Origin of the sequence: Pedobacter aquatilis, from assembly GCF_032678405.1 — a bacterium.
Classification (GTDB): domain Bacteria; phylum Bacteroidota; class Bacteroidia; order Sphingobacteriales; family Sphingobacteriaceae; genus Pedobacter; species Pedobacter aquatilis_A.
The window spans coordinates 403,701-519,043 of the sequence record NZ_JAVTSJ010000003.1 but is presented as its reverse complement, the minus strand read 5'-3'; the positions used below and the strand labels follow the sequence as shown (position 1 = coordinate 519,043).

The 115,343-nt window shown below is 37.3% G+C and carries 93 protein-coding genes, 2 tRNA genes and 1 riboswitch (2 of these 96 cut by a window edge); of the genes, 55 read left to right on the top strand and 40 right to left on the bottom strand.

The annotated features are described in order from the left end of the window. The 4 genes from R2R71_RS11565 to R2R71_RS11550 all read left to right on the top strand — a co-directional run. Positions 1–1,655: the 3' portion of an acyl-CoA dehydrogenase family protein gene (locus tag R2R71_RS11565; protein WP_316831421.1), read on the top strand. Its footprint begins 139 nt before the window's first position; only the last 1,655 of its 1,794 coding nucleotides appear in the window; its start codon lies beyond the left edge, outside the window; the stop codon is at positions 1,653–1,655. 167 nt (positions 1,656–1,822) lie between these two features. After that, positions 1,823–2,326, top strand: a complete 504-nt coding sequence (locus R2R71_RS11560; protein WP_316831420.1) for an FKBP-type peptidyl-prolyl cis-trans isomerase — start codon at positions 1,823–1,825, stop codon at positions 2,324–2,326. After that, positions 2,326–2,781 carry an FKBP-type peptidyl-prolyl cis-trans isomerase gene (locus tag R2R71_RS11555; RefSeq protein ID WP_316831419.1) on the top strand — a complete coding sequence of 152 codons (456 nt, stop codon included), beginning with the start codon at positions 2,326–2,328 and terminating at the stop codon, positions 2,779–2,781. The genes R2R71_RS11560 and R2R71_RS11555 overlap by 1 nt, the downstream gene beginning before the upstream one ends. 3 nt (positions 2,782–2,784) lie before the next feature. Next, a complete protein-coding gene (locus tag R2R71_RS11550) occupies positions 2,785–3,717 on the top strand; it encodes an FKBP-type peptidyl-prolyl cis-trans isomerase (RefSeq protein ID WP_316831418.1) in 933 nt (310 codons plus the stop codon). Here the strand turns inward: R2R71_RS11550 and R2R71_RS11545 are convergent. The 3 genes from R2R71_RS11545 to R2R71_RS11535 all read right to left on the bottom strand — a co-directional run bounded on the left by R2R71_RS11545 (position 3,714) and on the right by R2R71_RS11535 (position 7,692). Next, complete coding sequence (locus tag R2R71_RS11545) at positions 3,714–5,009, bottom strand: deoxyribodipyrimidine photo-lyase (protein WP_316831417.1); 1,296 nt, start codon at positions 5,007–5,009, stop codon at positions 3,714–3,716. The two genes, R2R71_RS11550 and R2R71_RS11545, sit on opposite strands and share 4 nt — an antisense overlap. 45 nt (positions 5,010–5,054) lie before the next feature. Beyond that, positions 5,055–5,954 (bottom strand): TIGR01777 family oxidoreductase, encoded by a 900-nt coding sequence (locus tag R2R71_RS11540; protein WP_316831416.1) that lies wholly within the window; start codon positions 5,952–5,954, stop codon positions 5,055–5,057. Between the two features lie 124 nt (positions 5,955–6,078). Next, the gene (locus R2R71_RS11535) at positions 6,079–7,692 is read right to left on the bottom strand and encodes a DUF4139 domain-containing protein (RefSeq protein ID WP_316831415.1); all 1,614 of its coding nucleotides are present in this window, start codon (positions 7,690–7,692) and stop codon (positions 6,079–6,081) included. A gap of 173 nt (positions 7,693–7,865) precedes the next feature. Here R2R71_RS11535 and R2R71_RS11530 point away from each other — a divergent pair, with 173 nt between their 5' ends. From R2R71_RS11530 to R2R71_RS11515, 4 genes are all read left to right on the top strand, one after another. Then, a complete protein-coding gene (locus tag R2R71_RS11530; RefSeq protein ID WP_316831414.1) occupies positions 7,866–9,140 on the top strand; it encodes a DASH family cryptochrome in 1,275 nt (424 codons plus the stop codon). A 176-nt stretch (positions 9,141–9,316) separates the two neighbouring features. Then, positions 9,317–12,115: a 2-oxoglutarate dehydrogenase E1 component gene (locus R2R71_RS11525; RefSeq protein WP_316831413.1), complete on the top strand. Its 2,799-nt coding sequence runs from the start codon at positions 9,317–9,319 to the stop codon at positions 12,113–12,115. A 104-nt stretch (positions 12,116–12,219) separates the two neighbouring features. After that, a complete protein-coding gene (odhB, locus tag R2R71_RS11520; protein ID WP_316831412.1) occupies positions 12,220–13,446 on the top strand; it encodes a 2-oxoglutarate dehydrogenase complex dihydrolipoyllysine-residue succinyltransferase in 1,227 nt (408 codons plus the stop codon). A 188-nt stretch (positions 13,447–13,634) separates the two neighbouring features. Beyond that, positions 13,635–13,994, top strand: a complete 360-nt coding sequence (locus tag R2R71_RS11515) for a DUF2809 domain-containing protein (protein ID WP_316831411.1) — start codon at positions 13,635–13,637, stop codon at positions 13,992–13,994. A 16-nt stretch (positions 13,995–14,010) separates the two neighbouring features. On the opposite strand, the gene R2R71_RS11510 is transcribed toward R2R71_RS11515, so the two are convergent. The 4 genes from R2R71_RS11510 to ileS all read right to left on the bottom strand — a co-directional run bounded on the left by R2R71_RS11510 (position 14,011) and on the right by ileS (position 19,187). Continuing rightward, complete coding sequence (locus R2R71_RS11510; RefSeq protein WP_316831410.1) at positions 14,011–14,529, bottom strand: DUF4269 domain-containing protein; 519 nt, start codon at positions 14,527–14,529, stop codon at positions 14,011–14,013. 240 nt (positions 14,530–14,769) lie between these two features. Continuing rightward, complete coding sequence (locus tag R2R71_RS11505) at positions 14,770–15,372, bottom strand: lipoprotein signal peptidase (RefSeq protein ID WP_316831409.1); 603 nt, start codon at positions 15,370–15,372, stop codon at positions 14,770–14,772. Further along, the gene (locus R2R71_RS11500) at positions 15,372–15,755 is read right to left on the bottom strand and encodes a TraR/DksA family transcriptional regulator (RefSeq protein ID WP_316831408.1); all 384 of its coding nucleotides are present in this window, start codon (positions 15,753–15,755) and stop codon (positions 15,372–15,374) included. Before R2R71_RS11500 ends, R2R71_RS11505 begins: the two co-directional genes overlap by 1 nt. A gap of 30 nt (positions 15,756–15,785) precedes the next feature. Next, complete coding sequence (gene ileS / locus R2R71_RS11495) at positions 15,786–19,187, bottom strand: isoleucine--tRNA ligase (protein ID WP_316831407.1); 3,402 nt, start codon at positions 19,185–19,187, stop codon at positions 15,786–15,788. 267 nt (positions 19,188–19,454) lie between these two features. Here ileS and R2R71_RS11490 point away from each other — a divergent pair, with 267 nt between their 5' ends. Further along, a complete protein-coding gene (locus R2R71_RS11490) occupies positions 19,455–19,721 on the top strand; it encodes an isoleucyl-tRNA synthetase (protein ID WP_316831406.1) in 267 nt (88 codons plus the stop codon). 315 nt (positions 19,722–20,036) lie between these two features. Here R2R71_RS11490 and R2R71_RS11485 read toward each other — a convergent pair whose 3' ends face one another. Continuing rightward, complete coding sequence (locus tag R2R71_RS11485) at positions 20,037–22,388, bottom strand: efflux RND transporter permease subunit (protein WP_316831405.1); 2,352 nt, start codon at positions 22,386–22,388, stop codon at positions 20,037–20,039. A 122-nt stretch (positions 22,389–22,510) separates the two neighbouring features. On the opposite strand from R2R71_RS11485, the gene recO reads away from it, so the two are divergent. The 6 genes from recO to R2R71_RS11455 all read left to right on the top strand — a co-directional run bounded on the left by recO (position 22,511) and on the right by R2R71_RS11455 (position 26,216). Beyond that, positions 22,511–23,236 (top strand): DNA repair protein RecO, encoded by a 726-nt coding sequence (recO, locus tag R2R71_RS11480; RefSeq protein ID WP_316831404.1) that lies wholly within the window; start codon positions 22,511–22,513, stop codon positions 23,234–23,236. A 63-nt stretch (positions 23,237–23,299) separates the two neighbouring features. Beyond that, positions 23,300–23,374: transfer RNA gene (locus R2R71_RS11475), tRNA-Val, on the top strand. 64 nt (positions 23,375–23,438) lie between these two features. Then, positions 23,439–23,513 (top strand) — tRNA-Val (locus tag R2R71_RS11470). A gap of 150 nt (positions 23,514–23,663) precedes the next feature. Further along, entirely contained in the window at positions 23,664–24,572 is a 909-nt protein-coding gene (locus R2R71_RS11465) for a hypothetical protein (protein ID WP_316831403.1), read from the top strand. Positions 24,573–24,619: 47 nt separating this feature from the next. Then, the gene (locus R2R71_RS11460) at positions 24,620–25,246 is read left to right on the top strand and encodes a class I SAM-dependent methyltransferase (protein WP_316831402.1); all 627 of its coding nucleotides are present in this window, start codon (positions 24,620–24,622) and stop codon (positions 25,244–25,246) included. 73 nt (positions 25,247–25,319) lie between these two features. Further along, positions 25,320–26,216, top strand: coding sequence for an NAD(P)/FAD-dependent oxidoreductase (locus tag R2R71_RS11455; protein ID WP_316831401.1), 897 nt, complete (start codon positions 25,320–25,322; stop codon positions 26,214–26,216). 7 nt (positions 26,217–26,223) lie between these two features. Here the strand turns inward: R2R71_RS11455 and R2R71_RS11450 are convergent, their stop codons facing one another. Continuing rightward, entirely contained in the window at positions 26,224–26,388 is a 165-nt protein-coding gene (locus R2R71_RS11450; RefSeq protein ID WP_316831400.1) for a hypothetical protein, read from the bottom strand. A 202-nt stretch (positions 26,389–26,590) separates the two neighbouring features. Then, positions 26,591–28,027 (bottom strand): amino acid permease, encoded by a 1,437-nt coding sequence (locus R2R71_RS11445; protein ID WP_316831399.1) that lies wholly within the window; start codon positions 28,025–28,027, stop codon positions 26,591–26,593. A gap of 311 nt (positions 28,028–28,338) precedes the next feature. Between R2R71_RS11445 and R2R71_RS11440 the strand changes: the two genes are divergently transcribed. From R2R71_RS11440 to R2R71_RS11415, 6 genes are all read left to right on the top strand, one after another. Further along, positions 28,339–28,674, top strand: a complete 336-nt coding sequence (locus R2R71_RS11440) for a PadR family transcriptional regulator (protein WP_316831398.1) — start codon at positions 28,339–28,341, stop codon at positions 28,672–28,674. A gap of 20 nt (positions 28,675–28,694) precedes the next feature. Further along, positions 28,695–30,455 (top strand): PspC domain-containing protein, encoded by a 1,761-nt coding sequence (locus tag R2R71_RS11435; protein ID WP_316831397.1) that lies wholly within the window; start codon positions 28,695–28,697, stop codon positions 30,453–30,455. Positions 30,456–30,516: 61 nt separating this feature from the next. Further along, positions 30,517–32,964, top strand: coding sequence for an outer membrane beta-barrel family protein (locus tag R2R71_RS11430; protein ID WP_316831396.1), 2,448 nt, complete (start codon positions 30,517–30,519; stop codon positions 32,962–32,964). Positions 32,965–33,111: 147 nt separating this feature from the next. Further along, complete coding sequence (locus R2R71_RS11425; protein ID WP_316831395.1) at positions 33,112–33,477, top strand: hypothetical protein; 366 nt, start codon at positions 33,112–33,114, stop codon at positions 33,475–33,477. A gap of 151 nt (positions 33,478–33,628) precedes the next feature. After that, positions 33,629–33,725, top strand: a riboswitch (SAM riboswitch). A 50-nt stretch (positions 33,726–33,775) separates the two neighbouring features. Then, positions 33,776–34,930: a cysteine desulfurase family protein gene (locus tag R2R71_RS11420; protein ID WP_316831394.1), complete on the top strand. Its 1,155-nt coding sequence runs from the start codon at positions 33,776–33,778 to the stop codon at positions 34,928–34,930. A gap of 42 nt (positions 34,931–34,972) precedes the next feature. After that, on the top strand, positions 34,973–36,100 hold the full coding sequence (locus R2R71_RS11415; RefSeq protein ID WP_316831393.1) for a TlpA disulfide reductase family protein: 1,128 nt from the start codon (positions 34,973–34,975) through the stop codon (positions 36,098–36,100). Between the two features lie 55 nt (positions 36,101–36,155). Here the strand turns inward: R2R71_RS11415 and R2R71_RS11410 are convergent, their stop codons facing one another. Continuing rightward, positions 36,156–37,037, bottom strand: coding sequence for a hypothetical protein (locus R2R71_RS11410; RefSeq protein ID WP_316831392.1), 882 nt, complete (start codon positions 37,035–37,037; stop codon positions 36,156–36,158). Position 37,038: 1 nt separating this feature from the next. Next, positions 37,039–38,304 carry a YdcF family protein gene (locus R2R71_RS11405; RefSeq protein WP_316831391.1) on the bottom strand — a complete coding sequence of 422 codons (1,266 nt, stop codon included), beginning with the start codon at positions 38,302–38,304 and terminating at the stop codon, positions 37,039–37,041. A gap of 304 nt (positions 38,305–38,608) precedes the next feature. Between R2R71_RS11405 and R2R71_RS11400 the strand changes: the two genes are divergently transcribed. The 13 genes from R2R71_RS11400 (at position 38,609) to R2R71_RS11340 (ending at position 61,896) form a co-directional block, all read left to right on the top strand. Further along, positions 38,609–41,881 (top strand): TonB-dependent receptor, encoded by a 3,273-nt coding sequence (locus R2R71_RS11400; RefSeq protein WP_316831390.1) that lies wholly within the window; start codon positions 38,609–38,611, stop codon positions 41,879–41,881. A gap of 33 nt (positions 41,882–41,914) precedes the next feature. Further along, entirely contained in the window at positions 41,915–43,438 is a 1,524-nt protein-coding gene (locus R2R71_RS11395; RefSeq protein WP_316831389.1) for a RagB/SusD family nutrient uptake outer membrane protein, read from the top strand. A gap of 72 nt (positions 43,439–43,510) precedes the next feature. Further along, on the top strand, positions 43,511–44,416 hold the full coding sequence (locus R2R71_RS11390) for a glycerophosphodiester phosphodiesterase family protein (protein WP_316831388.1): 906 nt from the start codon (positions 43,511–43,513) through the stop codon (positions 44,414–44,416). Between the two features lie 154 nt (positions 44,417–44,570). Further along, complete coding sequence (locus R2R71_RS11385) at positions 44,571–45,227, top strand: GDSL-type esterase/lipase family protein (RefSeq protein WP_316831387.1); 657 nt, start codon at positions 44,571–44,573, stop codon at positions 45,225–45,227. 63 nt (positions 45,228–45,290) lie between these two features. Then, the gene (locus R2R71_RS11380) at positions 45,291–48,206 is read left to right on the top strand and encodes a two-component regulator propeller domain-containing protein (protein WP_316831386.1); all 2,916 of its coding nucleotides are present in this window, start codon (positions 45,291–45,293) and stop codon (positions 48,204–48,206) included. A gap of 251 nt (positions 48,207–48,457) precedes the next feature. After that, positions 48,458–51,598, top strand: a complete 3,141-nt coding sequence (locus R2R71_RS11375) for a TonB-dependent receptor (protein ID WP_316831385.1) — start codon at positions 48,458–48,460, stop codon at positions 51,596–51,598. A gap of 10 nt (positions 51,599–51,608) precedes the next feature. Further along, on the top strand, positions 51,609–53,141 hold the full coding sequence (locus tag R2R71_RS11370) for a RagB/SusD family nutrient uptake outer membrane protein (protein WP_316831384.1): 1,533 nt from the start codon (positions 51,609–51,611) through the stop codon (positions 53,139–53,141). Positions 53,142–53,283: 142 nt separating this feature from the next. Beyond that, positions 53,284–54,687, top strand: coding sequence for a glycoside hydrolase family 30 protein (locus R2R71_RS11365; RefSeq protein WP_316831383.1), 1,404 nt, complete (start codon positions 53,284–53,286; stop codon positions 54,685–54,687). A 15-nt stretch (positions 54,688–54,702) separates the two neighbouring features. Beyond that, on the top strand, positions 54,703–56,460 hold the full coding sequence (locus R2R71_RS11360) for a cellulase family glycosylhydrolase (protein WP_316831382.1): 1,758 nt from the start codon (positions 54,703–54,705) through the stop codon (positions 56,458–56,460). A gap of 88 nt (positions 56,461–56,548) precedes the next feature. Next, entirely contained in the window at positions 56,549–57,667 is a 1,119-nt protein-coding gene (locus tag R2R71_RS11355) for a multiheme c-type cytochrome (RefSeq protein WP_316831381.1), read from the top strand. A gap of 93 nt (positions 57,668–57,760) precedes the next feature. Then, positions 57,761–60,085: a TonB-dependent receptor gene (locus tag R2R71_RS11350; RefSeq protein WP_316831380.1), complete on the top strand. Its 2,325-nt coding sequence runs from the start codon at positions 57,761–57,763 to the stop codon at positions 60,083–60,085. Positions 60,086–60,091: 6 nt separating this feature from the next. Then, positions 60,092–60,898 (top strand): DUF4249 domain-containing protein, encoded by an 807-nt coding sequence (locus R2R71_RS11345; RefSeq protein ID WP_316831379.1) that lies wholly within the window; start codon positions 60,092–60,094, stop codon positions 60,896–60,898. A 41-nt stretch (positions 60,899–60,939) separates the two neighbouring features. After that, positions 60,940–61,896, top strand: a complete 957-nt coding sequence (locus tag R2R71_RS11340; protein ID WP_316831378.1) for a D-glycerate dehydrogenase — start codon at positions 60,940–60,942, stop codon at positions 61,894–61,896. Positions 61,897–61,945: 49 nt separating this feature from the next. Here the strand turns inward: R2R71_RS11340 and R2R71_RS11335 are convergent, their stop codons facing one another. The 6 genes from R2R71_RS11335 to mutL form a co-directional block, all read right to left on the bottom strand. Continuing rightward, on the bottom strand, positions 61,946–64,672 hold the full coding sequence (locus R2R71_RS11335) for an Ig-like domain-containing protein (protein ID WP_316831377.1): 2,727 nt from the start codon (positions 64,670–64,672) through the stop codon (positions 61,946–61,948). Positions 64,673–64,822: 150 nt separating this feature from the next. Next, entirely contained in the window at positions 64,823–65,455 is a 633-nt protein-coding gene (locus R2R71_RS11330) for a nitroreductase family protein (protein WP_316831376.1), read from the bottom strand. A gap of 111 nt (positions 65,456–65,566) precedes the next feature. Beyond that, positions 65,567–66,688 (bottom strand): endonuclease/exonuclease/phosphatase family protein, encoded by a 1,122-nt coding sequence (locus tag R2R71_RS11325; RefSeq protein WP_316831375.1) that lies wholly within the window; start codon positions 66,686–66,688, stop codon positions 65,567–65,569. Continuing rightward, positions 66,689–67,543: a rhomboid family intramembrane serine protease gene (locus R2R71_RS11320; RefSeq protein ID WP_316831374.1), complete on the bottom strand. Its 855-nt coding sequence runs from the start codon at positions 67,541–67,543 to the stop codon at positions 66,689–66,691. Continuing rightward, positions 67,536–68,246 carry a rhomboid family intramembrane serine protease gene (locus R2R71_RS11315; RefSeq protein WP_316831373.1) on the bottom strand — a complete coding sequence of 237 codons (711 nt, stop codon included), beginning with the start codon at positions 68,244–68,246 and terminating at the stop codon, positions 67,536–67,538. The genes R2R71_RS11320 and R2R71_RS11315 overlap by 8 nt, the downstream gene beginning before the upstream one ends. Before the next feature lie 54 nt (positions 68,247–68,300). Beyond that, positions 68,301–70,136, bottom strand: coding sequence for a DNA mismatch repair endonuclease MutL (mutL, locus tag R2R71_RS11310; RefSeq protein ID WP_316831372.1), 1,836 nt, complete (start codon positions 70,134–70,136; stop codon positions 68,301–68,303). A 272-nt stretch (positions 70,137–70,408) separates the two neighbouring features. Between mutL and R2R71_RS11305 the strand changes: the two genes are divergently transcribed. Together R2R71_RS11305 and R2R71_RS11300 are read left to right on the top strand one after the other, a co-directional pair. Next, a complete protein-coding gene (locus R2R71_RS11305; protein WP_316831371.1) occupies positions 70,409–72,040 on the top strand; it encodes an amidohydrolase in 1,632 nt (543 codons plus the stop codon). Continuing rightward, positions 72,027–73,844, top strand: coding sequence for a serine hydrolase domain-containing protein (locus tag R2R71_RS11300; protein WP_316831370.1), 1,818 nt, complete (start codon positions 72,027–72,029; stop codon positions 73,842–73,844). Before R2R71_RS11305 ends, R2R71_RS11300 begins: the two co-directional genes overlap by 14 nt. A 140-nt stretch (positions 73,845–73,984) precedes the next feature. On the opposite strand, the gene R2R71_RS11295 is transcribed toward R2R71_RS11300, so the two are convergent. Both R2R71_RS11295 and R2R71_RS11290 read right to left on the bottom strand, forming a co-directional pair. Next, positions 73,985–74,590, bottom strand: coding sequence for a tetratricopeptide repeat protein (locus R2R71_RS11295; protein WP_316831369.1), 606 nt, complete (start codon positions 74,588–74,590; stop codon positions 73,985–73,987). Between the two features lie 221 nt (positions 74,591–74,811). Then, positions 74,812–75,774: an isopenicillin N synthase family dioxygenase gene (locus R2R71_RS11290; protein WP_316831368.1), complete on the bottom strand. Its 963-nt coding sequence runs from the start codon at positions 75,772–75,774 to the stop codon at positions 74,812–74,814. A gap of 257 nt (positions 75,775–76,031) precedes the next feature. Between R2R71_RS11290 and msrA the strand changes: the two genes are divergently transcribed. The 5 genes from msrA to R2R71_RS11265 all read left to right on the top strand — a co-directional run bounded on the left by msrA (position 76,032) and on the right by R2R71_RS11265 (position 81,349). Next, the gene (gene msrA / locus R2R71_RS11285; protein ID WP_316831367.1) at positions 76,032–76,628 is read left to right on the top strand and encodes a peptide-methionine (S)-S-oxide reductase MsrA; all 597 of its coding nucleotides are present in this window, start codon (positions 76,032–76,034) and stop codon (positions 76,626–76,628) included. A gap of 313 nt (positions 76,629–76,941) precedes the next feature. Then, complete coding sequence (gene cysS, locus R2R71_RS11280) at positions 76,942–78,402, top strand: cysteine--tRNA ligase (protein ID WP_316831366.1); 1,461 nt, start codon at positions 76,942–76,944, stop codon at positions 78,400–78,402. A 48-nt stretch (positions 78,403–78,450) separates the two neighbouring features. After that, positions 78,451–79,431 (top strand): M28 family peptidase, encoded by a 981-nt coding sequence (locus R2R71_RS11275; protein WP_316831365.1) that lies wholly within the window; start codon positions 78,451–78,453, stop codon positions 79,429–79,431. Between the two features lie 76 nt (positions 79,432–79,507). Further along, positions 79,508–80,365 (top strand): nuclear transport factor 2 family protein, encoded by an 858-nt coding sequence (locus tag R2R71_RS11270; RefSeq protein WP_316831364.1) that lies wholly within the window; start codon positions 79,508–79,510, stop codon positions 80,363–80,365. A 99-nt stretch (positions 80,366–80,464) separates the two neighbouring features. After that, positions 80,465–81,349: a glycerophosphodiester phosphodiesterase family protein gene (locus R2R71_RS11265; protein WP_316831363.1), complete on the top strand. Its 885-nt coding sequence runs from the start codon at positions 80,465–80,467 to the stop codon at positions 81,347–81,349. A gap of 70 nt (positions 81,350–81,419) precedes the next feature. On the opposite strand, the gene R2R71_RS11260 is transcribed toward R2R71_RS11265, so the two are convergent. The 4 genes from R2R71_RS11260 to R2R71_RS11245 all read right to left on the bottom strand — a co-directional run bounded on the left by R2R71_RS11260 (position 81,420) and on the right by R2R71_RS11245 (position 84,695). Beyond that, positions 81,420–81,617, bottom strand: a complete 198-nt coding sequence (locus tag R2R71_RS11260; protein WP_316831362.1) for a hypothetical protein — start codon at positions 81,615–81,617, stop codon at positions 81,420–81,422. Between the two features lie 101 nt (positions 81,618–81,718). Continuing rightward, positions 81,719–82,681: an AAA family ATPase gene (locus R2R71_RS11255; protein WP_316831361.1), complete on the bottom strand. Its 963-nt coding sequence runs from the start codon at positions 82,679–82,681 to the stop codon at positions 81,719–81,721. 5 nt (positions 82,682–82,686) lie between these two features. Next, the gene (locus R2R71_RS11250) at positions 82,687–84,048 is read right to left on the bottom strand and encodes a peptidylprolyl isomerase (protein WP_316831360.1); all 1,362 of its coding nucleotides are present in this window, start codon (positions 84,046–84,048) and stop codon (positions 82,687–82,689) included. Positions 84,049–84,107: 59 nt separating this feature from the next. After that, complete coding sequence (locus R2R71_RS11245) at positions 84,108–84,695, bottom strand: hypothetical protein (RefSeq protein WP_316831359.1); 588 nt, start codon at positions 84,693–84,695, stop codon at positions 84,108–84,110. 104 nt (positions 84,696–84,799) lie between these two features. On the opposite strand from R2R71_RS11245, the gene R2R71_RS11240 reads away from it, so the two are divergent. Both R2R71_RS11240 and rdgB read left to right on the top strand, forming a co-directional pair. Next, positions 84,800–85,453 carry a hypothetical protein gene (locus R2R71_RS11240; protein ID WP_316831358.1) on the top strand — a complete coding sequence of 218 codons (654 nt, stop codon included), beginning with the start codon at positions 84,800–84,802 and terminating at the stop codon, positions 85,451–85,453. A 29-nt stretch (positions 85,454–85,482) separates the two neighbouring features. Next, on the top strand, positions 85,483–86,067 hold the full coding sequence (gene rdgB, locus R2R71_RS11235) for an RdgB/HAM1 family non-canonical purine NTP pyrophosphatase (protein ID WP_316831357.1): 585 nt from the start codon (positions 85,483–85,485) through the stop codon (positions 86,065–86,067). Here rdgB and R2R71_RS11230 read toward each other — a convergent pair. Continuing rightward, positions 86,057–88,279 carry an OstA-like protein gene (locus R2R71_RS11230; protein ID WP_316831356.1) on the bottom strand — a complete coding sequence of 741 codons (2,223 nt, stop codon included), beginning with the start codon at positions 88,277–88,279 and terminating at the stop codon, positions 86,057–86,059. The genes rdgB and R2R71_RS11230 overlap by 11 nt on opposite strands. 63 nt (positions 88,280–88,342) lie before the next feature. On the opposite strand from R2R71_RS11230, the gene tilS reads away from it, so the two are divergent. The 6 genes from tilS (at position 88,343) to R2R71_RS11200 (ending at position 93,113) form a co-directional block, all read left to right on the top strand. After that, a complete protein-coding gene (gene tilS / locus R2R71_RS11225) occupies positions 88,343–89,674 on the top strand; it encodes a tRNA lysidine(34) synthetase TilS (protein WP_316831355.1) in 1,332 nt (443 codons plus the stop codon). Further along, on the top strand, positions 89,675–90,163 hold the full coding sequence (locus R2R71_RS11220; RefSeq protein ID WP_316831354.1) for a hypothetical protein: 489 nt from the start codon (positions 89,675–89,677) through the stop codon (positions 90,161–90,163). Positions 90,164–90,299: 136 nt separating this feature from the next. Beyond that, the gene (locus tag R2R71_RS11215) at positions 90,300–90,773 is read left to right on the top strand and encodes a hypothetical protein (RefSeq protein ID WP_316831353.1); all 474 of its coding nucleotides are present in this window, start codon (positions 90,300–90,302) and stop codon (positions 90,771–90,773) included. 55 nt (positions 90,774–90,828) lie between these two features. Further along, complete coding sequence (locus R2R71_RS11210) at positions 90,829–91,218, top strand: GxxExxY protein (RefSeq protein WP_316831352.1); 390 nt, start codon at positions 90,829–90,831, stop codon at positions 91,216–91,218. A 131-nt stretch (positions 91,219–91,349) separates the two neighbouring features. Next, entirely contained in the window at positions 91,350–92,492 is a 1,143-nt protein-coding gene (gene bshA / locus R2R71_RS11205; RefSeq protein WP_316831351.1) for an N-acetyl-alpha-D-glucosaminyl L-malate synthase BshA, read from the top strand. 174 nt (positions 92,493–92,666) lie between these two features. Then, on the top strand, positions 92,667–93,113 hold the full coding sequence (locus tag R2R71_RS11200) for a KTSC domain-containing protein (RefSeq protein WP_316831350.1): 447 nt from the start codon (positions 92,667–92,669) through the stop codon (positions 93,111–93,113). A gap of 49 nt (positions 93,114–93,162) precedes the next feature. On the opposite strand, the gene R2R71_RS11195 is transcribed toward R2R71_RS11200, so the two are convergent. Both R2R71_RS11195 and R2R71_RS11190 read right to left on the bottom strand, forming a co-directional pair. Next, complete coding sequence (locus tag R2R71_RS11195; RefSeq protein WP_316831349.1) at positions 93,163–94,278, bottom strand: lactonase family protein; 1,116 nt, start codon at positions 94,276–94,278, stop codon at positions 93,163–93,165. A 169-nt stretch (positions 94,279–94,447) separates the two neighbouring features. Beyond that, a complete protein-coding gene (locus R2R71_RS11190; protein ID WP_316831348.1) occupies positions 94,448–95,881 on the bottom strand; it encodes a pseudouridine synthase in 1,434 nt (477 codons plus the stop codon). Between the two features lie 263 nt (positions 95,882–96,144). On the opposite strand from R2R71_RS11190, the gene R2R71_RS11185 reads away from it, so the two are divergent. Beyond that, positions 96,145–96,915, top strand: a complete 771-nt coding sequence (locus R2R71_RS11185) for a lytic transglycosylase domain-containing protein (protein WP_316831347.1) — start codon at positions 96,145–96,147, stop codon at positions 96,913–96,915. 106 nt (positions 96,916–97,021) lie between these two features. Then, the gene (locus tag R2R71_RS11180; protein ID WP_316831346.1) at positions 97,022–98,065 is read left to right on the top strand and encodes a ferredoxin--NADP reductase; all 1,044 of its coding nucleotides are present in this window, start codon (positions 97,022–97,024) and stop codon (positions 98,063–98,065) included. 51 nt (positions 98,066–98,116) lie between these two features. On the opposite strand, the gene R2R71_RS11175 is transcribed toward R2R71_RS11180, so the two are convergent. Then, entirely contained in the window at positions 98,117–99,187 is a 1,071-nt protein-coding gene (locus R2R71_RS11175; protein WP_316831345.1) for a serine hydrolase, read from the bottom strand. 141 nt (positions 99,188–99,328) lie between these two features. Between R2R71_RS11175 and R2R71_RS11170 the strand changes: the two genes are divergently transcribed. Continuing rightward, entirely contained in the window at positions 99,329–100,294 is a 966-nt protein-coding gene (locus R2R71_RS11170) for a hypothetical protein (RefSeq protein WP_316831344.1), read from the top strand. Between the two features lie 100 nt (positions 100,295–100,394). On the opposite strand, the gene R2R71_RS11165 is transcribed toward R2R71_RS11170, so the two are convergent. Continuing rightward, positions 100,395–100,799: a hypothetical protein gene (locus R2R71_RS11165; protein WP_316831343.1), complete on the bottom strand. Its 405-nt coding sequence runs from the start codon at positions 100,797–100,799 to the stop codon at positions 100,395–100,397. Between the two features lie 424 nt (positions 100,800–101,223). Between R2R71_RS11165 and R2R71_RS11160 the strand changes: the two genes are divergently transcribed. Continuing rightward, positions 101,224–101,943, top strand: a complete 720-nt coding sequence (locus R2R71_RS11160) for a hypothetical protein (RefSeq protein ID WP_316831342.1) — start codon at positions 101,224–101,226, stop codon at positions 101,941–101,943. Positions 101,944–102,011: 68 nt separating this feature from the next. On the opposite strand, the gene R2R71_RS11155 is transcribed toward R2R71_RS11160, so the two are convergent. From R2R71_RS11155 to R2R71_RS11145, 3 genes are all read right to left on the bottom strand, one after another. Next, positions 102,012–102,278: a hypothetical protein gene (locus R2R71_RS11155; RefSeq protein WP_316831341.1), complete on the bottom strand. Its 267-nt coding sequence runs from the start codon at positions 102,276–102,278 to the stop codon at positions 102,012–102,014. Further along, positions 102,265–102,537: a hypothetical protein gene (locus tag R2R71_RS11150; protein WP_316831340.1), complete on the bottom strand. Its 273-nt coding sequence runs from the start codon at positions 102,535–102,537 to the stop codon at positions 102,265–102,267. The genes R2R71_RS11155 and R2R71_RS11150 overlap by 14 nt, the downstream gene beginning before the upstream one ends. A gap of 101 nt (positions 102,538–102,638) precedes the next feature. Further along, positions 102,639–104,105 carry a hypothetical protein gene (locus tag R2R71_RS11145; RefSeq protein ID WP_316831339.1) on the bottom strand — a complete coding sequence of 489 codons (1,467 nt, stop codon included), beginning with the start codon at positions 104,103–104,105 and terminating at the stop codon, positions 102,639–102,641. Positions 104,106–104,748: 643 nt separating this feature from the next. Here R2R71_RS11145 and uvrA point away from each other — a divergent pair. Next, a complete protein-coding gene (gene uvrA / locus R2R71_RS11140) occupies positions 104,749–107,592 on the top strand; it encodes an excinuclease ABC subunit UvrA (protein WP_316831338.1) in 2,844 nt (947 codons plus the stop codon). A gap of 158 nt (positions 107,593–107,750) precedes the next feature. Here uvrA and R2R71_RS11135 read toward each other — a convergent pair whose 3' ends face one another. The 7 genes from R2R71_RS11135 to yiaA form a co-directional block, all read right to left on the bottom strand. After that, positions 107,751–108,173 (bottom strand): SH3 domain-containing protein, encoded by a 423-nt coding sequence (locus R2R71_RS11135; protein ID WP_316831337.1) that lies wholly within the window; start codon positions 108,171–108,173, stop codon positions 107,751–107,753. A gap of 8 nt (positions 108,174–108,181) precedes the next feature. Continuing rightward, the gene (locus R2R71_RS11130) at positions 108,182–108,646 is read right to left on the bottom strand and encodes a BON domain-containing protein (RefSeq protein WP_316831336.1); all 465 of its coding nucleotides are present in this window, start codon (positions 108,644–108,646) and stop codon (positions 108,182–108,184) included. Positions 108,647–108,844: 198 nt separating this feature from the next. Then, positions 108,845–109,315: a CYTH domain-containing protein gene (locus R2R71_RS11125; RefSeq protein ID WP_316831335.1), complete on the bottom strand. Its 471-nt coding sequence runs from the start codon at positions 109,313–109,315 to the stop codon at positions 108,845–108,847. Continuing rightward, the gene (locus R2R71_RS11120) at positions 109,315–111,264 is read right to left on the bottom strand and encodes a beta-N-acetylhexosaminidase (RefSeq protein WP_316831334.1); all 1,950 of its coding nucleotides are present in this window, start codon (positions 111,262–111,264) and stop codon (positions 109,315–109,317) included. Before R2R71_RS11120 ends, R2R71_RS11125 begins: the two co-directional genes overlap by 1 nt. A 70-nt stretch (positions 111,265–111,334) precedes the next feature. Beyond that, on the bottom strand, positions 111,335–111,724 hold the full coding sequence (locus R2R71_RS11115; RefSeq protein WP_316831333.1) for an STAS/SEC14 domain-containing protein: 390 nt from the start codon (positions 111,722–111,724) through the stop codon (positions 111,335–111,337). Between the two features lie 3 nt (positions 111,725–111,727). After that, positions 111,728–112,453: a gamma-glutamyl-gamma-aminobutyrate hydrolase family protein gene (locus R2R71_RS11110; protein ID WP_316831332.1), complete on the bottom strand. Its 726-nt coding sequence runs from the start codon at positions 112,451–112,453 to the stop codon at positions 111,728–111,730. 121 nt (positions 112,454–112,574) lie between these two features. Beyond that, entirely contained in the window at positions 112,575–112,982 is a 408-nt protein-coding gene (yiaA, locus tag R2R71_RS11105) for an inner membrane protein YiaA (RefSeq protein WP_316831331.1), read from the bottom strand. A gap of 155 nt (positions 112,983–113,137) precedes the next feature. On the opposite strand from yiaA, the gene R2R71_RS11100 reads away from it, so the two are divergent. Further along, positions 113,138–114,628, top strand: a complete 1,491-nt coding sequence (locus tag R2R71_RS11100) for an NAD(P)H-hydrate dehydratase (protein WP_316831330.1) — start codon at positions 113,138–113,140, stop codon at positions 114,626–114,628. A 113-nt stretch (positions 114,629–114,741) separates the two neighbouring features. Here R2R71_RS11100 and R2R71_RS11095 read toward each other — a convergent pair whose 3' ends face one another. Next, on the bottom strand, positions 114,742–115,343 hold the 3' portion of the coding sequence (locus tag R2R71_RS11095) for an anti-sigma factor domain-containing protein (RefSeq protein WP_316831329.1). 256 nt of this gene lie beyond the right edge of the window; 602 of the gene's 858 nt are visible here — the last part of the coding sequence; the start codon falls outside the window, past its right edge; its stop codon occupies positions 114,742–114,744.

The following is a 115,343-nucleotide window of genomic DNA, read 5'->3' as shown; positions in this document are numbered from 1 at the left end:
CCGAGGTTTATCCAAACTTAGATAAAATTGATAAACAGGAAGATCCTGAGTTGATGCCTATGCTTTTAACCAAAGCAGGTGAATTGGGTATTCTTGGTGTTTCTGTGCCTGAGGAATATGGAGGTTTTGGTAAAAATTTTAATACCTCAATGCTTGTTGCAGATGTAGTTGGTGCTGGTCATTCCTTTGCTGTAGCACTTTCTGCACATACCGGAATTGGTACTTTGCCGATTCTTTATTATGGTAATGAAGAACAAAAGGCAAAGTATATCCCTAAGTTAGGCTCAGGTGAGTGGAAAGCTGCATACTGCTTAACCGAACCAAACTCTGGATCGGATGCAAACTCAGGAAAAACTAAAGCTAAACTGAGTGATGATGGTAAGCACTATATCATCAACGGACAAAAAATGTGGATCACTAATGGTGGTTTTGCCGATGTATTTATCGTTTTCGCTAAAATAGACGATGATAAAAACTTAACAGCGTTTATCGTAGAAAAAGATTTTGGTGGTATAACCATGAATCCTGAAGAACATAAAATGGGTATTAAAGGTTCGTCTACCCGTCAGGTGTTTTTTAACGATTGTCCGGTTCCGGTAGAGAATATGTTGAGCGACCGTGAAAATGGTTTCAAAATTGCCGTGAACATTTTAAACATTGGCCGGATTAAGCTATCTGCTGCAGCCATTGGTGCATCAAAAGCAACTTTAAATACTGCTATTAATTATTCAAACGAGCGTATCCAGTTTGATCGCCCGATTTCGAAATACGGTGCTATTCGTTTTAAAATTGCAGAAATTGCGTCTAAACTTTATGCCGTTGATGCGGCAAATTATCGTGCTGGTCAGAATATTGATGATACTTACGATGCTTTAGTAGCAGGGGGCATGGAATCTGGTAAAGCGAGGTTAAAATCGGTTGAACAATTTGCAGTAGAATGTGCCATCTTAAAAGTTTGGGGTTCTGAGGCATTGGATTACACTGTTGATGAAGGCGTTCAGATTTATGGGGGCATGGGCTTTAGTGCTGATGCACCAATGGACAGGGCCTATCGTGATGCCCGTATCAATCGTATTTTCGAAGGCACAAACGAAATTAACCGTTTGCTTACTGTTGATATGATGTTGAAGCGTGCGATGAAAGGTGAGTTAGACTTAATGACACCTGCTACTGCGGTTGCTGCTGAGTTAATGAGTATACCTGATTTTGGAGAGGAAGATACTGCATTGTTTGCTGTGGAGAAAAAAGTTTTGGCCAACCTTAAAAAAGCTACCTTAATGGTTGCCGGTGCTGCGGTGCAAAAACTCATGATGACCTTAAGTAAGGAACAGGAAATTTTAATGAATATTGCTGATATGGCAGGTTATGTTTACGTACTGGAATCGGCTTTACTTAGAACTGAAAAATTAGTGGCTACCAAAGGCGAAGCTGCAACTGCCGGCCAGTTAGATTTATTAAGAATTTACCTGGTCGAAGCTGTTGATGGTGTTGCAAAAGCAGGTAAGGAAGCGCTTTGGGCTTTCGCAGAAGGAGATGAACAACGCATGATGCTTGTTGGTTTACGCAGATTTACTAAAGTAGAACCTTTTAATGTTAAAGATGCCCGTCAAAGAGTTGCACAACAATTAATTGAGGCAAATAAATATATTTTTTAAATCGCAAAGCCTAAATAATGGGCTTAATGGAAAGCTAAAAGACTAAAGCGAAGGATGTATAAAGTACAACTGGCTTTAGTCTTTTTATTTTCTGCCTTAAGCTTATTTATTTGTTAAAATTGGTTAAAAATTGTAGCATCCGTATTAAAAGCTTATTTTTGCGGACTATGATAAAGATTAAACACTTTTTATTGTTGGTTTGCATCGCCGGATGTTTTGCTGCCTGTAAAAAAGCGGATAGCAGTATCGATACGTATGATGCAGTTGCACAGTTTAAGGCCGATACAACTGAAATCAGAGCTTTTGTAAAAAAAAATAATTTAACTGTTCTCAAAAATGAGCAGTATGGTGTTTTCTATCAAATTATCCAACCTGGAAGCGGAAATTTAGTTTATTCTGCTTCAACAGGTATTAATGTAGAATATGAAGGCAGACTTTTGAGTGGGACAGTTTTTGATTCATCTAGTGGTACACCTGTATCGCTCACTTTGGGGAATTTAATCCCAGGCTGGCAAATCGGTATCCCTTATATACAGAAAGGTGGTGTAATCAGGTTACTTATTCCTTCTTATTATGGCTATGGTAACATTGCAAGAAATGCCCCTCAGTCGGTGATACCTGCTAATGCACCGCTCGATTTTACAATAACACTTCATGATGCTGCTAACTAATGGGTAAAAAATTTATAAAATTTTTGTGCTGTGCGCTTTTGTTTGTTTCCATTGGATTATCATCATGCAAAAAAGACGAAAACAGTGATAAGCAAATAACAGAGTTTATTCAAAAAAATAATATTAATGCAGTTAAGCATTCTTCTGGCTTATATTATCAGATTATAAAACCTGGAGCAGGTTCTTCTGCTTATCCGGCCGGTACTAAAATTACCATTAAATACGAAGGCAGGTTATTGAATGGAACTGTAATCGACAATGGTGGTGGCGTAGAAAATACTTTTGTGCTAAATCAGCTGATAGAAGGCTGGAAAATCGGTATTCCGCTGATACAAAAAGGTGGCGAGATCAGGTTGATTATTCCTCCTGATTTAGCTTACGGAAGCCAGGCAAGTGGTCCTGTTCCGGCAAATTCAGTTTTAGACTTTACGATACAATTAATAAACGTACAATAATTAATGAAGAATTTTACAAAACTTAGCTTGCTAAGTATTTTAGCTGCAGTGCTGTTATTCACATCTTGTAAAAAGGAATACGATTCTATACAAACTATAGATGATGCAAAAATAGCAAGCTATATACAAAAGAATAACCTGAGCAGTGTTATGGTTCAAGATCCTGATAAAACCGGGTTTTACTATCAGGTATTAACGGCCGGAACTGGAGATACTTTTAAAAACACAGATTCCGTTTTATATAACGTAACCATTAAATCGATGGAAGATGGTACTGGTTATTTACAAACACCGGTTACCGGAAACCTGGCTACTTATGTTGGTTATACAAGTTCTTTTTACTGGTATGATATTTCTTCGACTGTTTACAATATTCCAGCTATCCGTACAGCAATTTTAGCCTTGAAACCAGGAGGCGTTGCCCGTATTTTATTACCATCATATTTAGCTTATGGTAAAAATGGTGCAGGTAATATTCCGTCAAATACAGTGCTTGATGTTACCATTACAACTTATCCTTACAAAAAACAGGCACAACTTGACGATGACAGAATTGTTAAATTTTTGGCGGCGAAAGGTTTAACTGCTTCTGCTGTTAAAGATCCATCGGGCATCTATTATATTGTTAGCACGCAAGGTGCTGGAACGCCAATTGCAGATAAGGAAACCAGTACCGCGATTGTTAATTATACAGGCCGTCTTTTGAGTGGGACTGTATTTGATTCGAGTACTGATGGAACATTTTCATCAAGCTTTGGGGTGTCAAGCGGAATTATTGCAGGCTGGAGAATTATAATCCCAAAATTTGCAGCTGGTACTAAATTAAGAATGATTATCCCATCTAATTTAGCATATTCAACGCGAGGTTCGGGCACAACAATTGCTCCTAACACAGATTTAGATTTTGATATAGAAATTGTGAGCGTTACCAACTAGGCTAACGCTTCTTTAAAAACTTTAAGTACCCTTTCGCGTGCAAATGTATGCTCAACTATTGGTTGGGCATATTTTTTTGTGCCAAATTCTGGTACCCATTTTTTTATGTATACGAATTTCGGGTCGAAACGTTTGGTTTGTAATTCTGGGTTAAATACCCTGAAGTAAGGAGCGGCATCATTTCCTGAGCCTGCTGCCCACTGCCAGCCCCCAACATTACTGGCCATTTCGTAATCGAGTAATTTTTCGGCGAAATAGGCTTCGCCCCAGCGCCAGTCGATTAGCAGGTGCTTCGATAGGAAACTGGCCACCACCATCCTAACGCGGTTGTGCATCCAGCCGGTTTCGTTTAATTGCCGCATGCCTGCATCAACTAAAGGGTAGCCGGTTTCGCCATTACACCAGGCTTTAAATTCCTTTTCATTATTACGCCATTTGATTTTATCGTATTGTTTTTTAAAAGAATCAAAAGCTGCATAAGGAAAATGCCAGAGAATCATCATATAAAATTCCCGCCAGGCTAATTCAGATAGCCATACATTAGCTTTCGCATCGAGCGCATCTTTAACTGCCTTGCGGATGCTTAGCGTGCCAAAGCGTAAGTGCAAACCGATGTGTGTGGTTCCTTCTAAAGCGGGGTAATCGCGTTCTTTTGCGTAATCGGCTAACTTGCTTTTATAACTTATTTTAGGGAAGCTTAGCTTACTTTTTTCAAACCCCATTTCCTTTAATGAAGGCATTGGGTATTTCTTTGTTTGAAAGAAATTTTTAAAATATTTTTTTGTGGGATAGGGCTTTACATAGAAATCGTTAAGCTTGGCATGCCATTGCTTGTAGAATGGGGTAAAAACAGTATACGGTGTTTTATCGGCTTTTAATATTTCTCCCTTTTCAAAAATAACCTGGTCTTTGTATGTTTTAAAGGCAATCTTTTCACTGGTTAAAAACTCGAACATGTTATCATCCCTTTCACGGGCATAAGGTTCGTAATCATGATTGGTGTAAACTTCCTTTACATCAAAATCTCTTAGAATCTCCTGCCATACTTTTTCAGGTTTTCCATATTTTACAATCAGGCTTGAGCCTTTTTGCTCGAGTGCTGCTTTTATGTCTTCAAGTGTCTGGTAAATAAATGTTACCCGGGCATCATCTTCCGGTAATTTATCCAGGATGTTATTGTCTAAAATAAATAATGGTAGAACAGGGTAATCGCTTTTTAAGGCATGATAAAGTGCTGCATTATCTTCTAAGCGTAAATCGCGGCGAAACCAGAAAATACTTATGCTTTGCATGGGAAGTTTAATTGATTAACGATGGAATTGACTGAGCGGCTAAACTTACTTATAAATATCGGCTAATGCTTCTTCCAGTCGTGTAAATTTGAATTTAAAGCCAGCATCCAGTAGTTTCTGTGCAGAAGTGTTGTTGCTCATTAAAACGGCTTCTACTCTTTCGCCCATAAGCAATTCTATGGCTGCTTTTGGTACGTTAAGTGGCCAGAAAGGCCGGTGAAGCTGCCTCGCAATGGCTTTGGTTAAAGCTTTGTTGGTTACCGGAAAGGGAGCACAGGCATTATAGTTGCCTTCCATTTTTATATTTTCTATGGCTTCGATATACATGTTTACCATATCATCATTATGTAGCCACGGTGTCCATTGTTTTCCTGTTCCTATAGCTGCCCCTGCAAACAAACGAACGGGTAAATCGAGCTGGGGAAGTGCACCTCCGGCTTTACTTAATACGATACCGGTACGTAATTTCACTACCCTTAGACTTAATTTTTTTCCCTCATCAACAGCTTGTTCCCAAAGTTTGCAGCATTCGGCCAGAAAGCCAAAACCATTCGGGCTTTCTTCGGTTAAAATCTCATCTCCACAATCGCCGTAATAACCAACTGCAGATGCAGATATAAATGATTTGATATTGTGATTTTTAGATTCCTTAATGGTTTTGAAAAGCAGCTCTGTGGATTTAACGCGACTGTCAATAATCTGTTTTTTACGCTCTTTAGTCCACTTTTTATCAGCAACGGGCTCTCCTGCTAAATGAATAACAGCATCGACACCTGATAAACTCTCCGGGTCGATTTGTTGCTTGTAAACATCCCATTGAAAAGCATTTTTTCCCTCAGGCTTGCGGGATAAAGTATTAACCTCGTAACCTGTACTTAAAAGTTTTTCTTTAAGCACCACACCTACTAAACCCGTTGCACCCGTGATCAGAATTTTCTTAGCCATCTTTTAGAAACACTAAAGGTACAAAAGGGTTTTTTAAATGAACAATTAAGGATGAACAATAACCAATTTTCAGGCACTTAAAAAACATTTACTAATCAACCACAGATTAATGAATCAATAACCATTACAGACCAGCAATTAGCTTGTTTTTCGGCGCTTTGATCGTGTAGCTTAATTTAATTGTTTTAGTTTCGTTTGGTGCAATTTTCAATTTCCAGGTTAATATGCCACTTTCTTTATTTACTTCGGCACTACTGCTTTCCAATAATTCAACTTCAATATCGCTTTCTGTTGATAACGGATACTGGTCTTTTAAAGAAATTTCTATAGCTTCTTTTTTAGTATTCCTGATTTTTATCAGGTAAGTAAACAATTGTTTTTTATTACTTCCAATAAATTTTGTGCTGCTAAAATCTTCCTGTTTTTCTTTTGTAATAATTATTTTCTTGTCTTTACCCATGCTTACACTCAAAGTATCCTGTATACTGGCAGGGTTAATGAACGATTTTCCGGTATAGGTACCTTCGAAAATAATATTTGCCGCACCGGCCTGAAGATTAAGTTTCTCCCAGTTAATAACGTCAGCAAGGAGGTAGGCATCGGTACTTAATCTTGGTGTTGCATAATACCTGTAGTTTGCCGGAACTTCATATTCTTTAAAAGCCACGGTATGTGGTTTGTTATCGCTGTTTACATCATAAGGGATTTCAATGTCGAAAGTAACCCCTAATTGTGTTTCATTAACGCTAGTATAATTGTTTATAGTAGAAACAGACATTTTACTTTCTGCTTTTGCTGCATAGCCTTTAACAACAACAACTTCATTGAGCGCTTGTTCATCGGCTGCGATTCCGGCAACTCTGCCTTGTAAGCTTTTTTGCAATGGCGAAGATGTGGAAACAAACCATGGGTTTAAGTTTGGAGCCGTAATGTTATAACTAGGGTTTCCTGTTGACAGTGAAAGCTTTACTTTTTTCCAATCGAGGCCTGTACTTTGTGTAATGGCCGCCTTATAAACAATTCCTAATGGATTTGAAGTGCTTACCGCTTTGATATCATAACTGGCCAGCCAGCTTGCACTCGGCGTAACGTAAGAAACATTGTAGGTTGCTTCTGTATTTTCTTTGGCCATTAGTTGTAAAACCAATTGTCCTAACTGCTGATTTGGGTTATTCCGTAATTCGGCAACCTGCTGCTGTAAGGCATTCAGTTTTAAGTTTTGTTTCTCTTCAGTTAAATTTAATGCAGCAATTGCATTTCTAACTTCAGCATTTTTCGAACGGTAATATTCGGTCAGTTTTATGAGCTCAGCAACATTAGTTCCATTGCTTGTGCCTCCCGATTTCCTGTTTTCATCTAAAAGCTGTAGGGTCTGTTCTTCAATTGTTTTCGCATTTTTGGTTTTCGTCAGCTCAGCCAAAACAATTTTAATGCTATCATTCAGTTTTTTAATTTCCGGATTTGCCGCCTCGGTATTTAAAAAATCCCTGTTAAACTGTACAGAAAGTATAGTAACACCTGTTGAAACACCAACCTGAATAGAGTTTTCGTTTACTCTACCCGAAATGTTGTTAATAACAATTTCTGACGTGCCTGCTGGCAAGTTAACTTTGCCTTTGTGACCAAGTTGTGCGCCGTTATTATACACTTTGACACTTTCTAAAATGGCTTTGGTTTTAATTTGTTGTTGTGCAAATACACTCAGCGGAAATAGCAAACCTATCAATAGTTTTTTCATCGTTTTTATGATTTTGTGTGTTTCGATTTATAAATGATTGATGATCATATGATTGATTTTCCATAATAAATTTTAAAATTGTTGGCGATTTGTAAATATTCCTGCCGTTTTTGCTCTTGACAGAAAAATAAGATAGATTTGTATATCGCTCTTAATACCCTTTTCGATAGATCATGTCAAAAAAAATTCTTGTTTGGTTTAGAAACGACCTTCGCTTACACGACAACGAAATGCTGGTCGAAGCGATTGCTAAATCGGATTCAATTTTGCCTGTCTATATTATTGATCCGCGGCTTTTTGGGCCAACTAAATACGGTACACTAAAAACAGGAAGTGTAAGGGCTCAGTTTACCTTAGAAAGTGTTGCCGCATTAAGAAATTCATTAAAGCAAATTGGTGGTAATCTTCTGGTCGCAGAAGGTAAGCCCGAAGATATTATTCAGGCTTTAGTTCAGGAGTATGAAATTAATGAAGTTTACCATCACCGGGAAGTTGCTGAAGAAGAAACTCAGATTTCGACGCTTGTTGAAAACGGACTCTGGAAATTACGTATCAATTTAAAGCATTTTATAGGTCATACGCTTTACAATAAAGAAGATTTACCTTTTCCAATTAAGGATATTCCTGATGCATTTAATCAGTTTAAAAAGAAAATTGAACGCGATGCCATTATCAAGCCTTGTTTTTTAGCACCTGACAGAATTAATGTTGCTGAAGTTATTGATTGGGGAAATATCCCAACGCTTACTGATTTGGGCTTAAACCCGCAGGAGAAGGATAACCGATCTGATTTTGAATTTGTTGGTGGCGAAAATGAGGGGGTAAGTACTTTGCAAAAAGTAATTTTGGCAATGCAGCAGGCTGCTACAACAAAAAATTTGATTCTTGCTTCGAAACTTTCTGCCTGGCTGGCCATGGGTTGTCTTTCGCCACGAAAAGTTTATTGGGAGATAAAAAAGATGGAAGGCATGCCTAATACCAAGGCCATGTTTAATCACGTTCTGCTTGGTTTACTTTGGCGTGATTATTTCCGCTTCATGTTTAAAAAATACGGAAATACATTCTTTAAACCTAATGGTTTTGGTAGTCAGGGAATTACGGATGATGTCAATGCCAACGAAAATTTCACTAGCTGGAAAAACGGGCAAACAGGCTTTGCTATTGTAGATGCAGTTATGAACGAGCTTAACCAAACAGGGTATATCTCAAATATTGCCCGTCAAACAGCGGCTTTATACCTTATCAACAACCTTGAGGTAAGCTGGGTTTTTGGTGCTGCTTATTTCGAAGAAAAGCTTATCGATTACAACCCTGCCAGCAATTGGGGTAACTGGGCGAATATGGCCGGTGTTGGTAACGATCAGAAAATGAAAAGTGTTTTCGATTTAGATAAGAATATAAAAAATTTAGACCCAAAAGGTAACTACGCCTTAACCTGGGCCTCGTGAAAACGATAGAATGATTGAGTTTTGAATTATGTGAATACTCAATCATTTTTGGTTTAAAATTCAATCATTTATCAATAATGATTCTATTCTCTTATAAATCTCATTTTAATCGAGTTTTTTAACGAAAATGTTAGGTAAAATTCTAATTTTGTAGTGCTTATAGTAAACAGTAAATAATGGATAGTTTATCTTATCTTAATGGCGCAAACGCCGAATACATAGATTCTTTATATCAGTCGTATCAGCAAGATCCTGAATCAGTTGAGTTTGGATGGCAAAAGTTTTTTGAGGGTTTCGATTTTGGAAGAAGTTCTGAGGCTCCATCTGTAACAGCCGAAACTCCTGAACAATTTTTAAAAGAGGTTAATGTTTTAAACCTGATTGATGGTTATCGTAGCCGCGGTCACTTGTTTACACATACCAATCCGGTACGCGAAAGGCGTAAACACCTTCCAACTTTAGATCTGGCAAACTTTGGTTTATCAGATGCGGATCTGGAAACCGTTTTCAACTCGGGTGTTGAAATTGGTATCGGGGCAGCAAAACTTAAAGATATTATTGCAGTTTTAAAACAGACATATGTAGGCTCAATCGGAGCAGAATATAAATTTTTACGTACACCTGAAGTGTTGAACTGGATTCAGCAGAAAATGGAAAGTACACGTAATACACCAAACTTCTCTATCGAAGAGAAAAAACGTATTCTTAAAAAATTAAACGAAGCGGTAAGTTTCGAAAATTTCCTGGGGACAAAATTCTTAGGTCAAAAGCGCTTTTCTTTAGAAGGGGCAGAAGCGCTAATTCCTGCGCTGGATTCAGTTATTGAAAAAGGTGCTGAGTTAGGTATCGAGGAATTTGTAATTGGTATGGCTCACCGCGGTCGTTTGAACGTTTTGGCTAATATCATGCAAAAAACGTACAAAGATATTTTTACCGAATTTGAGGGTAAAAGCTACAATCCTGAAACACCTTTCGGTGGCGACGTTAAATACCATTTAGGTTATTCTACAGATGTAAGTACCAATTCTGGTAAAAGTGTTCACCTGAGTCTTTGTCCTAATCCATCACACCTGGAAACAGTTGATGGTGTGGTTGAGGGGATGAGCCGTTCGAAAATTGATTTCAAATACGGTGGCGATAACAGTCGCTTAGCACCAATTTTGATTCATGGAGATGCTTCAGTAGCCGGTCAAGGTATTGTTTACGAAGTAATTCAAATGGCAGGACTTGAGGGTTACAAAACCGGTGGAACTATTCACCTGGTAATTAATAACCAGATCGGTTTTACCACAAATTATAAAGATGCACGTACTAGCACTTATTGTACAGATATTGCTAAAGTAACTTTATCGCCAGTTTTCCACGTAAACGGCGATGATCCTGAAGCTTTGGTTTATGCCATTAATTTAGCGATGGAATACCGTCAGAAATATAAAAATGACGTTTTCATCGATATTTTATGTTACCGTCGTTTCGGCCACAATGAGTCTGATGAACCTAAATTCACACAGCCTTTATTGTACAAAACTATTGAGAAACACCCTAATCCAAGGGAAATTTATATTGAGCAATTAACCAAAGAGGGTAAACTTGAGGCTGGCCTGGCAAAGGAAATGGAAAAAGATTTTCGTGGAATTTTACAGGAACGTTTAAATGAAGCCAAAGAATTTGTGGCCGGAAACGCTGAAGTTAAATTTGGTGGTGCATGGGCAGATTTACGCATGGCTACACCTAAAGATTTTGAAACTTCGCCTGTAACAGCGGTAAAAAAATCTACCTTATTAGAAATTGGTAAACGCATAACTACTTTACCTTCGAACAAAAAGTTCTTCAAAAAAATTGAAAAATTATTTGTTGAAAGGACTAAAATGGTAAACGATACGCATGTTTTCGATTGGGCAATGGGTGAGCAACTTGCTTACGGTACATTGCTGTCAGAAGGCAAACGTGTTCGTTTAAGTGGTCAGGATGTAGAGCGTGGTACTTTCTCTCACCGTCACGCAGTATTAACTTTAGAAGACAGCGAGGAAGAATATGTACCATTAGCAAACATTTCAGACCAACAAGCACCTTTCGATATTTACAACTCTCACTTATCAGAATATGGTGTATTAGGTTTTGAATATGGTTACGCGATGGCAAATCCTAACGCTTTAACCATTTGGGAAGCGCAGTTTGGCGATTTCTTTAACGGTGCACAGATTGTGGTTGACCAGTATATTGCAAGTGCAGAAACGAAATGGCAACGTGAAAATGGTTTGGTAATGTTGTTGCCACATGGTTATGAAGGTCAGGGTCCTGAGCACTCATCAGCACGTATTGAACGTTTTATGGAGCTTTGTGCTGATTATAACATGCAGGTAGCAAATTGTACAACCCCGGCGAACTTTTTCCACGTTTTACGCCGTCAGTTTAAACGCGATTTCCGTAAACCATTGGTCGTATTCTCTCCAAAAAGTTTATTGCGTCACCCGGCATGTGTTTCTAAATTAGAAGAATTTACTGAAGGTGGCTTTAAAGAGGTAATTGATGATGTAAATGTTAAGGTTGCAGATGTTACCCGTGTGGTTTTCTGTAGCGGTAAAATTTACTATGAATTGCTTGAAAAACAACAGGCAGATCAGGTGAAACATGTTGCAATTGTTCGTGTTGAACAATTATATCCAACACCTGTTGATCAGATGGAAGCAATTACTAAAAAATATAAAAATGCAACTGAAGTTTTCTGGGTACAGGAAGAGCCTGAAAACATGGGAGCGTGGCCATATTTGTTCCGCAAGTTATATAAAACAGGTTTGAAAGGTATTGATGTAATTTCAAGAAAAGAAAGCAGCAGTACAGCAACTGGTTTTGCTAAACAACATGCCAACCAGCAAGCTTATATTTTAGCAAAAGCACTTGAACTTCCGGTAAAACAAGCTGAAGTAAAAGAGGCTGTTAAGAAAGCAAGTAAAAAAATGGCGGCAGCAGACTAATTGAGGTAGAGGGTTTCAAGGTTTAAGGTAGAAGGTTTTAACCTCAAACATTTAAACATTGCAACTTTAAAACATATAACAACAAAAATTACAATTTTAAAAATATGAGTTTAGAGATAAAAGTTCCACCAGTTGGTGAGTCGATAACGGAAGTTGTTTTATCACAGTGGTTAAAACAAGATGGTGATGTTGTTGAAATGGATGAGGTTATTGCTGAGTTAGAATCAGACAAGGCAACTTTCGAATTAACCGCTGAACAAGCTGGAACTTTAAGAACCATAGCTGCTGAAGGCGATACTTTAGCAATCGGCGCAGTAGTTTGTAAAATTGAAGACGGTGGTGCAGCTCCTGCAAAAGCTGATGCCCCTAAAGCAGAAGAAAAGGCAGTTGTTGCTGAAGAAAAAACTGCAGCTCCAGTTGCTGAGAAATCAGGTGAAAGCTATGCAACCGGAACGCCATCACCGGCAGCTGGAAAAATTCTTGCTGAAAAAGGTATTGACGCTGCAGCTGTTAAAGGCACTGGTGTTGATGGCCGTATTACTAAGGATGATGCTGTGAAAGCAGAGGCGGGTAAAAAAGCTGAGGCACCTAAAGCCGCGGCAGCTGCAGCTCCTGCAACTCCGGCTGGTCCACGTTCTGAGCGTCGTGAGAAAATGTCGCCTTTGCGCAAAACCGTAGCAAAACGTCTGGTTTCTGTTAAAAATGAAACGGCTATGTTAACTACTTTTAACGAAGTTAACATGAAGCCAATTATGGATTTACGCGGTAAATACAAAGATTCTTTCAAAGAAAAACATGGCGTTGGTTTAGGTTTTATGAGCTTCTTCACTAAAGCAGTAACTGAAGCTTTAAAAGATTTTCCCGCTGTAAATGCCCGTATTGAAGGCGAAGAAATTGTTTACAATAACTTTGCGGATGTTTCTATTGCAGTTTCGGCTCCAAAAGGTTTAGTAGTTCCGGTTATCCGCAATGCAGAAAGCATGAGTTTAGCTGAGATTGAAAAATCTGTTTTAGCTTTAGCTTTAAAAGCTCGCGATGGTAAATTAACAATTGAAGAAATGACAGGCGGAACATTCACAATTACCAATGGTGGTGTGTTTGGTTCGATGATGTCTACTCCGATTATTAATGCACCGCAATCGGCTATTTTAGGTATGCACAACATTGTTGAGCGTCCGGTGGCAGAGAAAGGTGAAGTAGTAATTCGTCCGATGATGTATGTTGCTTTATCTTACGATCACAGAATTATCGACGGACGCGAGTCTGTAGGCTTCTTAGTTCGTGTTAAACAATTGTTAGAAGATCCTGCAAGATTATTATTAGGCGTTTAAACCCTAAATTCCAAAAAGGAACTTTCATATTTAAAGCCTCAGCCGTTTGGTTGAGGCTTTTTTGTTTAGATTTTTGCCATCGCAGTGGCGAACGCATAACCTTTTCATCAATCATCTAATCTTGGATATAGCAATTTTATCCTAACTCAAAGATTTCTCGGCTTCGCTCGAAATGACGATATTTAAAAATGAAATTAACTTTCAATCTAAAGTTCCTGCTCTTATTTATTGCGATTTTCATCATTGAGGTTTTAATCGCAAAATACCTGCACGATGCTTATATCCGGCCTTTTGGAGGCGATGTTTTAGTCGTTGTTTTGATTTATGCTTTCTTACGTATTTTTCTCAAAACGAATAGTAAGCGATTGGCGCTAGGTGTATTGATTTTTTCGTTTGTTATTGAGTTTTTACAAGCCTTACATTATGTAGAATGGTTTGGCCTGGAAAATAATAGGTTTTGGAGTATCGTACTGGGAACTTATTTTACGGTGTATGATTTGATCGCTTATTTTGTTGGTTATTTGATTTGTTTACTGTTTCGGGATTAGCTTCTGGGCATGGTAATCAAAACTCCAGCTTCAGAAGTTCTTCATAGGCGTTTCCTTCAAGACCTAATAATTGTGCAAAGGCGGGTTCAGTTTTTATTCCTTGTTTTTTTAGGTCAATCACCTGTTGCCTGAAAGCCTCACCTTTTTCAGCTAATATGGTATATTCGATAAGCATGTGCCGGTAAGCATTTTGGCCTTGAGTTGGGATGTTTTGCCCGAATACCTCAATTTCAAAATCATCAATAAAGAAATTGGCTTTTACCGAATTAAAGGTCGGACTTTCTGAAATCACAAAACCCATATTATTTTGAAAGAGTTTTGTGAGCTGATTCCTAAACTCTTCCTTATTCTTAAAATAGCAAATGATGTCTAAATCGCTATTCTCAATATCAATATTTATGGGGATGGTTCCGGTTAAGATAGGCGTATAGTTGGCTAGCTTAGTTAAAATTGAATGCGCAGTTAATACTTTGTAAGCCTTTTTCTGCCTTTGACTCCCCGTTCTAAGATAAGTTATATCGATAAAATTTATCATCTTGTTAGCTGTTTGCAGCATTTGCTTTTGCAACAGCTAAAGTTAGTAAACCTGATAGTATGAATGACAATTCGTTTTAATGCTTTCTTTTTATTTTTGCTGAAATTAATAAAGCCGCATAAAAAAGCCCATTTCAATTAAGAAACGGGCTTTTCTTTATGCTCGTCACCCTGAATTTGTTTCAGGGTCTTCATGCTATAAGATGCTGAAATAAATTCAGCATGACGATTTGCTTAATTATTAGTCCTCAACTATTTCACTGTTGATGCTTACTTCATCCTTTACATCTTCTTTAAAGTAGTTTTTCTGGAAGATCAGGATTAGTATTACACCAACCGAAATTGCGGCATCTGCAAGGTTAAAAACAGGTCGGAAGAATACAAATTCATCGCCGCCCCAGATTGGTAACCAGCTTGGGAAATGTCCTTCGGCAATAGGGAAGTAAAGCATATCTACAACCCGGCCATGAAACCAGCTTTCGTAACCATAAATCTTTCCGTAAAAAACCGAATCGATGATGTTACCTAATGCGCCAGCGAAAATAAGGGCAACATTTAAAATTAAACCCCTGTGGTATTTTTGCTTGATTAGGTAGTGTAAACCATAACCGATACCAGCAACGGCAGCAATACGGAATAATGATAATGCCAGTTTTCCAAACTCCCCGCCAAATTCCATCCCGAATGCCATCCCATTGTTTTCGGTAAAATGGATAATAAACCATTTACCAATAATATTGAATTCCTGGCCAAGATACATGTGGGTTTTAATCCATGTTTTTAGTACTTGGTCGGCAAGTAAAACTAAAAAGATAACGATTAAAGGTTTTGTATAGCCTTTCATTAATTCTGTTTTAATTTAGCTTCCATGCTTAATGTAGCGTGTGGAACTGCACGTAAACGTTCTTTTTGAATTAATTTACCAGTTTCGCGGCAAATACCATAAGTTTTATTCTCGATACGAACCAATGCATTTTCGAGGTTATCGATAAATTTTTTCTGACGAGCAGCTAACTGGTTAATTTGCTCTTTCTCCATGGTTGCAGAACCATCTTCTAATGTTTTGTAAGCTCCCGAGGTATCTTCCGTGCCATTAGCGTTAGGATTACTTAATGATGCGGTTAATGCATTAAGTTCTTCTTTCGCCATGCGTAATTTATCTTGAATTAATTCTTTAAATTCCTGAAGTTCACTGTCTGAGTAGCGTGTTTTGTTACTATTTTCCATGCTTTTAATTTAGTTTTCTAATATATGGATTTATATTTTAGTTACTGAAATGCTTAACTCAACATCGTCGATAACGATTTTGTTTGCATTGGATGCAGTATCTGTTAATTCTAGTTCATCAGCTAAAATTTCTGCGCAAATGTATGCCTTGTTTTTAGCAACTGCACCGGCCACAAGATTATCATTTTGTAAAGAAACCTTAATCCTGTCGGTTACTTCAAAGTTTAATTCTTTACGTAAATTCTGAATCCGGTTTACTAATTCACGGGAAATTCCTTCTTGTTTCAATTCTTCGGTAATGGTAACGTCCAGGGCAACAGTAAGGTTTCCGATGTTTGTTACCTGCCATCCCGGAATATCTTCGGCGAATACCTCAACATCCTCATTTAAATCAATAGCATGCTGGAAGTTATCGCTTCCAAAAACATTGATGTAGCCATCAATTTCTAAACGCTGGATATCATCCTGGGTCATGTTTTCTAAAGCTTGCTTTACAATGCTCATATCCTTACCCACCTTTTTACCTAAGGATTTGAAGTTTGGCTTCAGCTTTTTCTTAACAATACCATGGGTATCGGTAATGAATTCGATGTGTTTTACATTCGTTTCAGAAAGGATATAATCGGCAACTTTTGAGATTTTTTGCTCGAAATCCCCATTTAATGATGGGATTAAGATTTTCTCTAAAGGCTGACGAACATTGATACTTGATTTTTTGCGCAATGATAAAACCATTGATGAAATATCCTGAGCATAAACCATGCGTTCGTTCAAATCTGTATCGATTAAACTTTCATCCGCCTCATTCCACAAGGTTAAGTGTACAGATTGTTGTGCTGTTTTATCAGTAACCGTTAGGTTTTTGTATAACCAATCGGCAAAGAAAGGTGCAATCGGGCTCATCAGCTGTGCTAATGTTTCCAGGCAAGTATAAAGCGTTTCGTAAGCAGCACGTTTATCATCTGTCATTTCACCTTTCCAGAAACGGCGGCGACTTAGCCTGATGTACCAGTTACTCAAATGCTCATCAACAAAGGTTTGTATTGCTCTTGATGCTTTTGTTGGTTCGTATGTGTTGTAAGCTTCGTCAACCTCTTTAATCAGGTTCTGCAACAGCGATAAAATCCAGCGATCTAATTCTGTTCTTTCTGCTACTTTACTTAAGTTGTTCTTATCAATTTCGAATTTATCGATGTTGGCATATAGAGCGAAGAAAGCATAGGTGTTATAAAGTGTTCCGAAGAACTTACGGCGTACCTCATCTAATCCTTCAAGGCTAAATTTCAGGTTGTCCCAGGGTGAAGCATTGCTAATCATATACCAACGGGTGGCATCGGCACTGTAAGTTTCAATTGTACTGAATGGATCAACGGCATTGCCTAAACGTTTAGACATTTTGTTACCGTTTTTATCCAACACTAAACCGTTTGAAACTACATTTTTGAATGCCACGCCAGGATTGCCGGTTTTAGCATTTACAGCTTTTATTTCATCGCTGGTTTCGCTTAACATTACGGCAATTGCATGCAACGTAAAGAACCAGCCACGCGTTTGGTCAACACCTTCCGCGATGAAATCGGCAGGGTAGGCGTTTTCAAATTCTTCTTTATTTTCGAAAGGGAAATGCCACTGTGCATAAGGCATGGCACCGCTATCAAACCAAACGTCAATAAGGTCAGTTTCACGCATCATTTTTTCACCTTTTGATGAAGTTAAAATTACATCATCAACATACGGACGGTGCATATCTTTCAGCTCGAAACCTGCAGGCATGAAACCAGCTTCGATTGATTTTACGATTTCCGCATTTAAATCGGAAATAGAGCCAATACATTTTTCCTCCAAACCATCAGCAGTACGCCAGATTGGTAGTGGCGTACCCCAATAGCGTGAACGCGATAAATTCCAGTCAACCAGATTCTCTAACCAGTTTCCGAAACGTCCTGTTCCTGTCGATTCTGGTTTCCAGTTAATGGTTTTATTTAACTCAGCCATTTTATCCTTAACTGCTGTGGTTTTGATAAACCAGCTATCCAAAGGATAATAAAGAACAGGTTTATCGGTTCTCCAGCAGTGCGGGTATGTGTGGACGTACTTTTCTACTTTAAATGCTTTGTTTTCTTCCTTTAACTGGATGGCTAATTCTACATCAACCGATTTTTCAGGTGCTTCGCCTTCTTTATAATATTCGTTTTTAACGTATTTACCACCATAATTACCACCTAATGAAGCGATGAATTTTCCTTGTAAATCAACTAAAGGAACGGCATTGCCTTTTTCATCCAATACCAACATCGGTGGAATTTCGGGCGTAGCAAGTTTAGCAACACGGGCATCATCGGCGCCAAAAGTTGGTGCTGTATGAACAATACCGGTACCATCTTCAGTAGTAACGAAATCGCCTGAAATTACGCGAAAAGCATTTTCTGCATGTTGATAAGGCAATGCATACGGCAATAACTGCTCATATTTAATGCCTACTAAATCAGCGCCTGCGAATTCCCCTAAAATAGTATAAGGAATTTTCTTGTCCTCCGCTTTATAGTTATTTAAATCGGCTTCGGTTTCTGTAGCAAAGTATTTTCCTGAAAACTGTTTGCCAACCAATGCCTTGGCTAAAATAACCTGAACCGGCTCAAAAGTATATTGATTAAAGGTTTTAACTAAAACATAATCGATTTTAGGGCCAACGGTTAATGCGGTATTACTTGGTAATGTCCATGGAGTAGTTGTCCAAGCCAGAAAATGAATGGAGCCAAAGCTTTTCAGTGCTTCTGGTAAGGTTTCATTAATTGCTTTAAACTGAGCTACAATAGTGGTATCGCTAACATCTTTATAAGTACCTGGTTGGTTTAACTCGTGCGAACTTAAGCCAGTACCTGCAGCAGGCGAATAAGGCTGAACGGTGTAACCTTTATATAAAAATCCTTTATCGTAGAGTTGTTTTAAAATCCACCAAAGGGTTTCTATGTATTCGTTTTCGTAAGTAATATATGGGTTTTCAAGGTCGACCCAATAACCCATTTTCTCAGTCAGATCGTTCCAAACATCAGTGTAACGCATCACCTCTTCCCTACAAGCGGCGTTGTAATCATCTACACTAATTTTTTTGCCGATATCTTCTTTGGTAATGCCTAATTTCTTTTCAACGGCAAGTTCAATTGGCAAGCCATGCGTATCCCAACCACCTTTGCGTTTTACCTGATAGCCTTTTAATGTTTTGTAACGGCAAAAAATATCTTTAATAGCACGGGCCATTACGTGGTGAATCCCCGGCATACCATTGGCAGACGGCGGTCCTTCGTAAAAAGTAAACGGATTAGATTTTGGGCGTGAAGAAATGCTTTTTTCAAAGATGTTTTCCTTTTTCCAAAAATCCAGTATTTCCTGCCCTATTTTGGCAAGTTCCAATTGTTTAAATTCGCTATACATCAATCAAGTACCTCAAAAAATTAAGGTTGCAAAGTTAAAGTTTTTCGCTCAAATTTGGTAGTTTTGATGTAAATACTTTGTCGTGAAATTATTTAATATCGGACTTGCGTTAATGATTATTTCAATAATTGTCTTGCCAATCGTTGCCCTTATTAATCCTGCCAACCGCGATTTGGTGCTATATGCATTTTATTTTTGTGGCTTGCTCGAACTTATCGGGCTCATCTTTGTTTTAATTCATATTATTAAACTCAAAAGGAATAGCTCATGATAAAGCTCCTTAAGTTGCAGAAAGCCGTTTTCGTATTAATTCTGGGGGTGCTATCGTACATTGCATACCGAGTTTTGGATGCTTATCATGTTCATGGTGCCCGTTATTTGCAAATGCTTGCCGGTGCACTTGTTATCGTTGGAGCAATCTGGTTATTGTACCCGATTCTTTTTGCCAAGAAAGATGATGATGGAAACGCCGAAATAATTACTGATCCAAAGGTTGAAGTTCCTGAAGAGGATGAAAAACCGGTAGCGGAGTAGGGTTAAACCAGCAAGTAGATCAATTTAATTAATCTGCGAAATCTCCGAATCTGCGGGAGAAGATTGAGCTAAATATTTGAAAAGCAAAACCTGCATTTCATTTGAGTGTTCGTCCTGCTGTTCGCTTTACTTGCTCCATGAAAAATTTCACTCGTGTCTGCTATCATCAGGTTTAAACTGCTCAAGCCAGAATAAAAAACTACAACCTTTTTCCCTCCAACGGCCAATAAAAAAGCCCAAGATTAACATCATGGACTTATATATTTTATATTAAGGTTTACAGCAAAAACTAATAACTGTCAAATGAGGTTCAAATTAATGGTCAAATTCGCCCACATTTCTCGCCGACTCTTCATCTGAAACAACTTTTCTAACTTTCTTTTTGTCAAGCCATAATACTAAAGCAGGTAATAAGGTTAGGTTAAAAATAAGCGCTACAAATAAAGTAATCGAAAGCAGTAATCCTAGAACCACAGTTCCGCCAAAGGTTGATGCCGTAAAGATTCCGAAACCAAAGAATAATATTAATGCAATATGAGTCATACTCACTCCGGTTTCTGTAATCGTATCTGTGATCACTTTTGGTACAGAGAAATTGGTTAAATTCAGTTCTTGCTGGTAACGGGTTAAGAAATATATGGTCTGGTCTGAAGCTAATCCAAAAGCAATAGTGAAAATTAGAATTGTAGAAGGCTTTAATGAAATTCCAAAATAGCCCATTATCCCGGCAGTTATAATTAAAGGAACGATATTGGGAAGCAAGGAGATAAACATTATTCCTAAACTTTTAAATTGTGCTAAACGCAATAATGAAATCAGCACGATTGCCAATCCGATACTTTCAAAAAGATGGCGGAGCATATAATCAGTTCCTTTTGAAAAGATAACGCTCGATCCGGTAAGTTCTACATCAAATTTATCAGGAGGCAGGATACTGTCGATACGTGGTTTTAGCTCGGCCATGATGGCATCAAGTCGTTTCGAGCCAACGTCGGCCATTTGAAAACTAATTCTTGTGCTCTGGTTCCCTTTACTTACAAAGTTGGTTAATAAGCTTGCATTGCCTTTTCCACCACTTGCAATGTAAGCAAGTATGAAATTCTTCTCCATATTATCAGGCAAACGGAAGAATGTTGTATCGTTATTGTAGAAAGCCTGCGTAGCATATTTTAAACCCATGTTAACCGATATAGAACGGGAAAACTCCGGATAAGCGGAAATCATTTTTTCCATCTTTTCCATTCTTTTTAGGTTCGTTAAATTGAAAACACCATTCTTTTTCTTCGTATCTACACTTACCTCCAATGGTAAAATACCTTCAAAGTTTTTCTCAAAAAACTTTAAATCGGTTAAAATTTCTGAGTTTTTAGGCAAGTCATCCACAACATAACCATTAACGTTAATTTTCATTACACCAATAAAAGCAATGATTGAAATAACAATAGTACCAATATAGATTGCACTGCTCTTTTGCTGAACTAAATTGTCGGTTTTAACTAATAACTGATGTAAAAATCCTGCTTCAACATGTGTTTGTGCTTTTATTTTTGGTGCTGGTAAATAACTGAATATAATCGGGATCAAACAAAGGCACATCAACCAGGTAACCATAACATTTATGGATGCAACACTGCCAAACTGCATCAGCAATTCGCTTCCCGTAAAGTATAAAACGCCAAAACCGATAGCTGCAGTAATGTTGGCAATCAAAGTAGTAACCGCAATTCGCTCAATAGTTACACTTAGTGCCCTTTGCTTATCGCCATCTTTTCTAAGCTCATTCTGGTATTTATTCAATAGCAAAATACTATTAGGGATACCGATAATTACAATAAGTGGTGGAATTAATCCCGTTAAAATGGTAAGTTCAAAACCAAATAATACTAATGTGCCAATGCTCCAGATTACACCCATGATAACCACTAAAATTGGAAAAAACACCGCGTAAAATTTCCTGAAGAAAATCAATAAGATTATGGCCGAAACCAGAATGGAAAGACCTAGGAAGAGCACAAATTCATTGCTTACCAGTTTACTAACCGCAGTGCGGATGTAAGGTAAACCAGAAATATGAACCTGTATTTTGGTTTTCTCCTGAAAGGCTTTTGCCTTATCCTCAATTTGCTTTAAAATCGGATTACGTTTTGCGCTATTCAGGATTTTGGTATCGAAGGTGATGGCCATTAAAGTTGCATGCTGTCTGTTGTAAACCAATCCTTCAAAAAATGGGGTGTTAAACAAGGTGTTTTTGATGGAATCCATCTCTGCGTCAGTTTTGACTAATCCATTTGGGATTGCCTTTAACACAAATTTCTGCTCAATGGTGTCTTTTTCAAGCTGGAAAATCCTTCCTGACGACAATACCTGTTTTATGCCACTTAATTTCTGGATATCATTCGAAAGCTGAACCCATTGGTTGTAAATTTCTTTTTTAAAAATATCAGGCGATTGTATCCCAACAACCATAACACTGCCATCTTCACCAAAGGTTTTTTTGAAATTGTTGTACTTAACAAAAGCACTATCGGTTACAGGTAAAATTTTACTGCCTGTGTAAGAAAGTTTAACGTTTTTGGCCTGATAAGCCATGAAAATTGTACCCAATAAAAAGAATACGGAAATTGCGATACGGTTCTGAAGAATAAATCTCGATAGCTTTACCCACATGTGTAGCCTTGTTTTAATAATAATGATAAAGGCAAAACTAATCTTATTTATAAATCAGAATTACTTTTTGCGCAATTAAATTTGCACAAATAACATACTTTTGAAAAAAATGTTTTAATCGAATGTTGCATAAGGTAAGGGGGATTGTTTTAAAAACCACCAATTACAGCGAAAGCAGTGTAATTGTTCAGGTTTTAACCGATAAATTTGGAATGCAATCTTACCTGATTAACGGCGTTAAAAAGCCGAAGGCAAAGATTAAGATGAATATGCTCCAATCTCTGCATCTGCTCGAAATGGTCGTTTATCATAAAGTAAACACTAATATTCAGCGGGTTTCAGAAGTTAGGCAAACACCGGTTTTTAAAAGTATTCCTTATGATATTGTAAAATCGAGCATTGTAATTTTTTTAAACGAAGTGTTGTATAAAAGCATTCGCCAGCAATCAGCCGATGAGAGCCTGTTCGATTATATTTTTAATTCGATAGCCTGGTTCGATGAAAATGAAGAACTTAATCCAAACTTTCATTTATCATTTCTACTGAAACTAACCCGATTTCTCGGCTTTTCTCCTAATGAAAAAAGAAGGAGCGACCAACTCTATTTCGATTTGCAGGAGGGAGAATTCGTTTCCAGGCTACCAGTACATTCAAATTACCTTCAGCTGGAAGATGCAAATGGATTTATATCACTTTTTAATACACCACTTGAAAAAATTTCTGAAATAAAATTGAGTAATGTACAAAGACGCTTTGTGTTAGATAAAATATTGGTATTCTATACCTTACATACGGCGTCATTTGGTGAAGTTCAATCTCATAAGATATTAGAAGTGCTACTTAGCTGAAAAAAAACAAAAAAGATTTGCGAAACAAGATTATAGCGCTATATTTGCATTCCCAAAAGGAAAGGGAAATTAGCTCAGCTGGTTCAGAGCACCTCGTTTACACCGAGGGGGTCGGGGGTTCGAACCCCTCATTTCCCACACTAAGCCTTTTAGTTATATCTAGAAGGCTTTTTTTAATACAAAATGCAATCCTTTAAATAAAGGGAAATTAGCTCAGCTGGTTCAGAGCACCTCGTTTACACCGAGGGGGTCGGGGGTTCGAACCCCTCATTTCCCACACTAAGCCTTTCAGGAAACTGAGAGGCTTTTTTGTGTTCTTGAGACAACAATTTCACCAGTACCAGCGCACTTGTTAAATATCCTCCAATATCTCAATTTTATATCCGAAATTGGCCAATCAATATCAGGCAATAAATGTTAAGGATAAATGGGTAAAATAATCCGGTTTATATTTTTTGGAAACTACTTTGTAGGGATTTTAGCCGTTGCTTTAACCATTGAGGCTACTTTACAACTGCGTTTACCTTTTAATTCAGTTAATTATTATTTGTTACTTTTTTTAGCACCAACAATTTATTATACCTACGCTTACAATAAAGTTTCCACCAGCCCATCAGTAACTAACCCACGTAATAAATGGTATTTTAAACACAAGAAATTTATCAATCGCAGCCAGTTTATACTTTCAACGTTATGCCTGGTACTGGCGGTTAATCTACTTGTACAAAACTTCAGTAATATTCTAAATCTTCCGCCCTTTTATTGGGTAGCCATAGTTGTTATCGTAGTTGCGGGTGCATTGTATTATGGTTTGTTACCAAAATCATTTTTAAATTTCAACCTGCGTAATACCGGCTGGCTAAAAGCCTTTGTTATTGGCTTCGTTTGGGCTTGTTGCGCAAATGTTTTGCCATTGATTATGCTTAAAATTGAAACTGGAATAGGTTACCACGATTCGGTTTTATGGACATGGCTCTTTATCAAGAACTGGATGTTCTGTACAGTAAATGCCATCATTTTTGATATTAAGGATTATCCTACAGATGCCAACAAACACTTAAGAACTTTTGTGGTTCGTTACGGCTTGCGTAAAACAATTTTTAACATTCTTATTCCCTTGCTAGTAATTGGTTTGGTGTCATTAGGCATATTTGCCAATTACAAAGGTTTTGGCTGGCCGCAGGTTTTTTGCAATGTATTGCCTTTTGTATTAACGATTTATATCGCTTACTCCATGCATAAAAGGAAAAATATTTTATATTATCTGATGGTAATTGATGGATTAATTCTGTTTAAAGCCATTTGTGGCATCATAGGCATGCAGTTTGTTAAATAAATTATGTTTTAGTGTCACAAGCTTAAGCATCATTAAACTCTTTTAATTTGGTTAATAACTACGATAAAATTGCTGATAATTATGATTTCCTTAGCCGCTTGGTTTACGGGAAAGCTCAGGTTGAAGCACAAGTTAATCAACTTAAAAATGTACCTGCCAACAGTAGGATATTGGTTGTGGGTGGTGGTACAGGTTGGATTTTAGACGAAATTTCGAAAATTTACCCTTCAGGATTAACAATTATTTACGTGGAGCTTTCCGCTAAAATGATTGAAAAATCCAAAACCCGTAGTGTAGGGTATAATTTCATTGAGTTTATTAATCTTGGTATCGAAGACTTTAAAGCCGATAAATCTTTTGATGTAATATTAACTCCTTTTCTCTTCGATAATTTTGATGCCAAAAGGGCTGGCGCAGTATTTTCCCAATTGGATAACGTATTAAATAAGCAAGGAAGCTGGTTTATGGTCGATTTTAGCTTAAACAATAATAGGGGCAGATGGTGGAAATGGATGTTGCTGAAATTGATGTATGTTTTTTTCAAAACCATTGGAATTGTAGAAGCGAACAAGCTCATTGATATGAGTCCATACTTCCTTAACGCAGGCTATCAGATTTGTGATGAGCAGTTTTACTTCGGGAATTTTATTAAGGCTTGTATTTATAAAAAGTAAAATGACAATTCTTTAATGCAATTAAGTTGCGTTTAAATTTTTTATCACGATTTTTGTGCTAAATAAATTTAATATGGATTTTGAAGTAATTATTATAGGCGGAAGTTACGCCGGACTATCAGCGGGATTGGCACTTGGTAGGGCAAAGCGAAATGTTTTAATTATCGATGCAGGAAAGCCCTGTAATAAGCAAACCCCTCAATCGCATAACTTTTTAACCCACGATGGTGATAAACCCGCTGAAATTTCGGCAAAAGCTAAAGCTGAGGTTCTAAAATACCCTACGGTAAAATTTCTTAACGCACTTGCTACTTCAGCAAAGAAAACACATGAGGGTTTCGAAGTTGAAACAGATAGCCAGGAAGTTTTTAGGGGGCGTAAAATTTTGCTTGCGGCAGGTTTAAAAGATGTTATGCCTGATATTAGCGGTTTCGACGAATGTTGGGCAATTTCTATAATTCACTGCCCGTATTGTCATGGTTACGAAGTTAAGGATACAAAAATTGCTTTACTGATGAATGGTGATATGGCCTTTGAAATGGCGAAACTAATCAGCCACTGGAACAAAGATTTAACTATTCTTACAAATGGTAAATCAGAAATAAATGATGAACATCTGAATTTACTTAAGGCTAAATCGATAAATGTTATTGATGCAGAAATCGAGGAATTTATCCACACAGATGGTTATGTAAAAACGGTAATTTTTAAGGATGGCAGCGATTTAGATGTTATGGCTATTTATGCAAGGCCCAAAATGGTTCAGCATAGCAATATCTATCAGGATTTAGGTTGTGAGCTTGATGAAAATGGGATCATTAAAGTAGATGGCTTTCAGAAAACAGCCATTGAAGGTGTTTATGCGGCAGGAGATTGTGCAACATTAGTACGCGGACTTTCTGTAGTCACCGCAGCTGGTACGATGGCCGGTGTAATGCTTAATAAAGATATGATTTGGGAAGATTTTTGAACCACAATTAAAACAATATCGCACCTGCTATCGTGGCAACAAACATGGCAGCCATTACAATTCTATCTGCGTTAATCCATTGTGTTCTTGTTAAAGGAATTGCTACTTTTTCTTCTGTTTGAGCTTTCTGTCTCGCAAGCTTGAAAACTGAATTGTCTAATTTAATAAGCATAGTAATGTTTTTATAGGTTATTTCTATAAAGGCAAAAGCCACGCCAAAAGACTAAAAAAATGTTTAATTGTTAATAACTTCCTTTTTTTTGTTAACTAATTGATAGTTATATGACTTATGGGTACAACTTTCGTTTATCGGAGTCTAAAGTTGTACCCAAAATTGAACACCGGAAAGTTCTATCTGTATAGTAATGAGTTTGTTAGTGTCCTAAATTAAGCTTGCTGTTTTTCTTTCCATACCAGAAATAAATAGCCAAACCAATCACTAACCAAACGCCCAGTCTAATCCAGGTTTCCCAGGGAAGAAATGCCATCATTATCAGGCAAACCAGTATACCGAGAATAGGAATTAGCGGAACAAGTGGTACTTTAAAGGGCCTTTTTGCGTCAGGATCGGTTTTTCTAAGAATTAAAATTCCTACACAAACCATTAAAAATGCCAGTAAAGTTCCAATACTGGTCATTTCACCTACAACATTCATAGGAACGAAAGCAGCAAAAAGCCCAATGAAAATACAAAGCATGATGTTCGATTTCCACGGTGTTTTGAATTTTGGATGTACATCAGAAAATATTTTTGGAAGCAGACCATCTTTGCTGATAGAGTAAAACATCCTCGATTGTGCCATTAAATCAATTAAAATAACCGATGTGTAACCAATTAATATTGCTAAAATTATCGCCTGGCTTAACCAGCCATAAGGTGTTTTTTCGATAGCTATAGCAACAGGAGCACCACTATTGGCAAATTCCTTATAGTTTGCCAAGCCCGTCATTACGTGGCCAAATAAGCCAAAAAGAACAGTACACACTAGCAAAGAGCCAATAATACCAATGGGCAAATCTCTTGCAGGATTTTTAGTTTCCTGAGCAGATGCGGCCACGGCATCGAAGCCTATAAATACGAAGAAAACTAATCCCGCTCCACGTAAAACACCGCTCCAGCCAAAATGACCAAAAGTACCAGTATTTTCAGGAATGTAAGGGTGGTAGTTTTCCGGATTAATGTATTGCCAGCCTAATGCGATAAAAACTAAAACAACCCCAACTTTTAAGAAAACAATAATACCATTTACAATCGCCGAACCTTTTGTACCGCGAATTAAAATTGCAGTCATTAGAACGACCACAAGGGCTGCAGGTATATTTATGATACCGCTCACTGTTCTGCCATCGGCAAGTTTTGCAGTTTCGAAGGGGGATAAGGTAAGTTGGGGCGGTAAGTAAATACCAAGACTTGCCAGAAAGCGTGTTAAGTATTGCGACCAGCTGATGGCCACAGTTGCACAGCCTACGGAGTATTCTAGTACCAAATCCCAGCCTATAATCCAGGCAAAAAGTTCGCCCATAGTAGCGTATGAGTAGGTGTAGGCGCTTCCTGCAACGGGAATCATTGATGCAAATTCTGCATAGCATAATGCCGCGAAGCCACAACCTAATGCCGCAATTACAAACGATAATGTTACCGCCGGACCAGAATGCGTTGCTGCCGCCAAACCGGTAATCGAAAATAAGCCTGCACCAAGCGTTAGCCCGATACCAATCAGAATTAAGTTAACAGGGCCTAAGGTTCTTTTAAGTGTTCCTTCTCCACTTTGATTAGCCTCTGCTACAATGCTGGCTATAGATTTTTTCATGAAAATAAGTTAAACGGGGCAAAATTATTAAAATATATTAAATCTACCTTATTTGTATAGATTTATTCTTGTTCATTTTACTAATGCCGTTAATAAAAAAATGCTTTAAAACAGCTTAACGCTAACAGGTTAAAAATACCAATTCTTATCCAGCTGAAAAGAAAAATATCAACTATAGATCAAATTTTTTAAAATAATCAATTTTTTCTTTAAAAATTATATATCTGATAATCAGATATATATACATTTATTTTAAATTATTTTAGTACTATGTATTGCATAGTACAATATTTAACATATATCTTTGTATTATGATAGCAGAAAATACGCAAACACAAATGCGGAAGGGAATTCTGGAATACTGTGTTTTATCAATCATCGCGAGAGGCGAAATTTATGCCTCAGATATTATTGCTGAATTAAGGTCGGCAAAGCTTTTGGTGGTTGAGGGCACACTATATCCATTATTAACCAGGCTTAAAAACAATGGTTTATTAAGCTATAACTGGGTAGAATCTACCTCAGGCCCTCCCCGTAAATATTATACACTTACCGAAGAAGGTAGGGGCATTTTATCTCAATTAGATCAAACCTGGCAAGAGTTGGCTTATGCCGTAGGTATTTCGCAAAAAGGAGCCAACTCGTAATTATTTATAACCGCAAAAAAATGGAAAAGACCATCATCATAAATATAGGCAATACTATCATCCACATTGAAGAAAGTGCCTACGAGCTTTTAAAGGCTTATTTAAATGAAGTAAAGCAATACTTTGCCAACCACGCCGACGATCTGGAAATTGTTACCGATATCGAAAATCGTATAGCTGAACTATTAACCGAACAATTGGGAGAACAGAAAAAACAAGTTGTTGATGCTACCAATGTAAACTTTGTTATCAGTCAGATGGGACGTGTGCAGGATTTCGATACTGTTGAAACAGGTGAAGAGGAAGAACCTGTTGCAAATACAAGTTATCAATCTCAGCCTGCAGATAAAAAATTATACCGCGACATGGACGAACGTGTAATTGCAGGTGTTTGCGCAGGTGTAGCCCATTACCTGGATTTCGACGCTAAATGGATTCGATTGGCTACCATATTAACTGTTTTCCTTGGTGGAACTGGTATTTTGGTTTACGCCTTGCTTTGGATCATTATGCCAAAAGCAAAATCGCGTATCGAAAAAATGGAAATGAAAGGAGAGCCTGCTAATCTTCAGGGATTTCAGAAAAACCTTGATGAAGAGTTACAGGCTGTTAGGGAACGTCTTTCTGAAGCAAATAAACATGCGCAACCCATATTTGCCCGCTTAGGTAATGTTATAGGCGAGTTTTTCGAATGGCTAGGCCGCTTTATATCTGGAACCGGAAAAGTAATTTTTAAACTTATCGCAATTGTTATCGTTGTTTTCGGTGTACTGTTTTTACTATCGTTAATTATTGGTGTTGCGGCTTTTCAGGGGTTCTGGGATGCGAGTATTTATGAATATTTCCCTTTTTCGATTCTTAATGAAGGCAACAGGGGGGTAATCGTTTTCAGTGCTTTTATCGTTTGCTTTATTCCAATACTGGCACTTGTACTTTTCTCAATTCGTGTTGCTTTTAGTAAGCAAGCCATAAATAAAACACTTTCATTTGCCTTATTAATAATCTGGTTGGCTGGCGTGGCAACAGCGGGATACCAGGCTGCAAAAATTTCATCAGAATTTAAACAGCATGCAGAGCTTACACAAACTACTGATTTAAAAAACCTTCCAACTTATATTATCGACATTGATAAAAGTAAGTATTTCACAAGGGAAGATAGTATCGCTTATCATATTAACGAAAACCAGAAAAATCAGATTGTTGTAGATGATTTTGAAGACGGCCCTTTTGTTTCGCCAAATAATGTGCGCATCAATATCAATAAAAGTGAAACAGGTATTACACGCCTTACACAGAAATACGAATCGCAGGGAAAAACATTTACTGCCGCCTTACAGAATGCACAAAGTATCAGTTATAACTATGTATTAAATGATGCCACTTTAACTTTTAATCCACGGTTTCAGTTAAGAAAAGGAACCATCTGGAGAAATCAGGAAGTTTCTTTATACCTGGAGGTACCCGTTGGAACAAAGATAATTATAAAGGAAAACGCCTATCGCTACATTAATAATTACTGGACATGGGATTGCTCAGGTAAGGAAAACGATAATAATGATTACAGTGTTTGGCTTATGACTGAGGATGGTTTGAAATGTGTTGCTCAACTGAAAGAAGAAGCCTTAAAAAAGAAAAAACTAAATGAAGAACTCAACCATTTAGAATTGCTTAAAAAGAAGAAACCTGTTGATACACTTTACCAGGATTCTATATCGAACAGGCTTAAAGAAGTTAAACAGGAATTGGGGATTAACTCTGAAGAAAATAACGATAATCAATAGAAACAGCCTGATTATCATTAATTAAATAAATTGATGATAGGGTAGCTCAAAGAAAGAAATCATGAAAATATTGTTTACGCTAATTGCATGCCTGCTGGCATGTGGGGCTTCCTTTGCCCAAAAAATTAATAAACTTTCCGGGAAAGTTGTTGATGAAAAAGGTCAGGCTTTACCGTTTGCCGTAGTAAGAATTTTAAATTCTCCTGATACAACAGTAGTGAAAAGCGGTTCTACCAATGTAGACGGAGAATTTATTTTTGAGCAACTGAAAGATGGAAACTACCAGCTTTTAATCTCAATGATGGGCTATAAGGTGAAGAAAACCGCAGCTTTTGCTTTAAATGCCGATTTAAGAATGACTGATGTTACATTGACAAGTGATGCGAAGCAGCTGAAAGAAGTTAGTGTTCAGGGTAGAAAGCCTTATATCGAACACCAGATGGATAAGACAGTTTTGAATGTAGAGAACAGTATTGTCTCGTCAGGAAGTACCGCACTGGAAGTGCTGGAGAAAGCGCCTGGTGTACAGGTTGACCGCCAGAGTGAACAGATAAAACTCAATAATAAATCGGGTGTAACCATTATGATTGATGGCAAAACGAATATGCTTTCAGGGGCAGATATAACGACTTTATTAGGCAATATGAGCAGTGAACAAATTGCTACGATTGAGTTAATTACCAATCCTTCTTCAAAATACGATGCATCGGGAAATGCCGGAATCATTAACATTAAACTCAAAAGAAATAAAGCTTTTGGAACCAATGGTGTAGTTTCTTTTAATGGAGGACAAGGGATTATGCCCGATTCGCCAAACGATTTGGCTAGGGCTGGTATTAACCTTAATTTAAACCACCGGGAAGGCAAATGGAATATTTTTGGCAACGGAACCGCGGCAAGGAAATCGAATTTTAATAATACTGTAGTGGATCGTACCACACTTGCAAATGGTTTATCAAGTGCTTTTAACCAGAATTTCGACAGGACAAATAAAGGCGTAGGTTTTCAGGCAAAATTTGGTGCAGATTATTACACATCAGAAAAAACCGTGTTTGGTGTTATGGTTGATGCCAATACGGTAAATACCAAGCTAAATAATTTTAGCAATACCTTTATCCGCGAGGTACAATCCAATGTCACTACGAATAACACCGTATTACAGGATGCTTACTCAAAATCGCCGGCCAACAATTTAACAGCAAATTTCAACATTAAACATGATTTCGATAAAAGCGGGAAAAACATCACTTTCGATGCCGATTATTCGAATTTCAATAACAAAAAAGATGAAGAATTTAACGCCAGGTATTTAAATCAGGGTGGGCAGCAAACCAATGCTACTTTACTTAGAAATAACACCGATGCCAACATTGATATTTTCGCAGCAAAAACAGATTTAACTTTGCCGATTAATAAAACGATGAAGTTTGAAGCTGGTTTAAAAAGCAGTTACGTTGTTACACACAATGATTTCCTTTCTGAACAGTTTTTATCTGGTGCATGGCAAAATGATTTGGAGAAATCGAACAACTTCATCTACAAAGAAAATATTAATGCTGCTTACGTAAATTTTGGTAAAGAATGGAAAGTTTGGCAAGTTCAGCTTGGATTAAGAGCCGAACACACGCATTCCAATGGTAATTCTATTACCAGTAATAAAGAAGTCGATCGGAATTATCTTTCCCTGTTTCCAACCGCTTTTGTTAACCAGAAACTAAATGAAAACAATAATATCAGGTATTCTTATAGCAGAAGGGTAGACAGGCCTAATTACCAGCAGTTAAATCCCTTTGCTTTCTATATGGACCCATACGCCGTTGACCAGGGAAATCCATATTTAAAGCCACAGTTTACCGATAACTTTGAAATTGGTTACAGCCACAAGGAAGTATCATTTTCGGTAAATTATGCAAACACAAGAGATCTGATTACCCAGATTAGCCAGCAGGATGAAGTTACGCGTATTGTGAACGTTATAAGGCAGAATTTAGGAAGAGCACAGTATTATTCGGCGAACTTATATTTCCCGATAAAAATTGCAAAATGGTGGAACATGCAGAATAACGCGAGTTTATACTATAATAAATTTAGTGATGGAAACATCGAAGGTGCAGCTTACAGTGCAGGCAAGTGGGCCTATAATTTTAACACTTCACAATCTTTTATTTTACCTGATAACTTTACTGTCGAACTCAGTTTCTGGTATAATTCGCCGAAAGTATACGGTGTAGAACAAACCTTAATTCCACAGTATGCGCTTAATGCCGGAGTTCAGAAAAGTTTGCTGAATAAAAAATTAAAGCTGCGGTTAAATATGGATGATATCTTTCTAACCAACTATTGGAAAGGAGCGCTCGATTATCAGAATGTAAATTTACGTGTTACCAATCACTATACCAGCAGAAGAGCAAACGTCAGTATCAGCTATGCCTTCGGAAACCAGAATGTGAAATCGGCAAGGTCTAGAAACACTGCAACTGATGATATTAAAGGCAGGGCAGGGGGATAATGGAGAAAGCTAATTAGCAATATTCAATAATTAATAACCAATTGATCAATAATTAATTAGCAATGACCAATTAACAATATTTAAGGGCCAATGCCAATAATCAGTTTCGAATAAACAAATGATTAATGAACGATAAAACCAATAGAAATGAAAAGATTTATATATACAGTTTTTCTTTCAATGATAATGCTAAGCATTGGTTGTAAAAACAATAGTAGTAATTTAAGCATTAAAGTACAGGAAACTACTTCCAGATATACTTACAATGCCACTTATCCATTGGATAAAACCAGAAATCTTCAGAAGTATGTAGCCAGGGCATTAAACAATGATTTGCCTATGGACCAAATGGTTGATGCGACTGTAAACCTGGCTGGCGGTGAAAGATTCAAAATGAAAGCAACCGAAGGCATTTTAAATATTCAGTTTGATAAAAGCAGTAATTCCGTTAGCAGCTTTATCAAAGTAAAAGAATTCACAAAAGGAATTAGTAAAATAATTTCAGATAAATAGTTGACTGTAAGTTTAGTAGTTGAGGTGGGATATTCATTTATTCCACCTTTTTGTATTGCAGATAAATCAGATTTTAGAATAAATTAATTTTTTTAAAAAAGACTATAATATCTATAGAATTTGCATATATTTGTATTGTTAATATTTTTTTGACTTATCCAGAAAGACGGAGGGAAAGGCCCTGTGATGTCTTAGCAACCTGTTGCCAAATAAGGTGCTAAATCCTTCCTGTAAGGGAAAGATAAGAACTATTTTCTCCGGAAATCTGAATAAGTAATTCCTGTTTTAAAATTGAGCGATGAATATTTATTTAGACAATGCAGCTACAACACCTCTTGCAAACGAAGTTTTCGCGGCCATGCAGCCCTTTATTTTCGAATCTTTTGCTAATCCATCTTCCGCACATTCATTAGGAAGAAATGCACGCGAAGCCGTTGAAAAATCGAGAAAAATAATTGCTGAGAATCTGCATACGGAGCCGGGAAACATTTTCTTCACCTCAGGTGGAACTGAAGGCGATAATACGGCAATACTTTCGGCAATTTATGGAAATAATATACGGCTTGCCATAACCTCAAGGTTAGAGCATCATGCGGTTCTGAATACACTCCAGGCTTTGGAGCAAAGTGGAGCTATAAGGCTGATATATCTGGAAAACGATTCAAAAGGAAAGCTATCACTTAATGAATTAGTTGCTTTACTGGAGAATGAAGAGCCGGCATTTATCTCCCTCATGCATGGAAACAATGAAATTGGTAATTTAAATCCCATTTTAGAAATTGCAGATCTGGCCGATCATCATGGCGCCATCTTTCACTCTGATACGGTACAAACCATTGGACATATTAGTTTTAACACTCACCAGCTGGCCCCAGATTTTCTGGTAGGTTCGGCACACAAGTTTCATGGGCCTAAGGGTGTTGGTTTTCTTTACGCCAAAGCGCCTGCAAATCTGCGTTCTTTTATTAATGGCGGCTCGCAGGAATGGGGAAAGAGAGCAGGAACCGAAAATGTGGCTGGTATTGTAGGTATGGCAACGGCACTACAAAATGCTTATGAAAACCAAAACCTGTACGAAACCCATATCAATTTACTGAAAACAAAATTAATTAATGGACTGGGTAATTTACCAGGTATAAGTTTTAATGGTTTTTCAGGCAGCCAGGATAAAAGCTTATCAACAGTTCTGAGTATTTCCTTACCAGAGCTAAATGATGGAGGAAATTTGCTGCAAGTTTTAGATAAGTCGGGAATATTTGCCTCAGGTGGGAGTGCTTGTTCATCAAACCATTCATCGCATGTTATCAAAGCGCTGAGAAACGGTAGCAACAACGAAACGGTAAGATTTTCTTTTAGCAGGTTTAATACTGAATCAGAAATAGATGAAGTTATTGCCTGCTTAAACAAACTCTATCCTAAAAATTCTTTACCACAAAACCTGCTTTATGCATAAACTACGATTCCTATAATATTAACCTACTTAAATCAATTAGAAATGAAAAAAACATTACTATTCGCTATCGCAGCGCTGCCATTAGCTGCAATAGCACACAAACCCTTCACCTTAAGCGGCACTTTAAAAAATGATAAGAGTGATGAAAAAATTTACCTGAGTTACTCGAAAGATGGTAAATCAATTTTAGACTCAACTGTTTTAAAAAATGGAACATTTGCTTTCAAGGGAGAATTAACCGATCCATTGAGAGCTTCTGTTTACAAAAAACCAGCTGAAAAAAACGGGAAGAGAGACTTTTTGGCTATCTATTTAGAAGCTGCGGCTATTAAACTTGTTTCTGCCGATTCGTTGAAAAATGCATCAATAAGTGGTTCGAAAGTAAATGCCGATAATGATAAGCTTAAAGTGCTAACAAAACCTGTGCAAGATAAACTGGCAGCAATAAATGACGAGTTCGCGAAGTTAACAGCCGAACAGAGAAAAGATAAAACGTTAACTGAGGCAATTTACAAACGCTATGAAGATGCCAGCAAAGAACTGGAGCCGATATATATCGACTTTGCACGTAAAAATCCGCAATCTTATGTTAGTTTAACCGCAATCTCGCAAATTGCCACGAGCGAATCGGCGCAGCCTGAAGCTGAAAAAGCCTATGCTGGTTTGAGTGAAAATGTTAAAGAAACTAAATCGGGAAAAGATATTTCAGTTTATTTTAATGCGGTAAAGAAAACAAAAGTTGGTCTTCAGGCGATAGATTTTACACAAAATGATGTAAACGATAAGCCGGTAAAATTATCTGATTTTAAGGGTAAATATGTTCTGGTTGATTTTTGGGCTTCATGGTGCGGACCTTGCAGACAGGAGAACCCTAATGTTGTGGCTGCTTATAACCAATATAAAGATAAAGGCTTTACTATTTTAGGGGTTTCTTTAGATCAGCCGGGTAAAAAGGATGCCTGGTTAAAAGCGATTGAAGATGATAAATTAGCGTGGACACATGTTTCTGATTTGAAATTCTGGGATAATGCTGTGGCTAAACAGTATGGAATTCGTTCGATTCCTGCAAACTTCCTTATCGATCCGGATGGAAAAATTGTGGCAAAAGGTCTTCGCGGCGAAGAATTAAAAGAGAAACTGGCATCATTGCTTGATGCAAAAACCAAATAAATTCTTTAGTTAACGGAACATGCTTGGATAAGCTGTTCCGTTTTTTAGTATTTCATTACTGTTCTTTACTCCAGTTAATATTTAATAAGCTTACATTATTTTTTCGCGATGAGCTTACAGCAATACCTTTACTGGTTTTATCCGTAAGTGTGAATCCTTCAAGTTCATCGGCTTTATCAGTATCGATCACCTTGATTACTTCTTCATGTCCGCTGCTCAACGATTTATCAAGATCTAGAAAAGTTAAGCGCCATTTACGCCCCTCTACCTGGTTCTGAATAAGTACCAATATACCCTTGTCTTCTATGAAATGAAGATTTTGTACCCACGGCGAGCAGGTAAATTTTTTATAAAGCAAACCTTTTTCGCTGGTTTTATCAGCTTTGACAAGTTTGGCTGCATCATAAAAACGAACTTCGTTTGCCTTATTGCCATAATCGGCTGTAGCCATAAACCATTTTCCATCATGCTTTACATATTCTGGCCGTGTTCCTTGAATACAAGCATCGTCTTCTATGGTTTTTAATAAATTACCGTCTAAAGTTTTGCGTTTTAAAAATCCTTCCCAGTTTATTGAATAAATCATTGCCTTCCATACAGTGCCTTCAGCATTCTGACGAACAGAATTCCCGATTAACGTTGGCATGCCTTTTCTAATGGCTAATCCTGTAGGATGTTTAATAACATTCTCGCCTTTTATGGTAAAACGATATTCGTTTTGCTGATAAACTAACGAATCATTTTTTAACAAATATTCCCGCATTACGCCAATTTCACGGTCACCGTATAAAAAGTATCTCCCGTTTTGGAAGGATATGCCCTGACAGGCACCTAATGAATCGAGTGTAAAGGATTTTGTAATGTTTCCGGAAATAGGTTGATGACTAATCGTACTAACTACTAATCCGGTTAAAATTAAGATATTAAAAAGTTTCATTTTAAGGGTCTAAAGGTTCGTCAAAATCAATTTGTAAGGCCATACTGTCCGGGAAAAATTCAGCTTCCGTATCACTCAATTTTTGGCCGATTTTATAGGGATAATAGCCAAGTTCTTTTTTACACCGTTCAGCGAGTACGCCAGCAATGTATGGTATAGTCGATTTGGTTGTACTTACCAATCCGGGTTTTTGAAAAGGCATACCATAGCGAAACATCAATCTTACACAATTACGCAGATTAGTTGTGGTATGCCTGGCATGTGGTTCCATAATTATTACGCTTTCAGGAATATGCAAAGTATTTACCAGAAACTTTTTCATTTCGTAAGCCTCGCTGTATTTGGTTTTATAAGGATGCACTCTTCCGCCAGAAACCACAATGAATGGAGCCATTCCTTTATAAAACTGTTCTGCGGCTATGCGGCATCGTATTATTCCACCCGCACTAAGCTCGGTTTCCTTGTCTTCCGGGCCAGCGCCAGGAACCAGGATAACGCTGTATTTATAATTGTTGAAATTCGTTTTTTTAATTTGAGCAATGGCTTTTTGATTTTCACCAGAAAGCAAAGGTTCGTAATCTGCAGCTTCTAACCTCCCATTTAATTCTAAAGCACCTAAGGCAAAATTCATCGATGGCTCAAAGAAGAGTTGTTTGTCAGCCTGTATATTAAGCATCATGTTGGATGCAGCCAGTTCAGGAAACTCTTTATCGAGCGGGCTAAATGAAATGGAGTCTATTTTAGGGTAATTAGGTTTTTTACCTTCTATATAAACACCTATGGCATAGTTAATTGCTTTTGCGTCCTGCTCCCAGGCTTTTATGAGCATTTCTTTCTCGGATAAATCACGGAACAGTCCATAGCAACCCGAAGGAAGCAGGTGATTTGTTACAACTTTCCCAAATACATTATCTGCCTTAAATAATACAGCCAGGCGCTCATTAACCTGTTGAATTTCAGTATCGCTGAACTTCATTGCTTTTGCATAGCAACTGATAGCTTTTGTGCATGTTTTTAAGGCATTTTCTACATCAACGGTCTTATTCTTTAAAATTTTTTGCAACACCTCATCATCAGTTATAGCTTTTCTTAAATCGGGTAACTCCTGCATCAACGTTAGCAAATAATAATTTTTGTACTGAATGTATGGGTTGTAGGAACGACCTTTTCCTTCAATTAATTTGTAAGACTGAACGGCCGTTTTTTGCTGGGCTTTAGCTTGGAATAAAAATAATCCTAACAGCAAAAGGGTAAAGGGTACTCTCATGAAATAAATTTTTGCAAGCTAAATAAGTACCGTTAAAATAGTGTTAAAAAGGGGTTAACTCTTTTTGTGTTAAAATACTCAAAAGCATCATTTTTTAACATTTGATAGGAAAATCATTTGCACAGACTTAATATTAGGTATACATAGTGTTAAAAATACACACCTACTTTTGGCGCTATCTAAAGCGCCTCCAAACAGATTTTAATTATTTAAACAAATAAGCCTATGTGAATTCGAAACTTCTACATGCCTTTCAAAAACACAAACAATTTTTATTTCTCAAACAATTACTTAGAACAAAAAGATGACATCATTTTTTTCAATTGCAGGTATAAAAAATACCTGTAGGAAATTGCTTTTGCCTTTAGGATTACTGGCAGTAGGCAATACTTCAGCAATGGCATTTAGCAGCAGCGAATTAACCTCTGCAATTAGCCGTTTAAATAACCGTTTTGCGGTGATAAGCGGTACTGTAACAGACGAAAAAGGGCAGCCTTTACCGGGTGTAAGCATTTACAATAAGAAAACAAAGAAAACTACTTCTTCTGATACTAACGGAAATTACTCAATAGATATTGAAAACGGCGGTACACTTGTTTTCTCTTTTATTGGTTTCGAAACCCAGGAAGTTGTTGTTACGGGTAGTAAAACGATTAACATAACCCTTAAAGAAGCTAGCAATACTTTAAATGAGGTAGTTGCTATTGGTTACCAGAAAATCAGAAAATCTGATGTTACCGGGGCAATCAGTAGTGTAAAAGCCAGCGAGCTGAATTTAAGTTCGCCAACTGTTGGTCAGGCTTTAGTTGGTAAGGTTGCAGGTGTGCAGGTATCGCAAACTACAGGTGCGCCTTACGCAGGAACCAAGATAAGGGTAAGAGGAGTTGGATCGATTAACGCAAGTTCTGATCCATTATACGTTATTGATGGTTATCCTTCAGGAAACAACGTATTCATTAATCCTGAAGATATAGAAAGCATCGATATCTTAAAGGATGCGGCATCAGCGGCTATTTATGGTTCAAGAGCATCAGGTGGGGTTGTAATGATAACAACCAAACGCGGTAAAGATGGTAAAGGCCGTTTTGAATACGATGTGCAGGCAGGTGTTACGCAATTGGCTAAAAAAGTTAAACTTTTGGATGCGACACAGTTTATTCAGCTAATGATTGATGGCCGTAACAATGCTTATAAAGATTTAGTGGTTAATTCGGGTAAAACCTGGACAGATGCCATGTACTCTGACAATAATGCAACACGTATTACCAATGTAGGTAATGGTTCATCAGTAAGTATTCCTACTGATATATATAATTTCGCTACGCAATCGGCAATTGCTCCGGCTTATAATACCGATTGGCAGGATGTTTTGTACAGAGATGCTTTCTTTCAACGCCATAATCTTTCTTTCTCTGGTGGAAATAAAGATATCAGGTACTATGTAAGTGGTGGTTATCAGGATCAGGATGGTATTGTAACCAATACGGCGATGAGATCACTTAACTTTCGTTCAAATATTGAAGGTCAAGTAAGCAAAAGATTAAAGGTAGGTGCAAATATTGCCTTAACACAAACCAATAATAAAGAAGTTGGCGAAGGACGTTTCAGTCCGATGATGTCGGCATTGTTATACCTTCCATACCTTCCGGCTATCGATGCCAATGGTAACCCGATAAAATATGGTATGGCTGCATTAGCAAACGAATTCGGTTATCAGGGATTAGAAAACCCGTTGGCTACAGTTACTGAAATGAAAATTAACCGTTTGGGTAATCGTAACAACTACAATGCTTATGCTACTTACGAAATTCTGGATGGCTTAAATTTTAAAGTCAACTTAGGTACACAGAACTACAATGAAAAGTACGATTATTATCGCCCTACAAGCTTAAGTAATGGTGGTGGTAATGCTCCTTACTCGGCTTCGTCTATAGCAGCTGCAAATGCTGTTGCTCAAAACCTAACCCAGGTAGATAAACTTGCCGAGTTTACCTTAGATTACAATAAAAAAATTGGCAAGCACAGCTTTGATGTATTAGGTGGTTATTCAGCACAAAAAACAACGAGCGATTTAACCCGTGTTACCGCAACTGGATTTACCAGCGATAAAATTGGTGAAATTTCGGATAAAGGTGCGGCAACAACCGACTTTACTTTAAACTCCGCAGTTAAATCAGTTAATACATTATTATCATATTTTGGACGTTTCAGCTACAATTACGATGGTAAATATTTCTTAACCGGTTCGTATCGTACTGACGGTTCATCGAGGTTTGGTCCGTTAAATAAATGGGGTAATTTCCCATCGGTAGCAGCAGGCTGGAGCTTATCTCAGGAAGACTGGTACCACGATTTCCTGGGAAAAGGATCTTCTGTTAAGTTAAGGGCAAGCTGGGGCTTGAGCGGAAATAATAACATTGGTAACTACAATGCAGTGCAAACGGTTAACTCGCCAAGCGGTGCAGTATTTGGAGCTGGTGTAATTTCGACTGCAATTTGGGCTGGTGATATAAAAGACCAGAATTTAGGCTGGGAGTCTACTTCACAGTATAACTTTGGTACTGATTTAAGTTTCTTTAATGGCCGTTTATCAGTTATTGCCAACTACTATTACAGTTTATCGTACAACTTGTTATTCAATCAGCCAATTTCAGCAATTTCTGGTGCTTCATCAATCCTGACAAATTTAAAGGATAGTAAAATCAGAAATAAAGGTTTCGATTTCCAGGTAGACGGAAGAATTATCAATACCGATAACTTCACATTAGGCTTAAGCGGAAATATTTCATTCAATAAAAATAAAGTATTAAATCTTGGAGGTGCCAGCACAATTTATACCGCTGGTGCTGAGCGTTCGTACATTACACACGTAACACAGGAAGGTCAGCCGGTAGGTATGTTTTACGGCTACAAAGTGTTAGGTAGGGTAACTGCTGAGAACTTAGGTAAAGTTGCTCCATCTTCGGCGCAAACAAATCCATTAAAAGTAGGTGATCTTTACTTCCAGGATACAAATGGTGATGGTGTAGTAAATGATGCAGATAAAACAGTTATCGGTAGCCCGTATCCTGATTTTACTTATGGTTTTGCACTTAACACCAGTTTCAAATCGTTCGATTTAAGAGCTTCATTTAACGGTTCGTACGGTAATGACGTATTGGATGGACAAGACTATTACTTATACAACTTTGAGGGTTCTGGTAACCAATATGTAGAAGTTGCCGATCGTTATAGAAACGAAGCGAACCCGGGTAGTGGTTTAAATTACCGTGCATCTCGTGCCGGAACGCAAAGTAACAGTACACGTTTATCATCATTCTATATTCAGGATGGTTCATATTTCAGGTGTACCAACATTACTTTAGGTTACAACTTTCCAAAAGCCTTCTCTAAGAAATTACATGTAGAAAACGTTAGGGTTTTTGGTAGTGTAGATAACGCCTTTACCATTACCGATTACAAAGGTTACAACCCAGAGGTAGATTATAATGCCGGTGCGAACCTTACACCAGGTGTAGATTATGGAAACTATCCACTGGCACGTGCCTATAATTTAGGTGTTAAGCTAACATTTTAATCAGGCTGTTATCAATTATTAAATATTATTAAAATGAAAAAATATATATTCATTCTCTTCGCAGCCGCAATTTCATTATCGGCATGTAAAAAAGAATTTTTAGATCAGAGCAATCCGAACGCGGTAACTGTTGGGCAGTATTTCACTTCATCAAACGATGTGCTTCTGGCAGTTAATGGTGCTTATCAATCTTTAAGGAGCGGTAATAACATCGGCGAAAACAGTGGTTTATACACTGATCAGCGCTCTGATGATACAGGTACCAACGATAACCAGTCTAATGCCGGCGAGCCTTTCCAGTTTGGCGATTTTAGCATTTTACCAAGTAACAGCTATTTAAAAAGCCATTGGGTAAGCCTATATCAAACCATTACAAGGTGTAATGTAATTCTTTCGAATATTGATAACGTTACTTTTAGCAGTGCAGATACTAAAGGTCAGTATCTTGCCGAAACTAAATTTATCAGGGCTTTGATTTATTTCCAGCTGGTAAGAAAATGGGGCGATGTGCCATTGGTTACTAAACAGCTTACTACAACTGCTGAAGTAAATGCAAATACTTACCGCCAACCTCAGGCTACAGTTTATGCGCAGATTGTAACTGATTTAAAAGATGCGTTAAACAGCAATTTACCTAATCTTCAAACGGGGGCAAATGCGGGCAGGGTGTCAAAAGCAGCGATAAATGGTTTATTAGGACAGGTTTATTTAACAATGGCATCAACTTTCGATACCAATAAGACCGAAAATCTGACGAACGCCAATACTTACTTAACAGCTGCTTACAATATGAAGCCTTTTACGGCTTTAACGGCTGTACCTTATGCTGATGTTTTTGATGTAACCAAGAAAACAAGCAATCCGGAAGCTATTTTCGAGATCGTTAACATTCAGGGAAACATTAACTACAGCTCAAGCATCGCAGCAGATAATCAGGCTTTAGGTGAAACTATTAACTCATTGAAAGCGCCGACAGGTGTAGGAGGTAATGTTACGCCAGATTTAGTTCTGGATTATGAAACAGGCGATCCGAGAAAAGATTTTTCAATTAAATATGCTGCAAATACAAAAGTTCAGGATTGGTTTGTAACTAAATACCGCGACGCCAGCGCTGCGGCAACCGTAAACGGTTATGGTGGTAATAATTGCATGATTATGCGTTTCGCAGATATCATTTTAATGCTTGCAGAGGTTAATATGCAGCAGGGAAATGATGCAGTAGCCATTCAGTATCTTGATATGGTTAGGGCAAGGGCCGGAATGCCTTTATATGCAGTTGCACGTACTAATGCAACTTATAATTCTAAATATCCAACGTTGAAGCTTGCTATTTTGCACGAGCGAAGAGTTGAGCTTGCCTTTGAGCACCAACGTTGGTTCGATTTACTTCGTTTCTTTAATACAACAGAACTTGTTGCTTTTTTCAAAGCAAAATCGCAGGCAAATTTTGGTAATGCAAAGCTTAGCAACTTTAGTACTAAAGACAGGTATTTCCCAATTCCTAACGATGAGGTAAAGTTAGATCCGGTAAAGATGTATCAAAATCCTGGATATTAATTTATTAGCTTATTCCAATGTTATATTTATGGTGACTGAAACTTCAGTCACCATTTTTTGTAAAACCATAGTATGAACACATTCAGAAAAGTATTAATCGCATTGATAATTATCACTGCCGGCTTTAGCGCTCAAGCGCAAAACCCCGATAAAAAACTTGCAGCGGTTTTTAATAAAAGCAATAAGCAAATTTTAGTTGCTGCCCATCGTGGCGATTGGAGAAATGCGCCTGAAAACTCCCTCAAAGCTCTCTTAAATAGTATTGAGAAAGGCTTTGACATTATGGAGCTGGATGTTAAAATGACTAAAGACAGCCAGATGGTGGTGATGCACGATAATACAATCGACCGAACCACTAATGCGAAAGGAAAAGTAAGCGATTACACACTTGAAGAGATACAAAAATTCAAACTAAAAAACGGCTTAGGGCGGGTTACAACTCATGGAATTCCGACGATGAGAGAGATGATGCTTGCCGCTAAAGGAAAAATTATTGTCAATGTTGATAAAGGAAATGATCACCTGAAAGAAGTGTTCAAAATTCTACAGGAAACAGGCACATTGCATCAATCGATTGTAAACGTTGGCGATAACATTGATTATCTGAAACTAAGTAAAGATGAAATTATTCCTGAAGATGCTTATTTAATGGTAGTAGTTAATATGAAACGGGATGATGTAGCATCAGTTGTGAACAGTTATCTGCCAAATAAAAGAAGCATTATTCAACCGATTTTTGATACTGATATTCTTAAAAGTCTAAATACTATCCCTGAAATAGCCAAAAGTCAGGTTGTTTGGTTAAATAGCTTGTGGCCATCATTAAATGGCGGCCACGACGATGATAAAGCTGTTGAAGAGAATCAGAAACAGGAAAGCTGGGGTTGGCTAATTGCAAAAAAGCCATCCATATTGCAAACTGATAGGCCTACTGATTTGCTTATATATTTGAAGGAGCTGGGTTTGCATAACAAATAAAAAACATAAATATAATTTGAAGGAGGTGGGGAATTTAAAACTCACCTCTTTTTTTCAGGTAGCTTGTTGAGGTTAGCAGCAATAAACTTTGAATTAATTTGATAAACTCAATTGTATTACCAAATTTGCAGTCGATATTTTAAAACTAACCGAAATGAAAAAATCCCTTTTATTGATTGCATTTATCGCCCTTTTTATATTTTCAGCTTCTGCCCAAACCAAACCACCATTTTGGGATGATGTACAAACCATAAAGAAATACGACCAGATGTTTAAGCCACCTGTTAATCCGGTGCTTTTTGTGGGCAGTTCATCCATCAGAAAGTGGGATGATTTAACACAGGTGTTTGCAAAATATAATGCACTAAACCGGGGGATTGGCGGCGCAGTAATCAACGACATTACTTTTTACCTTAATGATGTTGTTTTTCCTTATCAACCCCGTCAAATTGTACTCTACGTAGGCGAGAACGATATCGTGAACGAAAAAGTAACTGCCGATACCGTTTTAAACCGGACAATTGCACTTTATAAAGCCATCAGGGCAAAATTGCCTAACACACCTATCGTTTATATTTCCATTAAACCTAGTCCAAGCCGCGATAAGTTTCGGGATAAAGCTGTTGCATCAAACGCATTGATAAAAAAGTTTCTGGCGGGCGAAAAAAATACAGTGTTTATCGATATTTTTCCAAAAATGCTTAAAGACAATCAATCAAGAAGTGAATTGTTTGTGAGCGATATGCTACACATGAACCATGATGGCTACGCAATATGGGAAAAAGCAGTGAAGCCATACCTTTTAAAATAGCCTGTTTATCAGGTCACTAAATTATTTTCATATATTTATTTTTGCCTAATCTCCCTATCTGGCATGAAGAAAATTTTATTGTTTTTAGGCTTTTTATTGCCTGCCTTTTCTGTAATTGCTCAGGATTTACTGGGTATTCCGCAAATTGTAAATTATAATAACGAGCAATATAACGGCGGTGTTCAAAACTGGGACGTGCAGCAAGATAAAAACGGAATTCTATATTTTGGAAACAACGAAGGATTATTAACCTTCAACGGTAGTTTCTGGAATATTTACCGCCTGCCAAATTTTACATCTATACGCTCAATTGGTATAGACTCAAAAAACAGGATTTATGTGGGTGGGCAGGATGAAATCGGTTATTTTTTTCCAGATACAAAGGGGATTTTAAAATATCATTCTTTGGTTAATCTCCTGCCTGAAAATCTTCGGAAAATTGCTGATATATGGGATATTGCCATCATGAATGATGAAGTGTTTTTCAGATCGGTTAGTGCAATTCTCCAATATAAAGATGATGTAATTAAAGTCTACAAACCGGCAGCTACCTGGGCTTATTTAGGAAAAGCAAACAATAAAATTTATGCGCAGGGAAGAAACGCTGGCCTTTTTTTTTACGATAAGGAGGTTTGGAAACCCGTATGTACTGATGAGATTTTAAAAGATGCTTCTATTACATCATTATCTGCCTACAGTGGCGACACCTTGATTGTCTCAACCTTAAAAAGAGGGTTTTTCCTTATTCATAATAATCAGCTTTTTCCATTTAAAACCAAACTCGATAATGTCTTTATTAACGACAGGGTTTTCTTTGCAAGTCAGCTTAATAAAAACCTGTATGCCATTGGCACCAATTCGGGTGGGGTTTACCTGATGAATAAACATGGTGAGCTCACCCAGAAATATAACTATCGTGAAGGTTTGCAAAACAATAATGTAAGGGGTATTTTACTCGATAGGGATAAAAATATGTGGCTTGCACTTGACGATGGCATTGCCTACGTTGCAATAAACAGTGCTATTAAAAGTATCTCACCCGACCGCAATAAACAAATCACGAGCTATTCTTTTAGGAAAATAAACGACCGGATTTACATAGGTACATCTAACGGGCTTTATACCTCAAAATTAAATACAAATTCCTCAGATTTAAGCTGGTCTACTTCTGCTTTTGAAGAAGTTAAAAACACAAAAGGACAGGTTTGGGGACTCGATGAAATTAACAGCCAGCTCTTAATGGCTCATGAAGATGGTGTTTTTGCCATTATAGCTAACAATGCTGTGCCAGTTTATGCAACTCCTGGAACATGGATGTTTCAGGCAATGCAAAATGTCTATCCTGTAAAAAGTGTACTTGCAGGTACTTATGCAGGTTTGCAGGCAATAAATTATACGAATGGAACATTCAGTAATGGAGGTAAGGTAGAAGGAATATCCGAAACGCTTCGTTTTATCGTTGCCGATAACAATGATAATATCTGGGCTTCACATCCTTACCATGGAATATATAAAATTGAGCTTGCGGCTGACGGTAAAAGAATAGTAAAAACAACGCTCTTTACTGATAAGAATGGTTTACCCTCAAAACTATATAATTATGTCTACCGCATTAAAAACAGAGTTGTTATCGCAACAATTAATGGTGTTTATGAATATGATCAAAAGCAGAATCGCTTTTCGAAATTTAAAATGTTTGGCAATGCTTTAAATAATTTTTCAATTCAATACCTTAAAGAAGATAATGATGGTAATGTTTGGTTCGTAAGCAACAAAAAGGTAGGTGTGATCGATTTTCATAAGCCTTCGACGAGCAGCCCATTTACCATAATTTATTTACCTGAATTGGATGGGAAGGTTGTTGGGGGTTTTGAATCTATTTATACCCTGGATAATGAAAATGTTTTTATTGGTGCAAATAAAGGTGCTTATCATATAAATTATGAAAAATATGTAGAAAACCTTTCGAAACCGCGAGCGGTAATTGGCCTCATAAAATTGATGGGACAAAAGGATAGTGTAGTTTTCGGTGGTTATTTTATTAAAAACGGGCAAACCATTTCAAAGCAGGATTTATCTGACAAACCGGAGTATAAAAATTCGCTCAACTCTATACATTTCGAATTTTCTTCTACATTATTCGAACACGAGAAAAATACTAAGTTCAGCTATCAGTTGGTAGGTTTTGATGATGGCTGGTCGGCGTGGAATTTCAAGCGTGAAAAAGATTATACCAATTTACCTCACGGTGAATATACTTTCAATGTTAAAGCCCGAACCGATATCGGTAACGAATCGGAAATAGTAAGCTATACATTTATAGTATTGCCTGCCTGGTATAACACTGTGTGGATGAAAATAGCATACCTGATTATTTTTGTTGTGCTGTTGCGCTTGTTAATCAGGTGGCAAAAGAATAAGCACATTAAAGAACAGGAAAGTATGAATTACCTTCATCAGCTTGAGCTAGACCGCACAGAAAAAGAGATTGTAAGGCTACAGAACGAAAAACTCGCAGCAGATGTAACTTATAAAAATAAGGAGCTTTCTACAATGACCATGCACCTCGTGCAAAGAGGAAAGGTACTGGCAAAAATTAAGGATGTCATTTCATCGGTTATAAAAAATCAGGATAATGTAACTGAAAATTCACCTAGTTTCAGGCATTTAATCAGGCTGATAAAAGATGTAGAAAAAAAGGATCAGGAACTCGATCACCTGAGTGTTCATTTCAATAATGTAAATACAGAATTCTTCAATAAGCTTAAAGATTTATACCCAGATTTAAGCCAGAACGATTTAAAATTCTGCGCATATCTTAGCATGAATTTATCCTCAAAAGAAATGGCACAGCTTATGAATGTGACTATAAAAGCGGTAGAAGTTGGTCGTTACAGGCTCAGAAAAAAACTTAATCTGAAGCCTGAAATTAATTTATACGAGTTTTTAATAGACATTTCTAGGCAAAAACCACTTTAAAAGCGACATTTTACCGTTTTAAATGTTTTAAAATTTGTTAACATTTAATGTATTGATATGCAGTTGTTTAATGAATTTGTGTAGTGCTTATGTAGTGGATAAAGTAGTGCTAAATCAAAAGATTTTAAACTTTGTAGTGTTTGTGTAGCACAAAAATATTACACAATCGTAAAACTCCTCCATAGATTTGAATCGAGTTATGGCACCAACCATACTCGAACTAACCAAATATTAACTTAAAATTATTTTCTATGAGAAGAAGATTTACATTCGTATTCTTCATTTACTGTATCATGGCATTTCCGCTGGCGCTATTTGCGCAGGATATCACCGTTACAGGAAAAGTAACTGACCAGAAAGATGGAACGCCGCTTCCTGGTGTTACTGTTAAAGTTGAGGGCACATCCCGGGCTGCATCTACAGATCCAAACGGAGCATTCTCCATTCAGGCTGCAGTAGGCGCAAAATTATCAGTAAGCTTATTGGGCATGGTTTCGCAAACGGTAACAGTGCCAACAGGCGGAAAGATTAATGTATCGTTACTAACAGATACCAAGGATCTTAGCGAGGTTGTGGTTGTAGGTTACGGTACACAAAAGAAAAGTGTTGTAACCGGAGCGATTTCTAGTGTTAAAGCCGCCGATCTTGAAAATCAGCCAACAACTTTACGTTTAGAACAGGCGTTACAGGGAAGAACTTCAGGTTTAACCATTGCTGCACAATCTGGTCAGCCAGGATCAGCATCAACGGTAAGGCTAAGGGGTTTCACCTCTTTCGGCGGAAAAAATAACCCACTTTGGGTTGTTGATGGGGTTGTTGTAGACAACGGAGGTATTGGTTATTTAAATCAATCCGATATCGAGTCAATCGAAGTCTTAAAAGATGGCGCATCTGCAGCAATTTATGGAACCCGTGCAGCATCGGGTGTAATTATTGTAACCACTAAAAAAGGTAAGGCAGGAAATCTGAATATTTCTTACAATGGTTATTATGGTGAAGCTCGTGCTGCAAAAAAATTAAACCTTTTGAATGCAACGCAGTATGCTACTTTAAGGAATGAATCTTACCTTAATGATTATACGGGTACAACACCGGTTTTACCTTATCCAAATGCAGCATCATTAGGTGAAGGGACAGATTGGCAATCACTTATTTTTAATAATAGTGCAGCTCGTCAGAATCATGAAGTAAGCATAAGTGGTGGTAATGATAAATCTACATTTTTCTTATCATTCGGTTATTTGAAAACAGATGGTATTGTTTCTACTGAAGTATCAAAATACAATCGTGCAAATATTCGTATTAACTCAACCCATAAACTTTATAAATGGTTAACAATTGGCGAAAACTTAGGCTATAGTCACTCGATAACCAATGGAATAGGAAATACCAATAGTGAATTTGGTGGGCCATTAAGTTCTGCGATTAACTTGGATCCGCTTACACCTGCAATCATTACTGATCCAGCAGTTTACAATTTGCCTCCTTACAGTAACCAACCTGTTTTCAGAGATGCTAATGGTTTTCCTTATGGTATTTCGACCAGGGTTGCCCAAGAAATCAGTAATCCATTAGCAAGTATTAGAAGACAAATAGGAAATTACGACTGGGATCATAATATTGTTGGTAATGGATTTTTGGAGGCAGAGCCAATTAAAGGTTTGCGTTTTCGTTCTACTTTAGGTTCTAAGTTGGCTTTTTATGGTGGCGATGCTTTTAACCCAATTTATTATTTAAACTCTTCTACTTCAAATACCAGAACACAGTTTTCGAGAAATATTAACTATGTGATTACATATAACCTTGAAAATACTTTATCATATAGTAAATCGTTAGGTAACCATAATTTAAGTTTGTTGGTCGGTCAAGGTTCTTACAGTGATGGTTTTAGCCGCAGCGTAAGTACAACATTTTTTGATGTACCAGCAACAGATTTTTATTCAGCTTCTATGAGGTTCAAACCAGTTGCAACCAGTAGAACATCAGATGGTAGTGAAGGTACGGATCACAAAATCTTCTCCTTATTCTCGAGATTAACCTATGATTACAAAGAGAAGTACTTATTCTCAGCTTTAATCAGACGTGATGGTTCTTCAAGATTTGGAGCGAACAATAAATATGGTTATTTCCCTTCAGCACAAATTGGATGGGTACCAACAAAAGAGGATTTTTTCCCTCAAAATGATATTGTAAATTTCTTAAAAATCCGTGGAAGTTACGGTGTTACAGGTAACGATGGTATAGGCGATTTTGCTTATGTACCAACAGTGGGTAGTGGAAGAAACTATACTTTTGGTAATGCAAACGTAGTTAATATCGGTTATAGCCCTAATGCTTCTGCAAACCCTGATTTGAAATGGGAAGAAACAAGATCTAGTAATATTGGTATCGATGCGACAATTTTCAAAAACTTCACTTTAACAGCTGATTTATACAAAAAGAAAACCGTTGGTATTCTTCAGAACCCACCTGTACCAGGTTATGTTGGTAGTGGTAGTCCTGCTGCAAATATCGCAGATATGTCTAACAAAGGCTTTGAGTTTGAACTAGCTTACCGTAGACAAATCGGTCAGTTTGGTTTAAATATTAGTGGTAATGGTTCATTCATAAAAAATACCATCGATAAATTAAGCCCAGGTATTAATTTTATTGATGATAGCCAGGCAAGTTTCCAAACTTTAGGCACAATAACCCGTACACAAATCGGCCATTCATATAATGAGTTCTTTGGTTATGTAAATCAAGGTATCTTTCAATCGCAGGCAGAAATTAATGCTTATGTAGGTCCTAATGGATTGCCATTACAACCACTAGCAAAACCAGGTGATATTAAATTTGCTAATTTAAATGGCGATAATACCATCGATGCAAACGATAGAGATTTTATAGGAAATGGCATGCCTAATTTTACTTATGGTATAACTCTTGGATTAACTTATAAGAGCTGGGATTTTACCGCTTTTGGTAGTGGTGTTGCAGGGAACATGATTTTCCAGGGATTAAGAAGATTGGATATTCCAAATGCCAATTATCAAACTACGCGTTTAGATCGTTGGACACCTACAAATCCTTCAACTACACAACCGAGATTAACCGATGCAGACCCAAATAAAAACTTAACAAAATTCTCTTCATTATACCTGGAGAAAGGAGACTACTTCAGATTAAGAACATTCCAGATCGGCTATACGCTTCCTAAAGCTATAACAAGCAAAATCGGTTTACAGAAATTCCGCGTATATGCTTTGTCTGAGAATTTATTCACAATTACAGGTTATAGTGGTTATGATCCAGAGCTGGGTGCAAATAATAGTGGTAATGTATTTAGTGTTGACCGTGGTTTGTATCCGCAAGCACGTTCGTTTGTTTTTGGTGTAAATGCTAATTTTTAATTAATTAAGAATGAAAAGAAAAATTACTTATTTAGTTGTAATCCTGGCTGGAATGCAACTATTTGGAGGCTGTAAAAAATATTTGGAAATTAATCCTCAGGAACGCGTTCTTTTGGATAATTACTATAAAACGCCTCAGGATGCTTTTGCTGCATTAGTATCTATTTATGATAGATTCGGATTTCAAACCGGAGGACTTTACGATAAAGTTGCAATTATGGATGCTGCCTCTGATGATCAGGTTGCAGGTGGTGGTGGTCCATCAGACATTAATGATCTTCAGGTTGTAAATACATTCACTTTAAATTCACAAACTGGACCGCAAGGTTACCTTTGGAACAAAGGTTATGCAGGTATTTTTCGTGCTAATGTATTCTTGTCGAAAATTGGAGGCATTAATATGGATGCTACGTTAAAAGCAAGATATACAGGTGAGGCTAAAGCTTTACGTGCTATATTCTATTTTGATTTGGTACGTTTCTTCAAAAATATCCCATTATTAACTTCTGAGGTAGACCCAAAACAGATTTATGATGTGTTACAAGTACCTCCTGCAGATGTATATGCGTTAATTGAGAAAGACCTGACTGAAGCAATTCCAAGTCTTCCAAATACGGTACCTGGAGCTACAGAAGGTGGACGTATTACAAAAGGAGCTGCACAGGCGATGTTAGGAAAAGTATATTTGCAACAGGCTAAATATGCCCAGGCAGCAGAACAGTTTGCAATTGTTAACGGAGCAACTCCCGGTCAGGCAAATGCTACTTATGGATATAAATTGCTAGCCAATTTTGGCGATTTGTTTAAAGTAAATAATAAATTTAATACAGAATCTATCCTCGAAATTGTTCACGCTAACTCTTCAAACGGTGGTTGGGGTGATGCGGGTGCTTCTGAAGGTAATTTATTGAATATTATTGTTGGTCCTCGTGGATACAAGCCAATATTAGCTGGTGCACCCGACTACTACTCTGGTTATAGCTTTTTGGTTTTTACAAAAGAATTCTTCGATTTTATTCACTTCGATCCAAGAAATAAAGCAACTGTTGCTAATTTAGATAGTTTAGAGAAAAATGGTATCGCTACTTACGAAAAAGGTTACCAAAATAGTGGTTATTTCTTAGAAAAAACAATCGGTAGAGTTGCTGATAAAGCACCAACTGGTCAAACTGAACTAAATTTTCCTCAGGATTCTTATGAAATCAGGCTAGCAGATACTTATATGCTGGAAGCTGAATCTATTTTACAAAGTGGAGGAGCAGTTGGAGCAGGAAGTCGTGCTTATCAATTATTAAACGCAGTTAGGGCCCGTGTAGGATTAAATCCTGTAGCGGTTACAATGGATAACATTATGCGGGAAAGAAGGTTGGAACTTGCTGGTGAAGGCCATCGTTTCCCGGATTTGGTTCGTTGGGGTAAAGCTGCAACCGTATTAGCCTATAAAGGTTTTACTGCGAATAAAAATGAGATATTTCCAATACCTCAAGCAGAATTAAACAATACTAAAATACTTCAGAATAAAGAGTACGGCGGTACTAAATAAAATATTTAAGGGGGTGGGATTTTCATCTGCCCCCTTTTTATTACACTTTTTTACCATTCGGTTACTACATTCTTAACAACAGGAGTAAGGCTCATAAGCTCCTTAAAAATCTAATTCTTCTACAATCTAATCATTTGCCAATATGAAATTAAAGGCGATAAGCTATTGCTTTGCTCTAATTTTAAGTTCTCAAGCATTAAAAACATCGGCTCAGAATAATGCCGAACTCTGGCTAACTAAAGCCGATCGTTCAGTTTTATTTACCAAACAACCCAATGATTTAAAATTTTCTGCTGCTTCAAATAACAACCCAACTATCACTGTAAATGATAAGGAAACTTATCAGCCAATTGATGGATTTGGCTATGCTTTAACTGGAGGTAGTGCTCAACATATCATTAAAATGTCTGCACTAGCAAGAGCAGCCTTGTTAAAAGAGTTATTCGCAACTGATGGGAATAATATTGGTGTGAGCTATATCAGGCTAAGTATCGGTGCTTCCGACTTAAATGAAAAAGTATTTTCTTATAATGATTTGCCCGAAGGGCAAACTGATTTAGGGCAAACTAAATTTGATTTAGGCCTTGATAAAGTTGATGTAATTCCGGTAATGAAGGAGATCCTTGCCATTAACCCTAAAATTAAAATTCTGGGCTCGCCATGGTCTCCTCCCTTATGGATGAAAACAACTTATGATGCACGAGGCGGTATGTTAAAACCGGAATACTACGATGCCTACGCCAAATATTTTGTAAAGTATATTCAGGAAATGAAAAAGGAAGGCATAACAATTGATGCCGTTACGGTACAAAATGAGCCTTTACATCCTGGAAATAATCCTAGTTTATTAATGGTTGCACCTGATCAGGCTTTGTTCGTTAAAAAGAACCTTGGTCCGGCATTTGAAAAGGCAGGTATTAAAACCAAGATCATAATCTATGATCATAATGCCGATCGCCCGGATTATCCAATATCTATTTTAGATGATCCTGAAGCAAAAAAATATATTGATGGCGCTGCTTTTCACTTATATGGTGGTAAAATAGAAGCTTTAACTGATGTTCACAATGCGCATCCCGATAAAAATATTTATTTCTCTGAGCAAATGGTTGTAGAAAGACCTGGTTCGGCTGGTATTAATATTACAGGGCCAGTACGAAGATTAATTATTGGTGCTACAAGAAACTGGAGCAGAAATGTTTTAGAGTGGAACCTCGCCGCCGACCCGGAAAATAAACCGTTTACAGATAGAGGTGGTTGCCCAACTTGCCAGGGAGCCGTTACTATCGATAAGGATAATGTTAGCCGGAATATCGCCTACTATTCTGTGGCCCATGCATCTAAATTTGTTCGCCCGGGTTCGGTTCGTATCGCATCTAACGAGCTTGCTGATTTATCGAACGTAGCTTTTAAAACACCTGATGGAAAGAAAGTGCTAATCGTGGCAAACACAGGTAAAGAAACTGCAAATTTCAATATCAACTATAAGGGAAAAAACCTTTCTGCAACTTTAGATAAAGGCGCTGTTGGTACATACATCTGGTAATTTAAAATAAATAATATGCTTCTAAATAAAATTAAATTCATTTTCATCTTTTCATGTTGCATCCTGCTTGCAAAACAGAATTATGCTCAGGGATTTTTAAAAACCGAAGGAAAGAAAATTGTAAATACCAAGGGTGAAAATGTTTTGCTTCGTGGATTTGGTCTTGGTGGCTGGATGTTGCAGGAAGGCTATATGCTTAAAATCAATAAAGATGCGCAACAGCATAAAATACGCGAACGGCTTGAGGATTTAATGGGGGTTAAACAAACGCAGGAATTTTACGATGCCTGGTTAAATAATCATACCCGTAAAATTGATGTCGACTCGTTAAAAGCCTGGGGTTTTAATTCTATCAGGCTACCAATGCACTATAATTTGTATACGTTGCCGGTTGAAAAAGAGCCTGTAGCAGGGCAGAATACCTGGTTGGAAAAAGGTTTTGCGCTAACGGATAGTTTGCTTTCGTGGTGCAAAGCAAACAATATGTATCTGATCCTGGATTTACATGCTACGCCCGGCGGACAAGGAAACGATACCAATATATCTGATCGGGATGCATCAAAGCCGATGCTTTGGGAAAGTGAAGCCAATCAGCAAAAAATGATTGCACTTTGGGCTAAACTCGCAAATCGTTATAAAAATGAACCATGGATTGGTGGTTACGATATCATCAATGAACCTAACTACGGTTTTTCTAATCCCGCTGAAGATAAAAACGGTACTAAGGAAAAAGTAAATGCACCGTTGAGGAAATTAATGGTTGATATTACCAAAGCCATTCGTGAGGTTGACCAAAACCATATTATCATTGTTGAAGGGAACGGTTGGGGTAATAATTACAATGGTATTTTCCCGCTTTGGGATAAAAATATGGTATTAAGTTTTCACAAATACTGGAATTATAATGATCAGGCTTCTATTGCACACATGATAAAAGCACGCGATGAACAGAATGTACCGATCTGGCTTGGCGAAACTGGTGAAAACTCAAATACATGGTTTACTGATGCAATTAGTTTATTGGAAAGAAATAACATTGGCTGGGCATGGTGGCCATTGAAAAAAGTTGGTTTTAATAATCCAATGGAGATCAAATCAAATCCAAATTACAATGCTGTTGTTAATTACATGAATAATGGCGGAAACAAACCAAAAGAGAGCAATGTTTATAGTGGTATGATGGAATTGGCGATTTATACAAAACTCGAAAATACGATCATACACAGAGATGTAATCGATGCAATGATTCGCCAGCCACATACAGATGATACAAAACCTTTTAAAGCAAATATTATTAAAGATGGTGCAGTAGTTTACGCTGTAGATTACGATTTAGGTAAGAATAATAAAGCATATTTCGATTTAGATACTGCCGATTACCATACGGTTACAAACAAACGTTCATCGGGAAACCGGGGTCGAATTTATAGAAATGATGGTGTTGATATCATGAAAGATTCAACGCAATACGAAAGATATTTTGTTACCAATATCGAAAACGGAGAGTGGTTACAGTATACACTTCAGGTGACGAAAAAAGGAAACTATACGCTGAAATTGAATACCGCATCAGCTAATGATAATGGAAAAATATCAGTAGCGGTTAATGGTAAAATTGTTGCAAAAGAGATTCCTGTACCAAATACCGGAAATGCGAAGAAATTTATGCCTATGGAAATTAAAAATATTTCGCTAGCTGCCGGAAAACAGGTAATAAGGGTTATTACTGATACGGGAGGTTATAATTTTAGCTATATTCAGTTTGTAAAATAAACTAACGAAATCAGTGTTTAGAGGCTATAAGCGCATATTGTTAATTCTTGGCAGTGTAGCTGCATTTATTTTTACCCTTTCCCGGTGTATGAACGCAGCGGATAAAATTCCAGGCGATGTAAGGGGCGAAAACTATGCTGGAGCAGCAACCTGCATAAAGTGCCATGCAAATGCAGCCCAGTCTTTTATACACAGTGCTCATGCCCTGACTTCTGCACCAGCAAATCGTAAAAGTCTTGAAGCCTTCTTAGAAACCGATTCTAGCATTTTCGCTTTTAATCAACACATGAAAATTAAAGTTGAAAAAAGAGATAGCGGAATTTATCAGGTAGCTTATATTGATGGTAAACAAACCAGAATACAAGGTTTCGATGTAGCGTTTGGTTCTGGCGAAAAAGCATTTACTTATGCTTACTGGAAAGGAAAAAAGCTTTATCAATTGCCATTATCACATTTTTCGGCGATAAAAACCTGGGCTAACAGCCCGGGTTTTCCAATAAACGTAATGTATTTCGACAGGCCAATTACCAGCAGGTGTTTGGAGTGCCATAGTTCTTATGTTAAAACGGAAACGAAGCAGGTATCTGCACTGGCAATGGATGAAGACCTGGAGAAAGGTTCCCTAATATACGGTATAGATTGCGAACGTTGCCACGGGCCTGGAAAGCAGCATGCTGTTTTTCATTTAGAAAATCCTGAAGAAAAATCGGCGAAGTTTATCACAATTTATAAAACACTTAGTCGTAAACAAAAAATGGATGCCTGTGGAGTATGCCATTCAGGCAATACACTTACCGCTATTCAATCAGTTTTTAATTTTCAACCCGGCGATAATCTCGATAGTTATTATGCACAGGATTTTGTATCCTTTAGTGGTGCAAATCCTGATGTGCATGGCAACCAGACCGCTATGTTGCAAGGTAGCATGTGTTACCGTAAAAGTGAAATGACTTGCCAGTCGTGTCATAATTCGCACGAAAGTATTAAGGGAAATATGGCGATCTATTCTCAACGCTGTATAAGCTGTCATCAGTCTCAAAAACATTCAGAATCAACGTTGGCCAAAGGTATTTTAAAAAGTAATTGTATTGATTGCCATATGCCAATGCAGCCATCTAAACTAATATCCTTCCAAACTGCGGGTAGTAAGAAAGTTAGTCCTTATATGCTTCGTTCACATCATATTGGCATTTATCCTGCAAAGTAAATAGCGTTATGTTGTTAAAAGCCAAGCTTTCTGACTGGAAAAGGACTTGTATTTCGTACATTTGATTTCAATCGTTAATCAGATTTAGCCGGTATGCCTTTAAAGTTCTACGTTTCAGTTTTGCTCCTCACTTTATCATTTTATGTTGCTTTAGCCCAGAATAAGTATAATTTAAGTGGTACGATTAGAGATGCCAATACTGGCGAAACTTTAATCGGGGCCACGGTAAAATTGAGTGGGAAAACCAGTGCAGGCACTTTAACCAATGCGTACGGTTACTATGCTTTGAGCCAGCCGGAAGGCGAATACACATTTGTTGTAAGCTACGCTGGTTATGCGTCAATAGTTAAAACCATTAACCTAACTAAGGATACAAAGTTTAATGAAGAGCTTAAAACCGCCAACGATTTAGCCGAGGTTACCGTTAGCGCTACCAACCGAAAAAATGAAAATGTAAAGAGTGCGCAAATGGGCTTGGAGCGTGTTGACATGAAATCATTAAACTCAATTCCGGTTTTACTAGGTGAGAAAGATATCTTAAAAACGATTCAGCTGTTGCCTGGTGTCAAATCGGGTGGCGAGGGGAATACCGGTTTTTATGTTCGTGGTGGTGCTGCGGATCAGAATCTTATTATTTTAGACGAAGCTGTGGTTTATAATTCTTCGCATTTACTCGGTTTTTTCTCCACATTTAATGCCGATGCAATAAAGGATGTGAGCTTGTATAAAGGAGGAATGCCTTCGCAATACGGTGGTCGTTTATCTTCTGTTTTAGACGTAAAAATGGATGATGGTAACAATAAGGAGTTCAAATTTCAGGGCGGCATCGGCTTAATCGCCTCGAGATTAAAAGCGGAAGGCCCGATTGTAAAGGATAAAGGTTCGTTTATGGTTAGCTTCAGGAGAACTTATATCGATTTATTTTTAAGGGCTTCGCCCGATTCATCCATCAATGGAAGCACTTTAAATTTCTATGATATTAACGCAAAGGCAAACTATAAGATCGATGATAAAAATACCATTTACCTTTCAGGTTATTTTGGTAAGGATAATATTGGTGTTAAAGATTTGTTCGAAAATAATTGGGGTAATGTAACCACAACTTTAAGGTTAAATCACATTTTTAACGATAAACTTTTTTCCAACACATCGCTAATTTATAATAACTACAATTATACTGTCAGGCTGCTGAATGATGTTACCAATTTTAAGGCGACATCGTTGGTAAGGGATTTTAACCTGAAACAGGATTTTCAATATTTCAGCAATAAACATACACTTCGTTTTGGTTTAAATGCAACCCATCATCGCATTTCGCCTATCGATATTACAACATCACAACAATCGCAGGTTAATTCACTTACACAGGAAAAACGTTACGGATTGGAGTCTGCGATATATATGTCGGATGAATGGGCGGCTACCGAGAAACTAAATTTTTTATACGGTGTTAGGGTTGCTGCATTTTCTTTGTTGGGGCCAGGCAATTTCAGTAGTTATGATGCTGCCGGAAATATTATTTCGACAGACAATGTTGGAAGTGGTAAATTTTATAGAAACTACTTCAACTTAGAGCCAAGATTTTCGGTAAGTTACCTGTTTAACGAAGAAAATTCAATAAAGGCTTCATACAACCGCAATACACAGAATATCCATATTTTAACAAATGCTACATCGAGTTCACCTACCGATCAGTATGTGCTAAGCAGCAATAATATTAAACCTGAAATCGCTGACCAGATCTCCCTGGGTTATTTTAAAAACATTAAAGAAAACACTTATGAACTATCAGGTGAAGTTTATTACAAGTGGCTCCAAAATCAAATAGAATATAAAAATGCGGCACAGCTTCTGGCAAATTCAAATGTCGAATCAGAATTGCTTTATGGTTCGGGCAGGGCGTATGGACTGGAGTTATTCCTGAAAAAGAAATTCGGGAAACTTAACGGATGGGTTGGTTATACGCTTTCTAAAACAGAAAGAAAATTTGCTGAATTAAATAATGGGAATTACTTCCCTGCACGACAGGATCGAACTCACGATGTGTCGGTTGTTGGTATTTATAATATGAACCGCCGCTGGACATTCTCTTCGAGCTTTATCTACAGCACGGGCAATGCGGTAACTTTTCCGGCAGGTAAATATTCTATCGGCGGCCAAACAGCTTATTATTATACCGAACGCAATGGAGGTCGAATGCCTTACAATATGCGTTTGGATATTAGTGCAACATTGGAAAGTAAGAGAACGGGTAAGTACCAATCAAGCTGGAATTTTGGTATATATAATGTTCTCGGACGGAAAAATCCATATTCCATCGAGTTTAAAACCGACCCAACCAACACGAACAGAACTATTGCCGAACAAACCTCCCTGTTTGGTTTGATACCTTCGGTAACCTGGAATTTTAAATTTTAACAAGACATGAAAAGATTAATTATATACGCTTGTTTTATTAGCCTGTTATTTTCATCGTGCAAAAAGATTATTAGCATAGATACTGATAATGCGCCACCTCAAATTGTAATTGAAGGAAAGATTACCGACAAGCTTGCTAACCAACAGATAAAGATTACAAAGACAATAAATTACGACGATGATATAGCTTTTCCAACGGTATCAGGAGCAACAGTAAAAGTAACTGATAGCAGAGGTAATAACTACGTTTTTACAGAAACAGCGCCAGGTATTTATACCAATCGAATGAGGGGCGTTTCTGGTGTTACTTATAACCTTGATGTTACGGCAGAGGGAAAAAATTACAAAGCAACATCTAAAATGCCTAATAATGTAAAACTAGATTCTATTGGGGTGGTTTTAAACTCTTTCTTTGGTAACGATCGTAAAACTGCTGTTGCGTATTTAGTTGATCCGGCTAATGAAACCAATTTCTATCATTTCAATTTATACGTTAACGATTACCTATCGCAAAGGTTTTATGTGTCGAACGATCGCCTTACAAATGGTAATCCGCTCCGAATACAATTGTTCTTCAAATCGAACAACAATAATAACGACAGTGATGAGCTGAACACGAATGATAAAGTTAGGATCGAACTTGAATGTATTGATTCAAATGTATTTGATTACTGGTATGCACTAAGTGAGCAATCGAGCCGCGGCCCCAATCAAGGCACAACGCCTGCCAATCCTACTTCAAATATTTCAAATAATGCACTGGGTTATTTTAGTGCTCATACTTATCAATCACTTAATTTAGTTGTGCCTTAAACAATCCGAAACATCTTTAAAATTGCGCTGTTAATATTTATATGAAAGTTTTTATAAGCGGTAATATTGCCGAAAGTGGATTAGCATTATTAAAAGAGAACGATATAGAATTTACTCAATGGAAACAAGCCAGGCAAATTAATCCTCAGGAACTGATTGAGGCCTGCCAAAAAGCTGATGCACTTGTTAGTGTTGGTCCGAATAAAATCGATTCAGATTTTCTCCATGCATGCAGCCATTTAAAGGTGATTGCCTTACATTCTGTTGGTTTTGATAATGTAGATGTTGCTGCTGCAAAAAGCCTGAATGTTCCTGTTGGTAATACACCAGGCGTATTAAGCGGAGCAACTGCCGATACTGCTTTTTTGTTAATGCTGGCGGTTTCGAGAAAAGCATTTTACCTCCACAAGAAAATTATTAATGGCCAGTGGCGAAATTATGAGCCTACACCTGAACTCGGAATAGAACTTAATGGAAAGACTTTAGGTATTTTTGGAATGGGGAAAATAGGTTTAGAAATGGCAAGAAAATGTGCTGCGGCTTATCAAATGCCTATAATTTATCATAACAGAAATAGAAATCAGGAAGCTGAAGAAAATTTAGGTGCCAGATATGTTTCTTTTGATGAACTGCTTAAGCAAAGCGATGTACTATCTGTACATACAGCATTAACAACAGAAACTAAAGATAAGTTTAATCTTGCTGTATTTAAAAAAATGAAAACCTCATCAATTTTTATCAATACTGCAAGGGGTGGAATTCATAATGAAGCTGATTTAACGACAGCGCTGAAAGAAAAAATTATCTGGGGTGCGGGTTTGGATGTTACAAATCCGGAACCTATGAACGCTGATAATCCATTATTAAATATGGAAAATGTTGCCGTACTTCCTCATATTGGTTCAGCAACTCAGGAAACCCGAAGTGCAATGGCGAATCTGGTAGCCAAAAATATTATTGCAGGTTTAAATGGTGAACCGCTGCCACATCAGGTATAAATAAAAAAGTCAGGCATTGCGCCTGACTTTCTTTTTAAAAGCTTTAATGTTATTTAACAGTATACCTAAAAACCGATCGGCCCAGGTTTCCGTTTTCATCAATACCTTCAACAACAACTTTATATTGTCCTTTGCCATCAGCATTATAAAACTCGAATGAGGTAGCTCCGGTTTTATCCGTTACAAGCTTCGGATTCCAGTATATAGTTGTCCTTAAATCGTTTCGGTTAAGGTTTGCAGGATTATCATATTTCGGCATGTAAAACTGACGCTCTTTATTGTAACCTTGCGGTGAGAATGTAACCTCATAATTTTTAGGCAACATATCCATTAGTTCATTTTTAGATATTTTAGTTCCTTTTGGCATTTTTTTCTGGTTGATAACAATTACGCCATTTATGTTATTAGCCCTGTTAACTAAGCCAAGTTCATCCTTTAGGAAGACTTCTACTGACTCGATCATTTTCACATCTACCGTATTAATCTGGTTAACATCCATCATAATTCCGTTAATGAAGATGCCCATTGGTGTTTTATTTCCCTGGTTATAATCTCTTGTAACGTAAAAATTATTATCAATGAAAGTTGTACCCAATGCCATGGTTTGTAAACAGTTTACAAGTAAGTTGCAGCCTGTTAACCTGTCGCCCGAAATTTCATGGTCGGCAATTGCAGATAAGCCTGATAATGACGGATAGTCTTTGTGGCTCACCTTTGGTACTGCCGCACCTTTTATGGTAACATCTTTTAATGTATGCAAATAAGAATATTGTTTTTTACTGTTGTCCAGATAAGCCGTTAAAGTACTGTCTATGTTAAGCACTTCCTCTGCGGCACTAAAATTCCTGCTTATACTCGGTACAGGCGAACCATTCAGGCTGATCGCCATGCTTTTATAGTTTACGTTATATTTAGCAGTAATGGTAACTTTAGATGAATCGTTAAGGTTAAGGTTCGAAAACTTGAAATTTCCTACCGGATCCGTTGTTCCCTCAAGATTAAATCTCTTGTCAGGAATGGTTAAAAGTAAAGCCCCTTTTCGAACCGGAATACCATTTGCCATTCTTAAAATACCTGAAACTTCAATTCCCTGTTCAGGAGGGAAAACAATTTTCGGAAGCTTGTTATCAATGATATCGGTATAAGAATAGCTGCGGTAGCCCTGGGTTAAGAGTAATACATCCAGATCCGCTGTTTTTTTAGCATCTGGTGTACTAAAATAGTAGTTTGGCCTTTCTATATAACCTCTTACATCACTGTTTAAAAGTAAGCTTGTTAAAATCGTACTTGCTCCATCTTCGTTAAATGGTACTTTGGTTTCATCAACTACCGATACGGAGAAATTTCCTTCCACAGGTGCTCCATCTTTTTTTGAAGACAGGTTTATTTTTACTTTTTTCTTTGGACCGTAAGTTGCAACAGGGCTACTTAGTACCAGGGACATTGCATTTTTATTTTGAACAAATACCAAACGCTCACTTAAAGGTTTACCATTTTCGGCCATTAAAGTAAACTGTGCAATACCTAATGGAAACTTACTTTTAAGTATTGTTGTGCCGTATTCTTTGTTTGATAAAGCGGTTTGGGCACCGTAGCAAATTACACCTTTGCTTTGTGCAATCAGGTAGAATTTCTTGCCTTTATTGGCTTCAAAGAAGCTGTCGTTCGAAAGAATTTTTATTGCAATATTTTCAGCATCGGTATTGTCGGCTGTAATGGTAATGCCCGATGCAGTTATGTTTGGTAAATTAATTGTTTGTGTTGATCCATCAGCGTAAGTTACAGTTGCTTTATAGTTTTTACCAGTTTCGGGCAGTAGGCTGAAACTACCCATACCCAGGTGCTGGGCTGTAAAAGTAGCTACTTGTTTACCATCGTTGTCAGATACAACACCCTTAGCATTTATTCCAAGTCCATCACTCTTCACTGCCTTAAAGGCTATTTTATTTGTTATGCCTGCTATAAGGTTTCCGCCTTCGGGGAAAAACTGAAAATCTTTACTGATTACCGCATTTTTTAACTGAAAGGTACTGTTAATAATATCTTTATCTGTGGTGTTGATGCTCGTGATCAATTCTCCTTTTTGTAGCTGATATTCTGCTTTTTGATTAGCAGTCATACTTATGGTTAAGTAACCATTAGCATCTGTAGTCCCTCTTCCTTTGGCTATCGATGTGTAGCTGGTAACTACTTGCCAGTTTACAGTTTTATTAGCATAAGGTTTGTTGTTGATATCTTTAAACTGTACCCTTGCATCAATCTTTTCCTGTTTATCGGTTGATAGGTTTTTATAACTTATATGTGTTTTCAACTCCTTGTCAATTGCCTCCCCGATATAAAAGGTTTTGTTGAAAAAGGCAGGGTCGTTTGAGTTTAGCATCCAGTTTGTATAAGCCCTGAAATGGTAATTGCCTTGTTTATAGCGCTCCATAGATAGGGGAATATTTCCTTCTGCCATACCACCGGCAAGCGGGAGTTTCACCGTTTGTATCAAGGAATCACGCTGATTAATTACATCGACATATACAATTTTACTGATTCCCGACAAGAAATTTTGGTTTTCAGTAACATATGCTTTAAACCAGATGGTATCGGCTACAGCATAATATGGCTTGTCAAAATGGATGTGTATTTTCTCAGTAGGGTAATCATTTAAAACCTTATTGGTTTTGGTAATAATCGTATTAATGCTAATGGTATCAGTTTGCGCCGATGATGAAAAATTTACAATAAATAAAAAAGATACTGCTATTAATAAAATTCTAAAAATCTTCATGAAAGGAAATTAATTACTTAGGATGTAAATATATCCAATTATAAATAGAGCTCATAGCTTAGTAAAGTGTTTAACATTTTTTTACATAAAAAAAGCCGGTAATGCTTTTAGCAAAACCGGCAATTATATATACTAATGGATGTGAATTTGTTATTTATATTCGATTAAGAATTCACTTAATGGTTTACGTACTTTTTTAAGGTTTACTAACCAGTCGTTAGCTTCATCTCTGTGGCCTAATGGCAATAAGGTTACACTTTTTAAACCTAATTTATCTAGTCCTAAAAGTTCGTCGAGTGCAGGGCCATTAAAACCTTCCATTGGCGTAGCATCAACTTTTAATAAGGCTGCCTGGGCAATTGCAGCGCCAAAACCAATGTAAGCCTGACGGGCAGCATGATTAAAGTTTTCATCTGCTGTTCTTCCCAAAATCATTCCTTTAAGCTGTGCTTTATAAGCATCAGTTGCTGTTTCAGGTAAACCACGCTCTTTGTTCATGTGGCTGAATGTAGCATCAATACCTTCTTCTGTGTAATTATCGAAAGCAGCAAAGATTAATAAATGAGAAGAATCTATAACCTGCGATTGATTAAATGCAATTGGGGCGATTTTTTCTTTTAATTCCTGGTTAGTTACTACAATTACCTTGAAAGGTTGTAAACCAGATGATGTTGGTGCCAAATGCGCAGCAGCAACAATTTGATCAACTTTTTCATGTTCAACTGGCTGGCCGTTCATTTTTTTAACAGCATAACGCCAGTTTAAAGCTTCTATTAAACTCATATTTTTAGAGATTTTATTTCAATTAATGAAGCAAATATCTAAAATGCTATTAAAAATTTTGTTGATGTATGGTAAGAAAGAAACTAATTGCGGGAAAATTACAATAGCTAGTTAATCTTTCGAAAGGCTATCAATAAATTTAATATCTGTTCTTACAGGGAAATGATCAGATAATTTTGCTTTTGTAATCTGATAATTCAGAACTTCAAAATCTTTACTGGTGGCAATGTAATCGATCTGGAAATTAGGGAATTTACCGTTATAAGTTTTTCCAAAACCAGAGCCCTTTTTGATAAAAGCGTTATTTAATCCTTTTGTAATCTGATTTACAGCATAGGATGCGGGAGTATCATTAAAATCACCGGCAATTAAATAAGATGTTTCACATTTGGCCATTTCCTTCTTCATAACATCAACCTGTTCGCTTCTTTTTACAAAAGCCTCCTTTAACATTCTCAAAATTCGTTTTGAGGCGTAAAGTTTACCCCTGGTTTTTTTAGTTAGCTGATCGAGAAACTGATAATCCTGTGGCTGAAAACTTATAGACTGAAAATGAACGTTAAAAACCCTGAGCTTTTTACCGTTAACATCAATATCAGTATAAATACTCATATTATCTCCATAACCCTCGAAGAGAATTTCACCTTTATTTTTAATTGGATATTTGGAGAAAATCGCTAATCCAAAGGCTTCATAATCATTTTTTTCTGCAGGTCTGAAAAAATAATAATCCATTTTTAGTAGCTTTTTTAAGCTATCTATTGTATTGAAGTTCCCTTTTCTGCGGGTATAAAATTCTTGGAAACAGATAATATCCGGATTCTGATCTTTAACTACCTGGAGCATTTTTTCTTTTACCGGAATGGTATTTTGCTCTCCGAAAAGTTTAAAGCTATGTACATTATAAGTCATCATCCTGATCGAACCTTCGTCTTTTTCAGGGCCGCCTTCTATACCTCCAAAGCCAAATGTTGCATGGATGGTTTTATAACCTATAGCGATAACAAAAAATACTATGATTGAAAATGCCCATCGCTTTCTGATTATCCACCAGAACAGAAAGAGCATGCAGACAAATAATGAGTAAGGGTAGGCAAGGGCAAAGTAAGCCATTAAAAAATTACTGCGGGGATCTACACCGCTGGCCAGGGTTCCCAGTAGCAGACATATAACTGCAATAATGGTTAATGGCAGGAATATTTTATCAAAAAAAGAATATTTAGATTTCGGCATTTAATCTTTACTGGCTTTAAACAATTTTTCTTTTTCGGAAGCAGTTAATTTATCATAACCCGACTTAGATATCTTATCTAAAATCTCATCGACTTCTTTTTGCGAAATACCCTTAAAAGTAGGTTTTTTTATTGGTTGCTCATTTTTTACAACCTTTAATTTTGGTTTTTTTTCGAAAAGCTTACTCCAGTCGCGGCCATTTTGTAGCATTTTGATGTAAGTAAAACCTAAAACAGCACCTCCTATATGTGCAAAACTTCCTCCGGCATTTATATTGCCTAAAGCAAGTATATCGAGAATAAAGTACGCAAGTGCGAGGTATTTTATTTTTACTTCGCCAAGAAACATTAAATATAGAGCGTAGTTGGGAACAAGTGTAGCTGTTGCGACAATTATAGCCATTACGGCGCCTGAGGCACCAATAACGGTAACACCTTGAAGGTTTCCTGAAAATACCGGAAATATATTTAAACCAATAATGAAAAACAAAGCACCCGCTAAACCACCTGTAATAAACACAAAGTGAAACTGGCGGCTTTTTAAGAAATTCATGAAAATCTGCCCGAACCAGAACAAACCTATCATATTAAAGAACAGATGAAAAAAATCATCATGAAAAAACATATAGGTAAAAACCGTATAAAATCTTTCCGGAAATAGGGAAAAAACAGCTGGCAAGCCAAGGTAATTTCGCACTAAATCAAAAACCGGGAAGCCACTTTTTGTTAAAAATGAAAAAAGCGCCACAAAAGCGGTTAGTAAAAAAATAATGGTGTTTACACCGATATAAAAGAATATCGGATTACCCGAACGGAATATTTTATCGCTTAAATCCTTAAAAATATTGTTATTCATAGTAAGTGTAAAAAGTGTCTTTATCCTTCCATATTTTAACTAAAATAAAACCAATTAATGCACCACCAAGATGCGCATAATGCGCAACTGAATCGCCGGCAAACTTGCCAACACCTAAAACCAGTTCAATAACGATATAAATCGGAATAATGTATTTTGCTTTAACCGGCACCGGTATAAACATGATTAACAATTCTGCATTTGGATAAAGGGTTCCGAAGGCAACCAATAACCCGAAAATGGCGCCGGAAGCGCCAAGCATTGGCCCGTAGTATATTTCACCCATTAATTTTATTTTATCCTGTGCAGCAACTAAATTCTGGTTAACATTAAAAGTTACATGTCCAACAACCGAGTAAACTTCGTAAGATTGCACTGCCCATTGTAGTGCAAGCGCACCTAAACCCGTAATGAAGTAGAAAATGATGAACTTTTTAGCACCCCACCTGCTTTCCAGTAAACTGCCAAAACTGTAGAGGGCAAACATGTTAAATACAATATGGAAATAATCAACCGGACTATGCATGAACATGTAGGTGATTGGTTGCCATATTCTAAAATCAGGAGAATCAAAATAATATACTGCAAACCAGTTAACAAAAGGATAGCCGCCATCTGGCCTGAAAACCAATGTGCCGATGAAGAAAATTACATTTATAATTAATAAATTTTTTACAACCGGCGGTATATGTATTCTATTCATTTATTTAATTTTTTCGCTTTAGCCTTTTAATTTGTTATTGCATTCAGCTTCATTTTATTTCTCAAATTTTTTATCCAGTTCGGCTAAGGTAATTGTTTGGATAATTGGTTTGCCACTCACGCTAAAGTTAGGTGTTTTACAGGCAAAAAGTTCATCAATTAAGGTGTTCATTTCTTCCTGTCCTAAACTAGTTCCTGCCTTTATCGCACTGTTTTTTGCCAAACTTCGGGCAAGGCTATCGCGTTTGGTTAATTTTAATTCCTGCTGTGTATTTTTAAAACCTTCAATCAGCTGTTCAAACAATTGTGTTTCATTAATGTTTGAGCTACCTAAATCTACCGGAATGCCCTCTACAACCAGTGTGTTTTTTCCAAACTCACGAACATCAAAGCCTAAACTTTTAATGTCATCAAGCAAACTTTTAGCCAGTTCAAAATCATTGGCATTAAGCGTTATAGTTTGCGGAAATAAACTTTGTTGCGAAGCCCCTTTACGGTCGTCGAGGTGGATCAGGAAACGCTCATAAAGAATGCGCTCATGAGCCATTTGCTGGTCGATAACCATTAAACCCGATTTAATTTGCGAAACGATATAACGGTTATGCAATTGCATATATTGTTTTTGCCGGGTTTCCAGAGGTGTTTCCTCACTATAAAAAGACGTTTGTTCAACTACCGGCTCCTTCGTTATTTCATAGAGCGAACCCCAGTTTTTTGCACTGGGTTTTGCCTCATAGTTTCTTGATGCTGACGAATAGCCAGATGCAGAGCTGGATTCGGTAGCGAAAGGATTAAAATCTGGATTAAAATTTATGCTTGGTGGAACAATGTCTTCAACTGCCTTTGGCGAAATCATATTGCTGAAACCCGTTTCCTGGTCGAAATCAAGCGTAGGGGAAATGTTGTATCTTCCAATTGAGCGCTTAACTGCCGATTTTAAGATAGCGTAGATAGATTTCTCATCGAGGTATTTGATTTCAGTTTTGGTTGGATGGACGTTTACATCAATCTTAGCCGGGTCTATTTCTATAAATAAAACATAGAGCGGATAGCTGTCATCTGGCAGCAAATCTTCGAAGGCCGAGCTCACCGCATGGTTTAAATAAGGATCTTTAATAAAGCGGTTGTTCACAAAAAAGAACTGCTCGCCTCTTGTTTTCTTGGCAAATGCAGGTTTGCCGATATAACCTTTAAGGTTTATAATCGTTGTATCTTCTTCAACAGGAACCAAACGTTCGTTGTAGTTATTGCCAAACAAATGAATGATACGTTGTTTCAAATTACCTTTCGGAAGGTTGAAAATTTCGGTTCCATCGTGGTGCAAACTAAAAAACACCCCGGGATGGGCTAGTGCAACACGCTGAAATTCGTCGATGATATGACGCATTTCAACCGGATTGCTCTTCAGGAAATTCCTTCTTGCCGGAGTATTAAAAAACAAATTTTTTATAGCGATTTGAGTACCTGGAGAAGTTGCCACAGGTTCTTGAGAAATCACCTGCGCACCTTCAATTGTGATGCAGGTACCAATTTCATCTTCATGCCGGCGGGTTTTCATCTCCACCTGCGCAATGGCGGCAATTGATGCCATAGCCTCTCCGCGAAAACCCATGGTGCGGATGGCAAATAAATCTTCAGCTTTTTTAACTTTTGAAGTAGCATGGCGTTCGAAACACATCCTTGCATCAGTAACACTCATGCCACAGCCATTATCGATTATCTGAATCAGCGCTTTACCTGCATCTTTTATTACCAGCTGTATTTTGTCGGCACCGGCATCAATAGAATTTTCGAGCAATTCTTTTACAGCAGAAGCAGGTCGTTGAACAACTTCTCCGGCAGCAATTTGATTGGCAACAGCATCAGGTAAGAGGTGAATAATATCAGTCATGTAATACGGCAATGTGAATTTGCTAAATTATGCAAAATAAGCTTAATGCATGCGCTTTGTTTAAAACTCAACATGTAAATGACTGTGGGTATTATGTTTAAATATTGTCGGTTAACAATGTGAAATTCATCATAGCGAGGCAAGGAGCAATCTTTTGACAAACAGGTAATGCTTTGCCCTAAAATGTGCATGGTTTTGCCGCTAACTGTATAGGTGTAGGCAACATTTAATTTACAGACACATCTGCTTACATTTTTTCTATCTTTATCAATATGAAATCCTTAATCTACGCACTAAGTTTAGTTGCTTTTCTATCATCCTGCGGGAAGGAAAAGGCAGATGTGGTTGTTTATAACGCTAAGGTTTATACAATTAATGCAAAATTCGATACAGTTGAAGCTTTCGCTGTTAAAGATGGAAAAATACTTGCGCTGGGTAAAGCCGATGAAATTAGAGATAAATTCAGCGCTGCTGATGAAATTGATGCTCGAGGCAAGGCTGTTTATCCTGGTTTTATCGATGCTCATGCGCATTTCTTCGGTTATGGGCAAAGCTTACAAACCGCCGATTTAAGGGAAACAAAATCATGGGATGAAGTTGTGGAAAGGCTCGTGAGTTTTGCCAAAACACATCCTGATGGCTGGTTAATCGGAAATGGCTGGGACCAGAACGACTGGAGCAATAAAGCCTTTCCAACCAACGAAAAGCTTACTCAACTTTTCCCCAACCGACCGGTGTTTTTGAATCGTATAGATGGTCATGCTGCAATAGCTAACCAGAAAGCATTTGACGATGCCGGAATAAAGAGTGAACAGAAATTAACAGGAGGCGATATGCTGACTAAAAACGGTAAACTTACCGGTGTATTAATTGATAATGCCGTTAGTCTTGTAGAAAGTAAAATCCCTTCGCCTGATGCAAAACTTGCAGAGAAGATTTTAACCGATGCACAACGAAATTGTTTTGCTGCCGGGCTAACCACAATTGATGATTGCGGTTTAGGTTTTGAAGCAGTTGATTTTATTGAGAAACTTCAGAAAGAAAACAAGCTGAAGATGCGCTTATATGTAATGCTTTCTGATGCCGAACAAAATTACAACTACTTGTTTAAAAGAGGAGCGATCAAAACAGACCGGTTAAATGTACGGGCCTTTAAAGTGTATGCAGATGGTGCCTTAGGCTCCCGTGGAGCATGCCTGTTAAAACCTTACACCGATATGCCTGAGAAATCTGGCTTTTTACTAAGTGATGTGAAGCATTACGAAGAAGTTGCTGCAAAAATTGCTGAACATAATTTCCAGATGTGTACACATGCGATCGGTGATTCGGCAAACCGGGTGATGCTGAAAATTTACAATAACGTTTTAAAGGGTAAAAATGATAAACGTTGGAGAATTGAGCATGCGCAGGTAGTTAACGCCAGCGATTTTGACTTATTCGGAAAGGCAACGATTATCCCTTCTGTACAGCCCACTCATGCTACATCAGATATGTATTGGGCAGGAGCAAGGCTGGGCGTACAACGCTTGAAAGATGCTTATGCCTATAAACAATTGCTGAAGCAAAATGGCTGGATTCCACTGGGTACTGATTTTCCTGTTGAAAACATTAATCCTTTATTAACGTTTTATGCTGCAACGGTTCGTGAGGATGCCAAAGGTTTCCCAAAAGGAGGCTTCCAGATGGAAAATGCTTTAACGCCTGAAGAAGCCATTAAAGGAATGACCATTTGGGCAGCCAAGGCTAATTTTGAAGAAAATGAAAAAGGTAGTCTGGAGATTGGTAAACTTGCGGATTTTGTAATACTAGATAACGACATTTTAAAATCATCACCACAAAACATCTTAAAAACTAAAGTTTTAAAAACCTATTTGAACGGAGAAAAAGTATATGAAGCGAAGTAGATTAATCATTCTCGCAGCGGCGGGTTTCTTAAATGTTTTATGTTTAATGGCTTGTGCACAGGAGCATGCCACCAATGAAAAAAAACTTTCTATTGCCAATACCATATCAAAATCGACAGTGTTACTGAATAATCAGGATACGATCATTCCGCTAAAAACGCTTGGTAAGAAAAACATTGCCTCAGTAAGTTTAAGCTTTATTTACAGCAGTGTTTTTGATAGCCTGGCAAATAAATATGACAAAATAACCTCTTTTTCAGCCGATGCTTATAAAGATAGCGTAAATCTGAACGATCTTGAAGATGATTTGAAATACTTTAATACTATCCTGGTTTCTATCGACGACCAGAATATCAACAAGGCGAAGTATATCAATTTTATTAACAGCATCAGTAAGAGTAAATCGGTTATCATTTCATATTTTGGAAACGGAACTGGTTTAAAATCGTTTGATGTTGTAACAGCACCTATTGTATGGACGGCCCAGAATTCTGCTGATGCAGCGGCAATTGTTCCGCAGTATATTTTTGGAGGTATTGCAGCAACAAATAAGCTTACCACTGCTTTCTCGGCAAAATATACCATGGGTTCAGGTTTCACTACCACTGCTATACGTTTAAAATATACCGTTCCGGAAGATGCAGGTTTAAACTCGAATAATTTAAAGGAAATTGATGCCATTGCTGCAGAAGCAATTAGTCAGAAGGCAACACCAGGTTTGGTTGTGCTGGTGGCTAAAGACGGGAAAGTAATTTTTAATAAGGCTTACGGAACACATACTTACGATTCGGCATTGCCGGATAAGGTAACCGATATTTTTGATCTGGCCTCTGTAACCAAAGTAACAGCAACAACACCTTCGGTAATGCGCCTTTTTGAAGAAGGTAAGCTAAAGCTCGATACCAATATTGGTGCTTATATTCCGAAAGCGAGAACCACACCGATGAATAATATTCAAATCCGTGAGGTAATGCTACATCAGGCTGGTTTTATTCCTTATATCCCTTTTCACGATTACGTTAAAACAGGTGATTACAGCAGGGATTCTTCGGCAGCCTTTCCAACGAAAGTAGCTGATAACTACTATATCAAGAAAGGGTTTTTCAAAGATTTTATGTGGCCAAAGATGCTGAATTCGCCAATAAAAACCCGTGGGCAATATGTTTACAGCGATATCAGCATGTATGTGATGAAAGATATTGTTGAACATATTAGCGAAGAGCCTTTAAATCAATACGCTTACGATAATTTTTATAAGCCATTGGGGATGCAAACAGCCGGATTTTTGCCCAGAAACCGTTTTAGTGCCGATAGGATTATTCCGACAGAAGACGATAAATATTTTAGAAAGACTTTACTGGTAGGGTATGTGCACGATCAGGGTGCGGCACTGGCAGGAGGAGTTTCTGGTCACGCAGGCTTATTTGCCAGTGCAAACGATCTGGCTATTATTTACCAGATGTTGCTCAATCGGGGTTCCTACGGTGGTGAAGAATATTTTAAAACCTCAACCGTAGATATGTTTACTTCAAAGCAATCAGCAGTGAGCCGCCGTGGTTTAGGTTTCGATCGCTGGGATCCGGATACAACGAAACATTATCCCTCTGATTTAGCTTCATCACAAACCTATGGGCATACAGGTTACACGGGTACCTGCGTTTGGGTAGATCCATCGCGTGGATTGGTTTACGTTTTTCTATCGAACCGGGTTAATCCAACCGTTACCGACAAACTGTCGAATTTAAAAATCAGGGGAAGGATTCAGGATGTTGTAAATAAGGCGATAGACGAATCAAAGAAATAAATTTGATATTAAAGTTACGCTTTCATTTCGATTGAAGCGTAGCACAACGGAGAGATCTTTAATTCGCGTGGTTATTATTCAACGTTAAAAGATTTCTCCGCTTTGTAATAAATGAGAGTTTTAGAAAATGCCACTAAATTTTACTCATCATCCAATAGCGTAACACAATCTTCAGTAAGTTTTTTTATCCTTGCATCGAAAGTTTTGAATGCTTCATTGTTTTTTGAAGACTGATAAAGGTATATGATGGTACTTTTAGTTGATTCGTCAGGATCGCAGGCGTAAGATTTTTCTAAATAGAAAGCAGTTTTAGTTGATAGTTTTTTGTAATCCTCTACCAATTTGTTGTAGATGACCAAATTTTTGCCATCAACAGCGGCATTCATTTTTTGTACCATTTCCTGGCAATCTTTAAAGTAATGATTGCCTAAGGCTAGATATGGAACATAATAGCCTGGGGTGAGTTTAATGCTTTTCTCATAATAAGGAATTGCCAGGTTCATCTGGTTGGTTTCTTCATAAAGCCTTCCTAAATGATAAGTGGCATTGGCAATTTGCTTAGCACTTAATTCTGATGAACGTTTTAGGACATCGAGCGTAGTTGTAATAGCCTTTGGTCTTTCGGTTTGAGTGGTTCTGATTACAGTGTAGTCCCAGTATAAGTCTTTTATTTGTTGGCTTTGTGCTAATAAAGAAGTAGTAAAGCATACAAACAGAACGAGATTGATAAAGCAGATTTTTTTCATGGGGTTAAGGTAGAAGTTATTTGTTAAAATTCAATTATTAGTAGTTTATGATGCTTGAAGTTTACGGCTGTTACTGTGTGAAGTAATTTTTCTGTTTGCAGCTAATTGATTGAAACATTAAATTTTGTGCAATAAAAAAAGCACCAGCTTTTAGCTGGTGCTTTCAAGTAATAATTATAATAATTTTTTTACTGAAACTGAAATAAGATATTATGCTGTTTTTATTTCTTCAATCCTATTTCTCTTAATCTTTCATCAAGATATTCGCCTGCCGTCATATCTGTATAAGCTTTCGGGTGCGCTGCATCAATGGTAGAAGGTAGGCTTGTTAAATCCATATCGCTACGCGGGTGCAGGAAAAACGGTACCGAGAAACGTGAGGTCTTCATCAGTTCACGTGGTGGATTAACCACCCGGTGTGTTGTCGATTTTAATTTATTGTTAGTTAAGCGTTGCAGCATATCGCCCACATTTACCACAATATCAGTATGGTGTGCTTTAATTGGTAACCATTCGTTGCTGCGGGTTAAAACCTCAAGTCCATCGGCGCTGGCACCAATTAATAAAGTAATCAGGTTGATGTCTTCATGGGCTCCGGCACGTACGGCGTCATCAGGAATGGTTTCCGGGTTTTCAATAGGGAAATAGTGGATGCCCCTTAAAATCGAATTTCCGTTATGCACATGTTTATCGAAATAATTAATTGGTAATTCTAAATAGGTTGCAATTGCACGTAAAAGATGCGTTCCGTTCTCTTCCAGTTTTTTATAAATATCGCCTGTTACCTTGTTAAAATCAGGTAGTTCTTCTAAAACTTCATTGTCAGGGTATTCGTTTTTTACAGGATCGCCATCGGTAACTTCCTGTCCAATTTGCCAGAATTCTTTTAAGTCGGGTGTTTTAGCGCCCTTTGCAGTTTCTTTCCCGGCACTTGTATAGCCACGCTGGCCGGCAAGCTCAGGTTTTTCATACTTACGCTTTGTTTCAACTGGTAATGCAAAGGCTGCTTTAATATTTTCGTAAAGCTTATCGATTAATTCCTGACTTAAACCATGATTAGTAATGGTTACAAAACCAGAATCGTTAAAAGCTCTTCCTAGCTCATCAGAAAACTTTTTGCGTTCTTCTTCAGTTCCGTTAATGTACGAGCCTAAATCTAAACATGGAATATAAGGTGTAGACATAATATTATGTTTTAATGTTATACGAATTTAAAAAAGATATGTTAATAAGTGTTGTTGTGTTCGATAAATGCTATTTAAAATTTTAATATTCAATATGTTAAGTTATTAACAATTGTTTTGAAATCCACAGAATGTTTCGATTGTCATACAAAATCCATTATTAAAAGGAGCGAAACTTTAGGTAGGTTTATTTCGTAATATAGTAAGTAGAAAGCCCTACTGTTTTAATTAGGCTTTTGAATTAAACACACAACAACATGAAAAGAATAGTTTTAATCGTATTATCGGTATTGCTTTTAAATCAGGCTAATGCTCAAGGGAAGAAAACAGAAAAGGCAACCTTTGGGATGGGGTGTTTCTGGTGTACAGAAGCAATATTTCAGAAATTAAAAGGCGTGGTTTCAGTAAAATCAGGCTATGAGGGTGGTAAAGTGGCTAATCCAACTTATGAGGAAGTTTGTACCGGGTTTACTGGTCATGCCGAGGTTCTGGAAATTACTTATAATCCGATGCAAATTACCTATAAAGATTTGCTTGAAGTTTTTTGGAAAAGCCATGATCCAACCACTTTAAATCGCCAGGGAGCAGATAGCGGCACACAATACCGTTCAGTTATTTTTTACCATACACCAGATCAAAAGGAATTGGCTGAGAAATACAAAGCCGAATTAAATGCTACAAATGCTTACGGCAAAAAAGTGGTAACTGCTATTGAAGCTGCGCAGCCATTCTACGTAGCAGAGGCTTACCATCAGAACTACTATAAAAACAATGCTGATGCGCCATATTGCAGATTGGTAATTTTACCAAAACTGGAAAAGCTTGAAAAAGTATTTAAAGCAAAGCTTAAATAAGTAATCAAATTATAGAAGAACCGGGCACTAAATCAGTTAAATGGTTTATGCCCGGTTTTGTGTTTTTGGCACAATCTTTTGTTTCCTAAACCTGATTGCAATGAAAATACTTTTGATAAAGCCCATAAGGTTTTTAAAACCTTATGGCTTTGAAAAAGATTGTAATGTAAAGCAGGGCTGATGTAAATAGAAATGCAGGTTTTGCTTTTCAAAAAGGAGAAAATCATTTGCATATTGTCAAAATAAACACAGGGAGCAATTAAACAATTGGCCATTTCCGAAACTTTACGATGGTAAATATTACATTTGCAATATGAATACCGGCTTACAGCTTTACAATACGCTTTCTCGTAAAAAAGAACATTTTCAACCGTTAAATGCACCCAATGTTGGGATGTATGTTTGTGGACCTACTGTTTACAGTGATGTACATTTAGGCAATTGCCGCACATTTATGTCTTTCGACTTAATTTTCAGGTACCTGAAATACGTTGGTTACAAGGTTCGTTATGTACGTAACATTACCGATGCCGGCCATTTGGAAGGCGACAGGGATGAAGGTGATGATAAATTTGCAAAAAGAGCTAAGCTTGAGCAGTTGGAGCCTATGGAAATTGTGCAGAAATATACGCTTGGTTTCCATGATGTAATGCGCATGTTTAACACTTTGCCACCTAGTATTGAACCCACCGCAACCGGCCATATTATTGAGCAGATTGAGATGATTAAGGTCATCATTAAAAATGGTTATGCTTATGAAATTGATGGCAATGTTTATTTCGATGTAGAAAAATATAGCAAGGAATATAACTATACAATTTTAACGAACAGAAACCTCGAAGACATGCTGAACAACACCCGGGAATTGGGTGGTCAGGATGAGAAACGAGGACGTTTGGATTTTGCGCTTTGGATAAAAGCAAAGCCTGAAACTTTAATGCAATGGCAGTCGCCTTGGGGCATGGGTTTTCCTGGCTGGCATATAGAATGTTCGGCAATGAGTGCTAAATACCTTGGTGCTGAATTTGATATTCACGGAGGCGGAATGGATCTTGCAGCTACACATCATACCAATGAGATTGCGCAATCTGAGGCCTGTAGCCATCACCAGCCTGCACGTTTCTGGATGCACACCAATATGCTTACGGTAAATGGTACACGTATGTCGAAATCGGCAGGAAATGGTTTTTTGCCCTTGCAATTGTTCACCGGAGACCATCCTTTGCTTAAAAAAGGCTATAGCCCGATGACTGTTAAATTCTTTATGATGCAGGCACATTACCGCAGTACCTTGGATTTTTCTAATGATGCGCTCGATGCATCAGAAAAAGGCTTCCGCCGTTTAATGGCCGCCGTAAACCTGCTCGATAAACTTTCTGCTTCTGAACAGAGTGATTTCGATATCGATGTTTTGAAAACGAACGCTATCAATGCCATGAATGATGACTTTAACAGTCCGGTTTTAATAGCTGAATTATTTGAAGCTGTTCGGATTATCAATATCGTTTACGATGGTAAAGGCAAGATTTCTGCTTCGGAATTGGCTAAATTAAAGCAATTGATTCAGGATTTTGTATTTGATATTTTAGGTTTGAAAGATGAAGAATCAGATAACCTTGAATTAAACAGTGTTTTGGAGATGGTAATCGATTTGCGTAAGGAAGCAAAGGCTAATAAGGATTATGCCACATCTGATAAAATAAGAATCGGCTTGCAGGAACTGGGAATTCAACTTAAAGACAGTAAAGAAGGCACAACCTGGAGCAAATCTTAATTAAATGTTGCCAGCTTCAGCCATTAAACTATAATTCGGTTTTTTAAAATGAACAAAAAACTTTTAATACTGCCCTTGATCGCTTTAGTTAGCTTTCAGGCTTGTAGAAACGATAACAAAACAACTGACGTTGAATCGGCTACACCCGAAATTAAATTAGTTTCGCCAGCATTTAACGCTGATAGTGCCTTTGCCTATACTAAAGCTCAGGTAGATTTCGGTCCACGTATACCAGGAACTGAAGCACACCAGAAATGTGCCGATTACCTGGTGGCTAAACTTAAATCGTTTGGTGCCGATGTTAAACTACAAGGTGCTAAAACCACTACATACGATGGCAAAAACTATCAGCTTAAAAATATTCTTGCAAGTTTTGGTTCGGAGAAAAAGAACCGTGTTTTAGTAGCAGCGCATTGGGATGCCCGGCCCTTTTCGGATCAGGATACTGATGCGGCAAACCACACCAAGCCTTTTGATGCAGCAAACGATGCAGGAAGTGGCGTTGCCGTAATTTTGGAAATGGCTAGGCAAATTCAGCAGAAACAACCGGGAGTCGGTGTCGATTTTGTTTTATGGGACCTGGAAGATTATGGTAAGGCTAATGACGAAACACCTGATGAAACAACCTGGTGTTTGGGCTCTCAATATTGGGCTAAGAATGCTATGGCCACTGGTTACAAAGCATTGTATGGTATTAACCTCGATATGGTTGGCGGTGGAAACGCACAGTTTAGTCAGGATGAAATTTCCCGTCAGTCGGCACCAGATGTTGTAAATAAAGTTTGGAATATCGGGAGCGAAATAGGTTATTCATCATATTTCGTAAGTATTCCAAGCGGTAAACTGGTCGACGATCATTTCTGGATGAATAAAGCCGGTGTGCCATCAATTGATATTATTCACTACAACGATAACAGCGGTTTTTATATTAACTGGCATACCCAGTTAGATAACCTGGCAAACATTGATAAAAATACATTAAAGGCAACTGGGCAAACGGTACTCGAAACCATTTATCGCGAAAAGTAAAATGTGTAATTGTTAATTACTTTTAGAAACATACCTTCAGGAAAATTTTATATTCGCCGTACCTTATTAAGAACAAATGAAAAGAATACTCTCTACTACTTTTGCCGTTGCTTTAACTTTGAGTGCCTTTGCACAGAAAAGTGATGGAACCACCAAGTCGCTTGTGAATGCTGAAAAAGATTTTGCAAAATCTATTGCTAAAAAAGGCGATAAAGAATCTTACATCGAATATTCATCGGCAAATACATTGGTATTCAGGCCTAATCCTGTTAATGCTAAAACATTTTATGCCGGACAAACTAAAGGTAGTAATGAAGTTTCATGGGAGCCGAATTTTGCCAAAGTATCGCGCAGTGGCGATTTAGGCTTTACCACAGGACCATATGAATTAGCCGGAGCTGAAAAAAAATATGGCCAGTATCTTTCTATCTGGAAAGCAGAAAATGGTACATGGAAACTAGCGATTGATTTAGGAACGGAGAGTAACAAACCTCTTGCTAAAGTAACTACGCGTTTCGAAGAACCAAAAGACCGTTTTATTCCGAAGTTTTTAAATGAGAAAGAGCAAAAAGCCAGTAAAGATGTGATTCTTACTACTGAAAAGACACTCAATACATTTTTAAAAACGCATGGTATTGCAGCTTTCGGTGGTTTCTTAATGAATGATGCCCGCTTACTATTTCCTGGAAATGAGGCTATTGAAGGAAAAGGTAAAATCCTTTCTTTTTTAAATGGAATGGTGAGTAAAATAAATTTAAAAACAACTGGAGTTGATAAAGCATTAGGAAGTGATTTAGCTTATACTTATGGTGTTGCAACCATTGATTATAAGGCCGATTTAAGAGAAAGCTTTAACTACGTATTTATTTATGAAAAAGCTGCTGATGCAAGCTGGAACTTAATTGTTCAGGCTTTTGTACCTGCAGACAGATAATATTTTAATGTGAATTTGTGAAAAGGGCTCTCCGTAAAAAGAAAGCCCTTTTTTTATATGTAAATCCTTAATTTTACGTTTATTCCTAAAATGAATTTCATGCATAAAAAATTACTTCTTTATCCGTTTTTACTATTATTATTTTTAAATGCCGCTGCACAAAAACAAAAATTCGATGTACAGGGAAAAGCAGGAGCCCGTGGTATAATGCCCGAAAATACAATTAAAGGGATGCTTAAAGCATTAGATCTAGGCGTAACCACATTGGAAATGGATGCTGTAATTTCCAAAGATAAACAGGTCGTTTTATCGCAGGAGCCTTATTTCAATAACGAAATTTCACTACAGCCAAATGGCAAGCCTATAACCTTAAAAGAGCAGAAGAACTTTAATATCTATAAAATGAATTATGATGAGATTAAGAAGTTTGATGTGGGTAGTAAAGTACATTCAAGGTTTCCCGGCCAGATGAAATTTAAGGCTTACAAGCCGCTGCTTGCTGAAACAATAGATGAAGTGGAAGCTTATGTTAAAGCAAATAAACTGGCAAAACCAGTTTACAGCATCGAAACCAAAACAATTAAAAATGGCGATAATGAATTTCATCCCGAACCAGCAGAATTTGTTGATTTATTGATGGACGTCATCATCGCAAAAAAACTTACAAAACGGGTAATCATCGAATCGTTCGATATGCGGACTCTTCAGTATTTACATGAAAAGTATCCTAAAATTCAGACATCACTACTTATTGATGAGAAAGAGCCTTTCGAAGATTATATCTCGAAACTGGGGTTTAAACCAACAATTTACAGCCCTTATTCAGTGTTGGTAGGTAAGGGGCTGGTTGACCGTTGCCACGATATGGGTATTAAAATTATTCCGTGGACTGTAAATACCGTTAAGGAAATAAAATATTTTATGAGCCTTGGTGTAGACGGCGTAATTACCGATTACCCTAATTTAATCAGCCAGATTAAATAAACCACTCGTGCTTAAACAAGAAATGCGCTGATTATTTCAGCGCATTTCTTGTTTATAAAACTAAGTTAGCTTAGTGATGTGGAGCAGCTTCAGTATTTTCGTGAGCCGGAACTTCTGTTTTTTCATGTGAAGAAGATTCCTCTTCGTGATGAAAAATTGGCCTTGTAAATGCTACGCAAAGGATTAAAACAATAATCCATGCAGTTAAAGGTAAAGCCCAAATGCCTTTTGTTTGCTGAACCGGTGCGTGTGAATCGTGAGCTGACATATCGAATATTTTGATTTAAAATTTATGCTTTGTAATTGTGTGGTAAAGATAGTAACAAAGTTTAAAATATAAACATTTGACTTTTATTTCTATTCCAAATATTATAGCAAATCCTTTATAATTTTTTCGATTGATAAACCTTCTGCTTCTGCACGGTAGTTTCGAACGATACGGTGGCGTAGAATTGGTTCGGCTACTGCCTGTACATCTTCAATATCGGGGGCATACTTGCCAGAAATTGCAGCATGGCATTTAGCACCTAAAACAAGGAACTGAGAAGCACGGGGACCAGCACCCCAGCTGATATATTTATTAATGGCATCAGTCGCAAATTCACTGTTTGGACGTGTTTTAGCCGCCAACTTAACCGCATATTCCAGCACATTGTCGGTTACAGGAATATCACGAATCAGTTTTTGAAAATACTGGATGTCATCAGCATGGATAATTTTTTGCAGTTGAACTGCTTTATTGCTGGTGGTATTTTTAACAATTGTTAATTCATCGGCAAATGCCGGATAATTTAACTGAATATTAAACATAAAACGGTCTAATTGTGCTTCGGGAAGTGGGTATGTCCCTTCCTGCTCAATAGGGTTTTGTGTAGCCAGAACAAAAAATGGTTTTGGTAAAGCATGTGTTTGCCCGGCCGCGGTAACCGATTTTTCCTGCATAGCCTCTAATAAGGCCGCTTGTGTTTTTGGTGGCGTTCTGTTAATTTCATCAGCCAGAATAATATTCGAAAAAACAGGCCCTTTAATAAATTTAAAGTGCCTGTCTTCTCCTAATATCTCTGCGCCAATGATATCGCTTGGCATTAAATCAGGTGTAAACTGAATTCTGTTGAAATTGAGGTCTAAAACAGCTGCAACAGTTTGTACAAGTAAAGTTTTCGCCAATCCGGGAACGCCAACCAGCAAACAATGTCCGTTACTGAAAATGGCAATTAAAACAGATTTTATGATATCATCTTGTCCAACTACAACTTTGCCGATTTCGGCTTTAATGTTATTGAAAGATTGATGAAGTGCATTTACGGCTTCTACTTCGTTCTTATACTGCATTGGCGTTATTTAGTTTCAGCTTTTTTCTTAGTCCAGATTTTAAGTTGGTCGCAGTCTTGAAATTCATCATCAATTTTGATGAAAGTATTTTCACGTCGTTTTTCAAACCACTCGCTTAAGGTACGGTTTGTTTTATCTTCTTGTGCTGCGGCTTTAATTTTAGGGAAATCCTGCGCTAAATTAGCTTTATGAGGTGGGATTTTTGATTTCAGGTAAAGAATACGGTAACCTTGTTTTCCATCAGTCGCGGTGAATAACTGTGGTTTTGAAACACCATCAATTTTCATTGTATCAATTACCAAAAATACTGAAGGGTCTAATTTCTCAATTGGAATAAAGGTACTTCTTGCCTGAACATTCTCGGCATTTAGCATCATACCACCATTATATTTAGTTTCTTTATTATCAGAATATAAATTAGCTGCTGCTGCGAAACTTATCTTTTTATTAATGATGTTGTTGTAAATGCTGTCGGCGTGTAATTGGGTACGGTCTAAACTTGCCTGAGTACTTTTAGGCATAATCAAAATATGACGGGCGTGCACCTGCTCACCACGACGCTCAATTACTTGTAAAATGTGGTAACCGAATTCTGTTTCGAATACCGGCGACATTTCTCCGGCTTTAAGTTTAAATGCCCAGGCCGTAAATTCTTTAGCCATCTGGCTTCTGTCGAAGAAACCTAAGTCACCACCATCGCCAACTGAACCCGGATCTTCAGAATAAGCTTTCGCTAAGGCACCAAAATCTTCTCCACCTTTAATTCTTAAGCGCAACGCTTCAATTTTATCATGGAATTTTTCTTTTTCAGCCTTGGTAAGTTGTGGATATAAAACTACCTCTCCAACCTCTACTTCAGTGCCGAATTCAGGAATACTATCGCCTAACGATTTAAAATATTTCTCAACTTCTAAAGGTGTTACATTGATATGCTCTGTGATCTTTCCCTGCATTTTCTGGGCAATAAGCTCATCTTTAATCGATGGCCTCATCTCATCTTTATATTGAAGAATAGATTTATTTAAAAATTGCTCGAGGCGTTCCTGACCACCAGCACGTTGCATACTGTAACGCATACGTCTATTAACCTCGTCGTCAACCTGTGCATCATCAACCATCACCGAGTCGATTTCGGCCTGCTGCTTAAGTAATTTCTGTGTTAAGGTTTGTTGCAAAAGCATGCACCTAATATTCGGATCTGCAGGGCGGCCCTGATATAAATATTGCGTATATTGTTGATTTAAATCGGATAGTAAAATAATGTTATTACCTACCACAGCAGCAACTTTATCGATGTTGTTCTTTTGGGCATAGCTGTTAAAAAACAAGCTAACCAAAGCAGTTACTACTAAAAAAACTTTCTTCATTCTGTTTATTATATTATTGCAAATTTAATACTTAATGGCTTAATTAAAACGTATTCAGGTTATTGTTTAGCTAATTTTCTTAATTCGTTTTCATTAATTTTAACGGAATACTTTTCTCTGAGGCTGCCTAGCCAGTTTTCTTCCAGTTTTATCTGATAGTCGGCAATTACCTCGCCCCGTATTTCATCTAATGGTTTATTATAATTTTGTTTGTTCTTCGTGTAAAAATCTGCTAAACCGGGCTCGTCATCCTGTGCTTTACTCCAAATTTTCTGCTCGGAAATATTAAACATTAAAACACCTTCTTTATATTCGTTAAGGAGGTAATCGTGTTCTTTGCCTGAGCTATTCACTTTTTTATGGGTTTCTAAAGCATTTTCATAGGTTTTAACTTCATCCTGATAATCTGTTTGTTTATCCATTCCCATTTCCCTGGCATCTAAAACCTTTAATTTGAAATTGATATACAAATTTAAATAAGCCAGTAAATCGTTATAGTTAGATGAAGTATTACCGTTATGACTTTTTTTATACGCCCACATAAACTCCTTGCTGCTTAATGGTTTATTGCTGATGGAGGCCACGTTTTGCGCAAACAACGAACTACATAACAAGCTAAAAACAAATAAGCAATAAGCTTTTCTCACACAGAGGGTTCTATAAATTTTAAAGGATAAAAGTAACAATAAGCAGGGCTATTATAAGATATTTAACTAATTTTAACAGAAATTATTATACGGCAAAAATACGAATGGAAAGTCAGGTTACCAACAATGCAAATGCTTTACGGTTATTTTTTAATGAGGAAGTTTTTCTTGTTGAAGATAAAAGCGTAAAAATACCAGCTGTTGTAACGCAGGAGGCTATTTTGCCAAAAATAAATCAGGAAGAATTGCTTGTTAAAGAAGCGGTTGATATCGCAAAAGCTGACGAAAACAGTCATTTAACAAGTAGTGAATCGGTAAAAAGCTACCCGCAAAACGATCAGATTACGCCTATTCTTGAAGAACCTGAGACACCGAAAAGTTACAAATTTTTGGGAGGTAACAAAAAAGCTGTACTTATCCTGGTGAATGACACAGCGAATGAGGTAAGTACCGAACAAGGAAGGGAGTTGCTTCGGAAAATTGTAAAAGCGGTTGATTTAAGTACGCCAGATTTTGCACTGGTTAACTACGCAAATTATCCAGGAACTGGATTTGCCGAATTACATGGTTTTTTTAAACCAACGGTTATGCTTGCTTTTGGTGTTGATGCAGGACATTTAAAGTTAAACCTCAATTGGGCAGGAGAAATTATCCTGCATGAAACCACTAAAATAATTTTTGCTCCTAATCTTCATCCTTTGGATAGTGATTTGTCTGCAAAAAAATCTCTTTGGGGCAATTTGCAAAAACTTAAGTAATCCCTTACTTATAAATTCAATATTTTTTAATGAAAAAACTTGTTTTCGCAACCAATAACCAACATAAAACCGAAGAAATCCGTTTGGCTCTGAACGGAAGTTACGAGGTTTTAAACCTTGAAGATATCGGTTGTTTTACAGATATTCCGGAAACTGCTAACACCTTTGAAGGTAATGCTTCACTTAAAAGTGGTTATGTGGCAACGCATTATCATTTGGATTGCTTTGCTGATGATAGCGGACTTGAAATTGAAGCCCTAAATAATGAACCTGGCGTTTATTCCGCAAGGTATTCAGGTAGCCGCGATAGTTTGGAAAACATCAACCTTGTGCTGGCAAAACTAAGTGGTATTTCTAACCGAAAAGCACAGTTTAAAACAGTAATTTCCTTGATGCAGAATGGCGAAAATCATCTTTTTGAGGGGGTAATAACTGGAACAATCAGGGCTGAATTGTCAGGTTCGAAAGGCTTTGGTTACGACCCGATTTTTCAGCCCGATGGCTATGAAATTACCTTTGCCGAAATGGACATGGCAGAGAAAAATAAGATCAGCCACAGAGCTATAGCCCTTCAAAAAATGATCGCTTTTTTAAAAGCTAATCCTACGGTTTAACCGTAACCGGTGGTGTAACTTTTGTTGAATCTTTTTTGGGTAAAATAGGTTTTATCCCAAAGTTGGATAATGAATCAGTTTTCGATGTTCCCTTTTGAGTAGCGGGTTTTACCCCCGGCGTTTTTAGTGTAGTTGGTTTTGTAATAGCCGAACCCTTTGCCGTTGTTTTTGCAGGTGGAGTAGTCTTAACTTTAGCTTTTTTTATGCCATTAGCACCTATAGCCTCTTTCTTCGATTTCGGCCTTTCTTTTGGTTTCCATGAAAAACCTTTAAGTATATTATCTTTTGGTACTTTATTTTCAGGATTAAGTGCGCCTTCAATACTATTGATATAAACAAGATCGTCTATGTCGTTATTTTTGAAAGTAAATTTAATACGGCTGCTTAGTGTTTGGTTCATTTCCTTGTACACCTTTGTACTATCATCCTGTGTATAATAAATGCTTTCCGCATTTCCATCAACGTATAAGGTTTTAAGTTTTCCATCAGCGAAAAAACCTGTCATATAACGCCCTTTTATCTGATTAAATCTAAGTGAATCTGCCGGAGTGTTAACCAAAAAAGCGTTTTTAAAAGCTTGTAAGTTGTTCAACTTGTTCTTTTTAAACTGTACATATATGGTGTCGCCAACTACCTGAGAACCTTCCGACCATATAATTGGATTTCCATAGCAGCGCAAAGTAGAATCAGCACTGGTGTAGAATAAGCTATCCGTTTTCGCCTGGATGTTACTTTTAAAAATCTTAACATTATGATATGCCCTGATTACCCTTGTTGTAACGGTATCCGCAGGGTTAAATACAACGGTATCAGTTTTTACTTTTTTTACCTGTTTATTTAAGCTATCCTTAATTGTTTTTGGCATATTTTTTAACAAACTGTCAGGAGTAACTTTAGGAAGTTTATTCAAAACCGCTGCAATTTTTTCTGGTTTTTTCTTTGCCGAATCTGTAATTTTTATGGCTTTACCAACAAGCGAATCGGTTTTGGCTTTTCCTAAATTTAATGCAGCTGAATCTACTTTGGTTTTCAAGCTGTCTGTTAAATTATCAGGAATATTAATTGTTTTTTTTGCCTGAAGTTTTTCTTCACGTTTACTCTTGGGTTCTTTTCCTCCTCGTACAGGTAGCTTTTGTCCCTTATTTGTGGGGGGGGCTATTTTATCAGTTGTTTCTTTTTCTGTTTTTGGAGCGTCCTCTTCGTCTTCACCAATTTCATTATCGGCCTTTACTGAGATTTTGGGAATCAATTTTAATGTTTTCTGTAACGACATCTGCGTTTCAAGCGTATCGGCACCGAGGCGTAAAGTATCAGGTCTTTTTTTATTGTTGACGGTAACCGAATCGCCAGAAATTAAATCGACATATGCATTTTTGGTAACCAGTGTTCGTTGATCTGCTTTGTAATAAAACCCTAAATCACCATACATTTTGGTCCCGTCTTTCTTGTCGGTAAACACAATGTTTCTTACCGCTTTACCGTACCCAATTTTGCCATAATAATACAAGCTATCGCCTTTTAACGATTTGGTATCTTGCGTGTACAAATTCTTTTTTCCAAAGTAAGCGTCTTCACTAAGGGTATTGTATGCGCCGTTTTCGGTGTATAAATTATCGTCTTTTCCCTTAATATTCGTTGGTCCGTAAAAATAAGTCCATTTGGTATCAACATTATAGCGCATCGTGTCTGATTTAATAACACTTTGCGGGGTTACAACCACAACATTGTACCTGAAATACGCATCGCTGCTATTATTAAAGTAATAACCGTTTTTGCTGGTTAGTACAACATCCTGCGTCTCAATTTTACCGCCACTGGTATAAGTGCCAATTTTAGCCACCATGTCATAATCTAAAATATTTGTGGTTAGGGTAGACTTTGGATCAACCATTTTAACATTATTGGTTAAATGGGCATGTTTTTTATTACCATCATATTGCAGTTCATCTGAGTAGATATCTGTTGTTAGCTGATGGATGTGGACGTTCTTATAAGCCTCGAAATAATTGCGTTCAGTGTAAAAAACGGCACTGTCGCAAGTCAAGGTAGCGTTATCTTGTTGAAAAACCGGATTGCGCAAGTAATTTACTTTTTTTTTCATATCTCCGGTAATCCTGTCGGAGGAGACAATTTTAATAATAGATCCTTTCTGCTGAGCGAATATCAGAAGGGGACAAATGAGGAAAAAAAGAAGGACAAATAATTTCTGCACTTTACAAAGTTAGTTTTTTGTTCCGAACGTTGGAAACCGGTTAAAATTAAATATTTTTGGTGGATGTTACCCTTAAACAGATTTCAGGATTTTATTGAGCAACAACAGCTGTTTACCAAGGGTGACCGCGTGTTGCTGGCCGTTAGCGGGGGAAAAGATTCTGTATTAATGTTGCATCTTTTTAAAGCTCTTGATATTACTGTTGGCGTAGCACATTGTAATTTTAATTTACGTGGCGATGAGGCACAAAGAGACGAACATTTTGTTAAAATGCTTGCAATTTCCCTTGGTTTGCCTTTCTATGTAACGCATTTTGAAACAAAAAAATATGCCACAGAAAATAAAATTTCTACCCAAATGGCCGCCAGGGAGTTACGTTATAACTGGTTTGAAGAAATCAGGGCAACTGAGGGCTATGATCTCATTGCTTTGGCACAACACCAAAACGATGCTGTAGAAACAGTACTTATTAATCTGATTAGGGGTACAGGAATTAGCGGTTTGCATGGTATTTTACCTAAAAGAAATAAGTTGATCAGGCCGTTACTTTTTTTAACACGCGATGAAATCAATCAGCTTATTGACGAAAATAAGCTGGATTATGTTGAAGATAGCTCCAATGCGAGTACTAATTATACCAGAAATAAGCTTAGGCATGAAGTAATCCCCCAACTTCAGGCAATCAACCCTAGTCTTGAAAATACCTTTGCCGATAATATTAAACGGTTTTCAGAAATTGAGTTATTTGTGGGCTTGCAGATTAAACAAATTGCTTCAGAAATTATTTTGCATAAAGTTGATGGTGATTATATTTCTATATCAAAAATAAAAGCACTTAAGCCTAGACGTCTTTTACTTTTTGAACTACTTAAAGAATATAATTTTACCGAAAAGGTGGTTGAAGAGATTCTGGATGCATTGAATAAGCAAACCGGCGTAAAGTTTTTTAGCTCCAGTCATCAGGCTATTATAAACCGGGAAGACTTAATTGTTAGCGAAATTACCACTCAAAGTAATCCGCATAAAATTATTCATATCAATGAAACTGATTTCGATTTTTGTAACCATCAGTTTAGACTTATTTTTTCTGACGATTTAAAATTTGAAGCAGATAAAAACAAGATTTTTCTTGATGAAAGCCTTTTGCAGTTTCCATTAATATTAAGGAACTGGCAGTATGGTGATAAGTTTATTCCATTGGGAATGAAAGGTTTTAAGAAGCTTAGCGACTTTTTTATTGATGAAAAACTACCATTGCATTTAAAGGTAAATATTCCGATTTTGGTTAACGGAAATGGAGAAATTATCTGGATTGTTGGCATGCGTCAGGATAACCGTTACAAATTAACCAAGGCAACCAAAAAAGTTGCTATATTCGAAGTCAAAATTAATTAAGTGGAAAGCAAGTACGCATTTATAGAAAAACAATACATAGGCAGGGATTATGTGCGCATTTTTATCAGGCTTATTATGGCTGCTTTTTGTTTTGCTGCTTATGTGTACGAACGCGATAGAGACAACACACAGGATTTGTTTCTTGTTGTTGGTTTCGGTATCATCGGTGTTTCCATGCTCTTACTGTTTCTGATTCAGTATAAAATTGTTGTCGATAATGGCAGTTTAATTTTAGATGGGCTTTGGACAACTAAACGTGTTAAAATCGACTTAAACAGTATTGTTGATGTGAGAAAAGCAACTTACAGCAGATACTTTTTCAACAACCCAGTATACAATTTGCATACAAAGGGTACAATCCGCTTTTACTCTTCAGGGAAAGACGCTGTTGTACTCACCGATCGCGATGGACTTGAATATTTCATCGGTACACAGCGGCCCAATGAACTGCTTCTTGTTATAAAAGAAGAAATGAAAAAATCTAAATAGCCCAAATACTTGGGGAATATTTTTCTCAAAAATCACCATTTTTTTCTTAATGATGTTTAAAATGCCGCATGTCGGCTTATAATCGGGTGTGCCTTTTCGGGCATGCATATTGGATTGTGTTATAAAACATTCCACTATGAAAAAAATAATATTAATGCTCCTGGGTAGTGCCTTCGCATTCCCGATAATGGCACAAACCTATACTGCCAGAGTTTCAAAAGATTCAGTAAATACCTTAGCAAATAGAATTGAATTACTCAAAGCAAATATTAAGCTTCTAGAAGTTAAAATTGATGAGGCTAAAGAAGAAGCTGAAGTAGAAAAATTGCGTCAAAAGCTTTTAGAGGCAAATGGGAACGCTAGAGTTTCTGCTGAACAGATGAGCAACCAGAGTAATAAAACTTCTTCTTTATCGGCTGTTGATCTAAAAGCTATTGATAAGTTATCAAAAAAATCTAAAAGCGACACAAATGAAGCACAGAAAGCGCTCGAGCGTTTTAATAAGCAGATTGCTAAAGTAGAAGATATTCGTACACAAATTCAGGGCGAGGAGCGTAAAGTTGGCTATAAGGTACCAAAGCTTATTTACGATTATAAACAGAATTTTTAATTGCAGGTCTGATTACACCTGTACTATGTTTAATGTTTGCCTTGTTTCTTCCTTTATGAATATCAATCTGAATGAATTTCCGCTTAAGGAAAATTGTCTGGTCCTAATAGAAATTGCGCTTAAAATACATAAAATTTTAGGTCGTGCTTTGTCAAAAACAGTCTACAAAAATGCTTATGAAGCGGAGCTTACCGCTGAAGGTATTCCATTTGCCACCGAACAAAATTTTGGGGTTAATTTGAATGGAATGACCTTGAGGCATAATTTTTATGTAGATTTTTTAGTGAATAATTCCATAATTGTGGAAATACGGTCAATGCCTTTTGTTATTACTGAAAACGATTTGAGCATTATTAATCAATTAATCATTTCAAAGCCAAAAATAGTTTTAATGATTAATTTTTATGATGAACAGCTGCAGTTTAAAAAAATGGTACTGATTTAATTATCCTATAGTTCTTAATTGCATTAATTTTCATGTTTATTGCTTTGCTGTAAATGTTTTTTATTGCAATTGTCTTACACGTATATTAGATATAATTGGGTTACATTTGCGGTAACAACAATACATGTACAATGAAGATAGGAATTGTTTGCTACCCCACTTTTGGTGGTAGTGGAGTAGTTGCAACAGAACTTGGAAAAGCGCTCGCAAATGAAGGTCACCAGGTTCATTTCATAACTTATAGTCAGCCGGCAAGGCTCGATTTCTTTTCTGCAAACTTGTTTTATCATGAGGTTTCGGTAAGGGATTATCCATTGTTTGATTATGCCCCTTACGAATCGGCACTGGCAAGTAAATTAGTTGATGTTGTTCGCTTTGAGCAGCTTGATGTTTTACATGTTCATTACGCTATTCCGCATGCATCGGCGGCATTTATGGCAAAACAGATTTTGGCAAGCTACGGTATTCATATTCCTGTAGTTACCACATTGCATGGTACAGATATTACACTCGTTGGTAAAGATGCGACTTATAAACCTGTAGTTACTTTTTCTATTAACCAAAGTGATGGTGTTACAACGGTATCGCAAGACTTAAAGGATGATACTTACAGGCATTTTGACATCACTAAAGAAATTAAGGTGATTCCAAATTTTATAGATTTCAAGCGTTTTAGTTTGCAGGCAAAGGATCACTTTAAAAAAGCGATAGCGCCAAATAATGAACGTATCTTAATTCATACCAGTAATTTCAGGACTGTAAAAAGAACTGCCGATGTAATTCGTGTTTTTGAAAAAGTACAGGCGGTAATTCCCTCAAAATTATTAATGGTTGGCGATGGTCCGGAACGTGTAAATGATGAGCGTTTATGCAGGTCTTTAAATATTTGTGATAACGTTCGATTCCTGGGCAAACAGGATGCTGTTGAAGAAATTTTATCAGTTTCTGATTTATTTATTATGCCCTCTGAGTCGGAAAGTTTTGGTTTGGCTGCTTTAGAAGCGATGGCATGTAAAGTTCCTGCTATTACCTCAAATGCAGGTGGCTTGCCTGAATTAAATATCGATGATTTTTGCGGTTATATGTGCGATGTTGGCGATATCGATGATATGGCAAATAAGGCAATTACCATTTTAAGCAATGATGAAACGCTGAAGTATTTTAAAGAAAATGCCTATAAAAGAGCGCAAGATTTCGATTTAAAGAAAATATTGCCTTCTTATGTAGACTACTACAAAGAAGTAATTGAGAATTCATTACAGGCTAAATATTAGGTGGCCCCAAATACCTGTATATTAGTTTGTAACAGCATTAATGTGAGGATTTTTTCTTTGCATTTAATAAATCGAAACTTTCTCAAAATCAAACAATTATAAATCGTACCTTTGCGGCCTTAAAACCTTTGGTTAAGATTTAAGGGTTACATTTCATATTAGAAAACAGGTTAGATGAAAAAAATTGTTGATTACAGAAAGCTTTTGAATGTAGATAAAAATGCTGAGCTGAAAGATCTTAAATCGGTATATCGTACTTTGATGAAAGATTGCCATCCGGATAAATTTCAGCAGGAGGAGGAAAAATTAGCTGCTGAAGCCAGAAGTAAAGATATTATTGAGGCTTACCACTTTTTGGTGAGCATTGCGCCTGAAACCCGCGAACAGCATATTGAAACGTATACTGAAACGATAACAAAATCGAATATCCTTGATTTTGAATATAAGCAACAGGTATTGAACATTCAGTTTTTCGATGGTAGTGCATACGAATATTTTGATGTGCCAAGAGCTATCTATATTAAACTGGTAAATGCAGATTCACCAGGTCGTTTTGCCCGCAGACATATATTTAACGATTTTCCATATCGTAATGTTGTAAAGGTTGCAGAACCTGCTTAAAACAAAAAAGACTTGCCATAGGGCAAGTCTTTTTTGTTTTAGAGTAGTTTTACTTAGTAAAAACCAGGTTAACCGGTGCGCCAACTTGTATGCGTTTTCCACTATCAGTTAATTTTCCTGTAGTTTTATTACGGTTAAAAATTACAACATCATTTGTGTACTGATGTGCAACCAATAAAAACTTTCCACTCGGGTCAATAGAAAAGTTTCGTGGTCCTTTCCCAAGCGTGCTTACCGTTTCTACGAATCTTAAAATGCCTGTAGAAAGGATTGAAAATACTGAAATAGTATTCGCATCACCTCTGTTTGTTTCATAAAGGAATTTGCCATCAGCAGAAACATGGATGTCAGCGCCATCAATTCGTCCTTCAAAACCTTTTGGGCTTGTTCCAATCTCCTGAATTTTTTTTAAGCTTCCGTTAGTATAATAAAATCCGGTTATGCTGCCATTAAACTCATGGGCTAAATACGCAAATTTTCCATTAGGTGAAAAAGTAATATGACGTGGGCCTGTTCCCGGATTCGTACTTAAAACACTTTTTAATGTTAGTACCTGGTTCTTGCTTTTTGGATTATAGCTATAAATATAAACGCGGTCTTCTCCCAGGTCGTTACAGATTAAAAATTTCTTATCTGGGGTAAACTTTACCATGTGCACATGAGCGCTCTCCTGCCTTCCTTTCGGATCGATACTCTTACCCGAATGTTTAATTACAAGTGTGGCACTGCTTAATGAGCCATTCGCTTTGCGTTTAAAAACCGCTAAACTTCCACCACTGTAGTTGGCTACAATTACATTATCGTTGTCGGCAGTTACATAGCATGGATCAGCTCCTTCGCTTTCTACCTTATTTATAAATGTTAGGCTACCCGTTTTTGCATTATACTTAAATGCGCTAACTGAACTTGTTGCACCTGTCTCATTAACCGAATAAGCAAATTTTCTATCAGGCGATAAAGCAATATAACTTGGATTTGCTACATCTTTTGTTACATATTTTTGCTTAGCGCTACCGTTTACAGTATAAAAATTATAGGTGTAAATCCCTTCGCTTTTAGCAGGCGTATTGGTATAGGTTCCGATTAAAAGATTATAATTGGTTTGCTGTGCCAATACCGGGAAAGAAAGGGACATAATTATGAGCAATAGGTTGTATTTTTTCATTTTGTAATTATTGGTTAATAACAAATATCAGAAAATAATTTTATGTCCTTAGTGTTAAACGCTATTCATTAAGTTAAGCTTAAAAATGGTGTCGTAACATAGTCTTAGATAAATTTTTTGATGGTTATAGCTTGCAATAAAAAAGGCAACCTTTCGATTGCCTTAGTTATTATTTAATAAGATGTTTTATCTGGATTAACTCGTGCTCTTCAAGATAACGCCATCTGCCTCTTGGTAAATCTTTCTTGGTTAAATTACCGTAAACCACGCGGTCGAGCTTTTCTACATTGTAGCCTAAATGTTCGAAAATACGACGAACGATTCGGTTTTTGCCGCTATGTATCTGAATACCAACTTCTTTTTTGGTTCCGCCAGCAACATAAGAAATGTTATCAGGTTTAATTAAACCGTCCTCCAGTTCTAAACCAAACTGGATTTTATTTAAATCGCCTTGTGATAAAGCTTTATCTAATTCTACGTTATAAATTTTGGTAATGCCATTTCTTGGGTGCGATAGCTTGTCAGCCAAATCACCATCGTTGGTCATTAACAATAAGCCTGTTGTATTACGGTCTAATCGGCCTACAGGATAAATACGTTCACGGCTTGCCTTGTCTACCAATTGCATCACGGTACGGCGTTCCTGCGGATCATCTGTAGTAGTGATATAATCTTTTGGCTTGTTTAACAATACGTAAACTTTCTTTTCGCGTTTAAGTAATTCGCCGTTATAGCGAACCAAATCTTTTGCCGGATCTACTTTGTGTCCCAGCTCGGTTACAGCTTCTCCGTTTACGGTAATAATGCCTGCAGCAATTAGCTCATCTGCCTTACGGCGTGAGCAAATGCCTGCATTTGAAATATATCTGTTCAGGCGGATTAAGCCTTTATCTTCATTTGTTTTACGGCCAGGCTTAATTACTGTTCTTTCTTCGCGATTAAATTCAGTATCTCTTGGTTTAAGCTCTTCGCGTTTTCTGAAAGGCCTAGTGTCGCCACCTTCTCTTGGCTTTACATCTCTTGAACTTCCCGCACTAGGCTTGAAATCGTCATTTCTGTTTCCTCTTGATTTGAAATCTTTGTAGCCACCTTCTTTTTTCTTGAAATCCCTTTCACCAGTTCTCGGTTTAAAATTTCTCGAATCTCCATCCTTAGATTTGAAATCCCGTTCTCCTCTTGGTTTGTAATCTCTTGCACCACCATCTCTTGATTTAAAATCTCTGTCGCCTTTTGCTTTGTAATCTCTTGAACTATTTTCTCTCGGTCTAAAATCGCGGTCGCTTCCTTTTGATGAAGAATCTTTTGATTTAAATTCCCTGTCGCCAAATTTGAAGGCTTTAGGTTCTTCATCTCGCGATTTGAAATTGCGGTCGCCCCTTGGTTTGAAATCTTTTTTGTCTCCGAAAGATTTTGATTTAAAATCTCTGCTGTCTGTGCTTCTGGGTTTGAAGCCTGAGTTCGAATCAGATGATTTTCTGAAGCCACCTTCTTTATCTTCTGTTCTTCTTCTGTCGCCACCGCCAGAATTGCTTCTGCCTTCGGTTTTCCGGCTGCCCGGTTTGGACTTGTCATCCCGACTGTTCCTGTTGTTTTTATTTATCATGATACGCTTTTAACCACATCTAAAATGCGGGCTGCAAATTTATGTAAAATAGCTTGAATTATCAATCAGGAGCGCCGATAAAATTTTATCGAAAAATAGCCTCTAAAATAGTAAAATCAGGTTGAAAATCAAAATTTAAAATCCACGTTTAAAGCACTTTAAAGGCTGATTTTTGCACATAATTTTGTAACTAATTGGTAATCTGATTATTAATTTTTACCTTTGTCAACGTTTTTTATAAGTTCACCAAAAAAAGGAGGAAGATGATAAAGAAACACATAGTACCATTTTCGATAGTGGCAGCACTATTTATTTTGGCAAAAGTGTTCGCTTACCAAATGCCCTTAGCACAACAAAGTCTTTTAAAAAAAGAGAATTTAAACACTACAATAACCCCAATTGAAAAGCCTGTAAAAGAGAAAAAATCTTTAATGGCACAATTAAATTTTGCTGATGAAACCCTCCCTCTTGGCGACAAAAAGGTAGAACGCAAAATGAAAAAAATCCTTGCAGCTCATACTTATGGCAATACGCAAACGCACCGTTTACAGCGAAAAGCTGCGGAATGGTTCCCGATTATTGAGCCTATTTTAGCTGCATATGGAATTCCTGACGATTTTAAGTATTTAGCTTTAGTAGAATCGGGTATGCAGGCCGGTGTATCGCCGAAAGGTGCAGCAGGTGTTTGGCAGTTTATGCCTGGCACAGCCCGAAATTATGGTTTAAAAGTTAACGGAAAAACCGACGAACGCTACAATCTGCGTAAATCGACCGTTGCGGCCTGCAAATACATTAAAGAAATGTATAAAGGTTTAGAAAGCTGGACATTGGTTGCTGCGGCATACAATGTTGGCGATGGCCGCTTACGCCAGCAAATTAATAATCAGAATCAGGATAATTACTACAAAATGAGGCTTAACCGTGAAACCGGTGGTTACGTTTACAAAGTAATTTCAATGAAACAGATTATTGAACATCCCGTACGTTACGGTTACGATAAACCGAAAGAATTACTGGCATATAATGCCGAATAGTATATAAAAGACAAGCATTTGGTAAGGCGTCCCGGATACCCGGGACGCTTTTTTTGTATTCCGCTTTCGGCTTTCCGCTTTAATACTAAATACCTTTCTTTGTAATATGTATAAACTTCGAATCGATAAAATTATTAACCAACCAGGCGAAAACATTACACTTCAGCTTACGCCAATAGAACAGGAGTATCCAAAATACCTGGCTGGTCAGTTTATATCACTAACATTCGAAGGAAAGCACAAAGAAATCCGCCGCTCGTATTCCTTCAATAGTTCGCCTGATGTAAACGAACCAATTGCTATCACTGTTAAAAGAGTAGAAAATGGCGAAATTTCCAGAATATTGCATCATAAAACGGCTGTTGGCGATATCCTTACCGCGCAAGAGCCACAAGGGATTTTCAGTTACCTGCCGAACGAAAACCTGGAACGCGATGTTTTTCTTTTCGCCGCCGGTGTCGGGATTACACCTTTAATTTCCATCATGAAAACAGCGCTGGTTAGAGAACAGTACTCCCGGATTACGCTTATTTACAGTAACCGTTCGCAAGAGGATACCTTGTTTTACGATGAACTGAATTATTGGCAGCAACAATATCCTGAACGGTTAAAAATCGTCTTCGTTTTCAGCAACAGTAAAAACCTGTTAACCGCCAGGTTAAATAAATTTTACATCGAAAGGTTATTAAAAGAGCATTTAACTTATGAAAGGGAAAATGCACTGTTTTACACTTGTGGGCCAGTTATTTATATGGATTTATGCCGCATTACGCTTTTGGGTATGGGTTTCGATATTAAACAAATTAAACGGGAAACATTTGTATTACCCGAGGATGAAATTGATGAAGATGACAGCTCGGAAAAAGTGGTTGATAAAAATACTTATTCAGTTATCTTAAATTTCAAAGGCGAAACATACCATTTAGCTATTCCATGGCCCAAAAGAATTCTTGATGTTGCTCTTGAACATAAAATTAAGTTGCCGTACAGCTGCCGGGGTGGCGTGTGCAGTACATGTGTAGCCAATTGCACCAAAGGAAGTGTACGTATGGATTACAACGAAGTTTTAACGGACGATGAATTGGAAAGGGGAAGGGTTTTGGTTTGCACCGGCCACCCAACGGAAAACGGAACAACAGTTGAATGGTAGCACTATGTTTGTGAAAAATAGAAAATTTATTTTTAGCTCATTAACCTTTCTTTAATTTATAACAGCATTTATTTTAGCCCATAAATCATTATCAAATCCAGATACTGCGAAATTTGGATTGCTCGGGTTAGAGGCATTCCCCATCCGCACAATTACCATCTTTTTACTTGGGATAACATATATCCTTTGATCGTTAGCGCCCATAGCTGCATACATATCAGCAGGTGCATTTGGTACTAAGAATTCATTGTAAACTGTCTGTTCGCCCGGAATCATAAACTTGCTCTTTCCGTTTAGCCACCACAGGTAACCGTATGATGGATTTATGCTTTGCGAGGTATTAATACTTTCGGTAAAATAAGGTTCGTTAATAATTTGGTCTTCTTTCCACTTTCCTTTATTTAAAGCCAAAATGCCAAACCTCGCCATACTTCTTGCTGTACTGTGGTAAATGGTATAAATTGTTCCGAAATTCCAGAAACCATCCATCCCGATTTTATTTTTCAGTTTCTCGTTGAAGTAAGTTTCAAAATCTTTATTGCTTGCTTTGGCGACAACATCTGTTAGTTTTTGGAAAACATTGCTGTATGCCCATCTTGTTCCCGCATCGGCTACATAGGTTAAGTTTGGTTTTATCACCAGTTGTTTGGTGTCATCGTTGCCTGACGTCATTGTTAACAGGTGCTTTATGGTGATGAGGCTTTCCTTGTCGGTAGGCATACTCGTCCATCCAGTTCCTAAATAATCTGACGCTTTATTGCCAATACTAAGTAAACCTTCCTGTTGTGCTATCCCTGTTGTGGCCGATACCAGCGTTTTGCCTGCACTGTTCCATTCCCATTCGGCTGTCGAAGAATGTCCGTTAAAATACTCTTCCATTGCAATTTTACCGTTTACCAGAATCATAAATGATTTCGAATTCTTTTGCGCAAGGAAAGTTTTTAAGTCGGCAATGGCCGTAGCATTCCAGCCTAATTGTGTTGTAGAAGTTGTTTCCCAGGTACTACCAGTATTTGCCGGGAAATAAAGCCCCGTATCCGGATTAGTGGGTGTTGGGTTGTTGCCTTTTTTGCAACTTACAAATGATAAAGTAATGAGCAACAATAGGTTTAGATTCTTCATAATGTTCGTTTTAAACTTTGACTGGTTTTTTAGAGAAAGTTTAAAGGGTGGGGTGGTTGTTTTTTTTGGATTAATTTAAGCATTTCTTACCTTTTCCAAAATTCCAAAAACCCTTAAGCGCTTACCAACGTTTATAGGTTAATGAACAAACAGCTACTGCTATTAATTACTATATTTTGTCCAATATTGCTTTTCGCCCAGGCAATTGACACTGATTCTTTGCAACTTAAACGAGAACAAGCCAATAAATCTTTCATCAGCCTCTATAAAGAAAATGCAGATTTGGCTTATACATCACCTTTTGGAGAAATAGGTGCGCCAACTAAATATGTAATCAATGGTCGATTAACGACAACTTATATGCTTTTGAGTAGCTATAAATCGCCAATAGCGCTTTCTATTATTCCCGATTTTACGGTTCGGGTGCGTAATGAATTTTCTGCTGCTGTTCGTACGCCGAGTTACCGTTTGGGTGGGGCTTTGTATGCTCGCTTAAATCAAAACCCCAATAATTATAAATATGCTGAACTGGCTTTTACGCACCATTCTAACGGACAAGACCAGAACGCAAGAAACCTGGATGGAAGTATAAACACCTTCAACGGGAATTTCAATGCTAATTATTTAACGCTTTCTTATCGGTTTGGACATTTGATAAAATCTGCTGATAGCGATGCCAAATATTACACCCTAAACCACAGAGTGGGTTTTCAAACACATAAACTTTTTAGGTACGAACCGGTTTTGGATGATGGTTTCGGTTTTACCCGATTATTGTATAATTTCTCTTTTAGAAGATATGATGAAATAGAACGAAAATCGCTAATGCAGCACAATAGAAAGAGCGAGAAAGAAACGTGGAGGTTAAATGCAGAACTTTCTTATGCGGTTAATAACATCCCCGGTAAAAATATTGCCAATATCCAAAAGCGACTAAATGCCGAAATTAACTTTAATTACAGTTTCCCATTTATGCATAATGTGTTTTTAATGGCTGCGGTTGGTTATTATGGAGAGGATAATTACAATATTTATTTTCAGGATAAGTACGCCTATATGCGTTTTGGATTATCGTCGGGGTTTTTGAGAAATAGAGGGAGGGAGTAGTTAATTTTATAATTCTAGATAAAGTATTCGATTTGCATTATAAATTTAAGTGACCGCTGAAGAAGCGAACACTTAAACTAGTGGGGTTACGAATAGTTTTTTAATCCTCTTTTGGTTTAAACATCATATAACCAACACCTTCAATTTTCTTCTCTCCAGTAAATTTGCCATTTAAAAAATATTGCTCATAAACATCACCTTGTGTTGCTCCAAATTTTCTAATTGTTTTTCCAGTGCCATTTATTAATAGTTGTTCGCCATTTTCTGTCCAAAAATTATCTACACAATATTCATCATTTATGTACTCACCCGTTTCTGCAATTTGACCATTTTCATAATATTCTGTCCATAAACCGGCATGTCTGCCATCTATGAAGTTTCCAATCATTTCAATTTCTCCATCTTCGAAATACCGAATGAATTTTCCATGTTTTATTCCATTAAAAATTTCATACTCAAATTCCAACTGGCCATTGTCAAAATATTTTTTCTCGGATTCTTTCATGAAATTATGGCTAACTTATAAATCCACTACACATACTCATCCCAGAAACGAGAGATTAGCAAATAGAGCGTTGCGTAAAATTCATTTCTTAAAACTAATAAATATAAGTTGCGCCGCAAATAATCAAAACGCTTTTCTTAAAATGGGTAGGCCATTGTAAAAACCACAGCACAGCTCAAACTCGTATAAATCTTTTGAAAGCTGATTTATTTTTACAATATTGCTGTAAGATTTCGCAACAGTATCGCTCAGAAATCAACCCTTTAAAGGTCTTTAAAATAAAAAAAAACCTTAGCCATTCGGCCTTATTTTAAGAGAGAAGCATCCCGATGCTCGTTTAAAATATCTAATTAAAATTGCTGCAAAATCCCGAACCGAAAATCTTCCCGCCCAATTTAATTTTTAACCTTAACAACCAAATATTATGGCATCAACATCAGAAGTTGGCTTTGCAAAACAACTAGCAGATTACGAAGATTTTTTAGAATTACTATCGAAACTAGGTGACCTCTATATGCCACCTAAGCGGGAGCTACACCTAATAAATTTACGCAACCATTTAACAACAGCCAAAGAAGCAATGAGAGAGGTGAGCACTTTTTTACCTCCATATAGCACAGCTGTAGATAAACAAACACTTGTATTTAGTTTGTTAAATGATAAAATAACCCGAAGCTTAAACTTCTACAAAGTTTGCATCAGCAATCCGAAAGAAATAGATACCGCTAAAAATCTGGCAGATAAGATTCGGGGCGTTTCTAAGAAATCTAAATCTGTAAAAGATGCCGATATCCCTAAAAAAAATGTATCGCAATCGCAACTCTCTTTCGATAGCAGAATAGAAAACCTGAAACAATACATCGATGTGTTATCGGCAAGTGGCGAATACGCCACATCGGGTAGTGGAATAGACATCGAAGATTTAAATTCCATTCTGACAGATATGGAGGCAACAAATGGTAGTGTGGCTGCCGCAAAACTTCCGCTAGAGGAAGCCCGTAACAAACGTTACCAAATATTTTATGCGCCTAACAGCGGACTGGCAGATTTAGTAATCAACGTTAAACGCTATGTAAGGGCAACATTAGCAAAAGATAACCCCTTTTATAATGCAATTACAGGTTTCACTTTTAAAAAACGATAAAAAATAGATTAATCTATTTCGTTAAGCAGCAGGCATTCTGGTTAGAGCATAATCCGGGTGCCTGTTTGTTATTTATAAGCACATGTAATCTTCAATAAAGGCTTGTCTGAGTTAAATAAGGTATTGGCAAAAGTAAATAGGACATTGGCAGGAGTAAATAAGGCAGCGGCAAAAGTAAATATGGTTGTGGCGAAAGTAAATAAGGTTGTGGCGAGAGTAAATAGGGCAGTAGGAGCATTCAAATAGATAGTAGGCGTATTTAAAGGGGTGATTAAGCGAAAACTTAAATTAGTGGGCGTTAGGATTTTTTCAAAAACTTTTTCATCGCCATTCATAAGCAATTGAATTTACTATTTGGTTCACGGCTTTTTGGTCAAAATTTGTATTATTCTTTAAAAATTGTTTTGAGTTTTCAGCTCCTGTTGTTAAATCAGTAAAATTCCATAATTCATACTTTGAAGCCTCTTTATATACTTTTGAAAAGAACTCTTTCTCAATTTCTGTAATACCTGGATTTTCCATAATGGATTTGTAAAATGTCCATGGTTTTTCCCAATCAGAAAAACTGTTAATTATTTGCGTTAGGTTTTTCATAGCATTACAGTAACTTATTTATACACGCTAACCAGTTGCGCATATACTCTCAGATTAGAGGCAAAAAGCGAACAATTAAACTAGAGGGGGTTAGCAGCCGTTTAATTAAGTTGCCCATTTACTTTAAGCAGTTTTGCTAGTTCTTCGTTTTCAATTACAGCAATAGCCCAGCCCAGTTTGTCCTGCATTCTTTTTATATAATTCATTAAGTTTTGAGAACATCTCTTTGCAGTTACGAAAATTACAATTGTCCTGTCAAAATGAATAAAGGGTCTGAATATTTGATAAGAAATGGCTTCAGGAACTGTTGGGCTTTTAATTTCAATTCCAGACTTAAATGGCATACACAAGAAATAGTTTTCTTGGTTTAATCTCACACGCAGTTCCATATCCGCTATTTCAAAAACTCCGTGAGGTTTTTGCCTTTCTCGTTCTAAAATACCTTTATCAACACCTATTATTGTGTTTGCAAGTTTTGTTCTAAGAGTTTCATCATTATAGCCAAGAAGTAAATTCATTTCAGCTTCATTAACTGTTTCTTTATGTGATTCCTCATATTGATTGAATATATTTTTCAAATTGTTCGTTATGTCAATTTTACCGTTAGTTAATGGGTTTAAATTTAACTCTATCTCATTGAATTGTGGTTTCAAATAACAGTAATATGATAGACACTGTAAAAAAAGAATGTTATTTAGTCCTGGTTTTGAACGATAAATATCTTGTTCTAAATTTGAAAGGTTACTTTCAAATAAATTCACAAATTGTTCTCTATTTAGTTGGAATAATGATGTTAAAATGCGAAGCTTATGCTCTGTTTTTAATTCAGGAATTTCAGTTATATCCGTTATAACCAAGTTCAAATCTTTTGCGAGTGCATTATAAGTTCGGATTTTTTGTGTTGTCAAAAATGAACTTAACTGCAAATTGGTTACTAATATATCATTTCCGTCATCTGTTGAGACAATTTGATTTATCAAGGATTCCACTTCATTTAATAGTTCCTTTGATTTTGACTTATATTGTTGGTCTGAACAAAATAAATACTCACTCAGAACCTGTTCAAGATTGATAAGAACATATAGTGCGGGAAGGTAAATTTCGCTTAGTTTATTCTTTAAAATAAATTGTATCGCCCATAAAACTCTAGGCATTCTTTCGACAAAGTAATCATCTGTGGAACCTCCAATTCCGCAAATACGTCTGTTAAAGCCCAGAATAGTCGACAACATAGTTGATGTGTCTGCGTTAATTTTCAGAAAAGCACCTTGTTGTGAGTTTATATCTCCTTTTGCAATGTCAGCATATGAGTAATAGTAATTTGAATAATAATTTAGTCTTTCGTGAACTATGTCGTAACCGTATCTATAGCTTTTTTCAAGTATAATTCTATCGTGAGATTCCAAGAAGCCGCAATCCAACACTTTGTCTACTGTTACTAGTGCTTCGTTAATGAATCTACTTTCAAAATTACTGAGGGTTCCTTTTTGGGAGCTTGCTGAAATTTTGTCAAGTAATAAATTTTGAACAATTGAAATTTGTTCAGAAAAGAGCTGTTTTATTTCCATATAGCAATGTCTGTGTTTTTTGAATACAATTTAATAAACTTGATTTGCTTTCCTTAAGCTTTTCAAATTGTCGAGTCGTTAAACAGATTGGGTCTAAGTTTACATCAATCCTTTTTATTAGTTCTCTTCGTTTTAAAGTTGATATTCCTTCAAAGTCATTACTAACAATTAAAATGTCCATATCCTTTGAATATTCTATTCTATCACCGAATTGAAGGATGAATTCAGTATCAAACAGTTTTACTATGTCTGATATGTAGGATTTCGTCATAAATGGCTGCTAACTTACTTATATGCGCTACCCAAATAGCACACAACCACCCCAAAAGATGAAGTAAGCAAAAAGAGAGTAGCGTAAAATTTATTACTCTAAAACTAATAAATTTAAACCAAGCTTCAAACAATTAATCCGCTTTGAGAAATCAAAAACAAAAAAATACAAAACCCTTAGCGGTGCTTAATGTTAGTAGATAAAGCCTTTCAAAATGTCAACATCATTATTAAAAAGCGTACAAATAATTATGACAATTAATCCTTAATACAGTTTAACTTACACTTTCTTTTTGATAAAATTTTTAGCATTTTTGCAGATTGGAATTCGGGTGCTTTTCAGCCTTAAATCCTCCCCAATTTTTAATAAAATATGAGCAATAAATCTATCGACCTCGGCGAGCAAAAAGATGTAGAAGTTTACGGTGCGAGGGTACATAATTTAAAAAATATTGATGTTAGTTTTCCCCGCAACCAGATGGTTGTGATTACCGGTTTAAGTGGTAGCGGGAAATCTTCACTTGCTTTTGATACTATCTACGCCGAAGGACAGCGCCGCTATATGGAAACATTTAGCGCCTACAGCCGTCAGTTTATGGGCGGTATGGAGCGTCCCGATGTGGATAAGGTTTCGGGCTTAAGCCCGGTTATTGCCATCGAGCAAAAAACCACCAGCAAAAACCCACGCTCAACAGTTGGTACCATAACCGAGATTTACGATTTTATGCGTTTGCTATATGCACGCGTGGCCGATGCCTATTCGTATAATACGGGTGAGAAAATGGAGCGCATGAGCGAAGACCAGATTCTCCAAAATATTTATAAAAAGTTTGATGGTGTTGCCGTAAATATTTTAGCACCTATTGTAAAGGGGCGGAAAGGCCATTACCGAGAACTTTTTGAGCAGGTGCGTAAACAGGGTTATGTGAAGGTTCGTGTAGATGGCGAAATAAAAGACATTACCGCCAAAATGCAGGTCGACAGGTATAAAATCCATGATATTGAAGTCGTTATCGACCGTTTAATAATCGATGAAAAAGATAAAAAGCGATTGCTCGATTCACTGCAAACGGCCATGAAAATGGGTAAAGGGGTAATTAAGATTAGTGATAAGGATAACAATGTTGCTCATTTCAGTAAATTTCTGATGTGCCCAACAACAGGTATATCCTACGATGAGCCGCAACCAAACAGTTTTTCTTTTAACTCGCCTTATGGTGCCTGTGAGCGTTGTGATGGATTGGGCTACATTTTCGTAGTGGATAAGGAATCGGTGATGCCGAACCCGAAACTGAGCATTTTAAACGGTGGTTTAGCTCCGCTTGGGGAATATCGTGACACCTGGATGTTTCAGGTATTAAAGGCACTTTCAAAAAAATATAACTTTTCATTGTCAACACCGATTGAAAAGCTGAGCGATGAGGTAATTAACATCATATTAAATGGTACACACGATTTAATTAAGGTTGAGGTTGAATACAATAAGTGGAACGTTCAGAATTATAACATCACTTTCGATGGTATAATTAAAATGCTCGAAGAGCAAAACGAGAAAAGGGGAGAAGCTGCGGTTGATGATATGGAAGCTTTTCGCAAGCTGAAAACCTGTCCGGAGTGTAACGGTGCAAGATTGAAAAAAGAGAGCCTTCATTTCAAAGTTGATGGGATGAATATTTTCGACCTCGCCTCAATGGATATTAATGAACTGTACAAGTGGTTCGAAAATGTTGATGAGCGATTAACGGAGCGTCAGAACATCATTGCCAAAGAAATTTTAAAAGAGATTAAAGCGAGGATTGGTTTCCTTACCGATGTAGGCTTAACCTATTTAACTTTAGACCGTACTGCCCGTACGCTTTCAGGAGGTGAGGCGCAGCGTATTCGTTTAGCTACACAAATTGGCTCCCAATTGATGAACGTAATGTACATTCTCGATGAGCCAAGTATTGGTTTGCACCAGCGCGATAATGAACGGCTAATTAATGCACTTAAAAACTTACGTGATTTAGGTAATACCGTTTTGGTTGTAGAACACGATAAGGATATGATTTTAGAAGCCGACTGGGTAATTGATGTGGGTCCTGGTGCAGGTATACATGGCGGGCAAGTTGTAGCGGAAGGAACTGCCAAGCAAATTTTAAAATCGAATACTTTAACTGCTGCTTATTTAAGTGGTAAGAAAAATATAGAAGTACCTAAAAACCGTAGAAAAGGTAACGGCCATAAATTATCGATTACCAAAGCAAGCGGGCATAACCTGAAAGATGTTTCTGTTGATTTTCCTTTAGGTAAGTTTATTGCAGTAACGGGTGTTTCGGGTAGTGGTAAATCGAGCTTAATTACCGAAACCTTGTACCCGATTTTAAATCACCATTTTTTCAGGGCGAAGAAAACACCCCTTCCTTACGAGAAAATAAGTGGCTTAAAGGAGATTGATAAAGTTATTGAAATTGATCAGGCGCCCATTGGAAGAACACCGCGTTCAAACCCATCAACTTACACAGGTGTATTTTCAGATATCAGGAATCTCTTCGTACAGTTGCCTGAAGCGAAGATTCGTGGATATAAACCGGGTCGTTTCTCTTTTAATGTTAAAGGTGGTCGTTGTGAAACCTGCCAAGGTGGTGGTATGAAGGTTATCGAAATGAATTTCCTTCCCGATGTACAGGTTCCCTGTGAAGAGTGTGGCGGTAAAAGATACAATCGTGAAACACTTGAAGTTCGCTATCGCGGAAAATCAATAAGCGATGTGTTGGATATGAGTATTGAAGATGCCTGCGTTTATTTTGAGCATATCCCAAATATTTACCGTAAAATAAAGACATTGAAAGATGTTGGCCTGGGCTATATTACTTTAGGGCAATCGTCGGTTACTTTATCGGGCGGAGAAGCACAACGTGTTAAGCTGGCCACAGAGCTTTCTAAAAAAGATACCGGCAAAACTTTCTACATTTTAGATGAACCTACCACAGGTTTGCATTTCGAAGATATTAATGTACTCTTAGGCGTGTTACAGGAATTGGTTGATAAGGGGAATACAATTTTGGTAATTGAGCATAATCTTGATGTGGTTAAAGTTGCCGATTGGGTGATCGATTTGGGAGAAGAAGGTGGCGCTGGTGGCGGTAGAATTTTGTTCGAAGGCACACCTGAAGGCCTAATCCAGAATCCGATTAGTTTAACCGGAAAATTTCTGAAGAAAGAAATGGGTTTGTAATTATTTTAGGAAAATAAGTTGTGAAATAAGCAAAGTGCGATACAACTTAAAGTATAATAATGCGCTCGTTAAAAAACGAGCGCAAACTTAAAACTAAAATTAGGGCAAACTAATCTTAAGATGGTAGTGTAGGGGCGAATGTTACAATTTTTTTAAAATTATGGCTGTGCTTCTAAATATTGTGCGTAGCAATAGCCTTCTTCGCCATCAGCAGTCCTTACAAGCCACCACAAATCGTTACTTCTGTTCACCAGGGTAATAATTTCGCCGTGGGCAGCCTTTCCTACAATCGGCTGGTCAGTTCCCGGACCTTTACGTATATTTAAATTACTACTTTGTGTAATAACTTTAGCGTGAGCTACCGTAGCGTCAATTGCTACATTCACATTTAATACCAGGTCGCCCGAAGCGAAATTTGGATCAATCTGGTTATAAACATCCCAAAGATGATCCTTAATGATGCCGTTTGGCGCAGTTCCGTCAATGTGTAAAATGCCATCCTGTTCCCTAACTGCCAAACCGATTATACCGGCAGCTGATGCCGCATCAGTTAATGCTTTATATTTTTCTTGTAATGCCATGGTTAAGTCTATTTAACAGTTAAATTGTTTTCGATTTTTTTGGGTTTAAGTGCACTTAACTTCTGCATCAAGGAGATTAATGAAGTTTTTTGGATTTCGCCATTTAATGTAATGATCCCATCTTTAATTGTTGGTTTTACGGTGGGGAAGTCTTTAATCACATCGCTAACATTTTTAATTAATGCCGGGTCTTCTGCAATTACTACTGGTTTTTCTAGTGATAAAATAGTGAGTTTGTTAATAACAGATTTAACACCTTTTTCTGCTTTGGCAATTTTTTCAGCATCAGCCCGAATGCTGTCGCTCGTTACTTCACCAGTTAAGGTTACTTCTCCTTTTAATACAGAAACGTTAATTCCTATGGCTTCTTTTGACTGTAATGTGGCCTGAATTTCGGCATCTTTTGGTTTACAGCCCGCCATAAATAGTCCGGCTATGATAACCAGATTCAATAATAGTTTACTTGTTCTCATCCTTTTGGTTTTATGTAATTGTTTAAATTTTTATCACTCAAAGCAGCTTTTTGGGGATGGCTGGCTTCAAAAACTAAACAAGGATGATTTTTTGATTAAACTAATATAGTAATGTGTTTAATTGAAAATGAAATTTATTTTTTATTTATAGATATAAGACGTAGATTGTTGGGTAAGCAGGATCGGAATAAAATATAATTACGCCCAGTCTTTAAAAGGATGTTGCGTTAAATTGGAATTATAATATTTCTTTTCGTGGGTTACTTCTTCAGCAATCCATGCAGGTAATTCAAATTCTTCGTCTTCAGTGGTGAGTTCAATTTCCGCAACAATTAATCCTTCGTTATCTCCAGAAAAAACATCGATTTCCCAGAGTTTACCTTCATGCGCAATTTCATATCTGACTTTTTCGAGTTCGTTTTCTGAAAAATTGTCGAGCAATTCAATGGCTTCTCCCATTGGGATCTCATACTCAAACTCCAATCTTGTAGCGCCTGTAGAAATACCTTTTATCGTCAGCCAGCCCTTGTTATCAGCAATCCTGACCCGAATCGTTTTATGCGGTTCAGCTAAAATATAGCCCTGGCGTAATTGTTTCCCAATGGGTTTTTCTAGTTTTTCCCATGCGGCTCTATTTAAAAGAAATTTTCTTTCTATTTCTTTGGCCATTATTTTGCTCTTTTCTGTAAATCGGCAACCGGAATACTGATTAAACGCCCAATTGGCTGTTTCCCGCGATAAGTAATAATGCGCAACATGCTGGCATCTTTCGGTGGAACTAAAGCACTGGTGTATTTCGGATAAAAACGATCGGGAGTAGAGTTATCAAAACTATAGTAAATATCCAGACCATCAATTTCCGGTGTTAACTCAATCATTAACTGCCTGTCTGGAGAACGTTTTACATTTATTATCGGATCGTAAATAGCTGGTGAATATTTAACTTCAGCAAGGTCTAGTCGCTTAAACTGGTTTTCTGTACGCTCAACAAAGTTTGTCCAGTTTTTCTTTTCAATCGGGCTCCAAACTGATTCGGAAATGGCAAAAGCACGTGGCCATACCATATATTGCACCTGGCGAAAAGTGAAAATCTGCTCCGTCCATAAGTTAGCTTGTCCACCGATGACATATTGCGCATTTACACCCGCAGGAACAGGATTAAACTGGTAAGCTTTATTAAGTCGTAAAGATGCATAAACTCTTGGCTCTGTTGTTACATCGGCCTGCATATAATCCAGATAAGCGAATTCAGTTGGGCTCATTACCACATTATGCTTATCATTTGCCGCCTGGATGCCATATTTCATACCTCTCCAACTCATTACAGAAGCTGTAGGCGATACCCCTCCATCAAGGATCTCATCCCAACCCATAAATTTTTTGCCTTTTGAAACTACAATCTGTTCAACGCGTTTTTCGAAATAGGCCTGTACCTGAGGGATGGTTTTTAAACCTTCTCGCTGCATAAGCGCTTTAACCTGGTCGTTTTTCTCCCAGAAGTTATGTGCAGCTTCATCACCGCCCATATGTATGTATTCGAAAGGGAATAGTTTAGCAATTTGTGTAATAACTGTATCCAGGAAACTATATACTTTCTCGTTGGCTGGGCAGAGGTTATTATCGACCAGGGCAGTTGGCGGTGCACCGCGGCTCCAGTCCATAATTTTTTCACCCGATCGCACTTTATAATTTACGGCCTCAGGCGTGCATGATAGCTCCGGATAAGAAGCAATAATAGCTAAACTATGGCCAGGAACATCAATTTCAGGCATTATGTTTACGAAACGTTCCTGAGCATATTGAACAAGTTCTTTAATGTCTTCCTGCGTGTAAAAGCCACCGTAAGTTCTGGGTTCATCGGGTGTAGGCGGAGTAAAATCGCCGAAAGTGCCTACCTTTTTTACGCTCCATGCACCAACTTCTGTTAGCTTTGGTAATCCTTTAATTTCAATCCGCCAACCTTCGTCATCGGCCAGGTGAAGGTGCAAGAGGTTAAACTTATACCTCACCATATCATCAATAAAATGTTTCACCTCATCTTTTGTGAAAAAATGGCGGGCAACATCAAACATCAAACCCCGCCAGCCCAATTTTGGATAATCGGTAACATCAACACAAGGTAGTTTCCATTTGGTATCTTTTATTAGTTCTTTGCTTTCGATTTCAGCAGGAAAAAGCTGAATTAATGACTGTGCACCCCAGAAGATCCCGGCAGGTTTATTTGCCGTGATTACAATTTGTGTCGGATTTACATTTAATTTATAACCTTCGTTTCCCAGTTGTGCATCTTCCTGTGTATTTAAAATAAGTTTAATGGTTGGATGTGCAGCATTATTGACTGTGCTCACGAATTTACCGGTTGCAGTGCCGATTCTTTCTGATAAAAAAGTTATCGATTGCTTTAATTCAGCACTTTTAAAAGCCTGTATAATTACGTTTTCGGGTAAGGTAAAGGTTCCGGTTTTACGCATTAGCGAAACCGGCTCGGGAATAATGGCAATCTGCGCTTGCGAAACTGTACTTTCTGCATCACCAATTTCCGTTTCGTTTACTAGGGTTTGAGCATATGTATTAACTGCAAAAATGCAGCAGGAAATGAAGAGGAATATTTTTTTCATTTAAATAATAATTGCGGATTAGCCGAATAAATATTAATTGGCAATTTATTAAAAAAGATTTAGATGGGAACTACAAAAAACGTTTTAGCCATTCCATTGCGCTTTTATCATCCGTAAATGATTTTATGGGGATAGGAGGATTTTGAAATTTGAAAAGTATTTTCATGATAAATTGCGCCAGACCAGGTTTTGAAACCATTGCCATGGCAGTATAAATTTCAGGTAGTTTTTCAGTAGAAAATTTACGCGTCGCTTTATCTGGAACCGGAGAATTTTTAAGGTAAATTAAAAGCGGTACGGGTTTATTATTGGTGATTTTCTTTACCAGTTCTACATTTTTGTCAATGTTCTCCACGGTTCGCAAAATGCTTTTACTGTATGAAATCAATATACCTTCATCGGTTAAAAGGTAATCGGCTATTTCACCTTGTATCAAATTGTTTTCGCTATCGCTTTGCATAAACTAATCCTCGATATTTTTTTGTTCGCTTATAACTATTGCATTTATAAATGCCTCATGTAAATTTTTGCTGAAAGGACTTTGCTCGTCTTTCAATCGTTCCGGATGCCATTGAACAAACAAAAGAAACGATTTTTGATTTGGATTTTGCCTTTCCATCGCTTCAGTAATACCATCAGGTGTAATTGCAGAAACCACTAATCCTTTTCCGGTTCTGTCGGTACTTTGGTGATGATTACTGTTTACCATTCCTTTGTCGGTATTTACGATGCTATTTAACCAGGATGATGGATTTACCATAATTTCATGATAACGGTCGCTTTTATCAGGCATTTTAGCATGGTCAAATTTTCCCCAGGTTACAATATCAGGAATTAGTGTTCCGCCAAAGAAAACATTTCCGACCTGCATGCCGCGACAAATTCCCAAAACCGGAATTTGATTTTCTTCGGTGTAACTCAGAACTTTAAATTCAAAAGCATCACGTTGTTCATCAATATCGTCATCATAACAGTATGGATAATATTCGGGCATGTTGTAAAATTTGGGGTGTACATCTTCGCCTCCTGTTAGTACAATACCCTGGCATTTTTTAATTTCATCGAAATTATTCAGCTTATAGCCAAGTTTAACTACTTCAATATTTTCCTTGTATGATAACATCCAGTTACTGTAAATATCAAACTTGCTGCAATCGGTAACGCCTACTCTAATTTTATTATCTGCCATTTAAATATATGTTGACCTGTAAACACGCCCTGGTTGGGAATGATTATCGATTCGGTTAATGTAGCAATTTTTATTAAATAAAAAACCCGGCAGATTGTAGCTGCCGGGTTTGTAAAAAGGATTATTGCGAATCCTGTGTTTTGTTAAAAATCTGAATATCCCTCGTGTTTTTCTGGACGGTAATCGCCCCAAAAAGGGAGAGTAGAAAGGCAAAGGCATAAAAACCTTTCTCGCTTGGCAAAAGAGAGGCGTTCCATAAACCAATAATCAGTAGGGTAATGGTTAACAACGTTGAAAACCAGCTAATACCATAGTAAATCTCGGTTACGGGAATTCCCTCAAGTTTATCGCGAACAGCTTTTTGTAATGATATCACAGCGAAAAGGCCAAACATCAAAACGGTAAAATAGTATCCTTTTTCATTTAAAAGCATATCAGAACGCCACAGGCCTACAATAAAGCCAATCATTCCGATGCCTAATGCAATCCAGGCAGCTGCCACGAATGCATTTGATGGTTTTTGATTCATTTGATTAGAGTTTAATTTAATTCAATAGAAAACGCTGGAGAAACAGAAAAGGTATAATCCGTTAAAATTATTATTCCTCAACAAGTTTTGAATAGGCTTATTTCAAACAAAAATCTATCTTTCGCATTATTATGGTATAACCTTATCTTAGTTATATGCAAACACTCCTTAGTTCAGCATTAATGCGAAAGGCTGATGAATTTACCATCGCAAACCAACCTATTGCTTCGATTGATTTAATGGAAAAAGCTGCCCGTGCTTTTGTTCAATGTTTTTTAAAGGATGAATTTGATGCGACCAAACGTATAGCAATTTTTTGTGGAAAGGGCAATAATGGGGGAGATGGCTTGGCGATAGCTCATCTGCTTTTAAATAATGGTTGCGAAAACCTTATGGTTTACATTGTTAATTTTAGTGAAAAGCAAAGCAAAGATTTTTCCATAAACCTGCAACGTCTTGATGAGTCGCGTTGTAAAAAGACGGTTATAAATAAAGTTTCTGATTTAAAAAGTATAAAAACTGATTTAATAATTGATGCAATTTTGGGCTCTGGCTTAAATAAAGCCTTAACAGGCGAATATGCAGCGCTTGCAAGCTATATCAACAAATTAAATAAACGTGTTTATGCCGTTGATGTACCCACTGGTTTTGCTGCAGAAGAAAAAATTGCTATAGATTATAACGGCGTAAAAGCTTATAAAACCATTTGTTTTCAACGGCCTAAAATAAATTTCTTTTTTCCTGAATCGGCACTGGCCACTGAAAAATACGAGGTAGTTGATATTGGTTTAGATGAAGATTTTATTCAGCAACAAGATTCAGGTTTTTTCCTGATACAACATAATGATATTGCGCAAAGACTTAAGCCCCGAAAGCTTTTTAGCCATAAAGGTACCTACGGGCATGCACTCATAGTGGCTGGCAGTACAGATACAATGGGCGCGGCTTTGCTTACTTCGATGGCTTGCTTACACGCAGGTGCGGGCTTAACAACTGCCTGTATTCCGCAAAGCGGATTAACTGCTTTAAACGCTATTTTGCCTGAAGTAATGGCCTTACCGCGTGATGAGTATACAAGGATTGAAAATCCTACAAAATACCAGGCAATAGCGATAGGTCCTGGTTTAGGTATTTCGGCAGAAAATGAAAAATTACTGGAAAGTTTAATTGCTGCAGGCCAGCCATTGGTTGTTGATGCCGATGCTTTAAATATGCTAGCCGATCGGACAGATTTGTTGGAAAAATTATCTCCTTTATCGGTTTTAACGCCACATATGAAAGAGTTTGATCGGTTGTTTGGTTTTCATGAAAGCTGGTGGGAACGCTTGCAAACCGCAAAGGCTGAAGCCAGGCGGCTTAAAATAGTCATTGTACTTAAAAATCAGTATACTTTTACCTGCTCTCCAAAGGGGGAGGTTTACATTAACCCAACCGGAAACCCGGCGATGGCCCAGGGTGGTATGGGCGATGTTTTAACAGGAATTGTGGTTGCGTTTCTGGCTCAAAAGTATTCCGCAACTGAAGCGGCTATTCTTGCAAATTATGTTCATGGTAAAGCCGGAGACAAACTGGCTGAAGATTGTATAGTCGTAAGTGCATCGCAGGTGGCAAAAGAAGTCTCTGCCACAATAAAAAAAATTATGTAAGCTGCTATTGGTTATGTTTTATGTCAAAACTTACAAGTTTTAAATCAATGGCACATAAAAAATCCCGGTGATTAAAAAAATCCGGGATTTATATTTTAAAAAGAGGCTGTTATTTAAACGCCACCCATTACCGTTAATTTTTCCATTGTTGGGTTAACGCTTCCACCCATTGGCTCTAAGGTTACAGCAAAAGCCTGTGCTTCCTGTATTGCCTGCATTTTTTGCAAGGCTTCAGTTGATGTTGAATCGCTTCGGCCGAAAACACCTAAGCTAACCGGTTTACCGTTTACTAGTGCCCATAGTTGGTACTCATGTGTTTTATCGGCTTTAGGTAAATCCATTGCTACATAATTAATCAACACAGATTTATCTTTTTTATTCCAGTAAACATTCATTTTCGATTTTGGACTGAATGCCTGCCCGGCCATGCGAATGGTTGCCCATTCTTTACTGTCGGCCATCGCGACCATATTATCCAAACCTTTGATATCAAATTCCAGTTTACTTACTACACCTGCAAATTTTTGTTTATCTAAATTAAGGCTTGCAATCTGGTCGTGAGCATCATTCAATTTGTTATAAGTAATGAATAGCGCACCTGTACTAATTACTAATAAAGCAATACAGGCAACCAGGGCATATCTTAAGGTTCTTATTTTGCCATCACTACCATCTAATCTGATAACTTTAGCTGCTTCGCCGTATTCAGGTGAAA

Coding starts and splice junctions, on each gene's coding strand:
- recO (WP_316831404.1), top strand. CDS start 22,511: ATGTTGCATAAGGTAAGGGGGATTGTTTTAAAAACCACCAATTACAGC.
- R2R71_RS11365 (WP_316831383.1), top strand. CDS start 53,284: ATGAAATTAAAGGCGATAAGCTATTGCTTTGCTCTAATTTTAAGTTCT.
- R2R71_RS11490 (WP_316831406.1), top strand. CDS start 19,455: ATGATAAAGCTCCTTAAGTTGCAGAAAGCCGTTTTCGTATTAATTCTG.
- R2R71_RS11150 (WP_316831340.1), bottom strand. CDS start 102,537: ATGAAAAACCTAACGCAAATAATTAACAGTTTTTCTGATTGGGAAAAA.
- R2R71_RS11190 (WP_316831348.1), bottom strand. CDS start 95,881: ATGATAAATAAAAACAACAGGAACAGTCGGGATGACAAGTCCAAACCG.
- R2R71_RS11555 (WP_316831419.1), top strand. CDS start 2,326: ATGGGTAAAAAATTTATAAAATTTTTGTGCTGTGCGCTTTTGTTTGTT.
- R2R71_RS11215 (WP_316831353.1), top strand. CDS start 90,300: ATGAAAAAAATAATATTAATGCTCCTGGGTAGTGCCTTCGCATTCCCG.
- R2R71_RS11255 (WP_316831361.1), bottom strand. CDS start 82,681: ATGCAGTATAAGAACGAAGTAGAAGCCGTAAATGCACTTCATCAATCT.
- msrA (WP_316831367.1), top strand. CDS start 76,032: ATGAAAAGAATAGTTTTAATCGTATTATCGGTATTGCTTTTAAATCAG.
- R2R71_RS11260 (WP_316831362.1), bottom strand. CDS start 81,617: ATGTCAGCTCACGATTCACACGCACCGGTTCAGCAAACAAAAGGCATT.
- R2R71_RS11500 (WP_316831408.1), bottom strand. CDS start 15,755: ATGGAAAATAGTAACAAAACACGCTACTCAGACAGTGAACTTCAGGAA.
- R2R71_RS11300 (WP_316831370.1), top strand. CDS start 72,027: ATGAAGCGAAGTAGATTAATCATTCTCGCAGCGGCGGGTTTCTTAAAT.
- odhB (WP_316831412.1), top strand. CDS start 12,220: ATGAGTTTAGAGATAAAAGTTCCACCAGTTGGTGAGTCGATAACGGAA.
- R2R71_RS11420 (WP_316831394.1), top strand. CDS start 33,776: ATGAATATTTATTTAGACAATGCAGCTACAACACCTCTTGCAAACGAA.
- R2R71_RS11450 (WP_316831400.1), bottom strand. CDS start 26,388: ATGCTTATTAAATTAGACAATTCAGTTTTCAAGCTTGCGAGACAGAAA.
- R2R71_RS11370 (WP_316831384.1), top strand. CDS start 51,609: ATGAAAAGAAAAATTACTTATTTAGTTGTAATCCTGGCTGGAATGCAA.
- R2R71_RS11415 (WP_316831393.1), top strand. CDS start 34,973: ATGAAAAAAACATTACTATTCGCTATCGCAGCGCTGCCATTAGCTGCA.
- rdgB (WP_316831357.1), top strand. CDS start 85,483: ATGAAAAAACTTGTTTTCGCAACCAATAACCAACATAAAACCGAAGAA.
- tilS (WP_316831355.1), top strand. CDS start 88,343: ATGTTACCCTTAAACAGATTTCAGGATTTTATTGAGCAACAACAGCTG.
- R2R71_RS11265 (WP_316831363.1), top strand. CDS start 80,465: ATGCATAAAAAATTACTTCTTTATCCGTTTTTACTATTATTATTTTTA.
- R2R71_RS11100 (WP_316831330.1), top strand. CDS start 113,138: ATGCAAACACTCCTTAGTTCAGCATTAATGCGAAAGGCTGATGAATTT.
- ileS (WP_316831407.1), bottom strand. CDS start 19,187: ATGTATAGCGAATTTAAACAATTGGAACTTGCCAAAATAGGGCAGGAA.
- R2R71_RS11135 (WP_316831337.1), bottom strand. CDS start 108,173: ATGGCATTACAAGAAAAATATAAAGCATTAACTGATGCGGCATCAGCT.
- R2R71_RS11165 (WP_316831343.1), bottom strand. CDS start 100,799: ATGAAAGAATCCGAGAAAAAATATTTTGACAATGGCCAGTTGGAATTT.
- R2R71_RS11360 (WP_316831382.1), top strand. CDS start 54,703: ATGCTTCTAAATAAAATTAAATTCATTTTCATCTTTTCATGTTGCATC.
- R2R71_RS11510 (WP_316831410.1), bottom strand. CDS start 14,529: ATGATAAATTTTATCGATATAACTTATCTTAGAACGGGGAGTCAAAGG.
- R2R71_RS11550 (WP_316831418.1), top strand. CDS start 2,785: ATGAAGAATTTTACAAAACTTAGCTTGCTAAGTATTTTAGCTGCAGTG.
- R2R71_RS11250 (WP_316831360.1), bottom strand. CDS start 84,048: ATGAAGAAAGTTTTTTTAGTAGTAACTGCTTTGGTTAGCTTGTTTTTT.
- R2R71_RS11320 (WP_316831374.1), bottom strand. CDS start 67,543: ATGAATAACAATATTTTTAAGGATTTAAGCGATAAAATATTCCGTTCG.
- R2R71_RS11120 (WP_316831334.1), bottom strand. CDS start 111,264: ATGAAAAAAATATTCCTCTTCATTTCCTGCTGCATTTTTGCAGTTAAT.
- R2R71_RS11325 (WP_316831375.1), bottom strand. CDS start 66,688: ATGCCGAAATCTAAATATTCTTTTTTTGATAAAATATTCCTGCCATTA.
- R2R71_RS11315 (WP_316831373.1), bottom strand. CDS start 68,246: ATGAATAGAATACATATACCGCCGGTTGTAAAAAATTTATTAATTATA.
- R2R71_RS11535 (WP_316831415.1), bottom strand. CDS start 7,692: ATGAAAAAACTATTGATAGGTTTGCTATTTCCGCTGAGTGTATTTGCA.
- R2R71_RS11400 (WP_316831390.1), top strand. CDS start 38,609: ATGACATCATTTTTTTCAATTGCAGGTATAAAAAATACCTGTAGGAAA.
- R2R71_RS11340 (WP_316831378.1), top strand. CDS start 60,940: ATGAAAGTTTTTATAAGCGGTAATATTGCCGAAAGTGGATTAGCATTA.
- R2R71_RS11125 (WP_316831335.1), bottom strand. CDS start 109,315: ATGGCCAAAGAAATAGAAAGAAAATTTCTTTTAAATAGAGCCGCATGG.
- R2R71_RS11155 (WP_316831341.1), bottom strand. CDS start 102,278: ATGAATGGCGATGAAAAAGTTTTTGAAAAAATCCTAACGCCCACTAAT.
- R2R71_RS11410 (WP_316831392.1), bottom strand. CDS start 37,037: ATGAAACTTTTTAATATCTTAATTTTAACCGGATTAGTAGTTAGTACG.
- R2R71_RS11115 (WP_316831333.1), bottom strand. CDS start 111,724: ATGCAAAGCGATAGCGAAAACAATTTGATACAAGGTGAAATAGCCGAT.
- R2R71_RS11465 (WP_316831403.1), top strand. CDS start 23,664: ATGGGTAAAATAATCCGGTTTATATTTTTTGGAAACTACTTTGTAGGG.
- R2R71_RS11180 (WP_316831346.1), top strand. CDS start 97,022: ATGTATAAACTTCGAATCGATAAAATTATTAACCAACCAGGCGAAAAC.
- R2R71_RS11440 (WP_316831398.1), top strand. CDS start 28,339: ATGATAGCAGAAAATACGCAAACACAAATGCGGAAGGGAATTCTGGAA.
- R2R71_RS11355 (WP_316831381.1), top strand. CDS start 56,549: ATGAACGCAGCGGATAAAATTCCAGGCGATGTAAGGGGCGAAAACTAT.
- R2R71_RS11530 (WP_316831414.1), top strand. CDS start 7,866: ATGTCAAAAAAAATTCTTGTTTGGTTTAGAAACGACCTTCGCTTACAC.
- R2R71_RS11385 (WP_316831387.1), top strand. CDS start 44,571: ATGAAAAAATCCCTTTTATTGATTGCATTTATCGCCCTTTTTATATTT.
- R2R71_RS11175 (WP_316831345.1), bottom strand. CDS start 99,187: ATGAAGAATCTAAACCTATTGTTGCTCATTACTTTATCATTTGTAAGT.
- R2R71_RS11515 (WP_316831411.1), top strand. CDS start 13,635: ATGAAATTAACTTTCAATCTAAAGTTCCTGCTCTTATTTATTGCGATT.
- R2R71_RS11350 (WP_316831380.1), top strand. CDS start 57,761: ATGCCTTTAAAGTTCTACGTTTCAGTTTTGCTCCTCACTTTATCATTT.
- R2R71_RS11505 (WP_316831409.1), bottom strand. CDS start 15,372: ATGAAAGGCTATACAAAACCTTTAATCGTTATCTTTTTAGTTTTACTT.
- R2R71_RS11525 (WP_316831413.1), top strand. CDS start 9,317: ATGGATAGTTTATCTTATCTTAATGGCGCAAACGCCGAATACATAGAT.
- uvrA (WP_316831338.1), top strand. CDS start 104,749: ATGAGCAATAAATCTATCGACCTCGGCGAGCAAAAAGATGTAGAAGTT.
- R2R71_RS11375 (WP_316831385.1), top strand. CDS start 48,458: ATGAGAAGAAGATTTACATTCGTATTCTTCATTTACTGTATCATGGCA.
- R2R71_RS11270 (WP_316831364.1), top strand. CDS start 79,508: ATGAAAAGAATACTCTCTACTACTTTTGCCGTTGCTTTAACTTTGAGT.
- R2R71_RS11435 (WP_316831397.1), top strand. CDS start 28,695: ATGGAAAAGACCATCATCATAAATATAGGCAATACTATCATCCACATT.
- R2R71_RS11335 (WP_316831377.1), bottom strand. CDS start 64,672: ATGAAGATTTTTAGAATTTTATTAATAGCAGTATCTTTTTTATTTATT.
- bshA (WP_316831351.1), top strand. CDS start 91,350: ATGAAGATAGGAATTGTTTGCTACCCCACTTTTGGTGGTAGTGGAGTA.
- R2R71_RS11445 (WP_316831399.1), bottom strand. CDS start 28,027: ATGAAAAAATCTATAGCCAGCATTGTAGCAGAGGCTAATCAAAGTGGA.
- yiaA (WP_316831331.1), bottom strand. CDS start 112,982: ATGAATCAAAAACCATCAAATGCATTCGTGGCAGCTGCCTGGATTGCA.
- R2R71_RS11110 (WP_316831332.1), bottom strand. CDS start 112,453: ATGGCAGATAATAAAATTAGAGTAGGCGTTACCGATTGCAGCAAGTTT.
- R2R71_RS11390 (WP_316831388.1), top strand. CDS start 43,511: ATGAACACATTCAGAAAAGTATTAATCGCATTGATAATTATCACTGCC.
- R2R71_RS11545 (WP_316831417.1), bottom strand. CDS start 5,009: ATGCAAAGCATAAGTATTTTCTGGTTTCGCCGCGATTTACGCTTAGAA.
- R2R71_RS11430 (WP_316831396.1), top strand. CDS start 30,517: ATGAAAATATTGTTTACGCTAATTGCATGCCTGCTGGCATGTGGGGCT.
- R2R71_RS11200 (WP_316831350.1), top strand. CDS start 92,667: ATGAAAAAAATTGTTGATTACAGAAAGCTTTTGAATGTAGATAAAAAT.
- R2R71_RS11295 (WP_316831369.1), bottom strand. CDS start 74,590: ATGAAAAAAATCTGCTTTATCAATCTCGTTCTGTTTGTATGCTTTACT.
- R2R71_RS11170 (WP_316831344.1), top strand. CDS start 99,329: ATGAACAAACAGCTACTGCTATTAATTACTATATTTTGTCCAATATTG.
- cysS (WP_316831366.1), top strand. CDS start 76,942: ATGAATACCGGCTTACAGCTTTACAATACGCTTTCTCGTAAAAAAGAA.
- R2R71_RS11405 (WP_316831391.1), bottom strand. CDS start 38,304: ATGAGAGTACCCTTTACCCTTTTGCTGTTAGGATTATTTTTATTCCAA.
- R2R71_RS11560 (WP_316831420.1), top strand. CDS start 1,823: ATGATAAAGATTAAACACTTTTTATTGTTGGTTTGCATCGCCGGATGT.
- R2R71_RS11425 (WP_316831395.1), top strand. CDS start 33,112: ATGAAAAGATTTATATATACAGTTTTTCTTTCAATGATAATGCTAAGC.
- R2R71_RS11290 (WP_316831368.1), bottom strand. CDS start 75,774: ATGTCTACACCTTATATTCCATGTTTAGATTTAGGCTCGTACATTAAC.
- R2R71_RS11185 (WP_316831347.1), top strand. CDS start 96,145: ATGATAAAGAAACACATAGTACCATTTTCGATAGTGGCAGCACTATTT.
- R2R71_RS11145 (WP_316831339.1), bottom strand. CDS start 104,105: ATGGAAATAAAACAGCTCTTTTCTGAACAAATTTCAATTGTTCAAAAT.
- R2R71_RS11210 (WP_316831352.1), top strand. CDS start 90,829: ATGAATATCAATCTGAATGAATTTCCGCTTAAGGAAAATTGTCTGGTC.
- R2R71_RS11395 (WP_316831389.1), top strand. CDS start 41,915: ATGAAAAAATATATATTCATTCTCTTCGCAGCCGCAATTTCATTATCG.
- R2R71_RS11275 (WP_316831365.1), top strand. CDS start 78,451: ATGAACAAAAAACTTTTAATACTGCCCTTGATCGCTTTAGTTAGCTTT.
- R2R71_RS11160 (WP_316831342.1), top strand. CDS start 101,224: ATGGCATCAACATCAGAAGTTGGCTTTGCAAAACAACTAGCAGATTAC.
- R2R71_RS11380 (WP_316831386.1), top strand. CDS start 45,291: ATGAAGAAAATTTTATTGTTTTTAGGCTTTTTATTGCCTGCCTTTTCT.
- R2R71_RS11455 (WP_316831401.1), top strand. CDS start 25,320: ATGGATTTTGAAGTAATTATTATAGGCGGAAGTTACGCCGGACTATCA.
- R2R71_RS11345 (WP_316831379.1), top strand. CDS start 60,092: ATGAAAAGATTAATTATATACGCTTGTTTTATTAGCCTGTTATTTTCA.
- mutL (WP_316831372.1), bottom strand. CDS start 70,136: ATGACTGATATTATTCACCTCTTACCTGATGCTGTTGCCAATCAAATT.
- R2R71_RS11240 (WP_316831358.1), top strand. CDS start 84,800: ATGGAAAGTCAGGTTACCAACAATGCAAATGCTTTACGGTTATTTTTT.
- R2R71_RS11330 (WP_316831376.1), bottom strand. CDS start 65,455: ATGAGTTTAATAGAAGCTTTAAACTGGCGTTATGCTGTTAAAAAAATG.
- R2R71_RS11130 (WP_316831336.1), bottom strand. CDS start 108,646: ATGAGAACAAGTAAACTATTATTGAATCTGGTTATCATAGCCGGACTA.
- R2R71_RS11540 (WP_316831416.1), bottom strand. CDS start 5,954: ATGGCTAAGAAAATTCTGATCACGGGTGCAACGGGTTTAGTAGGTGTG.
- R2R71_RS11485 (WP_316831405.1), bottom strand. CDS start 22,388: ATGTGGGTAAAGCTATCGAGATTTATTCTTCAGAACCGTATCGCAATT.
- R2R71_RS11305 (WP_316831371.1), top strand. CDS start 70,409: ATGAAATCCTTAATCTACGCACTAAGTTTAGTTGCTTTTCTATCATCC.
- R2R71_RS11195 (WP_316831349.1), bottom strand. CDS start 94,278: ATGAAAAAATACAACCTATTGCTCATAATTATGTCCCTTTCTTTCCCG.